Origin of the sequence: Rickettsia endosymbiont of Pantilius tunicatus (assembly GCF_964291875.1) — a bacterium.
Taxonomy (GTDB): Bacteria; Pseudomonadota; Alphaproteobacteria; order Rickettsiales; family Rickettsiaceae; genus Rickettsia.
This window is the reverse complement of record NZ_OZ198175.1, coordinates 1-115,343: the sequence shown is the minus strand read 5'-3', so window position 1 is coordinate 115,343 and position 115,343 is coordinate 1. Positions and strand designations below refer to the sequence as shown.

Genomic DNA, 115,343 nt, shown 5'->3' with positions numbered 1-115,343 from the left:
ATGTTGGATATGATACGCCAAGAACTCTAGGAAGAAGAGCAACAGGATCAAGCGTAGTATTGCCTATTTTTATTGATTTTATGAGTAACGCTTATAAAGATGAGCCTTCCCTACCTTTTAAAGTACCTGATTCAATAAAATTACAAGCTGTAGATAGAGCAACTGGTCAAATCACGCCTGGTGGTTCTGTTATGGAAGCATTTAAGATCAATAACATCCTGATAATTGAAGATGACAGCGAAATCATAGACAACAATTATAATGATGACGTTTTTGATTATGTACCTAGCAAAAAGGATCAATCTCAGGAAATATACTAACCAAAAATATATAACAAAAAGCAATAAGGTTTAGACATTAAATTTACGAGCGAGATTGCGGAGCGTATAAAAATACGTGAGCACAATCGAGACTCGTAAAATTTCATGTATCAACCTTATTGATTGAAGCTATACCTTGAGTATATTCAATTTTTTATATATAGAATTAATATAAACTTAAAAAGATTAAAGCTCATGAAAAAAATTATTCTATATTTAACTGCGTTAATATCATTTAATGCATCTTTTGCAGCTAAGGCAGATTGCTTTTTAGTTAAGGAAAATGATAAGCTTATTAAACAAGATGGTGATTGCAAATCACGCTATGCTTCCTGTTCTACCTTTAAAATTGTTTTAAGTTTAATGGGTTATGATGATGGATTTTTAATTGACGAGACTCATCCTAAATTACCTTTTAAAGAAGGATATGATGATTATCTTGAAGTTTGAAAACAGCCACATACACCTAAAGACTGGATGAAAAATAGCTGTCTTTGGTATTCACGTCTTATTACTAAAGAATTAGGTTATGAAAAATTCCATAATTACGTAACAAAATTTAATTATGGTAACCAAGATACTTCAGGAGATAAAGGGAAGAACAATGGTTTAACTAATGCATGGCTTTCTAGCTCTTTAGAAATTTCACCTGAAGAACAGATTGCTTTCCTACAAAAACTTGCAGCAGATCAATTACCTGTAAGCCTTAAAGCTCAGGAAATGACCAAAAATATTATGTTTATCGAAGATTTTGCAGATGGATGGAAGCTTTATGCTAAAACAGGGAGCGGAAATCGTCTTAATAAAGATAGAACTGTAAAGTTAAAAGATCGTCAAATAGGATGGTTATAAAAAGATAACCGCAAAGTTTTCTTTGTACACTTTATTGAAGATAAAGAACATCACGATTCTTATGCAAGTTTTCGTTCTAGAGATGCTGCGAAAGAAAAACCAAAAGAATTAATAAGCAAAGAATTACAGTAAATTTATTAGCTTCTTTGTCATTCCCGTGGAAGCACATGGATGTCAATTTAAGACTCGTTTTCATTCCGTGGAGGCATTGCCCGCGTGGATCAATTTTTCCTCTGTCATCCCGCGAGCTTGTAGCGGGATCCAGCTTAAAATACTAAAATTGTTAGTGTTAAGAGTTGCTTTTCTGGATACCGTGGTCAAGCCACGGTATGACACCGAGGGCGTTTTCCGATCCACGCGGGCAATGCCTTCCGTGGCTTAGGAACTAGATCCAGAAAAACAACTTGAAGTATGTATCAATTTTGATATTTTTAACTAAATCTAGTTCACAAGCCATGAGATGAAAATAATCGAGTATATCTATGAACAAAACTTCTATAGTTTGGTTACGGCGTAATTTACGGCTACATGATAATAAATCATTTGCAGCAGCACTTCATAATTCTGATAAAATCCTACCTATATTTATTTTCGATACCACTATCCTAGAAAGGTTTAAAAATCCACATGACAGACGGCTTTCCTTTTTAGCCAATACACTTTGTTTAATTAATGATGAACTCAAAAAGCTGAAAGGAAAGTTGCTAGTATTTTACGGCAAGCCTTTGGATATTATTCCAAAACTCACAGCTACTCTAAAAATCGAAAATATATATGCTGACGAAGATTATGAACTAAGCAATATAGAACGAGACAAAAAAGTTCAGGAGTTGTTAGGCAGTAACTGCACACTTAATTTATACTGCGATCATTTACTTATAAAACCTGATAGGGTTTTAACAAAAGATAATAAGGCTTATAAAGTCTATACTCCTTATATGCAGGCTTTCCGCAAATTTATAGCAGATAATGGAAGTATATCACATAATAAGCTACTAACAAATTATAGTTATAATTTAGATGGTAAATTATATACGCCGCAAGATATAGAACTAAAAACTATTGATCTAAATATAGGGGAATCTGAAGCTTTAAAACAAATCGGTTATGTATATAAAGAAGATGAGCTTTGGCAGCCTAAAAATGCTCAGAATGTTTTAGATAAATTCATTACAAGAAGAATAAATCGTTACAAAATTGATCGGGATTTTTTATATCTTGACGGCACAAGCACTATCTCACCTTATTTAAGATTCGGGCTTGTATCGATAAGAGAATGTTATCGTAAGGCTTTTAATGCTGATTCAAATCCAGGTAGTATAACGTGGATTAATGAACTAATTTGGCGAGAGTTTTATGCAACTATTTTATATCATTTTCCAAACACTGTTAATGAGGAATTCTTAGAAAAATACAAAAATAAAATTCCATGGAATAACAAAAAAGAATATTTCGATAAATTTATTAACGCAGAAACCGGTTATCCTATAATAGATGCAGCAGTTAAGCAGTTAGCCGGTGATGGCTGGATGCATAATAGGGCAAGAATGATAGTTGCTAGTTTCTTCAGCAAGAATTTGCTTTTAGATTGGCGGAAGGGCGAAGAGTTTTTTGCTCAGTATCTTATGGACTACGAACTCGCTTCTAATGTTGGCGGATGGCAATGGGCAAGCTCGTGCGGTACTGACGCTCAGCCTTATTTCCGTATTTTTAACCCTTATACTCAGGGGAAAAATTTTGACCCAGACGCTGAATATATCAAGAAATATTTACCCATCTTAAAAAATGTCCAACCGCACATTACCCACAATATAAATTTCCACAAAATGTATGATAACTACCCTAAACCGATAGTTGACTATGGATTATCACGAGCAAAAGCTATTGAGGTGTTTAAGGGAATTGCGTAAATAAATCTTGATGAATAATATAAAATTTCGAATGTAGGGTTCGAAATTTCATGATATAATTTTTTTACACTATAACTTTAGCCCTAGATGAATTATTTATTATATATCCTAGAACTAAAAAATATCAATTAAAACTTAATATAACTGTTGTACCTGTTAAACAAAAAATAACGCTTAAATATTAGATAAAGTCACAGTAATAATAATTTCTAAATTATCATTCCTCTTCCGCCTGTTTTGCCTCCTTTTGGTGGACGTCCAGCTATATCCTGACTAAAAGACACTTGCGGTTTTTTAGGTGTACTAGTAGCTTTTTTATGATCTTTTAAATCTTTTTTTATTTTCTCTAATTCGGATGATTTATGTTTTGGATCAACATCCCCTTTTAACCTAAGCTTTATTTGATCTACTTTTTTTTCAGTAGGTTTATTACCATTCTTATTACTCATATAGCACCTTTTTTTAATTTATTTTTAAAAAATTAAGCTTTTATACTTAACTGTAACTTGATGATACAAAAACTAAGCTATATGCTAAAAAGCAATTTACTTTATAATTATACTTCAGGGAATGTTTCAGCAGTAGTATTAAGAACTCCTGAAAGCGTTATGCCTTGTTGAGCAAAATCATTTAGAGAATTATCTACCGAAGCAAGAAAAACAGGAGGTTCAATTTTTATTTCTGTGCAAGATGGGAAATGTTTTTTAAAGGTTTCAATAGCTTTAGATGGGTTCATATATAAGTATCTACAATATGCAATATAGTCCCAGCTAATTAGTATATCATCATTAGAAACTACATTTGTACGATGATCAGAAATTATCGAGAGCATAGTCATAAAATGACTATATTCTATAGTAGATGGATTATTAGTCAAACTATCATATACATTTTTTATGAGGTTACTAAATACAGCTAAATAATTATGGTTGTTACCGGTGTTAAACGATTTAGCTACATCTATAGTAAATTAAGTTGAGGTTTGAGTATAGGGATGATATATATAAAGGAAAATGCCAAGATCATATAGTCAAGATTTTAGAAAAAGAGTTATAGGATATGTAGAAAGAGGTAATAGCTGCAATAGCACTGCGATAAGATTTGAAATAGCAGCAAACACAGTAAGGAATTGGTATAAGAGATATAAGTGACTAACGAATATTAGAATTCCCTATGACGAATATTAAAATTACCTATTTTTGAGTAAAAAATATTGTCTAGTGTATTATATTATTATCCTCCAATTTTATAGTTAATTTTTTTTCTTTTGCTGTAGCGATTCTATAACTTTCAGTATTCAGTTCAAGAATTGAAGAATGGTGAACCAATCTGTCAATGGCTGCTGATGTAGTCATTTCGTCTTTAAAAATGGAATTCCATTTTGCAAAAACTAAATTGCTAGTAATTAATACACTACGCATCTCATAACGTTCAGCTAATAAGGTAAATAAAACATCAGTTTCCTCACGATTATATGGTACATATGATATATCATCAATTATCAATATTTCAAAATAATCGAATTTTTTAATAATTTGCTTAAGTTTTAAACTAAGCTTTGCTTCTAGTAATTGTTGAACCAAATTAGCTGCTGTTGTATATAATACACGCCTACCGGCAAGACACCACTCACGTGCTAAACCTATACTAAGATGACTTTTGCCAGTACCAGGATTACCAAAAATAAGTATATTTTCATAGCGATCCATAAATTCTCCTTGTGCAAGATATTGGATCTTAGTTGACGATAATCCTGGGATACGCTTAATATCAAAGTTGCTTAATAACTTATCTCGAGAGAGTTTTGCTTGCTTTAGCAATCTGGCGATACGTTGCTGATGTCTATGTTCTAACTCACGTATGGCTAACTCTTGTAGATAATCTATATATGTTTTCTTTTCTTGCTCAAAGCTTTCTGCAACTGATTTATAGCATGATGCAAAAGTAGGTAAACAAAGGTTCTTGAGTAAATTATTTAGCGGTTGCGGAGTTATTATCTTTTTACTCATGCGACCTCCATTGTTTTAAAGCAATGTAATTGATCATATTCGGACAGTACTGGTTGATTAATTTTTACTGAACAAACAGTTTTAGTCTGACTATTTAGTAAATCTGTAATATGATCAATTATTGGTTCAATCTTCTCTTCTACTAGCATTTCTAATGCAGCAACTACATTCAATTCTCCATACATTTTTGCTAATTGTAATATTTTAAGATATATTTTATGCCCCTTATATGGATATATAGATATCAGCTGGTCATATACCTGACGAAATATAGCACGTGGAAATAAAGCTTCATAATATTGATATTGGGCAAATGCTCCAGGTTTACGTACTAAACTATCAATGATATGTCTATAATCAATAACATAGCCATTGCTGATTCTAAACATTTTTTGTAAACATTTGTTACCATAGTAAAGCTCTATTTCTTCAGAATAAATATAAGCTTTTAAAGTATAACCTATTAAGCGACTAGGCACAGAATAAGCTACAGATAAAATACTAACTGTACTGCTTGGGTTAACACGTACTGATAATATTGTAGGTGCATTCCATTTCCTGATTGGTAACTCTTTTAAATAAACTAATTCTTCAGCTAATTTTTCTTTTCTACAGCTATTGCGCTTTTCTTTAATTTGTGTAAGGAATAATTCATAAGCTTTTAAATCAACAAAATTACGTGATCCACGTAATAGCAAATGTTGATTCACTGCTTGCTTAAATGTATCATGACTTTTTTCAACAGAACCATTTTCATGACTGACACCGGGATTATTTCGCGATGGTGCAACATCGTAATAACCAAGCAATTCTTGCCATTTTTCTGTAAATTGTCTACTATTACCACATTGCTTGGTAGCTGCACTTAAATTATCTGTACGATGCTCTGGTAAAACTCCACCTAACTCCCATACAGCTTTTTCAAACCCTGATGCTAATGTATCAAAACTTTCACTATGGCATATGCTGAAAGTTTCCCAACATGAATAAGGCAATATAAAATGAAATAGTAAATGAGAATATGGTTTCCCATCAATACAAATACCTAATTGATTCATATTGGTCCAATCAGACTGGCTTTGTTTGCCAGGAAGAATATTTTGTAAAAAGATGACTGGCTTATCCTTACCATGTTCAGCTCTCCATTGTTTCAACCTTTTCTGCAAACAGCGTAATTGCTTTCCATTATAATTTCCATGATACTTTTCTGTCAAATATGCTAATATGGTAGTTGCTTGCAACTCCGGTGCTGATCCTAGCATTGATTCTATTTCATCCCAGTGCTTAACAAATGGATCCTTACGTGTCCTATATTTACGTACTGTTCGTAATTCGCTTGGATACTTATTAACACCTAAATATTTACGTGCTGTTTTTACACTCATACCTGCTTTTGCAGCAGAAATTATCTGATTATATTTTTTGATCTTTTGCATTAAAATACCTACTTGTTTATTTGTACATGTCATCAGTAATTCTCGAATAATAAATAAATCTTAAAAAGAAATTTTTATTCGATATTACTGTCCATAGTTACTTCTTTTTTATAGGTAATTTTAATGTTCGTTGAGGGTATTTCTAATATTCGTTAGTCAATAAGTCCGAAGGACATTATTTAGCAAGAAGAATAGGAGGCAAAAAAGGACGGGTAACAAGTCAAGATGTTGAGTTGTACGTGAGTTCTAATCCTAATTTCACATTATTAGAAATGGGTACGTATTTTAATATGAGTTCTGTGGGTGCGTATTATTGGTTAAAGCAACTAGGTTTTAGCTATAAAAAAAAGACTTTTCCTACTTGGAAGCAAGTCAAGAAAAGCGAGATAAGTACCAAGAGGTCATAAAAGATACACCAATAGAACATCTTGTATATATTGATGAAAGTGGTATTGAGATAAATATCTGCAAAGATAGAGGATGGGGCAAAAAAAGCGAAAAACTTATTGGTAAAAAAAGCGGTAAATATTACAACAGAACAAATATCATAGCTGGTTATGTTAATAAAGAGTGTATAGCACCGATGATATTTAATGGAACATGTAATAGACAATTATTTGAAAGTTGGGTTGGAGAATTTTTAATAAAAGAGCTAAAACCTGGACAAGTTGTAGTGATGGATAACGCTGCTTTCCATAAGTCTCAAAGGACCAAAGAACTAATAGAATCAGTAGGTTGTAGGATAATATTCTTACCACCTTACTCCCCTGATCTAAATCCAATAGAGAAATTTTGGACCAATATGAAGCGATGGATTAAAGCTAAAATTACTCAATTTGATCAATTATATAATGCTTTAATTCAATTCTTTAATACGCAAACTTCAACTTAATTTACCATATAATAATACTAGTCGGCGGCTCAGAGTTATAAGTACAATAAACTTTTACTCCGTAAATACTTTCTGTAAATTCCTTTGGTATATGATGATTTGGATCTTTTAACATAATTATATTCCAATAAAAGAGTATATTACTATCTATACTCATAGTCCTTATGTAACTTATTAGCTAATGCCTGCTCCCATCTATCACCGTTTTGCAGTAATCTCTCTTTATCATAAATAAGAGCTGTGTGGGTTAGGCTTGCAAATTCGAAATTTGGACCTTCGACTATCGCATCGACGGGGCAAGCTTCTTGGCATAGCCCACAATAAATACATTTAGTCATGTCTATATCATAACGGGTGGTGCGTCTACTACCGTCTTCTCGCTCATCCGCTTCAATAACTATTGCCTGTGCCGGACAAATAGCCTCACAAAGCTTACAAGCGATGCAACGTTCTTCGCCGTTTTCATAACGACGCAAAGCATGCTCACCTTTAAATCTTGGGCTCACTGGGCTTTTTTCATAAGGATAATTGATTGTGACTTTAGCTTTAAAAAAATATCTTAAAGTCAAAGCCAAACCTTTTATTATCTCATATAGAAAAAATGATTTTAAATAATTGATCATATTTTATTTTTCAAGCAGACTTTTTAATAATCAAACTTTCATTTTTATAATTCGTATCTTCTTGCTTTGATATTTGTGAATGATTTGAGTAAGTTACCCATTTAGGGCTGTAATCCTCTACTTCATTCCCCCACTGCGTCCAATTTGGTCTTGTACCCCTAGCAAAAAGCTCCAAATAAGGACCTTTACTACATTTTTCTATCAATTCATATAATTCATCAGGTTTTCTAGAATGTTCACGTTTTCTAATACTTATCAAGTTAACCTGGCTTCGTGCTGGTGCTAAAGTACGTGCAGTTTTTCCCCTAACACCAAATAAAACTATTTCCGTAACATTACGAAAATAAAACCCTACTCCTCTACCATCAGGTCCGCCGTCCTTACGAATTTTAGACCAAATTATATTTGTTTTATAAGTAAAACCCCACGCTTTCATTACTTCTAACCCTTCTTGAAGCAGAGCATTAGGAACCCATAAATATAAATGTGCTGGCTCAAGAACACAGTTTACTACGGGTATATTTTTTATTTCATCAAGCTTTAATGTCGAATAACGATTTAGTCTTTTATGTTCGGGGGCAACTTTACCTGTTCTATTTTCAAACTGCCAAGGAGGGTCAGCAAGAATAGTATGAAATTTACCTTTTATATTACTTTCAAAATCTTCTTTTGCTGCTACAATATTATTTCACTATTTAGTCCTCTATATATAATTTCTTTGTAATCCCAAAGACTAAATAGGACAACCACCACCGCCACCTTCAATTCTCGGCAATAATTTAGCCATATGAGTGGTAGAAGCTCCATATGAACTACTTTTACCTATAGAATTAAATATTTTTTGTAACTCTGTACATCTAGTTATTATAACGCCGATGCTTATTGCTCGCAAATCAAATAAAAGCCTGAAATTATTCAAATCTCTATCAAAAAAAGGATCTTTATTATTCCATTCAATTTCTAAAGCTATTCTATTTTTGTAGCAATCAACCTTATGAGTCGGAGAGTCTAAAGAATTTTCATCTACTATAACTTTGGTTAAAAACATTTTTTCTTTCCAACCCAATTCTGTAAAAGATTTATCTATTGATTTTGATATTTCAGATTTTTCACCTCCTCCTACAGTAATCCAACTTTTTCTAAAATGAAAGTTTTTTAATACCTGTATTATGTCGTGCCATTCATTAGCAAAATCATTTTTTAAAATAGCAATTGCATGCTTCCATTCATGAATTTCATAGTGCTCTCTAATAAAATCAGGAAAAAGTTCTATCCCCATAACTACTAAATACCCGGCAAATTATTAGTATACATTAACACGCTTGAAACTAACACCACCCAAAATAAGGTTAGAGGTAAGAATACTTTCCAACCAAGACGCATTAACTGATCATAACGATATCGTGGCAGTGTTGCTCTAATCCATAAAAAGCAAAATAGCAAAAATCCTACTTTAAAAACAAACCAAAAGAATCCAGGAATGAAACCAAGCCACGATATATTAAATGGTGGTAAATAGCCCCCTAAGAAAAAAGTCGTAGTCATTGCACTAACTAATATCATATTAGCATACTCACCTAGGAAAAATAAAGCAAAACCCATAGAGGAATATTCGACATTATAACCGGCAACTAACTCTGATTCAGCTTCCGGTAAATCAAAAGGCAATCTGTTTGTTTCGGCAAGCACTGAAATAAAAAATACCACCCCCATCGGCATGAGCATTAAATCAATCCACCATGGTATTGTCCTCTGTGCTTCAACAATCTGGCTAAAGTTCAGCGTGCCAGTAGTCAGCAACACAGTAATAATAACAAGCCCCATCGATACTTCATAAGAAATCATTTGTGCCGATGAGCGTACAGCTCCAAGAAATGCATATTTTGAGTTACTAGCCCAACCAGCAATAATAATGCCGTAAACGCTTAGGGAAGAAATAGCAAGAATATATAAAACACCGACATTAATATCAGCAAGCACTACACCTTTTGCAAAAGGTATAACTGCCCAACCGATTAAGCTTAATATGAAAATTATCATCGGTGCTAGAACGAATAATATTTTATCGGCGTTGGTTGGAATGATCGGCTCTTTAAATAATAGCTTTACCGCATCAGCAATAGGCTGCAAAAGCCCAAACGGTCCAACAACATTAGGACCCTTTCTAAGCTGCATAAGCCCAATTACACGACGCTCAGCATATGTTAAATATGCAACGCATAATATTAAAGGTATAGTGATCGCTACCACCTTTAAGGCGATTATAATTAACGGAAAAATATATTCAAAAAAGAGTTCTGTCATATTTCATTGTCATCCCGCGAGCTTGTAGAAGTCAAGATTTGATCTTACAGACACTATAAAAATTATATCTGAATATCTGATAAATTATGACTGTCAGATGAGTATTCAAGATATAAGATTTCATTGTTCTTTTCAATAGCTAATTTCTTACTATCCTTAAAAGTTTGCATAGGCGTTTTACCATAACAATATTTTCCTGAATGTGGTCGCTCATTATTGAAATGCTCTAACCAAATATCAAGATCTAATTGTAAATCATCAAGATCAGTGTAGATCCTTTTCCGCATAGCTGTATCAAAGAATTCTTGTGTCATAGTTTTATTAAAACGTTCACACATACCATTTGTTTGAGGAGAATATGCTTTAGTAATAGTATGTTCTATACCTTCGATACTTAGAAATAATTCAAAAGCATGATTCTCTATATTTCCCTTATATTCTGACCCGCGATCTGTCAGAATACGAAGTATTGTATGCCTTGAGTTTCATACCATGGTAACACGCGGTCATTAAGCATATCAGCAGCAGTTAAAGCTGTTTTATCAGTATATAGTTTAGCATCAGCTACTCTGCTATAGCTATCAATAAATACCTGAGAATAAACCTTACCTATACCCTTAAAATTTCCTACATAATATGTATCTTGGCATCCTAGATAACCTGGATGCTGTGTCTCAATCTCGCCATGGGCTTCTTTTTCGCTACGTCGTTTCTCTAGTACTTGTAACTGAGATTCAGTAAGTACAATACCATCCTGAGCCATCCTTGCTTCTAATGCTTTAAGCCTTTTATTGATATTGTTTAAATCATTACGTAACCAAATTGATCTCACTCCTCCAGGTGATACAAGTATACCGCTCTTCTTAAGCTCATTTGATACTCTTAGCTGACCATATGCTGGATATTCTATTGCCATATCCATTACTGCCTTCTCTATCACTGGATCAACTCTATTGGCTATTATTGGCTTTCTTCGACTAATTTCATACAACGCTTCTTCACCACCAGTTTCATACAGTTCTTTAAATCTGTAATAACTATCTCTGCTATAGCCCATCGCTTTACATGCTGATGATATGCTACCAAGACTCTTAGCGAGTTCTAGTAATCCTAATTTTGGCTTTATTATTTTTTGATTTAAGTTCATTTCTTATCTCCATTTAATAATTAATTTATTTTACTAAATGTAAGATAAAATCTCAACTATTGCAAATCATGCCAATTAGGATTGTTAGCTTCGATTAAATCTAATTTCTATTTCCTTTTATATTCTTTCAAACGTTTTTCACGATTAATAGCATGATTTATATCATTAAACTGTTCAAAATAAACTAATTTATCTAGATTATATTTGATAGCAAATCCTTTTATTATTTTTTGTTTGTGTTGCCACACACGTTTTATAATATCAGAAGTTACTCCAATATATACTACACCTTTAAGTTTATTTGAAAGTATATAAACTTAATATTCTTTCATTTTTATTTTTTAATTACCAAATATATGAGCAAGTCGACATTGCTGTATAGATCAGCTCTATTTCTGTCACCCCGTGGCTTGATCACAGGTTCTTGTGCCGCAGATTGTGTCCTGAGATACCGCCGATCAAGCCGCGGTATGACAATATCTTTTCTCCTTAGCCTCAACACATCTTGCCATGGTTACAGAATTTTTACTAATAACGTCAGTCATGTAATAATTAATAGGTTTGGCAGTTATAGGCTCATCTAATATCTTATCCTTAGAGCTAAATTTAGCAAACTTATTTTCTATAATCTTACCGATATCAGCAAATATGGGATATTCTTTAACAAGCTTTGTGCGTACTTCCTGTAAATCACTTACCCCAATATCCACTTGCAAATAATCAGCCAGCTCTTTAATAATTGCTATATCTTCTTTAGCTTTCCCTACAGGTGATACTGCCTTTTCGGCTATTTGCGGTCTACCTTCTAAATTCACGTAAATTCCACTCTGCTCAGTATAAGCAGCTGATGGTAAAATAACATCCGCTTTCGTAGCCCCAATATCCCCATGATGCCCTTGATATACTATAAAAGTTGATTTGAGCTTATCAAAATCAACTTCATCTGCTCCAAGTAGATAAGCAAGTTCTATATCCTTTAATTCATTAGCTCCAGTATTAAAACCAATATCAAGCCCCCCAACCATCGATGCATGATTATGAAGCATATTAAAGCCTTTCCAATCATCACGCATGATATTATATTTATCGACCATTTTATGGATCAGCGATAATATAACATATCCATCATTTCGCCCATAAACACCATCACCTATTATAATCATCGGATATTTTGCTGCTTTTAGTTCTTCTGCAAATTCATGCTTACCGGAAACTAGCTCTTCAATTACCTTGAGATCACTTCCTAAATCCTTAATTTTATAGGTTTGGTTATGTCCATCTCCTATTCTTGCTACTTTTAATGAACCTACTCGGACTCTTCCGCCTATTCTACTATTTAGAACTGGTGCTATCTGCCTTGGATTTGCTCCGATTAACAAGCATAAATCGGCTTTTTCAAGCCCCGCTATAGTAGTATTAAATAAGTAATTTCCTCGCTGCGTAGTATCAATTTTATAATCAAACTGATTAACACTATAATTATTACAACCGATTTTTTGTAAGAAAGTTTTAAGCATAAACATTGCTTCAACGGAAGCAAGAGCCCCAGCAAAAGCAACAATTTTTTCTAGCTTAATAGACTTAATTTTATCAGCTATTGCCTTTAAAGCTTCACCGAAGCTTGCAGGGACTAATTTACCATTTTTTCTAATGTAGGGCTGATCTAAACGCTGATATTTTAGACCATCATAACTAAAACGATTTTTATCTGAGAGCCACTCTTCGTTAATTTCCTCATTAACTCTTGGTAATATTCGCATTACTTCGTCGCCTCTGCTATCAATGCGGATATTCGAACCTTCAGCATCATGCACACCAATACTAGCGGTATGTTTTAGCTCCCACTTACGAGCTTTAAAAGCATAAGGTTTGGAATTAAGAGCTCCAACAGGGCAAATATCTATCATATTGCCGGAAATTTCAGAGTCCAAAGTTTGCTCTAAATAAGAAGTAACTTCCATATGCTCACCACGATGGATAGCCCCTATTTCTTCTATTCCGGCTATATCATTGGCGAATCTAATACATCTAGTACATTGTATACATCTGGTCATCGCTGTTTTAATCAGCGGTCCCATATATTTATCTTTAATAGAACGTTTATTTTCGTGGAATCTATTAGTGCCTTTACCATATTTAAAAGCCTGATCCTGCAAGTCACATTCACCACCTTGATCACAAATAGGACAATCAAGAGGATGGTTAACAAGCAAAAATTCCATCACTCCCTCACGGGCTTTTTTCACCATTGGCGTATTAGTATGAATAACCATACCATTACCCACAGGCATTGCACAAGAAGCTATCGGCTTTGGTGATTTTTCCATTTCAACCAAACACATACGGCAATTACCAGCAATTTTTAACCGCTCATGATAACAAAAATGTGGGATTTCTTTACCGGCTTTTGTGCAGGCTTGATAAACAGTAGTACCCTCCGGCACTTCTATTTCTTGACTATCTATCGTAAGTTTTATCATCTTTACTTAATCCAATAAGTCATAGGATTTGGATATGCTTGATCTTCTATCATATATTTAAAGCCGATAGCAATGCGTAATATATACCAAACAGCTAAAATAAAATATAATACTACGCCAATAATAATAAACGTAAATATAAAACATACAATCCATGCAAGAACGCTAAGGCAAAAAGTACGAAATAAGAATATATAATGGCTAGTGGCAAAATTATCGCCTTTATCCTTGTTGAGATATGCAAAAAACACACCTATTAAAGGTAATATCGGTGCTACTATTCCGCATAAATATAATATATATACTACTATTAAATTTTTCTTACCACTTTCGGTATATTCCTTAAGTTGTTTATCCATATTTTTACCTTATTATTTCTCTATTTCTAATTTCAACTTTTCTATTTCTTCTTTTGAAAGCTTAGTATATTTAATTATTTTTTCTACAGGTTCATTATCTTGTAGCATTTCTTTTGCTATTTCTATATTTCTTTCAGCTTTCCCTTCATTAAATTTACTTTTTTGGTTTAATTCCTCTGTTTGAGCAGCAAGCATAGCTTTAATATAATTATCATATTCTGCTTCACTCCAATTAAATTGTTCAATAGTTTTATAAGCTGACAATACTATTTCATCTTTAGTGTGTTTCGGTGGCTCTTTAGCTTTATCAAACTTAGCCATCATATATAACCAATCATCTTCTATTGTCTCAAGCTCATGTGCTTCCTTTTTAAATTTATCAAGTTCTACAAACACGTATGATAAGCACTTAAGTTGATTCTTACCATTACCAACATTAATAGTTTGATGATAACTAATACACTCTTTTTCTTCAGGCAATGCCTGAAATCCAGAAGTAATTACTATCATCACTACAGGAGCAAGGTCAGCATAGTATTTTCCTCTTTTCAATTGTGAAGAAAAAGCTATGCAACCATAAAATTGTACCCTTGCTAAAAAAGCATCGGCATAGCCATTTTGCATTTCAACAATATAAATATTGCCGGAATTATCTCTTACTTTTACGTATACTATACTTCTTTTATTCTGTCCTAAATCCGGTACTTGCTCGTTTGAGATATATTCAAGATCAATAATTCTTAACTCTTCCGGTAATCTCATTATATTGTTGAGAAAACTGATTAACCTTGCTTTGTCCGTAAACAATTTTTTAAAAGCCACATCATTCGTAGAGTCTAAATATCTTTGCATATTACTTTAAATTCTCTACCACAAAATGCATAATACTGCCATGCTTTATATAATTTATCTCATTATCTGTAAATATTTGCAATATTAAATCAATAGTTTGCGTTTCACCATTTTGTTTTTTTATAACACATTTAATTGGATTATAAGGTTTTATATGCTCATTTAAACCTATAATATCAATAAATTCTGATCCGTCTAATTTTAAATCAAAACGAGTCATATTATTTGTAAAAATTAGCGGCAATACTCCCATACCGACTAAATTTGAACGATGTATTCGCTCAAAACTTTCAGCAATAACAGCCTTAACACCTAGCAACTGCGGACCTTTTGCTGCCCAATCTCTTGATGAACCACTACCATATTCTTTACCAGCAAAAATTACCGCAGATACACCATTTGCTTTATAATCCATTGCTGCATCATAGATAGTTTGCTGATTGTTTTTCAGCTGATTTATAGTAAAGCCCCCCTCTACTCCGCTGCACATTTCATTCTTTATACGAATATTGGCAAATGTGCCACGCATCATTACTTCATGGTTTCCTCTGCGTGATCCGTAAGAATTAAAATCAAGAGGCTCTATATGATGATCTGTTAAATATTTAGCAGCAGGGCTAGTTTTACTTATACTTCCTGCAGGTGAAATATGATCAGTAGTAATAGAATCACCAAAAATTGCTAAAATTCGTGCAGATTTAATATCTTTTATACTATTCTTACTGCCTATATTTTCAAAATAAGGCGGATTGTTAATATAAGTACTGCTTTTATCCCAAGCATAGGTAGAGCTACTAGTTACCTCTAAACTTTGCCATTCTTTAGTTCCGCTAAATATGTCGGAATATTTTTCTACAAACATAGATGAATTAATGGAATTTGCAATTATTTCGTCTATTTCTTTTTTACTTGACCAAATATCCTTTAAATAAATATCTTGGTCTTTGTTATTTTTCCCTAATGGATGATTTGTTAGATCAATATTAAGGCTACCGCTAAGAGCATATGCTACGACTAAAATAGGCGAAGCAAGATAGCTAGCTTTAGTAAGCGGATTAATTCGTCCTTCAAAATTTCTATTGCCCGATAAAACAGAAGCAACAACTAATCCGTTTTTGTTAATAGTATCTTCTATTTCAGCATTTAAAGGTCCTGAATTACCGATACAAGTAGTGCAGCCATAACCGACCAAATAAAATCCTAATTGATCTAAATATTGATTAAGCCCGCTGCTTTTCAAATATTCCGTTACAACTTTCGAGCCAGGAGCAAGCGAAGTTTTAACCCAAGGCTTAACTTTTAATCCCTGCTCTATCGCTTTTTTAGCAAGCAAAGCTGCCCCAATCATCACAGAAGGGTTAGAGGTATTAGTACAACTAGTAATCGCTGCAATCACCACATCACCATTACCAATTTCGTAATTCTGATTTGCTACAGCATGTTTTGTATCAATACTTATATTATTTGAAGAAAAAGTCGGCAACTCTTTCTTAAAACCACTTGCTACATCACCTAAATTTACCCGATCTTGCGGACGTCTTGGACCTGCTAGCGAACTTGTCACTTCAGATAAATCCAACTCTAAAATATCAGTATATTCTGCTGCATGGTCAAAATTGCACCATAAATCTTGAGCTTTGGCATATTCTTCTACTAGCTTGATCTGCTCTTTATCTCTACCTGTCAGCTCTAAATATTTGATAGTTTCCTGATCAATCGGGAAAAAACCACAAGTAGCACCATATTCAGGTGCCATATTAGAAATGGTAGCACGATCGGCAATTGTCATAGCTCTAAGCCCTTCGCCATAAAACTCAACGAATTTACCTACTACTTTTTTCTTTCGGAGCATTTCAGTAATCTTTAAGACTAAATCGGTGGCAGTAGCAGTACCTGTTAACTTACCTGTTAGCTTTACGCCGATTACTTCCGGCAGAATCATAGTAAGCGGCTGTCCAAGCATTGCAACCTCTGCTTCAATTCCACCAACTCCCCAACCAAGTACCGACAGCCCATTTACCATGGTTGTATGGCTATCTGTACCAACTAAACTATCAGGATAAGCCACACCATCGCTATGCCACACGACTTTTGCTAAATACTCTAGATTTACCTGATGGCAAATACCTGTACCTGGCGGCACTACCTTAAAATTATCAAATGCTTGCTGTCCCCACTTCAGAAACTGATAACGCTCTATATTACGCTTCATTTCCATACTTACGTTCTTATCAAACGAGCTATCTGATGCATAAGAATCGACACTAACCGAATGATCTATTACGAGATCAACAGGGATAAGCGGATTAATTTTTAGCGGGTCACCACCTATCTTCTTCATTGCATCACGCATAGCAGCAAGATCAACTATAGCCGGTACACCTGTAAAATCCTGCATCAAAACCCTTGCCGGCATAAAATCTATTTCCGCATCGGATTTTTTATTCTTTAGCCATTCTTTGAATACCATCAAGTTTTGTTTTGCACCGGTACGTAGCACATTCTCAAACAACACTCTCAAACTATATGGCAGTTTCTTTAAAGGCAAATTGATATCACTTGCAGCTTTATTTATGTCGTAAATTTTATATGAGATATTATTAACTGATAATTCTTTAAGATATTCTGAATTATGCATCTTTTGCATATTTTCCTCGTTTGATATTCGTTATGATGTCATTCCGTGGCTTGTAGCTGTGGGGTCTTGGACCACAGACTGTATCCTAAGATCCCGCTACAAGTGAGTTAGATAACAGCTTATACCTAACCTTACCTCAAAACGTAGATTTTTAAAACAAATTAATACCGATATGGAAGATATTTATGTAGATTTTTGAAGAGTAGTGAGTTTGTTAGTTATTTCTGCTTCACTTAAAGTTGTAACGTTAGTAGCCGTTTCTGTAGCAATGTTAATATAACTTCCTGTTACTTCAGTTACACCATTAGCAATAAGATAAGTAATTTTCGGCTTGTGCATATCATCTATGTAAATCTGGACTAATCCGGCTTTTAGGCTAACAATCATTGGAGCATGACCTTGCAATACGCCAAATTCACCCTCTTCACCTGGAAGTGTTACCATTTTAGCCTGCTCTTCAAAAACGATATTTAAAGGCGTAATAATTTTAACGTTAATTGTTTCGTTCATAGGATAATTAGTTTGGTGTCCCCCGTGATCGGTTTTGTTGCATGGCTTGGTTTTTTCGTCATTGCGAGGAGATGCATAGCATCGACGCAGCAATCTCAGGACATTTTCACGAGATTGCCACGCTCACTTTGTTCGCTTGCAATGACGATTTAGAAGCCACGCAACAATACCAGTCAAGTCGTGGGCATTATGCTTTTAAATTTTTCGCCTTCTCTACAGCCTCTTCTATAGTTCCAACCATATAAAATGCGGATTCCGGCAAATCATCATATTTACCTTCTGTAAGCCCTTTAAAACCTGCTATGGTATCGGCTAAATTAACAAATTTCCCCTCAGCTCCTGTAAATACCTCAGCTACATGGAAAGGTTGCGATAAGAAACGCTGTATTTTTCTTGCACGTGAAACTGTCAGCTTATCTTCTTCAGATAACTCATCCATACCTAGAATAGCAATAATATCTTGTAAAGATTTATAGGTTTGTAATATTTGCTGTACTTTTCTTGCTACATTATAATGCTCTTCCCCAACAATCATCGGATCAAGCACCTGAGAAGTACTATCTAAAGGATCAACTGCCGGATAAATTCCAAGCTCTGCTATCTGACGGCTAAGCACCGTTGTTGCATCTAAATGTGCAAAAGATGTTGCCGGAGCAGGATCGGTTAAGTCATCTGCTGGCACGTATATAGCTTGTACAGAAGTTATTGAACCATGCTTGGTAGACGTTATACGCTCTTGTAATTCACCCATATCGGTTGCAAGAGTCGGCTGATAACCTACTGCTGAAGGAATCCTGCCAAGTAACGCCGATACTTCTGAACCTGCTTGCGTAAAACGGAAAATATTATCGACAAAAAACAAAACATCCTGACCTTGGTCCATATCTCTAAAGCTTTCCGCAATAGTAAGACCGCTAAGAGCAACTCTTGCTCTTGCTCCAGGTGGTTCATTCATTTGCCCGTAAACCAAAGCAACTTTTGATTTTTCAGGTTCTTCGAGATTAATAACACCTGAGTCGATCATTTCATGATAAAGATCATTACCCTCTCTAGTTCTCTCACCAACTCCAGCAAATACAGTATAACCACCATGAGCTTTCGCAACATTATTAATGAGCTCCATTATAAGCACGGTTTTACCAACCCCCGCACCACCAAACAACCCGATCTTACCGCCTTTAGTATAAGGAGCAAGTAAATCAACAACTTTAATACCAGTTACTAATATATTACGATCAGTTGATTGCTGAGTAAAGCTAGGCGCAGATTTATATATAGACGAAATGCTTGAGCCTTTAATCTTTCCTTTGCCATCAATCGGCTCACCTACTACATTTATAATACGCCCTAATGTTTCAAGCCCTACAGGAATACTTATAGGATTACCGGTATCTACTACTTCCATACCTCGAGTTAACCCTTCAGTTGAATCCATAGCAATACAACGCACTGTATCATCACCTATATGCTGGGCTATCTCTAGCACTATTCTTTGCTTATTGTTATAGCATTCAAGAGTATTCAAAATCGGCGGTAATTTACCTTTATTAGTAAATTTTACGTCAACTACCGCTGAAATAATTTGAGTAATTTTCCCGCTATTCTTTTTCATTTTTTTCTTTTGTTATAATTACCTAAAATCGTTATTATGGAATTAGAAGTAGGACGAAGATCAACTTCAAAAAGAGCAAGGAGTCTAAAGCCCTCGGAACGGAGCGTATACTTAATACGTGAGTACCGCAGAACTTATAAGACGACGTAGCCAATTTTTGAAGTTCATCGAGTCACACAGCCTCCGAACCCGCTATAATCTCTATCAACTCCGTAGTAATAATTGCCTGTCTTGATCTATTTAATTTTAACACTAGCTTATTAATTATATCATGAGCATTATTTGTAGCATTTTCCATAGCAGTCATTCTTGACCCTTCTTCACTTGCTCTATTTTGCAATAGGGCATAATTTATTTGCGAATTAACATATAAATTTATTAAGTTAGAAATTAGATTTTCCCCCTCAAATTCATAATTAGCTTCCTTAACTTCTGAATCATCATGATATTTTTCTACCGGTAAAATCTGCTGCTTTGTCATGATTTGAGTCATAGCATTTTTAAATTTATTGAAATAAATAGTACAGTTACTGATCTCTAAATTATAGGCTGCTGACATAATTTTTTCCTTTATTTGCCGCATTAAGTTTTCATCATGGACTTTTGGCAACTCAAAATAACTATCAATATAACTCGCATATTGTCTTTTTAAAGCTTCATAACCTTTTTTCCCGATAATAATAAGCTTGATTTTTTTGCCTTTACTTTTTAAGTTTTCAATATCACTTTTTACTTGTTTAATTATCATATAATTAAACGTTCCGCACAAGCCACGCTCAGACGTCATAACTATTAGCAAATTTGCTTTGTTGGTCTCTGTATTGAAAAATTTTTGTGCTTCTATAGGAAAGTCATAAATATCAGCAGATAATACAGTAGACATCATTTTACTAATAGCTTCAACATAAAAATCTGAATGAGCTATTTGATTTTTTATTTTTGTCAATTTAGAAGCTGAAACTAATTGCATAGCTTTAGTAATCTTCTGCGTAGATTTAACGCTTTTAATTCTAGTTCTTAGCTGTTTTAAATTTGACATGAAATTTTTCTTTTAATTCTTCTATGTCATTCCTAGCAACGGCGGGAATCCAGGCTTTTTTATTGTCACCCCATGACTTGTTCACGAAGTCCAAAAAATAAATAAAAATACTAATATTATTAGTATTTTTAACTGGATACCGTGGTCAAGCCGCGGTACGACACAATCACCCTAATTAGTTTTAATAAAATCTTTAGCAAAATTCTCTAAAAATATTTTTAATTTCTGTTCATTTTCTTCAGTGATACGCTTCTCACTTTTTATTGACTCTAAAATATCTTTTTGATTTTGCTTTATCTCACTAAGCATTTTTTCTTCAAATTCCTTAATTCTTTCTATAGGTATATTAATTAAATATTTTTTAGTTCCAGCATAAATACTTATTATCTGCTCTTCGACTGAAAAAGGATGATATTGTGCTTGTTTTAATATCTCAACAAGCCTTTTACCATGTTCGATTTGTGCTTTAGTGGCAGAATCTAAGTCTGAACCAAATTGTGAAAAAGATTCAAGTTCTCTAAACTGGGCTAGTTCAAGTTTTATCGAGCCTGCCACCTGCTTCATAGCTTTTATTTGTGCAGCAGAACCAACACGGCTTACCGAAATCCCGACATTAACAGCCGGTCTTATACCTTTATAAAATAGCTCACTTTCTAAGAAAATTTGACCGTCAGTAATAGAAATAACGTTTGTTGGAATATAAGCAGATACGTCACCTACTTGGGTTTCGATTATAGGAAGTGCCGTAAGTGAACCGCCGCCTTTTTCCTCTGACATCTTAGCGGCTCGTTCAAGTAATCTTGAATGTAAATAAAACACGTCACCAGGATATGCTTCACGTCCAGGTGGTCTTCTAAGTAATAGCGATATTTGTCTATATGCGACAGCATGTTTACTTAAATCATCATAAATAATAAGTGCATGCTTGCCGTTATCACGGAAATACTCACCCATACTACAAGCAGCATAAGGAGCAACAAATTGTAATGCAGCAGCTTCCGATGCAGTAGCCGAAACAATGATTGTATAATCCATTGCCCCAGCATCTTCTAATTTTTTTACTATCTGGGCAACGCTTGATCTTTTTTGCCCTATTGCTACATAAATACAATAAATTTTATCTTTTTCATTATTTAGTGAATGAGCTTGTTTTTGGTTAATAATAGTATCGATAGCTATTGCTGTTTTTCCAGTTTGTCTATCACCTATTATTAATTCTCTTTGTCCTCTTCCTATTGGAATTAATGAATCAATAGCCTTTATACCGGTTTGCACAGGCTCAATAACACTAGTTCTATCGATTATCCCAGGAGCTTTCATCTCAATATGGCGATATTCTTTGCTTTTAATATCACCCTTACCATCAATAGGATTACCAAGTGCATCAACAACTCTGCCAAGCAAAGCAGTTCCTACCGGTACTTCTAAAACTTCTTTGGTTCTTTTAACCTTATCACCTTGCTGTACCTGATTATCGTCACCCATAATCACAGCACCAACACTATCATTCTCTAAATTTAGAACGAGCCCTTTAACACCCGATTCAAATTCCACCACCTCACCGGATTGCACATTTGCAAGACCATAAATTTTTGCTATACCATCACCAACATTTATTACCTGCCCTACTTCTTCAAGCTCGCTTAAAGAATTAATATTAGCTATTTCTTTCTGTAATATTTCAGCTACTTCAATAGGTTTTAATTTCATATGGTTTATGTCTTTTAATATCTTGGTACAATAGTGTCATTCCTACGAAAGCAGGAATCTAGAAAAAAGCGAAATAAGTCGAACTTTTAATTTTAAGATTTTAGTATATTTGTATTTTACAATTGCTGGATTTCCGCCGTTGCTAAGAATGACATAAAGCCTAACCAGCAACCTTAATATCAACTTTCTTTAAACTTTTAGCTATCTTATCCAAACTACCTTTTATCGAACAATCTTGCAGTATACTATCATATTTGATCACGATTCCCCCTATAATAGTAGGATCTATTTCAAAATTTATTTTTGTTTCTTGTTTTAGTTCCTTTTCGATATTTGTTTTAACCCAGTCTTGTTCTTTTGGCTGCAATTTACTTGCAGAAATAACCTGCACTATTTTAATATTCTTGTTTTCATATAATAATTTACTATATATGTTTGCTATATCTGCTAAGATAGAAGTACGGGAATTTTTTATCAACAATAATAAGAAATTTTGCATTATTTTGCTGATTTTAATATTTTTTACCAGCGAATTAATCACGCCAATTTTATCAACTTTATTTACTATAGGGGAAGATAACAGCTCTTTGACCTCTATATTATCCTCAATAATGCTATTCACTAGATTAATTTCTTCTAATATCTTATCTTGAGTATTATCAGATTTAGCATTATCAAATAACGCAACTGCATAATTCTGAGTTAAAATATCTTTATTCATAGCTTAATACTTTGCACATTTTATGTTTATATTATAATATATCGGATAATATTTTATATTGCATTGATATTCTTTAGAATTTTCTAAAAGCTCTTGTATATCTATATTAGATTCTATTTGGTTCTTCTTAACCTCACTTACGTAATTCGCATCCAGCTTAGGCTGGCTAACACATTTTGAACGCATTTCATTGTTGAAATAAGGAGTAAGAAAATAGGCTAACTTATAACATATAAAAGTCTTTTCTGTTGTAGAATAATTATTATCAAAGTCAAAATCAACTTGAAAATCTTTTGATAGTAACTCATAAACAATCAGAGTTTGAGATTTTAATGATAATTGATTCTCAGATTGAGTACTTAGCTTAGGCATCTTCCACAAAAGTACTAATAAAGAACTTACTACATATACTGTAAAAATTATTACCACAGCAGTAATTAAAATTTTTGTTATTTTATGTCTACTAAATGCACTTAGCTCTTTATAAAATAACGTTTTTTTAAGATAAGCACAGCTGATTGCCATAAAAATTACCCCATAGCTACTTGCATATCTTTTAACACAACCTAAATCAATTCCACTAGGTGTGGAATATATCGTATTTGCCATTACTATATATAAATATAGTCTCCAAGCTAAAAATATAATAAAGCATAAAATGGCAGTAATTACTAAAATTAAGAAGCTTTTTAAATATTGAGGTTTATATTTATGTATGCTAATTCCAGTAAGCAACAAAATACCATAAATACATAAAAATGATTTTTTTCCTAACGTTTTAAAGACAATATTAACATAAGAGGATGTTATATTAATAGTTTTTGCTTCCTTATTAAATAATGAAGAAACAATTTTTACAAATTGATCTAGAGAATGCGGCTCTCTTCCTAGAGCTACGTGAGATTCAACATACATAAACCAAAGATAATTTGTTAAAAATGGTAAAATTAATAATATTATTAATACCCCAATTTTTACACTCAAGGACTTTAATTTTTCATTATCATCTATTAACAAATTACAAAAAATCATTATAGAAGCAAACCACGACAACCATAAACCTACTTCTCTAAATAACGGCATAAATAATAAAATAGGCATTACCATTAATAATGCTTTATATTTATTATCTTCCAATATGAAAATAACTAATACTGACGAAAAAATAAATGCTATCAAACCATCATTATAAATTGCTCGCAGTACAAAACTTTCTTGAACAGGAAAGAGCAAAACTAGCGATACTAATAAAATAGTTTGTACAAAATATTTATTTGCCATTAATGGTGCTAAGAATAGCATCTGTAAAATAAAATGACTTAACAATAAATCATTTTCAGAATAGCCAGGGAAGTATAACATAAAATAATGAAATATACTTGGACCCCGAGGATAATGTATATGAGAAGGTAGAATAGAGGTTAAACTATTTTGTGGGAATATATCGTTATAGCTTATCAATTCTTTAGTGTATACCCATATATTGAGATAAGTAGTATGCAAAAAGAGATAATAACTAAAAGTAATAGCCGTTAAAACGCAAAGTTCTATTTTATACTGAAGAATGTTTGATCTTAATTCAGCAAATTTATATAAATCATATATAAGAGCTACTATACCTATAATAGTTATTAAGCAAGTGGCATAATATAATATTCCCGTTACAGAGCATAAAGTTAAGATTGCTACCAATATAGTAGTTACTATAGGCAAAAAAAACGTAAATCTAGTTTTAAATATATTAGCAAAAAATCCCGCTAGCCCCAAAATACTTAATAAAGGTAATATTATCATAAATTATAATTAAATATGTATTGCCCTATCGTAAGCAGCTAGCACCGACTCGTGCATCATTTCCGATAAAGTCGGATGCGGGAATATGGTGTTAATTAAATCTAGCTCTGTTCCTTCTAAATTCTTTGAAACTACATATCCCTGTATTAATTCGGTAACTTCCGAGCCTATCATATGAGCTCCAAGTAATTCACCGGTTTTAGCATCAAATATAGTTTTAATTAAGCCATCAGCTTCGCCACCAACTAGAGCTTTACCATTCGCCATAAAAGGAAATCTGCCAATTTTCAGTTCATGACCTAAGGCTTTTGCTGCTTCTTCTATCAAACCAACACTTGCTATTTGCGGTGAAGAATAAGTGCAACCAGGGATATTATGCTTATTGATAGCATGAGGTTTTAAGCCTGCTATGCTTTCTGCTGCAATAATACCCTCATGGCTTGCTTTATGTGCTAAACAAGGTGCACCTGCTACGTCACCTATTGCATAAATTCCTGCTTCAGCTGTTTGCATTAAGCCGTTAGTAACTATATAGCCGTTTTCTACTTTAACTTTTGTTTTCTCAAGTCCTAAATTTTCAGTATTTGCTACAATACCTACTGCCATAAGCAGAATTTCAGCTTGTAATTTTTGTGTTTTACCAGCTAGCTCTAGTTCGATTTCTAAACCATCTTTTGATTTTGTTTGCTTAATTAGCTTAGCATTTGTAATAATTTTTATGCCTTTCTTCTCAAAACTTTTATGGGCAAGGTTTGAAATCTCTATATCTTCCACCGGTAATATTTTGCTATGAGCTTCAATGACTGTAACATCCACCCCAATAGCATTATAAAATGAGGCGAATTCTATACCAATTGCACCTGAACCTACAATAATCATAGATTTCGGCACATGCTGCGGTATCATGGCTTCCTTTGAAGTCCAAATTTGTTTACCATCTGGCTCAAATCCTTTTAAAACTCTAGCTCTTGCTCCGGTAGCTATAATAATATTATCTGCTTTTATTTTAAGGTTATCATCAATATTTATTACCTTATTTGCTTCAAGCTTTGCTACTCCATCTATAACAGTAACTTTATTTTTCTTAAGTAGCATTTTAACGCCGCCGGCTAGTTTATTTGAGATTTCTCTGGAACGCTCGACTATCTTCTTAATATCGATTTTAGCAGAACCAGCATCAATTCCATAATCTTTAGCGTGTTTTATATACTCAAACACTTCAGCAGATTTAAGCAAAGATTTTGTCGGAATACATCCCCAATTAAGGCACACTCCACCCAAATGCTCTTTCTCTATTAATACAACTTTTTTCTTTAATTGTGCTGCTCTAATTGCAGCAACATATCCGCCAGGTCCACCACCTATCACGGCTATATCATACTGTTCCATTTTATTTTTTTACTTCGTTGGTTTGTTTGTTTTGGTTACTTGGTGTCATAGACATTAACGTCATTGCGAGGATAGGCAAAGCCTCGACGTGGCAATTTCATAAAACAGTACTATACTCCTGAGATTGCCACGCCACTTTCAGTGGCTCGCAATGACGGAAATAGGGATGACATTAGGCTATACTACTTTTTAAGAACCATCTATTTTTCTCGTGTACTTTAATCCGTCCAATAATCATATCGGCAGTTCCCTCGTCACCCTATGCTTGTGCGATTTTTAAACCTTTATATAAAGTATCTATAATAATATCTTGATCTTTTACAAGACTTTTTAGCATTTCATTTGCAGAAGCATTAGGATTCGGCTCGCTTATAGATGCTAGTTTTATTAAATTTGATAATGCTGGAACTTTAGCATCTAAAGTTCTTATTCGTTCGGCTAGCTTGTCTAGACTTTCGGCTAAATCTTCATATTGTCCTTAAAATAATAAATGTAGGCTTCTAAATTCAGCCCCTTCAACATTCCAATGATAATTTTGTGTTTTGAAATATAAGGCGTAGCTATCTGCTAAGACCTGTTCTAAAGCTTTTATTACTTGCATAATATATACCTCTAATAAATGAATAATTAGTAGATGAAGTTTTATTTGGAAAAGAGGAATCGACTTTGAAGATTATAACCGCAGCGTACATACTAGTATAGTAGCGGATTATAAGCAAAAAGTAACGCCGCCAATTTTTCAAATAAAACGAGTATACTCCTATAAATAAGAAGTTATGAACTTTTTGAGTTTATAGTATTTCATTTAATACTTCAAGTAAGTTGTAATATTTGTGCTGATTTAATATGATTTTCGGTGTGAGAAGATAGAAGTACAATACCACCACTATTTGCTTTCATGACAATTAAGTTATTTAGTAAATCTCTATTTTCTTTACTTAAATTGGTTTCAACTTCATCAAGCAACCATAGATCTGATTGGCAAGCAATAAGTCTTGCTAAAGCTACAACTTTCTGTAATCCACTGGATAAAGTATAGCATTTCTCATCTAATAAATCATATAATTTAAAATTATGAATGGCAGCATCTAGAGTTTCAACTGAATTATAAATCTCTGACCAGAATTTTAGATTTTCAAAAACAGTCATCTCAAGCTTTAGACCTAAATTATGACCAATATAAGTACAATACGGCTTAGCAATATTGTTAATGTTAAGATTTCTGTAGAAAATATTACCGTTACTTGGCTGCATAATGCCCGCTACCATGCGTAATAGCGAAGTTTTACCACAACCATTAGCTCCTTTTATATAAGTAATAGTAGAATTAAGAAAAGTAATGCTTAGATTATCAAACAATTTTTTTTGATATATACTAAATTTTAATTGATGGAATGATAACATTTTAGTATAGCTCTAATAACACTATATCATGATTAGAATTATTTTCCAGAGATTGGCTTTCCTCGCTTATATCAGTTATATTATTAGCAGAAGATGGCAAATTTTCACTTACCATTTTTTCTTCCGCAAATAATTTAGAGAAAATTGTAGATACTATGCTAGATTTAACTTTCATGATATTTTATTAGTGTAATTCAACTTCATCATTATCCCCAGCAAGTTCTGTATTATCCTTTTCTTGGCTGTTACCGATTCCTAATTTTTCACGAGCATTTCTTAAAGCTTCTTTATGGTCAGATGCTTCTGGGTTAACAACATGACTTACATCTATTCCTGTTGCTTCATTAACGTCCTGACCAACTGCTCTACTTGCATCATCTAGCTTCTCATTTACGTCTTTAACTGTTTTTTCCATTCTTTTTAACATATAGACTTCAATTTAAAGTTCTATAATTAGAGTAACACTTGAATCTTTTATAATCAACTAGAAAAATTTAACTAACAAATTCTCTACTGACAAATGAAATACATTTAAAATAGAACTTGGCATTAGACCGAAATAAATAATTAGTAATATTAAAGGAGCAATTGAGATTACTTCATAACTATATAAATCTCTGAAATTAATGATTTCTTTATTAGTAATTTCGCCCAGCATAACTTCTTTATATAGCTTCAACATGTAAACAGCACCAAGAATAATACCAAGAGCTGCTAAGAAAGTTGCTATTATATTTACCTCATAAATTCCAAGCAGGCTTAAAAATTCACCAATAAATCCGCTAGTGCCAGGTAACCCAACAGAGCCAAGCATTGCAATCATAAAAAACGTGGCAAGCACTGGCATTTTACTTGCAACACCACCATATTTAGCTATCTCTTTAGTATGTAATCTTTCGTATAAAGTGCCAACTATTAAAAATAAACAAGAAGAAATTATACCATGGCTGAGCATTTGGAATAATGCCCCACTAATTCCGCTATTAGTAAAGCTAAAAATACCTATAGTGACATAACCCATATGAGCAATAGACGAATAGGCGATCATTTTTTTCATATCTTTTTGGGCTAAGGCGACAAGGGAGGCATATATTATAGCAATAACACTAAGACAAATTACGTAAATTGCAAATTCTTGTGATGCGTTAGGTAGAAGTGGCAGTAATACCCTTAAAAAACCATAGCCACCAAGCTTTAGCAAAATACCAGCAAGAATAACTGATCCGCTGGTAGGGGCTTGTACGTGAGCATCAGGTAACCATGTATGAAACGGAATCATAGGAATTTTGATGGCAAAGGCAATAAAAATAGCCCACCACAAAATTTGTTGCACATGCAAAGGAAAATTATTAGTAAACTCACCGATATTGCTTAAATCAAAACTGTGAATCTTACTATAAATATATATAATTGATAATAAGAAAAATACTGAGCCAAAAAAAGTATATAAGAAGAATTTAACAGCAGCATATATTCTATTCTCACCACCCCATACTCCGATAATAATATACATTGGAACTAATATTACTTCGAAGAATAAATAGAATAATAATAAATTTATTGAGGTAAATGCTCCTATACAAAAAGATTCCATCAATAAAAAACATACCAAATATTCTTTAATATATTTTTTAACAGTAAATAAGCTCCCAATAATACAAATAAGAGTAAGAAAGGAAGTTAAAGCTAGAAAAAATATTGATATACCATCAATACCCACATGGAATTCAAGCCCAATTTTATCAAGCCAACTATATCGTTCAACAAATTGATAAGCTGGGTTAGATGAATCAAATTCTATTAATATATATATAGTTGAGATGAATGTTAAAACACTACTCAGCACCGCAATATACATTGTATGTATTTGCTTATCGGGTTTTTTGCTTTGACTAATGAATAGCAAAATATATAGCACACTTATTAGAGGCAGAAAGATAGTAATTGATATGATTGGTAATTCTAGCATCTACAAACTTACTCCTAGCCATATGAAACAGCTTATTACTGCAACCATGAAAAATACTACATACAAAGTATAATTAAAAACGTATCCAGTCTGGGTTTTGCCGGTCAATCTACTGAAACAATTAACACTTCTAGCAAAACCATTTGGACCAAAACGATCAATTATTTTTTGATCACCAGAATAAAATAAATAAGCTAAGCAGTTGATCGGCTTTATTATTAAGAAATTATATAGCTCATCAAAATAATATTTATTGGTTAATATTTTGATAAAGCAATTATCTTTACCGGATTCCTGCTTTCGCAGGAATGACATAATAGAATTTGACTTATATAAACAAATCCCTGCAATAATACCTATTATCCCCACTATCATTGGTAATAACCTAATATGCAACGGTGGATGAGTAATTAATAGCTTATAAACTTGTAAATTAAGTAGACTATCATGGAAATAACCATTTGGTTTATCCATTGAAAGCAGATAATAACCGATCATCCCACTGAAAAAGCTTCCTGCTACTAATAATATAAGAGGATTATTCATTACTTTAGGAGGTTCATGAGCATGCTCAAAAACATCTTTTGCTAACCTAGTTTTGCCGTGGAATACCAATATAATTATTTTCATTGAGTAAATAGCGGTAAGTATTGCAGCTAATATACCAAATATAAACATAAACGATCCACTACTATAAACCGCTTCTAAAATTAAATCTTTCGAATAAAACCCTGCAAGCGGATAGATCCCTATTAACGCAAGCGAACCAATTAAAAAATTTCCATAAGTTATAGGCATCTTATTTCGCAGCTCGCCCATTTTAAATATGTCCTGCTCATGAACTGCGTGTATAATACTACCAGCTGATAAAAATAGTAAGGCTTTAAAAAAAGCATGTGTTACTAAATGAAATATACCACTATTATATGCTGATACTCCACAAGCCATAAACATATAACCAAGCTGGCTACAAGTTGAATAGGCGATAGTTTTTTTGATATCGTTTTGCATAATAGCAATGCTTGCAGCAAAAAGGCAAGTAATACCACCAATAATTGTAATAAACTGTAGAACTAAGGGACTATATTCAAATAAATATGAACAGCGTGCTACTAAAAATACACCTGCTGTTACCATAGTTGCTGCGTGAATTAGTGCAGATACAGGAGTAGGTCCTTCCATTGCATCAGGAAGCCAAACATGCAAGCCTATTTGTGCAGATTTACCCATACAACCTATAAATAACAATAAGCAGCTAATATCAAGAACAGAAAATTCAAGACCAGCGAGTAATATTTTTGTATTAGCTAATTTTGGAGCAAGTAAAAATACATCTTCATAATTTGCCGAATGACAATAAAAAATAATCGTTATTACACCTAAAATAAAGGCAAAATCTCCAACTCTATTTGCTACAAAAGCTTTAATAGCCGCTTTATTTGCTGATTCTTTTGAATACCAAAAACCAATTAGTAAATATGAGCAGACCCCAACCCCTTCCCAACCAAAAAATAATTGTAAGAAATTATCAGCCGATACTAGCATTAACATAAAGAAAGTAAACAGTGACAGAAACGATAAGAAACGTACTATCCCCTTATCTTCTGCCATATAGCCAAGAGAATAAATATGCACGACGCTAGATACCCATGTGACGGCTATAAACATTATGCTTGTTAACTGATCTATATAAATCGACCAATCTACCTTAAATTGGCTTACTTTAATCCATGTCAATAATTTTATATGGATTATATGCCCGTCTAGACCAGTATGACAAAATATTATCGCTGCAAATAATGCTGATAATGATAAAAATGAGGTTGCAATTATAGAAGCTAGCTTTTCATCCATTTTACTTGCAAATAATCCGTTTATTAAAGCAGAAGCAAGAGGTAATACAATAATCATTGTAGCAATGCTTTGATACATCTTTATCCCCTCATCTGATTAATATCTGTAACTTCAATCGAGCCTTTATTACGGAAATATATCAATAATATCGCAAGACCAATAGAAGTTTCAGCAGCAGCTATAGTTAGAATTATGATGCTGAAAATCTGCCCCGATAATTCTTGCATATATACCGAGAAAGCAACAAAATTTATATTAACTGCAAGCAGCATTAGTTCAATCGACATTAATATATTTATAATATTTTTGCGATGCATAAATAATCCAAGCATCCCAATAGTAAAAACCAAACTGCTTAAAATTAAATAGTGATTAATCCCTATATATTCATTCATATTTGATATTCTCAATTCCTTTATTTATAAAAGGCTTAGTCATTAATATAGCATTTTCTTTATTATGTGAAAGTTGTTTTGTAATATTCTGACGTTTTACTCCATCACGTTTTCTAAGAGTTAAGGTAATACAACCGATCATAGCAACAAATAAAATAAGTCCTGCAATTTGAAAGGGTATCATAAAATCAGTATATAATATTTTTCCTATCGCTTTAGTATTTGATACATCACTTGCTATGACAAACGATAGATCAGAACTAAAATGAATATTTTTAGTACCAAGTAAAATAATCACTACTAAATCAGCAAACATAATCAAAGATACAAAAATACTTAAGATAGGCTTTTCTTTTAGCTGCATTATAGCTTTATTAAAATGCATATCCAGCATCATTATCACAAATAAGAATAATACTGCTACTGCTCCGACATATATAACTATCAGCATCATGGCTAAAAATTCTACACCAAGCAGTATCATAAGTCCGGAGCCATTAATAAAGGCAAAAATTAACCATAACACCGAATATACGGAATTTTTGCTCAAAACAACGCATAGACTGCTAATTACGATTAATGTTGTAAATAAATAAAAAAATATGGTCATAGTTTTTATATTGTCATCCTGCGACTTGATCGCAGGATCTTATATCACAGCTTGTATTATGGAATCCCGTAATCAAGTCACGGGATGACAAAAGTATTAAACCAATAAAGCGTTAGCAGCAAATTTATCAATCATCGGCATAAATAATACTTCTAGCTGTTTACGTATTACCTCTTGATCTTCTATTTTCTGCCCGTCTTTACTTAAGTTTATTTCACCTTTTACTACATGACCCATTACTGCGTCAATAATAGCTTCCTTATCATGCTTACCATCCATATATCTAATAGCAAGTTTTTCAAAGAAATTAACACCTACTGGCTCATGTTTCAAATTTGTAACCCACATATAAGGAGTATGGCTTGCTTGATGTATTACAAGTTTTGTAGTTTTAGGCTTATTAAGCTCAGGTGTTTCTCTATGTTTCTGAGTGGTGATATTAATGTAACCTTGTAACACTAACTTCATTGCATTTTCTAAAAGCTCAGCTTTTATTTCGTTTAATTTAGTACCATGTAGCTTTTTATTAGCTTCCTCAGTTATTTTTTCAAAACTTAAGGGGTTATTAAGATGCTCACTGAAAGTATATAGAATAGCTTTCATGTATGGTGAAGCAGTTGTTAAATTACTATCTTTATTGCCGTTTAGAAAGAATGCTAAGCTTTCAGAAGAATTATTAAGATCAACCTCTTTAAGCGATTTTTCAGGAACAACATTAAAGATCATATTAAATTTCGTTATGTCTTCGTTATTAATATTTCTATTAATTTTTATATCATTATGACATAGTAGAGTAGCTCTAAAACGACGATTTGTAATAAAATCCATATATTGTTCATTTCTAACTATATCATTTACGACTTTTAACTGCTCTACTACTTTTTGGGACATGTTACCTAAATACATAGTAGAAAGGTTACAATCAGCTAAATATTGTAAATTATGTTTTCTAGCTTCATCCATAAATTCATGAAAGTAAAATTGAGCATTTTCTTCTTCTAAATGATCATGACGTAAATAATGATCTGTTTGTTTTGAAAGTAATCCGGCTTCGGTTTTTAATACTTCAGCATAAGGTGTTTTTGAATTCTCTAAGCTATCTTTAACAAAATCTAATAATAATCTAGATTGAGTTATTTTATCACGTACATTTGCAAATGAATTAGAATGATAAAGCATCATATCTCTAACCGTGCGAACCATATTCCAGCCAGGTAAAGTATTATAACTGATATATGCTATACCATTTTTGCTTAGGTTTTTATTACATACGTCAAAAATTTTATCTCTAACATTTTTTGATACCCAAGACATTACACCATGACAAATTATATAATCAAACTTATTCAAAGAATCATCAATATCAAGTATAGAACAATGATGAAATTCTATATTTTTCAGCCCAAGTTCTTTTACAGTCTTATTTGCTTCGTCAATTTGTACTTTAGATAAATCAATACCAACAAAATGAGCCTTTGGATAAAGAAGAGCATGCGGTATTAAATTACCACCAGCAGCACAACCTAACTCTAATATTTTTGCGGTTTCCACATTAGGAGCATCTACACCAAAAAGAGTTGCAAGAGTGCTTAAATGATGAGGATTAGTAAAGGAATATGGGTAGCTTTCATACGGCACTTCGTCATAAGTATTATGATTGATTGCCCCATTAATAACAGGTTGCGTATTATGTTTTTCTTTTGTTGTTTTATCGTGACTATCAGGAAGATTAGAAGAATTACTAGCTTTTGAAGACATATTTTTTCCTTATAAGTTAGATTAATTAGCATCATTGCGAGGGAAAGCTGTAAGTTTTGACGAAGCAATCCAGTAAAAAATGCTAACTTATAGTATTTTTATTATTTTTTCTGGATTGCCACGCTCCAAGCAAATGCTTGCAATGACAATGCTACCATATAAATATTTCACAGAATTTTTAAAATGGCAATCTATAAGTAAATCCTATACCAAATTCTCCAACACCTATAGTTTTTTTAATAGGTTTTGCGGGTAAAAATTGTCCTGTTTTCATATCAAGTGTGTCATAATCAATTCTTACTCGATATACTGTTTGTAATTTTGCGGTTAGATCTACACTAAAATTTGAAGAAAGAGACTTTGAAACTCCGAGTCCTGCTTGCCAAGCAACACAATTCTTATGTGTTTTTCTTACTTTAAAATAATCGCTATTTATAACATCCCATTTTGAAGATATAGGTTTGACTTTTACCTGAGCTATACCACCACCTATTATTACAAAAGGAGTGATACCATTCATCTCTTCTAAATCATAAATAAGATTTAACATATATATGTTCGAAAATACTTTAGTATTCCCAGGAGTTTTAGGTATAGTTAAGCCATTGCTCAAATTTTGCGGTGGTAATACGTAATGTAAGCGATATTTAGGTTGATAAGTTGCCGAGAATTCAACAGATATTTGCGGATAAATCGTATAACCTATTTTTCCGCTATACATACTTGCCCTTTTTAAAATAATTTCGGTATTAGAATGTTTATGACGGAATTTGCTAACAACCGGTTCAACTACACCGCCTTCCCCTCCTATATAAAATCCGGTTTTATCGTTTATATTATCTTCGGCAAAAACAGTATTAGTAATAAAAATGGATAAAGCAACAGTAAATAATTGTAATAATTTGATCATTATATTTATCTTGGAAAAATTTTTAAGGATATTATATCTTTAGCCTACTGGCGGTCAACTATATTTTTTCTAATTACAGAAGCAAATATGCCCAATAGCAATAAAGTAATGGTAACAGTTAAAGAAATGTAAGCTGGAACAGCTATATAATGATGAATAAATATTTTAATCCCGATAAATATTAAAATTAAAGCTAAGGAGTATTTGATATAGCTAAATCGTTCAACAATTTCTGCAAGACAGAAGAATAGAGCTCTAAGCCCTAAAATAGCAAAAATATTTGAGGTGTAGATAATATAGGCATCATTAGTAATAGCAAATATTGCTGGTATACTATCTATAGCAAAGACTAAATCTATTGCTTCTATTAATATTAATGATATGAAAAGAGGAGTAACATATAGTTTTTTGTTACGCGTAACAAAGAATTTATCCCCCTCAAGGTTAGGGGTAACATTTAGATATTTTATTATTGACTTATAAATATAAGAATTCTGTATATCAAAGGTTTTGTGAGATATATAAAAAGTTTTTACGCCCGTAACAATAAGTATCACGGCAAAAATATATAACAACCAAGAGAATTTATTTATAAGCATAATCCCGCCATAAATCATTACAGCTCTAAAAGCTATTACGCCAATTATGCCAAAGAATAAAACACGATGTTGATATTTTTGTGGAATCGTAAAAAATTGGAAGATAATTGATATAACAAAGATATTATCAAGCGACATAGCCTTTTCAATTAGAAAGCAAGTATAATATTCACGGCTACTATCTGCTCCCATATTATAATAAACATAAATGCCAAATAAACAGGATATTGTAAAATAGAAAAGACTGAAAAGTAAGCTTTGTTTAAAGCTCATTACTTCATTTTTTTTATGTATAACCCCTAAATCAAGTACTAATAAAGCAAAAATTATGGTGTAAAAAATAATCCAGCTCATAACTTATCTCAGCATTTTATATTGCATATGATAATATAATCCTCCACCATATATAACTCTTAGCTGGAATTTTATAGTATTTTCTCCTTGTTTTAAATAAGGCTTGATATCAAGTGGTAAATTTTTAGCTTGTAACGCCATACCTTGATCATTACCATTGTTACAATAAGCTTTTTGATCCAAAGAATCTTGAGAAGCTATAGGTGCACTAAGAACTTTTGTATTATTAACATATACAAGTGTACAATCATCATACCATAAATCTAGAATTTTAAAATAATCGATATCAGCCATAATAGCATCTAAAGTTACTTTAAATGTTATGGTAAATAATTTACTATTATCTGGTTCATTTGATGCATCTATAAAAGTTCTAGGATCACGAGGAAATGCGTCTACTCCAAGGCTAGGATCAGGTTGTAATGGTACAACATTTAAAATGAAATCACCGGTTTTTGTAGTAGGATTATAAGGGGTATTTACTAATTCTGTAGGAAAATTGTTTTCAATAATTTCTATAGGTAGTCCTTTCGATTCTCTACAACCAATATTTTGTTTTAAAGGTTCAAATTCAATAGTTTTTTTATCAAAATTTGATAAACAATAACGCTTAAGGCTTGTTCCTTTTGGTTCCAGATCTGGATATGGATCTAAAGATGGATCTATTTCTACCCAATTAGGTGGACATGTACCTACTCTTAACTCTCCTATATCTGTTTCACCCCACAATGCATTACCATCAGCAGGTTGTGGAGAAGTAATTGCCGAACAAACAGGAGCTAAAATAGGCGAACATAGATTTAATTCTCGCCAAGTTTTATCTCTTACATCTGAAACTTTAACATCATATGTTGGGTTACTATTAGAGTCAAATATAACTTTATAATATCGAGTAGCATCTAATATAGAACCTAAATTAGATGCAGGACTTATCCTATTTAAATAGTCTGTAGTTAAGACGCATACAGGAGTATTAGGGTTATCATTATTAACATAACAATTACTATTGTTAGCACAGCTATAAATAGTAATACCTTTTCCTGCACCTGATAAAGTTTCTACTTGAGAACAACCGCTTGTGCTCTCACATAAGCCAAGGTTTGCATAACTAGCAACTTTACTTTTAAATACGCTACAATCTACAGTATTTGGCTGATCTAATTTGGCAGGCACACAATTTATTTGTTGATTATTATTAGGATTACTAGGTGTTGTTGACGGTGGTGGCGGTACAGGACTACAATGCTGGAAATTCTTCGGCATTAAGCAGGTATGCGTTCCACCTTGTACATATTTACCATTTATATATTCCAAATATTTTAAATAAACTGCATTTGGATTTGGATTTCCACTATTGTCATAAGGCGGTATATTATCTTTATATACGCCGTAAATTGTTATTTGATTTAATGCATTAGGACCCGAAAATGGTATAGCAATATATTTATCATCCGGATATTTTGGTGGATCTTTAGGGATAAATGCAACAGAAGAACTATAATTATAACCAGCAAGCGTTACTACACTTTCTGTAGCAGTAGAATTAGGATCAGCAGCATATGATAATGGGGTTACAAGTGTGCTAGTTTGATCTATAATATTACCTTTATCATCTTTTACTTGCATAGAAGCAACAAATTGTGGCGTATAATAAGTATTGCTTGGGCAAACAATTCTCGAATATTCTTTTTCACATTCGTAAGTAGCTAAACTGTATGAATCACTTACTCTAGACACGCATCCTGCTAAACTACTCGATTCAAATACACAGATATCGGCTGGATCTTGTGTATCTGTTTTAGTATTACTGATAGAAACATAAAGGCTTCGGGATTTATTGTTATTATCATTTAAAGTAAAGCTTTGCTGTATTGGCATTAAATTATCTTTATCTTGAACTTGTACTTCAGGAAATTGTACGCTTACATCAACAAACTGACCAATATTAACTCCCCATATTTTTTGACAAGAAGTTGAGTTACCTGCTTCTGCAGTACCACAATCAGGTATATCACTTATAAAATAATCACTAGGAGTTTCAAGGCTACCCATAACCTGCGAATACACTATTCTAAAACCTTGATTACAACCATTAGCAGCAACATCGCAAGGTAATTTTATATTTGTATTAATGCAAGGAACACCATTTGAAGAGCTACTACAAGGTTTAATAAAATCTGTATAAACAGTAGCTGTGTGAGCACCACTTGCCGAAGTAAATGGTCCATTTATTTCTACACAAGTAGTAAGATCAGGCTTGTCACCAGTACAAAGAGGTATAAGATTATTAAAACTGACACGCACTGTATTATTAATAATATTATTTCTGACATTTGACACTACACAAGGCGAGACAGCTGAAGATTGATTAAAAGTTTTTCCATCAGAATTTTTAACACTACACACATTATTAATGACCGCAGGAACACTAAGTTCATTTAAATCTTTACAAAATGGTGGCGGGTAAGGACCTAAAGGTAATTGTACACAGCCAAAAGAATAGTCATCTACAGAACCGTTTAAAGACCCAAAAGCTTCAATAATTGGTATTATTACAGCATTAGGGAAGAAATTAAATAAGTCACCTATGGCATTAAGTATAGTTTGGAGTACTTTTATTATTTCTGAATCTTGGCTTATCATACCAAGAAGTGTACCTAGTAACTTTGGTATATTTCCTCCGCTGAGTGTAGTAACTAAAAATTTTAATACTTGTGCAATTGGACTAAGCTTAGTAGTTTCATGTAGTGGTTGACTATTAGGATTCCAGTCCAGAGCATCAGTATGTGCCCCTGAATCTGACACAAGATTTACAAGGCCTGGATCACTATATGCACAAAGCTTAGGGGAAGAAATAGTAAGTATTTGTCCGTCTACCCCAACTATAGTATCGTCACTTTCGGTAAAACCAACTTTATTAAGATGAAATCCTGCAGTATAGCCAGGATCAGCAGGAGAAGGATTAGAATTTATTCCAGGAGGAGGTGGCATTTCCGGCACTGCAATTCTGGCACAAACTCTAGTTAGCGGTAAACCATAACCAGTTGGCCATAATACGCATTGTCCATCCCAATTTAAATTAGCATTCTGAGACCAGCAAGCAGCAGCATTACAGCTTTGAATTCTAATAGTTATTTTAGGAGTAAAATAACTACTGTCTGGTGACTCTTGAGCACATCTATTTAATACAAAAGGCGTAAATCTACCCGGATAATCAAATTGTAATAAGCAATTATCCGTACCACGACCATCACTTTTATTCCAAGGAGGACAATTTGCACCCGTTTTAAATTTCTTTGTTATTTGATTCGGACCTTTATTCCAAGTTTCTGTTCTTTCACTTTGCCCACAATTACAAGGATCACTAAGACAATCACCTATAGTACCCCAAATACTGGCAAGTGTATTAATTGAGCAAAATAGAAATAAAAAAAATAATAAATATTTTTTCAACACTTTGAGTAATTGTTATAAAATAGTTGTTATATATTGTTACATAGTAGTCATATACCGCAGATATTTTAAGATTTGGAAGTCAAATAAGCGGTGAGCCTGCGGAGCGTAGATAACTACGTGAGCACGGCGAATCCCGAAATTTGGCTTACCAAACTTAAAATATCAAAGGTAGACTAATCTATGTTTAATGCATCGTATAGATAATTAATCCAATTATCTGGTGGTCCTTGGTATTTTTCTAGCACTTCTTTATAGATAGCCATTTCTTCCTTTTTACTTGATAAAATACGCACAACTCCAGTTAATGCTGCTATACTTAATTCTAAAGCTATAGATTCGTTATCTTTATTAATTAAAAACATTCTACTGGTAAGTATTAATTGTGATAACTTACGTATCTCTGAGTCTGTTAAACCTAAAATCTCGTCTAGATCTTCAATTTTCACATCAGACGGTAAAATAATTTTAGTATTAATTAACTCAAGCCATGCTTTTAAAGTATATTTTGGATATGCTTTAAGGTAAATAAAATTAAAATTACCTACAAAAACACCATTACTTTCAGATAAATTATTAAAAATTAAGTTTATATTATCACTATAAATTTCAGGTTTATAGAGTTTATCAAAACTATCTGCAGCAAATATTTTAGGTTTAGTACCTACTAAGCTTAAATGGTAAGTAAGTGCATAAACTACACTAGCACTAACATTTTGGTGTTTTTTTAAGTTATTATTAAATTGTTCTAAATATTTTCTTTCACTTGGATAGAATTGCTTAGCAAAAGGCTCATCTGAAAGCTTATATAAATTAAGACCGACAATATTGCTTTCATTAATATTAAAAACTGATTGGTCAAATAAACCGCTATATAATTGTCCCTCTGTGAAACCTTTTAATTTATCTAATATTGTACTGCCACCCTCTTCTTTAAAATCTTCCCATTTTAAGATGTCAGAAAAAATTCGCTTTTCCTTATCAATTGATAAAATTTTACTCTTAAGTTTCTCTAAAAAAGTTAGCTCTACTTCATTAAGCGGTGAAATATAATGACCACTTAACATTTTTAAAAATTCTAAAATGAAAGCTTGCGATTTTTCTGTGTCATCTAATAAAAATGGATTGATAATTTGTTTATCAATTTCTAACCATGTGCCCTCTAATGCTTCGATAAAAATCTTAGAATCATTGCTGTTAGAGATATAAATTATTGTTGGATCATACTTAGTTGATTCTGACACCAGAAAATTTAATAATACTGTTTTACCAGTTTTTTCTGTACCAAAAATACAAGTATTACCCCTACCAGTTTTATCATGAAAATTCATGAAATAAGGAGTACCTCTTTCTGTTCTAAGTAGTGTTAATGCTCGTCCCCAAGAAGTATATTGGCTACCTAAAGGTGAATTGTGCAAAGCAGCAAGAGATGCTACATGATCTGATAATAAAGGTGACATTCTTCGTATAAAAGCAAAATTAGCAGGTAATTGTGCCCAGAATGTTTGCTCTATATTAAGGTCTTCCTTTACATGAACAATACCAAGTTTAAAAAGCTCTCTTGCAGCTTTTGCAACAGAAGCAGTAAGTTTATCTTCATCTTCTTCTATAACAGCAATTGAAATTTGTTGATTACAAAACTCAAAACGAGATTTATTATCATTAAATCTTTTTATACCCTTATGCTCAATTAAGTTATCATCATTAGTAATTTTTAAAATGTAATCCTGCCCCTTTAAAGCGGAAGCGACTGTTTTTTTATCAACAAAATAAAATATCTCGGTTATTATTAATTCAAGTGGTAGCTGTAAAAATTTATCAAGAGCTTCAGACGGAGATTCTTGATATTCTTTGATAGATAGTAAGGAAATAAATTTTTTATTTTGTTCCTGATTCGTAACTACCATTTTATCGCCACTAATCGTGTAAGTACTTCTACCTATTGCACTTGATAAATCTATTATAGGTACTAAACAATCGCTATCGTTAATATTAGCTATTCGGTTATATAAAAATAAAGGTGCAGAAAATGTGTTTTCGTTTTCAAATGTTATACCAAGCTTTTCTGCATCAAACTCACTTAAGTCATTCAAAATATTATTAGCAAGACTTTCTAGCTTCTGCAAGGCAGACTCTAAATATTTATTTTCAAAGTCTACGATTAATTTAGTTGATAAAGAATTTATCAAAGAACCAAAATTTTTAATTTTAATCTTAGCAGAATCATGTACTACGGAAATATATAAAGTATTAACAAATTTATCATTCCAGTGATTTTTTCTCTGCCATAATGCATGAATATTAGCAGGTAATAATTTTTTATAAGGAGTAGGATCGTCTAAATTTTGTCTTTCTCTTACTGTATGCATCCAAAAAGCAAAATCATAACTATTTGTATGCTTTTTTACAGAAGCTCTAATTATTTCACGTAAATTTTGTATGTTATCACTAATTTTTTCTGAACTAATACCATAAATTTTAATAATTTGTAGTAACTTACCATCTTTAGTAAGCAAAGTATGCTCATTATAGTGACATGCTATAGGTATAAAATTTGGAGCATTATAATTATATATATCCTTATCAAACTTTCGTAGACCACTAAACACAAATAACCTTAATTTAAATTAATTTGTTGTTATCCCTTGAAGGCTTTGTTGCATGGGTTGAGAGCCGTCATTACGAGAAGAAACTGAAAGTTTCGACGAAGCAATCTCAGAAACCATATGCTGTTTCATGAGATTGCCACGCTCCTTGCAGTCGCGTAGCTTATGACGAAAAAACGAGCCATGTAATGATCCAATCACAGTATAACAACAAGCTATAATCGCAAACACTTACTGCAAAACTTTATCATGTAATAAACATTATTACAAAACTTTACCTAATTATTTACGTTTAATAAATGATTATTCTTTATATGCAGTGATTTTTTGTAACCCTCCCATGTAATTTACCAGAACATCCGGTACGGTTATTGAACCATCTTCATTTTGATAATTTTCTAAAATTGCAACCATAGTTCTACCAATTGGTAAGCCAGAAGCATTTAAAGTATGAACTAAAGTAGTATCATGATTACCAAATTCTTTGTATCTTGCTTTCATTCTACGTGCTTGAAAATCACCACAATTAGAACAGCTAGCAATTTCACGATATTGTTTTTGCCCTGGAAACCACACTTCTATATCATAAGTTTTTTGTGATGCAAAACCCATATCACCCGTACAAAGTAGCATAGTACGATAAGGTAATTCCAGTTTTTGTAAGATAGTTTCTGAAGCATTAGTCATATATTCATGCTCATTTTTTGACTCTTCCGGTGTTGTAATAGATACAAGCTCTACTTTACCGAACTGATGCAATCTAATCATACCTCTAGTATCTCTACCGCTGCTACCTGCTTCTGATCTAAAGCATGGTGTATGAGCAACAAGTCTCATAGGTAATTTTTCACGAGGAATAATAGTATCGGCAACCATATTCACTAGTGACACTTCTGCGGTTGGAATTAGCCTATAACCGTTTGTAGTTGCAAAAGATTCATCCGCAAATTTAGGCAGCTGCCCCGAATTATACATAGCATTATCTCGAACTAGCACTGGAGGTGACACTTCAAGAAAACCAAACTCTCCAGTATGAATATCAAGCATGAAATTGGCTAAAGCACGCTCTAATTTTGCTAAATCACCTTTTAATGTTACGAATCTAGCACCTGAAATTTTTGCCGTCTGCTCAAAATCCATTAGGTCTAGTTTTACACCTAGTTCAAAATGCTGCTTTTTATTTAGAGCATTAAGGTCTACTTCTCCGTAAGTACGAATTAATTTATTCATACTTTCATCAATACCATATGGTACCTCTTCATCAGGAATATTAGGAAGAGTATTTAATAGCTCGTTTAGCTCATTATTATTGTTTAAATCTTGTTCGAGCTCTTCTAGTTTTTCATTGATGTCCTTAACATCTCTTTGTAATCCCTCAAATTCCTCGCCGCTTTTAGTGTTCATGTTACCTAAAATTTTTGACTTTACTTTACGTGCGTGCTGAAATTCTTGAATTAGATTAGTGATTTTTCTTTTTTTACCATCAAGCTCTTCGATTCTTTTTGCCATAGGTTCAATAAATCGCTGCCTAAGCTTGTCATCGAATAATTCTTGATTTTCTCTAATCCATTTAATATTTAGCATTTATGACCTCGGTTTTTCTATATAATTACATATTATTATTGAAATTTCATATAATAAAAGCAGCGGTATTGCAAGAGCAAACTGGCTTAAAATATCTGGAGGAGTTAATATTCCTGCAATAATAAAGTTAATAACTATCGCAAAACGTCTTTTTTCCTTAAGAGTTTCTATTGTAATTATTTTTAATATATTTAATATTATTAAAACAACTGGAAGTTGAAAAGCAACACCAAAAGCTATAATTAGATGAATAACTAGATTTAAATATTCACTAATCCTAGCCTCTAAAACTATCGGTACTATTAAATCACGCTTTTCAAAACTAAGAAAAAAATTCCAAGCTTTTGGCATTACGAAATAAAAAACGAAAATACTACCACACCAGAATAAAATAGGCGATATAAAAAGAATAAACGCAATAATTTTTTTCTCATGATAATATAATCCAGGACTAACGAATAAGTAACATTCTAAAGCAATTACTGGTATAATAATAGCGAAAGCTGCAAAAGCTGCAAGCTTAATATAAGTAAAGAATGCTTCAGTAAGTCCAGTATAAATTATATTTCGTAAATTATCCTTACTTAGTTTAGCAAGTGGTTCTAATAAGAAACTATAAATATAGTCACTAAAATAATAGCAAATAGCAAATGCAATTATAAAAATAATAAATATTCTGGATAATCTTACTTTAAGCTCTGATAAATGTTCTTGAAAAGAATATAATTTCATAACTATATAATATACTTCTTTTTTTCTTTTTCAAGAATTGCTATTTTTCTTAACACACCCTAGCGTACTAAATTTGCCTCAAATTAGTAAACGTAATTAATTTTTTAACTTTAAAAAGTAAATTTATTAATGAATTCTTGATATTTTAATAAATTATTAATATAATATTATTTCAAAATTACAATAGGGGAATAATATGTTGAACAATGAAATTGAAATATATATACACAACAATTATAAAACTCTTAATGAATTGGGCTCATTATTAGAAGACACTTCAAAAAATACTACTGCAAAAACTTTAGATTTAGGTGATATTCCTTTTAATTTAGATGAGAAAGTAAATGATAATCAAACATTAGAAAAAAACTAGAAGAATTATTTACTTTAAATAAAAGCTTAAACCAAGTGCTAGTAGGAGGATGGGGTGAGAGAGTAAATCAAAAAATTATAAATAAAGTTTTAGAAATAATCGCAAACTCTGAAGAAAAGAATATACATAGTCTTGATGTTAGTCATTTAGACTCTGAAGGTGTAAAAGCATTGATAGCGGTTTTAAAAAAAGGGTCAGTTTATGATATTACCGGTACCTTATATAGTAAAACTAGCGTGCATTGGTTTCCAAAAACTCCAGAAATGAAAAAAGATTTGTTAGAAGCCATTAAACAAAACCAATTTATAACTAATTTTAAATTTAGAAATTCTATTGATAATGATTTAGAAAAGGAAATTAATATATGGTAAATTAAGTTGAAGTTTGCGTATTAAAGAATTGAATTAAAGCATTATATAATTGATCAAATTGAGTAATTTTAGCTTTAATCCATCGCTTCATATTGACCCAAAATTTCTCTATTGGATTTAGATCAGGGGAGTAAGGTGGTAAGAATATTATCCTACAACCTACTGATTCTATTAGTTCTTTGGTCCTTTGAGACTTATGGAAAGCAGCGTTATCCATCACTACAACTTGTCCAGGTTTTAGCTCTTTTATTAAAAATTCTCCAACCCAACTTTCAAATAATTGTCTATTACATGTTCCATTAAATATCATCGGTGCTATACACTCTTTATTAACATAACCAGCTATGATATTTGTTCTGTTGTAATATTTACCGCTTTTTTTACCAATAAGTTTTTCGCTTTTTTTGCCCCATCCTCTATCTTTGCAGATATTTATCTCAATACCACTTTCATCAATATATACAAGATGTTCTATTGGTGTATCTTTTATGACCTCTTGGTACTTATCTCGCTTTTCTTGACTTGCTTCCAAGTAGGAAAAGTCTTTTTTTTATAGCTAAAACCTAGTTGCTTTAACCAATAATACGCACCCACAGAACTCATATTAAAATACGTACCTATTTCTAATAATGTGAAATTAGGATTAGAACTCACGTACAACTCAACATCTTGACTTGTTACCCGTCCTTTTTTGCCTCCTATTCTTCTTGCTAAATAATGTCCTTCGGACTTATATCTCTTATACCAATTCCTTACTGTGTTTGCTGCTATTTCAAATCTTATCGCAGTGCTATTGCAGCTATTACCTCTTTCTACATATCCTATAACTCTTTTTCTAAAATCTTGACTATATGATCTTGGCATTTTCCTTTATATATATCATCCCTATACTCAAACCTCAACTTAATTTACTATAATAACCAAAAACAATAAAGCAAAATTAGAAAATTTATGGGAACAATTAAAATTATTTAGTGAAGATAAAAATGCTATAGACTTAAATAAATATTTAAAATTATACGAAAAATATGATCAAAGTACGCTTGAAGAGTTTTGGAGTTATAACAATAAAGCAATACCGAATTTAAAAAAATAAATGACTATAAAGATGAAAATTTTTTAAAAATAGCAGGAATAGGGAAAGAAGGATATGGTGATTTATATATTTTACCATCCGAAATAAAGCACGCTATATTTAATAAAATTAGTTTTTTTGATATAGATTATACTGTAAACAACTCACAAGAATCAACTGTGAATATGTTAGGTCAGGAAGTAAAAAGCATTTAATTATTAGGAATAGGGATAAATTTATCCTTACTCTACGCAAATAGCGAATTACCTAAGTAGTTTGCTATTTGCGATACTCTATATTTTCTTACTATATACTTTAAAGAAAACCAGTATAAATAACATACTAAATAAAGTATTGCAAAAAAAGAATAACGACCAAGGAAGATATTTCGCACAAATGCCACCAAGAGCAGCTAAAACAATACGACTAACCGAGCTAAAAGACGCTATAATAGAATATTGAGTAGCCACAAATTCACTATTACAAAGGCTAGCGAAATATATCGAGATAATTGTTCCGGCAAGACCTGCACAGAAATTCTGCATGGTAATAGTTAGTATGAAAGTTTTTATATCATATCCAATAACAGCAAGGATCATGAACATAAGAGGTGAAAGTAATTGAATAATGCCGCCTATTAAAACGCTACGTAATATACCGATTTTTGTTGATAAAATTCCGCCTAACGCTCCTCCTACTATCATAATAAGCAATCCGTAAGCCTTGTAAATAAAGGCTATTTCATGAGTAGTAAAACCTAAATTTAATAGAAAAGGCGAACTCATAGCCATAGGTATAGAATCAGCGGCTTTATATAGAAACACAAACAGCATAATTAACAATAAATGTCGTTGTTCGGTTTTTAAGGATATAATACTACTTTTAATAACTTCAAAATATTGTTTTAAATTTATTAAATCTTTCGTTCTATGAGATTGTTGTTTCGGCTTTGGTTCTTTAATGCATAAAATAATTATAGGTCCAAGAAGAGTAATGTAAATAGCTAATTTATAAACAGTACTCCAATCAAAAATAACCGATATATATAAAGCACCGACGCTACCGAGTAACATCCCAAGGCGGAATCCTATACTGCCTAAAGTAAACGCCAAAGAGAGTTCTTTTTTTGAAGTAGGTCTCTCAATGCGGTATGCATCAAGTACGATATCCTGAGTAGCCGCACAAAAAGAGATAATAAATAATATAATTGCAGTAATATATATATTATGACAAGGATTAAAACTCGAAAAACCGGTTATTGCAAGGCTTAAACATAGCTGTGATGCTAATGCCCAGCCACGCCTAGCTCCAAATTTAGAACATAAAAAAGGGATAGAATATTTATCAATAAAAGGAGACCATATAACTTTTACGCAATAAGGAAAAGCAGCAAGCGATATTGAACCTATTATATCGGTTGTATATTTTGCTTCAGATAATTGATATGGAACAGTAAAAAAAATTAAATTAAATGTTAGACCGGAAATCATACCTAAGAGCAAAATTCCAAGTAAATACATCTTATCTACACTTATTTGCTTTATCAATAACATATTATTTATATTGTATTTTTAAAGAATAGGGGGCGACTTTAGAAAATATCTTACCTACTACCGGTATTTTAGTTACAATACTACTAATGAAGAAAAATGATGGGATAACGTTACCTTTAATTTGAATTAATTTTTGGTTGGTATCAATATTACCTTTCATAGTAAAGTCAAAAAATGGTCCGTGTGCTTCTGCACCGGATAATGTAATTACGTTTCCTTGATAACTAAAATTACCGTTCATATCTTCAAATGAAATATTCTTATTATTGGTTATCGAGCTAAGAAGACCAGGTATTGAAACGAAAGAAACTAATCTTGTTAAAAAAGGAGTATCGGTTAAAGCAAAACGTGTTATATAGAATTTACCATCTAATATTGGTATTATATCGCCTTTTTTAACTTTGTATCTTCTAGTATTCAGGTTAATTTTAGTATAACCGCCTTGCATAGAGCTATACATCCCAAGCCCTTTAAGTAATGCTCCAGCATTATCTGACTCAATTAACCATTGTTCATAGCTTTCTTGTGCAGTAAGAGACATCATTACTTTTCCATTATTGGAAATATTGCTATTTAGAGAACCAGAAAAGCAGAGTACTTTATCACATTTAATTGCTAAATCAAAGTTATCTAAAATTACATTATCTTTTAATAAAATTTTATATATGTTAGTTTTTAACATTACATTACGTGTGGAATCACCATCTTTTTGTAAAAACTCCATCATATTAGAGTTTGAAAGATCTAACACACTTCCATAAATTTCAGTATTTAGATTATGACTATCTATAGTTATTTTTCCTCTTAATCTTGTATTTTTATGATTAATAGAAGATAGAGATATATTATAAATATCTTTCTTAGCTAAGATATTACCATTAATTTTTAAACTATCATCCCCTGACAGACTAAATTCGATATTCTTATCTGAGCCTTTATCATTTAATTTAGTATGGATATTTAAATTAGCTTTTTTACGCAACTGTTTGTGGATAGCTACTTTAGCTATATAAAACTCTAAATTATCAAGGTTAGAATTAAGATCAATAGTTGTATTGTTATTTTGTTTCTTATACTCAAAATCTAAAACAGCACTACCTGACATTAATTTTAATATGCCAAAACTTTTATTATTTGCTGTAATATTACTTTTTATTTTGAGCAGGCAATTATTGTTTTCATCTACCATATCGTGGTCATAAGTAAAATTACTTACATAGTTATTGATCTTACCTTTACCAGTAATATTTAATTGATTGTCTTTAAAAACACCTTTTGCCTCACCTTGTTGCAACAATATATTATTGCTTAAAGTATTAAAATTTATATCAGTCAATGTTGAAGTAACATTATAGCTATTATCGATTTCAGAATTGATAGGAATTATTATCTCTATTATTGAATTGGCATTTCCTTTAATTTCTTTCAAATCAATATCTTCATTTTTAACATTTTGATATGCATCATTTGGTATAAAATCAACTAAATCACTAATTTCACCTTTAGCAGTAGCGTTAAAAACAAATTGTGACTTAAGAGGTCCTTCCCATTTAAAAGTCATAATACCATTAGACAGAACGCTGTTACCGCTATAAGCCTCATTAATCAAGAATTTTATCTCTGCCCCTGAAATAACTATATTAGTATCAACTTTAGTTAAAGCAGGTAAATCTTTATGATATTTATATTCAAAATTTGATATATGCAAATTTGCTTTTAAATTATCATCTTCTAAAATATTTTCTTTTAAAAATTTTCTATCTAGTTTAATGCTTAATTCGCCGTTTTGAATGTGACCTTGTTTTATATGCTCTCGCAAATATGATATCACAGGATTATTAGGAATAATTTTTTCTACTGTTTGGTAAATTATCAAAGGAATATTTACTATATTGGCATTTGCATCTATGTTTTTATCAGTTACTTTACTGTTTAAAGTTAAAGAAGCTTTGTTACCAAAATTCAGCTTACAATCAGCTATTTTAGGGTTACTTTTTGTATTGCTAGTTTTATAAACACATATAGCTTTTCCAAGCGGCAGCCCTGCCCCTTTTTCATCGGTTAAAATATCACTTTTTATTGAAGTGAGGTTTATATTAGTTAAAATATTTCTTTGGAATATATTTAAAGAGTAATCACCATTTATTTGAGTATTTATAATTTCTTCCTTATTATTCGATATTACCGAAAATTGAGCTATATTAAAATATGCTTCTATTAATGAATTAGAAAATAAATCTTTGAAATTTAAAGTAACATCAAGGTCATTAATTTCCCCTTCAGCATTATCTATAAGATATAAAGAAATTTTATTAATTATTAAGTGATTTTCTTTAAAACTTAAGTCATTTATTACAGCTTTGATATCATTTTTACTTAAATAAAATTCAATTACTCTTTTTAAAGGCTTATCCATATGTCCATGATTTGCACTATAAAAAATTAAATATGCAACTAGAAACAATGCAGCAAAAGTTGTAAAAATACTAATAAAAGCTTTTTTAAGAAAATTCATTCGAGTTTATAAATCGATTAAAAGATAACGCAAGTTTTAGACTTGTAATATTTGTTAAATATAAAGTATAATCTAGAAAAATCATCAAAAATTATGAATATTACATTTATTGGTAGCGGCTATGTGGGATTAGTTTCAGGTGTTATGATGAGCTATCTAGGTCACAATGTTACTTGTCTTGATAATGATGAAGCCAAAATCTCTAAGTTAAATAAGAAAATATTACCAATTTATGAAGCTAAACTTGATAAATATTTTATGCAAGCTTTGGAACATGAAAGGTTAAAGTTTGCTAGCTTTTATAATGATGAACTTAAAAATACCGAAGCAGTATTTATAACAGTCGGTACACCCTCTAAAGAATCAGGCGAAGCCGATTTAAGTTATGTTTATGAGGCAATAGATAAAGTTTCTCTACATATAAACAAAGATTGTTTAATAGTTATCAAATCAACTGTGCCGCCTAGTAGTTGTAATAATATCATTGATTATTTAAAAGCAAAAGGTTTCTCATTTAATATTGCATCAAATCCAGAATTTTTACGCGAGGGAAATGCTGTAAAAGATTTTTTATATCCTGATCGTATCGTGATTGGTGTAAATAATAAAGAATCAGAGCATATATTACGAAAGATTTATACACCTTTAACGGATAATGGAGCAGAGTTAGTAGTAACTGATTTAGTTACAGCAGAGCTTATTAAATATGGCTCAAATAGTTTTTTAGCTACTAAAATTGCTTTTATTAATGAGATGGCTAATTTATGCGAAAAAATTGGTGCTAATATTAAAGATTTATCTAATGGCATAGGACTTGATAAAAGAATTGGAACAGCCTTTCTAAATGCTGGACCTGGCTTTGGAGGCTCATGTTTTCCAAAAGATATCTTAGCATTAAATAGTATCATTACGAATAATCACATAGATTCTAAAATTCTTGAAGCAGTGATTACAAGTAATAGAGAACGTCCAAATTTCATGGTAGATAAGATAGCTACTTTATTAGATGAAGATTTAAAAGGTAAAAATATAGCTGTTTTAGGCTTAACATACAAAGCAGGTACCGATGATGTTAGAGCAAGCCCTGCAATTGAGATCATTAAAAATTTATTAGATAAAGGTGCATACGTTAAGGCATTCGATCCTATGGGGCTTGAAAATGCCCAAAAAACTTTTAAAAATGAAAATTTGCTATATCTAGATTTCGCAATTAAAGCTTGTGATTTTGCTGATGCTATAGTTATTACTACTGAGTGGAGTGAATTTCAAGAACTTGATTGGCAGAAAATTTACAGCTTGGTAAAATCACCTATAATTATTGATCTACGGAATATCTTAAAAGCTGATGAGATGGAGAGCATAGGCTTTAGATATTATACAGTAGGAAGTAAGATTTAGCCCCAACAACGTCATTGCGAGGAGTCGTAGACGACGCGGCAATTTCAGGAGTTGTTATCCCGTATTATTTCATGAGATTGCCACGCTCATTTCACTCGCTCGCAATGACGATTTATACACTTTAACACTAATTAAAAATGCAAACTGAATTTATACATTTAAGAACGCAAAGCTCCTATTCTTTTTTAGCAAGTGCATTAACTACTGAGAAAATAGTAGAACTTGCCTCTTCTTATAAAATGCCTGCTATTTGCTTAACAGATAAGGAGAATTTATTTGGATCGCTAGAGTTTGCTTTATATGCTATAAAAAAAGGTTTGCAGCCTATTCACGGAGTTATTTTAAATATACAATATGAAGCAAACATTTTTGCAGAAATATTATTGATAGCTAAAGATGAAACTGGCTATAAAAATTTGCTTAAACTATCCAGTATAACCTTTACTAAAAATGATCGAAAAATATGCAACCATATTACTTTTGAGGATTTAAAAGAATATCAAGAGGGGTTAATAGCATTATGTTGTTATACTGAAGGCGTTATAGGGAAGTGTTTGCTTTCTAATAAAGAAGAACAAGCTGAAATATTTGCACAAAACTTGCAGGAAATTTTTGGAGATCGTTTTTACTTTGAAATTATGAGGCATGATCTACCGGAAGAACAGCTTATTGAAGATAATTATATTAAAATAGCATCAAAATTAAATATTCCTCTTGTTGCTACTAATAAAGTACTATTCAGCAAAAAAAGCATGCATGATGCACATGATGTATTATTATGTATTTCTGCCGGTGTTACTAAAGAATATCCTGATCGTAAAACAGTTAGTGAGAATTGTTATTTCAGATCAGCAAAAGAAATGATAGAGCTTTTTGTCGATCTACCTAGTGCTATCGAAAATACAGTAAATTTAACACAACGTTGTTATTTTGCTGCCCATACAAACCCTCCAATGCTTCCTAATTTTGCTACTAAAGATATTAGTGAAACTGATCTAATTAGAAAAGAAGCAAAAAACGGATTACTTGCAAGACTTGATACAAAATTCAAATCTGAACATATTTCCATAGAACACCAAGAAAATATTAAAACTGAGTATTTTGCTCGTCTTGATTATGAGCTAAACATTATATGCAGTATGAATTTTGCTGGTTATTTTTTGATCGTATCCGACTTTATAAAATGGAGTAAAAATCAAGACATTTTAGTAGGACCAGGCAGAGGTTCAGGAGCAGGATCAGTTGTTGCTTGGAGCTTGCTTATCACTGATCTTGACCCTATTAAGTTTGGTCTATTATTTGAAAGATTTTTAAATCCAGATCGTATTTCAATGCCTGACTTTGATATTGATTTTTGTCAGGAAAGACGAGAAGAAGTTATTAATTATGTACGCTCTAAATATGGTAATAATAGAGTAGGACAAATTATAACTTTTGGTAAAATGCAGGCAAAGGCGGTAATTAAGGATGTCGCACGAGTACTAAGCTTGCCATATAAATTTGCAGATTATCTAACTGAATTAGTACCGTTTAGTGCAATAAACCCCGTTACGCTTGAGCAGGCAATACGAGAAGTACCAGAGCTTGCCAACGCTGCTAAAGGTAACGGATTATATAATTTAGAGGGTGAACTAGAATTAATTAAGCTAGTACTTGATACCTCATTAATTCTTGAAGGGCTGCATCGTCACTCCTCAACACATGCAGCAGGAATCGTAATAGCTGGTACTGATTTAGTTGATATAGTACCTGTCTATAAAGATGCTAACTCCGATATGCTAGTAGTTGGTTATTCTATGAAATATTGCGAGCTTGCTGGTTTAATTAAGTTCGATTTTCTTGGGTTGCAAACTCTAACTGTTATTACCGATTGTAAGAAATTGTTAAAAGAACAAAATATAGAAATAGATTTTAACGATATGACATTTGATGATGAAAAAACTTATCAAATGTTATGCAAAGGTAAAGGAGTCGGCGTATTCCAGTTTGAAAGTGTTGGGATGAAGGATGCACTTAGACGCCTTAAACCTGACTCCATACATGACTTAATAGCTCTTGGTGCGTTATATCGCCCTGGACCTATGGAAAATATTCCAACTTATATAGCTTGTAAGCATAAATTACAGCAGCCTGATTATTTGCATGAGTTATTAAAGCCTATCTTAGAAGAAACTTATGGAGTAGTAATATATCAAGAACAAGTACAACGAATTGCTCAAATTTTAGCTGGTTATACCCTAGGGGCTGCTGATTTGCTTCGTAGAGCTATGGGTAAGAAAATTAAAGCTGAGATGGAACAACAAGAAGAAATTTTTGTTAAGGGTGCAATAGCTAATAATATTTCTGAGGCTCAAGCTAAATCAATTTTCGCAACTGTTGCTAAATTTGCTGGTTATGGTTTTAATAAGGCACATGCTGCAGCTTACGGGGTTATTTCATACCAAACAGCATATCTTAAAGCTAATTATCCAGCAGAATTCGTAGTTGCGTGCTTAAATCTTGAACTAAATAATCACGATAAAATTAATTTATTCCTGCAAGAAGCAAAAGATAATAATATAAAAATTATTGCACCGAATATTAATGTTTCTAATGGGTATTTCAGTATTTTAGAGCATTCTATAGTGTTTGCACTTGGGGCTATAAAAGGAGTTACGCCGAATTTTGGTAAGTTAGTCACAGATGAAAGAAAGGCAAGAGGTGCTTTTAAATCGATCGTTGATTTTATTGAGAGGTTACCACCAAAAGCTATAAACAGCAAATTACTTGAAAATTTAATTAAAGCTGGTTGTTTTGATGAATTACATGACAATAGATTGCAGTTGTTTTCAAGTATTTCTAAGCTTCTTGCATATTCGGTTTCTTACCATGAAGAGCAGGCATCTAATCAATTTAGCTTAATTAAAGTCTCTAGCTTAAGTAAAGAAATATTAGTTTTAAGTGATTACGCTGATAAAAATACTTTAGCTTTTTATGAATTTGAGGCCATGGGGTTATTTATTTCAAATCACCCCCTAACAGAATACAAAGAAATATTCAATCGCTTGAATATCTTAAGCTCAGCTGATTTACATAATAATATGCCTGATGGTAGTAATAGAGTAATGATTGCTGGTGTAATACAAAAGAAAGATTCTCGTATGTCAGCAAGAGGTAGATTTGTTACCCTAGTGCTTTCTGATCCTGAAAATATATTTGAGTTAAGTATTTTTAGCGAAGAGGTTTTAAAAGATTACGTACATTTACTTGACGTTAAAAGTTTAGTAGTTGTTAATTGCGATATCATTAAAGATGAGGGCGGTATTAAAATTACTGCTAAAAGCTTTTCATCAATTGAGGATGCAACCAACAATCAGCAATTTGACTTACAGCTTTATCCTAAAAATGATGAAGAATTAGAACAAATAGTAACGTTACTTGCAAATTGTATAAATAACGATGAGCAGAGTAATACTACAGCTACAATATATTTATCAAGTAAATCAGTAAAAAATTTTGTAGCAAAGATTACATTGCCAGAAAAGTTCTTTTTACGAGGTCAAAATTTTGAGATTCTTAGTCTTTATCAAAATACTTAAATCTACAGCTATTTTATCTTTCTAAATCTGCTTTAGATAATTCTGTAATTTTTATAACAGACTCTAATGGAATACCTTCTTTCAGCATTTTCTCTGCCATCATAACTTTTTCTTCTTGCATTTTTTTTGCCATGATAGCTTTTTCTTCTTCTCTACCTTGTTGCATCCAATGATGAGCTATGCTTTTCATAATGTTCTCTCTTTTTTAGGATTTAAGTAGTTTTTCTACTTCTATTATATCACCTTGCTTAATCTTGGTCAAAGTGTAGCATAAAATTAGTTCTATATGATCAATACCAATATCAACTTTAGCGAATTTAGGCAAAAGATCAGCTATTTCTTCCCACCTTTTTAACAAATCACGCTCGTGAATATGCTTCATAAAAAACTGTAAGATTCCTGACCATGCTTTTTCTTTCAATTTTTCGTCCGGAATATCATGAACATTGATTAATTGATAATCACCGCTCCATGTAGCTTTTACTAATTCACTATTTTCAAATAATTCCCATAGATTTAGTGGAGCATTATATTTCTTTTGACCATTGTAAAATATCAAAGGATATATGAAAGGAAACTTTTTGCTTTTCGTTGATTTCTTATGGTATTCAGCAATTTTAAACATATACCGAAATAACCTCAAAGCCATATCATACTCAGGCGTGCTTTAATGTTCTAAAAGTAAATACAAGTAACCTTTTTTCTCTCCAAACCTAGTGGAAAATAAAATATCTACTATAGATTTCTTGAGTCTTTTATCTACAAAACTATCTTTTTCCATTTTTAGCTTTTCGAGGGAAATCAAGTTTTGTATATGGGGAGGTAAGTGCATCTCAAAAAACTCTTTAGAAACTAAGAGCCTGTCTTGAAATTAAGGTTTAGTCAATGTTTTAAGCATAAGTGTAATCATATTGATATAAATAATATGTTCAGAAGTTTTATAGTTATGCTCATAGTCTTTACTCATACGACGAAAATTATTGAGTCAGCCAAAAGTACGTTCAACTATCCAACGCTTGGGAATCACTTTAAACCCCACTTGATCAACAATTTTACGAGAAATTGTCAGTAATGCTCTTACAGTTAAAAAACACCAAATTTGTAATGCTCCAGCATAACCACTATCTGCAAAAAATTTGATAATACTAGGATATTTTGCTTTTGCCTTGATTATTACATTTTTAGTACCATCTCTGTCTTGTATACCTGCTGAATGTACTTCACATGATAATACTAAACCAAGTGTATCTGTAACTATATGGCGTTTCCTACCCTTAATCTTCTTGCCTGCATCATATCCTCTAGCTCCCCTTTTTGGGTAGTCTTAACAGACTGACTATCTATAATCCCTACAGTAGGAGTGGATTTCTTACTTTCTTTCTCCCTTACTTTTTGGACTAATCTATCATGTATTTCTTGCCATCTACCATTCTTACGCCAACGTAAATAATAGTCATATACTGTTTGCCATGGGGGAAAATCTTTAGGTAATAATCGTCACTGACAACTACTCCTCATTACGTAACGAATGCCATTAATTATATCTCTTATATTATGTTTACGTGACCGTCCTATCTTGCAAGGACCAACAAATGGAGCTAAATGTATCCTTTCTTCTTCCACTATATCACTGGGATACATATTCCTACTTTATTATTTTTTGACAAAATAAATTATTTCTTATATCTTTTCAAGACAGGCTCTAAAGGATTTTCAAATGCACTTCGGATAATTTCGTCATGTTTAGGTTTCTGGGACATAAGTAATAATGATATATTGCACTATAAATATATCATTATTACAGTTATTTCAATTAAAGATTGAATTTTTTATTACAACGAATTATAATTCTCTGACTGGTTTTAGTACTAATTTTTTCTTGTTAAAAATATTTATTTTAGCTAATAAGCTGATTTTAGCTTTTTTCAAACTGCGTTTATAGTTTTCACCTATTACTGCATCATAGCTAGTGATTAATGACGGGATAACCTCATTATAATACATCTTATAAAGCTCATGCATGGTTTCCTTAGTTGTTAGATATCCCCACTTTATTGCCTGCTGAGGTACTCGTGCTAGTGCTTCAGTGCAGGCTACTGCTTCTTCAATTGCAGGATTTTTATTTTTATATACATCAGCTGATGGTGATAAATTAGCTTGCATATCTTTAAACATAGCATCAATCATTAATGCCATATATTTATCTGATTTAAATTTCCTGACAAAAACTAAGCCATGTTTATTGTTATATCTTAAAAGCTTAAATTTATATATAAAAATCATGAAGTTTATTGCTAGAATTTTTAAACCTCTTACTTTATTAGCATGATAAAATTTAAGCTTTGTCTCATAATCTAGCTGCTTTTTCATGCCTGCTTTAAGCAATTTGTGCAGTAAATTACGGCAATGTTCTATATCTTTTTTGCGAGCAATACGTGCTTTATCTGTGGCTTTAGTGCCAGAAAAATTAGCCGAATGGCGGGTGATTTGCCTACCTCTATCATCCCTTTTTATATCAGCAAAATGCCCAAGTTCTTGAGCTGCTATAATCTGCAATCTTGCAACAGCAGCAAAGCCACCACCATAAATCGGGTGATCCTTACTATTTTCAGCGAAAGGATTACCGCCGCATGAGACAAAAATAGCTACATCTTTGCCGTTAGTGCTTTGCATTCCACTATTACCACCTACTTTCTGCCAGTTAACCATATCCATCATATCGCCAATATTATGAGAGTAGGTTATAAATATCTCTGTTTTATCAAGAAGTAGCCATCTTATGACAATCGGGTGAGCGGATTGCACAAAAATACGGGCTAACATTTCCATTACTTCTTTTTTGACTGGCTGTAATTTATGGATTTGTTTTTTTAGATTATCAAAGACAGATTTTATTTTTTGATCGGTAGCAGAATTTCTATATAGATTTTGGAAAAATTTTGTAGTTTCAGGGATTAAATGCGGATCTGTTAACTCTTCTTTGCTAACCATCATACTAATATTAAAAGCAGGATCATTAAATCTTGCAAAATTGCAACAATCATCGGTATCTATTCTTAGCTTTCCCGACTTAATTATCTGCATTGCTAAATTCTCATACTCTATTTCCATATCCTCTTTATAAATAGCAGGAACGTGATCAAGAATATGGTATATAGTACTCATACTTACACATTACCTAAATTTAAGACCTCATTATGCTCATCAGTATGTTTAAGTATCTCAAAAGTCATCAAATCCATACCTATTGGTTCATATTTTATATTCAGTCTAACTTTTTCAGCTTGAGCCTTTTTGTACTCATCTAACTTAGGACATACTTTTTTTAAGCAACTTTCAACAAATTGTTCTGAAGATTTTAATTTTAATATATCCTTTGCATCCTTTTTGTGCGTTTCATCTTGAATACATAAATCAATATTACGTTCTGTAACAAATAATTGCGGAGCTTTAGTTCTTGCTAATTCAATTATGTCTTTATTCTTTTTTGCAAAATTACGAATATTTTTTTCATAAGGTCCCTGAGCTCCAATCATTTCATCTATGACTATTTCCATACTTCCATGTTTCTCGTTCTTATCATTAATTTCATCTTTTAAAGTACGGATATTTTCATCATTAAGCTTACACATTTTATACAATAGCAATAACATAAAATGATTTAAATCTTGTTCTTCACAAGGAATATTTTTTTCTCACATTCTTTTTTATAATATTCCTTATTACAAAAATGATTAATTCCTCTTTGTTCACCTGACCAAGAAAGCTTTAAAAAATATAAAGACCAAGGATTAATTGAAATATAAGATAATGGAAGACTAGCCCATTGCCCTAGCTTCATTTTTTGAATTATAGTATTAAATTCAGATAAATTATTTTCTATTTGTGAGAATTTATATTCTACAATATTGGCAGGGTTACTTTTTACTATCTCTTCCCATGTTTTTCCTAATTCGGTTTTTGCTCTGCTACCAATTTGAGCTAAAAATGATGTAGATTCCTTTATCATCGTGTCAGCATTATACTCTATATAATTTATCAAAGACGCAATATCATTAAAGGCTAATTTTACTATAGGATCATCTCCTTTATCCTTATTTTTAAAAAACTTATTTTGTATAGGTAAGATTTTTTGTTTACAAAAATTCCAAAAACTATCCTTACTATTTTCTGGTCCTATATTTAAAATCTCATCTTTTCTTAACTCAATATAAAACAATGCTATTTGTTTCAAGTGCCATTCAAAGTCCATATTTTCATCATATTGCCTACTAACTATGATATAAAACTTCTTAAGAAAATCTGATAACTTTTCTTCTACACGTGAGTTATAAATATTATCACCAAGATCATGAAAAATTGATAATAATCCAGTTATACTAGATCTAAAAAATCCAGCAGCAACAAGATCAAGTAAACAGCAAATGCTTTTTCAGCAGAAGAAAGTTTTAGACGCTCTATGTGACTAGCATTTACTACTACTGCATCACTACTAGCGACGCAAGAAGCGGTATATATAGACCGCAACCCTGAATGAAAATGCTTATAATACTTATATAAATCGGAGTCTTTCTTCTCTAGTTCTTTTATTTGTATATTAATGCTATCTATAGTATCAATATTTGCATTAGATAACATTTTCTTTATCTTATCAATTTCTTGTTCTAATGCACCAATTTTTTGTCCTTGTTCTTGTTGTACTATATTTTGTCTTTGCTGTTCTAAAAATAAAGGACGAATTGCTTCTCGTATAATTTGAGGCGATATATTATCATTATCTTGGATCGGATTAGCTGTAACTAATTCTTGTGAATTCTTTTGCCCTAATTCTTGTGCAAGTTTATATAATCTAGTCTTTTGTAAAAATTGTAATGCTTTTTCCTGCCCATTAAATATATCTTTCCGAAAGTTTGTTTGTGTCTCTTCAAAGCAATATGCGGCTGTTTCATAATATTGCTTTTTTTGAACTGGCTCTCTTTCTTTTTTAGCTAGCTCATTATAAACCAAACCCGACTTATAGTCACAATGATGAACAAATTTTTTTCGTTCAAATGGATCTTCATGATTTGCATCTAATTCTTTGGCATGTGTAAATTGATTAAGTGCTTCTGTATATTTTTTTCTCTATAAGATTTAGTCCCTCCTGACAAAAGAGAGTTTATACTTTCTCTTGTATTAAAATCATGATATACCTCGTCATTATTATCCGGATTTGTCCTTTCTTTGCTCATATTAAAATCCATTAAATTATTTATAGCATATTATGACCGCCATTAATTGATATAGTCTCACCTGTTACAAATCCGGAATTTTCATCAACTAAAAATGCTACTGCTCTTGCAATTTCTTCAGGTTGCCCTAATCTTTTTTTGGGGATACTATTAACGATTTTTGCAAGCACGTCTTCAGGTACTGCTCCTACCATTTCTGTTGCAATATATCCAGGAGCTATACAGTTAACAGTAATATTTTTAGAAGCAGTTTCACGTGCTAAAGCTTTAGTAAAGCCGATAATTCCAGCTTTAGCAGCAGAGTAATTAGTTTGTCCAACCTGCCCTGCTTGAGCATTTATTGAGCTGATATTAACTATACGTCCATAATTTTGATTTCGCATCGGCTCGATTACGTTACTTGACATATTAAAGCAAGAATTGAGATTAACGTTAATTACGTCGTTCCAATCTTGATGATTCATTTTATGCAGCATTTTATCTTTGGTAATTCCGGCATTATTAACCAAAATACTTACTGGCTGTTTATATTCCTCTTCAATTTCTTTTATTGCTCTTCTGCAATCTTCAAAATCTGCAACATTCCAACGTTTGGCTTTGATACCATATTGCTCTTCCATAGCTTTTGCAGCTTCATAATTACTAAAAAAATTAGCAATAACAGTAAAACCTTTATTTTTCAATTCTTCAGCAATAGACTTTCCTATTCCTCTAGTGCCGCCTGTTACAACTGCTAAATGTGACATTTATTATCTCCTTATATTATTATCTTTATTACGTTGATTCATTTTTGGTACAGGTGTAACATTAGGAGTAATTCTTCCTACATTATCTAATTCTACCGTAGGTTTGTGTATCATTTGTTGTTGAACTTTATTTAAATCAGGTATTAGTTCAATTAGTTCATTTTTTGGAGTAGCTATATTAACATCTGGTGTTTGTATACTTGTAGCTATTTCATAAGTTTTTGTTTGATACATATTGGGGGTTTCTATAGCTTTTTCCTGTTCTGCTGGTTCATTAATTATTTGACCTTTTTTAAGCTTTTTAACCTTATTATTAGCTCCCGATGGCTCAATCATACTTTTTAATGATTCTTCTCTAGATTCAGGGAAACCTGCGGCTGTCACCTTTAATGTACCATAACATCCAATTGTAGCACCACCCGCATAAACTCCACCAGCTTGACCGGCAGTATGACCTGCTTTTAAAAGTTGTTCATCAGCATCTTTTACTTCTATTCCTAATTTATTAGCTATAGCAGTACTAGTTTGGTCATGCTCGGCAAGACCTGTACGATCCTTACCACTTGCACACATAGTAAGCGTTTCGTACTTTGGAACATCTTTAAAAACAGAATCATTAGAATTTGAGATTTGGTTACTTAAGTAATTTAATTTTCGCGAAATGCTACTACTTATATTTTCTTTATCTGCACCTCTATAAAAAATTGCGTCAGCTTTTTCTATATCTTGTTTTAAACTAGCTGCATTAGTTAATATTTTACGAGCTTTTTCTGGTAGTTCCTGTATCAATATTTCTAGGTTGCCTTTCGGTTTATTAATACCGAATAATCTTTCTAATTTACTACGTGGTCTCAAATGGGTTGCGATATCACTGAAGTTAGCTTCTTTTGGTAAATTATTAGCCAAATCATTAAGCTGTTCTTTTGTACCATCAAAATGATTAAAACCTGCGATTTTTCTAAATTTATTAAACGCTGTATTAGTATAACGACCTCCTACATGATCTATAGCTCTTTTAGTAAGAGTTACTAACTTCGCATCAGGGTGCGGCACTATAAAATTTGCAGCTCCACTATTTAAAAGTATTAGCATGCAATTCACGATCACCCATCCATTCTTGAGCTTGCTTAGTATTTAAATCAGTAATTCTTTGTTGTGATTTTTTATCACGAGAAATAGATACAAGAGTTCCTGCATGTTTAGAGGTATGTATTATTTCAATAGATTTTATTGTCTTCAGCTATAGCTGTAATTTTCTCAAAAGCGTTTTTCATCCCGACTATTTGACGCAATTGAGTAGGAATAACATGTTCGCCTTCCTTGATTTTTTCAGCATATTTATTAACTAGCTGCCTTTCCCAGCTTGGCATTTTCTTGAACCAATCTTTATCAGCTCTATTTTGGTACTCTTCTTTTTGCTCGTTAGTTATTCCCTTTAACGCTACTTCTGCCTCAATAACAGTATGATCTTTATTATCTTTATCTTTATCTTTATCTTTATCTTTAACATTTGAGATGTGTCACTATATTACAATGTTCATCATTAAAATTCTGAAAATCTTTTGCTACATTTAGCTTTTTATGTACTTCTTTTACGCCATTATTTTCTAGCAATACGGCTATATCATTAATCTTATCCTTTAAATTAGGAGAGATCTGCATTTGAGAATTTTTTTCATTATCTTTATGAAAGCTATTAATAAAATCTACTGCTTGTTTTTTTAATTCTGTTTTAAGTACTTCCGGCTTTCCTTCGATTTCAGCTATATCTATTGCTGCTCTTATGACATTTAAATATTGCATCTCAAAGCTTTCCGTTCCGAGCTCACGCGGTTCTTTAGCATTTCGTGCATCACGAATTATTATCGGTGTTGTACCTTCTATTAACGGATCAATTTTAGTAAGTATTATACCAGTTTTTTCTTCACGTAAAATTTCAAGCTTTTGTAGTGCTTCAGTAAATTTACCGCTTTTAACCGCTTCATTTACCTCATCTCTGCTTGTATGTAGAGGAGTCTGTTTATTATTTACTAAAAATTCATTTGTTTGTGTTATAAGAAAGTATTTATCTGCGTCGAATTGTTCTTTTAATGAGGACATAGTGAAAGCTTTATATATTAATATTTAGTTTAGTTAGATAGTAGACAAAGTTTTATTCGGCAAAGAGCAAGGAGCTTGTAAGCATGAGGAACAGAGCATAGATAAACTACGTGAGCACCACAGTACTTATAGAACGACGTAGCCAATTTTTGAAGTTGATCTTCGTATAAGCCAAATCTTGAAGTATTAAAGGTATATACCCTTGTATTATAATTTTAAAGTAATTAAATAAACAATATCTATTAAAAAATTTTAATCTTATTAATTAAAATATATTATTTATATGAATATTGATAAATTTACTGCACATGCTAAATCAATAATAACAAGCAGTCAATCTATTGCTGCTAAAAATGATCATCAACAAATATTACCTTTGCACTTATTGGCTGGTCTTTTTAATGAAGATACAGGAATTATTAGAACGCTTATTAGTAATAGCGGAGGTAACTTAAATATTTTAGCTGATCTAGTACAAGTAGAATTAAATAAAATTCCAAAAGTGCAAGTTGATGGTGGAGGACCAGTTTACTCTTCTGCCGAACTTCTTAAAGTTTTAGAAAAAGCTAATAGCCTTGCTAAAGATAATGGGGATAGCTTTGTTACGATTGAGCGTATTTTGGAAGCTTTAAGCTTTGATAGTACTATAGCCGGTAAAATTTTAACCGGTAATGGGATTAATAGCAGAAAACTAGCAGCTAGTATTTTACAGCTTCGCAAAGGTAAAAAAGCTGATACTGAATCAGCAGAAAATAGTTATGATGCTCTAAAAAAATATGGCAGAGATGTAACTGAGCTTGCTGAAAGTGGTAAGCTTGACCCAATAATTGGACGTGATGAAGAAATCAGAAGAACAGTGCAAGTATTATCTCGTCGTATGAAAAATAACCCGGTACTGATCGGTGAACCTGGCGTTGGTAAAACTGCGATAATCGAAGGGTTAGCACAACGAATATTTAGTAAAGATGTGCCAGAAACTCTTATTAATTGTCGTATTATCGAGCTTGATATGGGAGCATTAATTGCGGGGGCTAAATATCGAGGTGAGTTTGAAGAAAGGCTTAAGGCAGTGCTCGGGGAAATAAAAGAGTCAAGCGGTGAAATTATTTTATTTATCGATGAATTACATTTATTAGTTGGTACAGGTAAAACTGATGGAGCTATGGATGCATCAAACTTGTTAAAGCCTATGCTTGCTCGTGGTGAACTACATTGTATTGGGGCTACCACTTTAGATGAGTACCGCAAATATATTGAGAAAGATGCCGCACTTGCTCGCCGCTTCCAACCTGTTTATGTTAGCGAGCCGACAGTAGAAGATACTATATCGATACTTAGAGGTATTAAGGAAAAATACGAGCTGCATCATGCCGTACGTATTTCTGATAGTGCGATAGTTGCGGCAGCGACTCTATCTAACCGCTATATTACAGATCGTTTTCTACCTGATAAAGCTATTGATTTAATCGATGAAGCTTGTAGCCGTATGAAAATCGAACTATCAAGTAAACCTGAAGAGCTTGACGAGCTGGATCGCCGTATTATTCAGATAAAGATAGAGCTTGCAGCTTTGAAGAAAGAGAATGATGAGCATTCTAAAAAGAAAATTGAGCATTTAACCGCAGAGTTAGAAAAGTTGGAATCTAAATCTTACGATATGAGCTCTAAGTGGCAAGCCGAAAAATCCAAGATTCAAGGGCAGCAAAAACTTAAAGAGGAGTTAGACCGTGCTAGAATTGATTTAGAGCGAGCAGAACGTGATGCTAATTTAGCTAAAGCTAGTGAATTAAAATATGGAATCATTCCTGAGATTATGAAAAAAATTCAGGAAGTAGAGAATAGCGATAATAAAGGATTATTAAAAGAAATCGTATCGGAAAGCGATATTGCAAGCATCATTTCCCGTATTACCGGTATTCCAATTGATACGATGCTATCAAGTGAGCGTGAACGTTTGCTTGTGATGGAACAAAAATTACGTGAGTCAGTAATAGGACAGGATGAGGCGATTAAAAGCGTTAGTGATGCCGTTAGAAGATCACGTGCAGGTATTCAGGATATTAACCGCCCGCTTGGCTCGTTCTTGTTTTTAGGTCCGACAGGGGTTGGTAAAACTGAGCTGACTAAGGCTTTAGCGGACTTTCTTTTCGATGATCGTAACGCAATCTTGCGTATTGATATGTCGGAATATATGGAGAAGCACGCTATTTCACGACTTATAGGAGCACCTCCAGGTTATGTTGGTTATGATCAAGGCGTAGTACTAACTGAAGCCATAAGACGCCGACCTTATCAAGTCATATTATTTGATGAAGTGGAAAAAGCCCATCCTGATATTTTTAATATTATGCTGCAAATCCTAGATGAGGGAAGACTTACCGATAGTCAGGGTATCACAGTTGATTTTAAGAATACTATCATTGTGCTAACATCTAATTTAGGTGCAGAAATACTTGTAAACCAAAAAGAGGGGGAGGATACTGATAAAGTAAAAGATCAAGTAATGGAATATGTAAAAATGGTTTTCAAACCAGAATTTTTAAATAGGCTAGATGAGATTATATTATTCCACCGACTAAATAAAAATAATATTCACGATATAGTCAAAATTCAGCTAGAAAGTTTAAAGAAAATTTTATTAGCTCAAAATATTACTTTAGAATTTGATGAACCGGCTTTAAACTATCTAGCTAAAAAAGGTTATGATCCAAGTTTTGGAGCAAGACCTTTAAAACGACTCATTCAGCGTGAAATACAAAATAACTTAGCTAAGATGATTTTAGCAGGTGAGGTAAGTAGCGGAAAAGTAGTAAAAATAACTGCAAAAAAAGAAGAGCTGATCATAAAAATTTAGTTGGTAGATATTATTGCGATTCTGTCATTCCGTGGCGGCATTGCCCGCGTGGATCATTATCCCCTGTCATCCCGTGATTTATTCACGGGATCCAGTTAAAAATACTAATAAAATTAGTATTTTTTATTATTTTCTGGATACCGTGGCGGTATTATTGCGTGGTTCCGATGTCATTCTTAGCTAAAAGCAGGAATCCAGAAAAATAAACATAAAAGTAGCAAATTTTTAAAATTAAAAACTTAGGTAGCTCGCTTTATAGTAAATTAAGTTGAGGTTTGAGTATAGGGATGATATATATAAAGGAAAATGCCAAGATCATATAGTCAAGATTTTAGAAAAAGAGTTATAGGATATGTAGAAAGAGGTAATAGCTGCAATAGCACTGCGATAAGATTTGAAATAGCAGCAAACACAGTAAGGAATTGGTATAAGAGATATAAGTCCGAAGGACATTATTTAGCAAGAAGAATAGGAGGCAAAAAAGGACGGGTAACAAGTCAAGATGTTGAGTTGTACGTGAGTTCTAATCCTAATTTCACATTATTAGAAATGGGTACGTATTTTAATATGAGTTCTGTGGGTGCGTATTATTGGTTAAAGCAACTAGGTTTTAGCTATAAAAAAAAGACTTTTCCTACTTGGAAGCAAGTCAAGAAAAGCGAGATAAGTACCAAGAGGTCATAAAAGATACACCAATAGAACATCTTGTATATATTGATGAAAGTGGTATTGAGATAAATATCTGCAAAGATAGAGGATGGGGCAAAAAAAGCGAAAAACTTATTGGTAAAAAAAGCGGTAAATATTACAACAGAACAAATATCATAGCTGGTTATGTTAATAAAGAGTGTATAGCACCGATGATATTTAATGGAACATGTAATAGACAATTATTTGAAAGTTGGGTTGGAGAATTTTTAATAAAAGAGCTAAAACCTGGACAAGTTGTAGTGATGGATAACGCTGCTTTCCATAAGTCTCAAAGGACCAAAGAACTAATAGAATCAGTAGGTTGTAGGATAATATTCTTACCACCTTACTCCCCTGATCTAAATCCAATAGAGAAATTTTGGGCCAATATGAAGCGATGGATTAAAGCTACAATTACTCAATTTGATCAATTATATAATGCTTTAATTCAATTCTTTAATACGCAAACTTCAACTTAATTTACCATATACTAGATTCCTGCTTTTAGCTAAGAATGACATCGGAACCACGCAACAATGCCATCACGGGATGACAGAGAAAAATGATTTACGCAAGCAAGCCTTAAGCAGGAATGACATAGAATAAAAACTGTCCGATACTATCCAATATTCCTCCCATAAACCTATTGACTTTTCAGTATTCATATATAGAATCGTAACCGGAGCTGTAAAGGCTTTTCAGGAGTGTAGAAACACTAAACCGAGTCTTCCCAATTAAGTGTGTAAACTTTTTCAAAGGACTGGATTCTATCTTCAAATTTTATTAAAAAATGAGCCATAGCCGCATTCCAATTTGGCATAGGCATTGACCATTTTTTGGTCATGCAATAAATTGCTAAATATAAGCTTTTAAAAACAGCATTATCATTTGGAAAAACCCGTTTATTTTTTGTAACTTGAAGTTGACTATTAACGGATTCCACAGCATTAGTTGTATAAATTATTTTCCTTATTTCTTCTGGATATCCTAAGAAAATCATTAAATTATCCCAGTGAACGTACCAAGATTTAGCAATTTGATGATATTGTTTATTCCATTTAGATTCAAAAGCCTCTAAAGCGGAAAGTGCTTCTTTTTCTGTGCTAGCTGTAATAAATAGGTTTTAAATCACCAGCAAGCTCTTTCCGGTCCTTGTATGATACATATCTTAAACTATTTGTAATTTGATGTACAATACATAATTAATGCTCCGTCTTTGGAAAAACAGCACCTATAGCTTCAGACATACCATTAAGGTTATCGCTACATGCTATCAGTATGTCTTGCATACCTCTATTTTTCATCTCAGTAAAATTACCAAGCCAAAATTTAGCTCCTTCATTCTCGCTGATCCACAATCCTAAAATATCTTTCCGTCCTTCTAAATCAACGCCTAAGGCAACATATACTGATTTATTGATAATATAGCTTAATGCGATAAGATAGTGACTTAGAGTATGAGTTAGATTATACTAAATGAAAAACTTATGGCAAAGGCATATTCATACGATTTAAGAATACGAGTAATAAAAAGTTTAACAGATGGTAAAACAATAAAAGAGACTTCTGAGATATACTCTATTAGTAGGAAGACTATAATAGAATGGAAAAAATTAAAGAAACAAACCGGCGATATCAAAGCAAAAAGTGGTTATCATACAGGACATCGTAGAATAATAAGAGACATAGAGGGATTTAAAAAATTTATAGAATTAAATTTTGATAAAACCACCATGGAACTAGCTAACAACTGGAGTCAAAAAGTATCTGCAAGTACGATATCAAGATTGCTTAATAAATTAGGTTATAGTTATAAAAAAAACTTTTCTTCATCCCAAAAGAGATGTTGGTCTAAGGAATGAGTTTATATTGAAACTAAAAACTATAGACAAACAAGATTTAGTATTTATCGATGAATCTGGGATAGAAGATAATAGCTGTAGAGAACACGGGTGGAGCATTATCGGTCAAAGATGTTATGGTGAAAGGGTCTATCAACATAAATCACGGATTAGTATGATTGCTGGGGTGTCTGCCAAAGATATTATTGCCCCAATAATATTTGATGGGACATGTAATAAGGACATTTTTGAAACTTATGTACAAGAGATATTGATCAAAGAGTTAAAGCCTGGTCAGATAGTAGTAATGGATAATATTAATTTTCATAAAAGTACAAAAGTGAAAACGTTAATTGAATCTGTTGGTTGCAGTATTTTATTTTTACCAACTTACTCTCCTGATTTAAATCCTATTGAGCATTACTGGTTTAAAATCAAGAACGAAATAAGAAAAACTGTTTATAATTTTGAGCACTTTTTTGATGCGGTTTACTATGCTCTTGAAAAAGTCACTACCTTATCGCATTAAGCTATACGTTTATCTTGACGCACTTTTACTATTAAACAATCAAAAAATACTATAGCATATACTGGATCTAATGGACGGCTCTGCCATAGCTTAACATCCTCTATTATATCATCTGTGATCCCGCTAATTAAACTCTTGCTTACATCAGCTCCATATAACTCCTGAAGCTGTAATTTTATATCTGATAAACTCATACCTTTAGCATACAAAGATAGTACTTTATCATCAAAACCATCAAGTCTTCTTTGACGCTTTGCTACCAATGATGGTTCAAAGCTACTATTTCTATCTCTTGGTACCTCAATCTCAACAGCACCATTCTTTGTAATTAGATTCTTTGTATTATAACCATTACGTGAATTCTGGGCAGCACTTTGATTATACTTGCTATATCCTAAATGATTATTCATCTCAGACTGTAAAGCTCTCTCTACAAGACGCTTGGTCAGTTCTTTTAATAAACCATCCTACGCAAATAAAGTTGATACATCTGTATCATTATTGATCAATAAATCTATCGCTTGATCCATTGCAGCATTTTGTTTCTCTGTCATTGTAATTTCTCTTTTTGTTATATTTTCTTTTATATAACCTTTGGGAAATTTACACACTTATTTGGACAGAGCCTCTAAACCCTAAGTGGTATGCATCAACCCGTAAAATGATGTAATCCTCGACTTTATTAAGGTCGGGGAGATTATAGGCATGTTCAGAACTTAGAGCTTGGCTTTAAGCTTAAAACCTATGGTAGCTGACTTTGGGCAGTGTTTCTAACTCCCCGATGATTGTGTTCGAGAAGTCAAGAGAATATTTTATATTGGTTTTGCCAAGGTCGTTTGTTTTTAACAATGTTATTGACAATTATTACTATTTTTCTCATTACTGCAGTAAGAGCTAATTTTTTAGCTTTTCCCTTTTCTACAAGTCTTTTATAAAAAGGTTTAACTGCGGGATTACATCTTACAGATGTAACAGCAGCCATATATAATGCCGCCCGTACCGTTTTCCTACCACCTTTAGTTTTTGCTTTAAATCTTGTTTTACCGCTTTCCTTACAGTGAGGTGCTACTCCTACTAAAGAAGCAATTTGTTTACAATTTAAATTACCAAGCTCTGGCAACTCTGTAATTAAGGTTATTGCTATAATCGAGCCAATATCCGGGATAGTAATAAGTAAATTATATATTTCTTTATAACTTTCTATATTTAAAATATGATATAATATAAGCTTTTCCACTTCTTCTTTTTGATCATTAAGTAAATTAATAACACTATTTATACTATTAATTATTTTTTGATTAGTAACTCTACGTAAGCGATTGCGTTCAGATACTATCATAGTAATTAGTTGGTTACGTCTAGCTGTAAGCTCTTTTAATTCTTTTTCTATTTCATTCGCCACTTTTCTAGATTCAGGATTCATTTTTTCTGCAAATAATGCTAACATTTGTGCATCAATAGTATCGGTTTTGGTAAACTTACCTCTCATAGTTCTAAACGCTGATGTAAAATAAGGATTAACTACTGAGACTAAATATCCAACTTTTTGTAAAGTATTTGCTGCTTCATATTCAAGTCTTCCGGTAGCTTCAATTACAATTTTAGCAATATTATAATCCGCTATATATTCGACTAGCTCATTAATTCCTTTTTGGTTGTTATCAAAAACTTTATATTTATTCAACGGGTGTAACCATATATCTAAAGTATCCTCAGATACATCTATACCTATAAAAATATTCTTTGTCATGTTTTCTCTCCTGTTCTATGTACGAGCTAAGGGGTTATTCACGATCAACCATTAAGATCAAGTGAATAACCCCTTGCTCTATTGATTGTTCGGAACCAAAGGAAGTAAGGAGTAACATATCGGGGCACGGTTCATTAATTATAATTATATTAATAACCTGACCACCATCGTTACCTCCTTACAATATCTAAAACTATGCATCATTTTAGATACTTATTAAATACATAAACCACCATGAATGTTTTGTGGTGGTTAAAACTTGAGCAATTTAAGTTTATATTCATTGGGGACACATGCTTGATACCAAAAAAATAATAATCTTCCTTACACCTATCTCAAATTCTAAAAATCGTAAACGCCACAGAGAGCTTATAAATAATTACTGTTAGCAAAATAATTTCCAAATATCAAAGATCATAGAGCAAAATTCATTTCATCATACTTATATACGCAAATTAATTGATGAAATAAGAAACGAGCCTAAAGGGACGTTTACTATTCTAATTGAGGATATAATACTAAACGATCCAAATAGTATAATTTTTACCTCAAGCCTTGGAACTTTATATTTGTTTGGGTTTATTCATACAGAAATATATAAAAAATCTTTCCAAGAGATAAAATTATATGATGGGATACATGCAAAAAATGATTTTTTAAGTATAGCTGATTTTTGCCTATACTATAATTTGGAGTGTCATAGAAATATAGAATAAATTATTTGGTCAACAATATGTTGACTAGTATTATAAACTATAATATAATAAAATTAACTTATAAATAATTCTCAAATGGAATACACTCTTTGCTTTTCTAAAACTTCTTTAAAAAATTTGGTCAAAATTTTTTCAAATAAAAGAAAGGTTATATTAGAAAAATTAGAACAGCTAAGATTAGATCCTTATAAAACAAATAATAATGTTAAAAAGTTAATAGGATACGATGCTTATAGGCTAAGAGTTGGAGACTATCGAGTTATATATAAAATAAACCAAGGAAGATTAGAGATTTTAGTAATAAATATTGATGTTAGAGGAGAGGTATATAAATGAGCGATAAACATATAATAGAGTATCAAGGAAAACCAGCTTTTGTTGTTCTACCCTTTAATGAATATCAAGAGCTTATAAACTTTAAGAAACGTCACATTACCGATGAAGAATTATATCTTGAGGGCATTGCTAAAAATGAAGAATATTTTCCTGAAGAATTAGTGCAGAAAATTCTAAGCGGTGAAAACCCTATCAAGGTTTATCGTGAATATAGAGGGCTTTCCCAAGAACAATTAGCTACTAAAATTGGTAAAACTAAACAATATATTTCTGCTATTGAAAAAGGATCACGTACCGGTACAATAGATACGCTAAAGAAGCTAAGCACTGTTTTAAATATAGATTTGGATATGTTGTAATTAGACTTAGTAGATAATTATTTATATAAAGTATTTATTATTTACTTCCCCTCTTCTCTTTCTTCAATTTGAAATTTTTTTTAATTTTATTTGTAGCAATTTTATTTTTTAAGTTAAACTGGAATTCACGTCGTTGTTTTGTAATCTCATATAGTATAATACCAGATGAAGTACCTAAATTAAGGCTCTCAATAATGCTATACTTAAGTAGACTAATGTATGAGTTCTACCAATATCTGCATATCATAATCAAATACTTTGTTATCATATAATAAAAGAGAATTATATGCTTTATTAAGCTCTTGCAAAAATTTTAAAATTTTGCCTTGCTCATCAAATTTAGGGATAATAACGCATCCAATTGTTAGTCTTACATTATGTATTCTAGATAATACATAAATAGGGTCAACTCCTTCGCTTACATATTTATAAGCAAAATTCTTAAATCCTTCTAAGTGTTCTTCTAATTCTGAAGATTTCATAAAATTCATATCAATTTTAGCATTATCTAACTTTATTATCATGCCAACTGCGTCCTTACTTTCACTTTTAGAACTATAGCTTAATGCGATAAGATAGTGACTTAGAGTATGAGTTAGATTATACTAAATGAAAAACTTATGGCAAAGGCATATTCATACGATTTAAGAATACGAGTAATAAAAAGTTTAACAGATGGTAAAACAATAAAAGAGACTTCTGAGATATACTCTATTAGTAGGAAGACTATAATAGAATGGAAAAAATTAAAGAAACAAACCGGCGATATCAAAGCAAAAAGTGGTTATCATACAGGACATCGTAGAATAATAAGAGACATAGAAGGATTTAAAAAATTTATAGAATTAAATTTTGATAAAACCACCATGGAACTAGCTAACAACTGGAGTCAAAAAGTATCTGCAAGTACGATATCAAGATTGCTTAATAAATTAGGTTATAGTTATAAAAAAAACTTTTCTTCATCCCAAAAGAGATGTTGGTCTAAGGAATGAGTTTATATTGAAACTAAAAACTATAGACAAACAAGATTTAGTATTTATCGATGAATCTGGGATAGAAGATAATAGCTGTAGAGAACACGGGTGGAGCATTATCGGTCAAAGATGTTATGGTGAAAGGGTCTATCAACATAAATCACGGATTAGTATGATTGCTGGGGTGTCTGCCAAAGATATTATTGCCCCAATAATATTTGATGGGACATGTAATAAGGACATTTTTGAAACTTATGTACAAGAGATATTGATCAAAGAGTTAAAGCCTGGTCAGATAGTAGTAATGGATAATATTAATTTTCATAAAAGTACAAAAGTGAAAACGTTAATTGAATCTGTTGGTTGCAGTATTTTATTTTTACCAACTTACTCTCCTGATTTAAATCCTATTGAGCATTACTGGTTTAAAATCAAGAACGAAATAAGAAAAACTGTTTATAATTTTGAGCACTTTTTTGATGCGGTTTACTATGCTCTTGAAAAAGTCACTACCTTATCGCATTAAGCTATACCAATTAAAGAAGGGTCCATTACATATAAAGTGGTATATTACATACAAAACGATTTTAGGATTATAAAATTGAAGAGTGGCGCGCCCTAAAGGATTCGAACCTCTGACCTACGGATTAGAAATCCGTTGCTCTATCCAGCTGAGCTAAGGGCGCTGAAATGGGTGGATATGGTTTATGTGTTTCTGTACAGTGTTTTTATGGCTCTAAAACCATTATTATTAGTGTCATCCTGTTATGTCATTGCCCGCGTGGATCATTCTATCCCTGTCATCCCGTGATTTATTTACTGGATTGTCACGCTCATTTCATTTGCTCACAATGACGACTTTCGATCCACACAAAGAAGCCTTAAGCGGGAATGAAATCGGAATCATGTAACAACGCCGGAAATTCTCAACTCGGCAATCTAATATTTTTACAATTTCTCACCTATAAAGGTGGTGCCGGATATCGGATTTGAACTGATGACCTACCGCTTACAAGGCGGTTGCTCTACCACTGAGCTAATCCGGCTTATTTTTTATTTATTGCTTGAACTGAAAACGTCATTGCGAGGAAAAAATTGTAAGTTTTGACGAAGCAAGAAAGTATAAAAAACGCTAACTTATAGCATTTTTTATTATTTTTTCTAGATTGTCGCACACTCCTTGCAGTCGCTTACAATGACGATTTGGTATCACTGGTCAAGCAACTAGATAACACTATGCTTCTTTAGCTTCTTTTTTGCTTGGTTTAGCTTTACGGTTTTTTAGCTTAACTTCCATCTCTTTTTTGATTTTCTCAGGAAGAGCTATACCAGCTTGCTCGATAAATTTTGCAACTCTATCTGTTGGTTTAGCACCAGATTTAAGCCAATATTCTACACGATCCGCCTTTAGAACTACACGCTCATTACTATCTTTAGCAAGCATCGGATTATAAGTTCCAACTTTTTCTAAAAAATCACCATCACGTGGTGCGGTTGCGTTAGCTACTACTACACGGTAAAAAGGACGCTTTTTAGCACCGCCTCTAGCTAAACGAATTTTTACTGCCATATATTACTTCGATTATTTTATTTTTTCTTCTTTAAAAAGAACATGTTTTCTTACTTTTGGATCGTATTTACGAAAAGAAAGCTTTTCGGTTTGCGTTTTTGGATTACGCTTTTTCACTAAAAAAAAGCCTGTACCTGCGGTACTTACTAACCTTACCAAAATGTTTTTATTTTTCTTTGCCATTAGCTTATCGCCTAATCAAGATATTATAATATTCTAAGTAGAGCAGAATAAAACGAAATTAAAAAATAGTCAAGGAAAATTCTGCAGCATACGAAACTTTCCTTATATCCATTTCACCTCTGGCGGCATAGACATCAATATTGCCTCAACGTTACCGTCAGTCATTAAGCCGAACTTTGTACCTCTATCATATAGCAAATTAAATTCTACGTACCTACCTCGTCTTATGAGCTGATATTCTTTCTGCTCATCCGTCCAAGGTAAAAATAGTTTATTTCTAACGATTTCAGGATATACTGATAATAACGCTTTGCCTACATCTTGCGTAAAAGAAAAATCTTGCTTAAAATCACCGCTATTTAGATAATCGTAAAATATTCCGCCAACTCCTCTTGGTTCTTTTCTATGTTTCAAATAGAAATATTCATCACATTGCTTTTTAAATTTAGAATAATAACCAGAATCATATTTCTCGCATGCTTCTTTGAAAGCTGCATGAAATTTTGCTGTCTCGTCTTCTTCTGGATAAAAAGGCGTTAAATCACCACCGCCGCCAAACCAATTTTTTGAGGTTTCAATATAACGGGTATTGAAGTGCATTGCGGGGATTAAAGGAGATTTAAGGTGAGCAACTAATGAAATGCCAGTGGCAAAAAACTTACCATCTAACTCCGCTCCTGGAATTTCGGCACGAAACGCTGGTGAGAACTCGCCAAATACAGTGGATATGTTAACGCCGACTTTTTCAAACACTTCCCCTTTCATGACAGACATAACACCGCCACCGCCGCCATCACGTTCCCAGCTTGAGCGGACAAACTTACCAGCCTTTAAACCCTTTGCCTTTGCATATTCTTCTTCGATTTTCTCAAATTCCGTGCATAATAAATCACGTAAATTAGTAAACCAGCTACTTGTTAGTTCTCTATTTTTTATGTTCATAACTATATAACAACTGTTTAATTACTCTTTTCATCATATACATAATAATTAAAAATATAGCTGCAATAATCATGATATAGAAAGCTGGAGCATAAAATAATTTTGTATGCTCTACAAGCCAACGAGAAATAATCGGGGACGTACCACCAAATATTGCTATCGCAAAGTTGTAGCTAAAAGCAACGCCGGTAAATCTTTGTTCTGCCGTAAATAAAGAAATAACGAATATATATGCCGTACCTGCTATACTTCCTGCAAGCATGCCAAGAATAGTAAGTGCTGTAATCTGTTGCCACGTTTCTTCTGAAGACATAAGCAGCATAGTCGGTAAAATTAGTAATAAATTAGCAATTCCGGCAAGCATACTCATTTTAAATTTTCCGATAATATCAGCAATACCCCCAGCAAAAGGCATTGTGATCATAGCAATAAAGGAGCCGTAAGCCATATATAATAAAGCAGTAGTGTTACTAAGATGCATAACACTATAATAAAATACGTTTATATACGTTTTTACTAAATACATAATGCTACTTGCTATAGCACCCATGCATATAGTTAAAAACATAGATTTCCAAGCTGTTTTAACTACATTAGAAAAAGGAGCTTTAAGAACTTTTTTCTTCTTCTCAAGCATTTTAAAAATAGGAGTCTCTGAAACGCGTAATCGCAAATAAAAACCAACAAGCCCCATAAATCCACCAAACAAGAAAGCAAGCCGCCACGCAAAATCAATATGAGAAAAATAACGCTCTATAATAATACCGATAAAGGTTGCGATTAAAGTACCGGCGATATTTGAGCCGTTTACTAAACCTGCTGTAAATCCTGGTCTTAAATTTTGACGATGCTCTAAAATGAAAATAGCAGCTCCTGTTCCTTCGCCGCTAATACAAAGCCCTTGAATAAGCCGCATTATGATTAGAGTCAAAGGTGCATAAACTCCAATATCTGCATATGAAGGGATCAAGCCCATGATAAAGGTCGGGATAGTCATACCAAGCATAGATATTATCAAGGCAATACGCCTACCATATCTATCACCGATATAACCAAATAATATGCCACCAATAGGTCTTGTCAAAAACCCAACGGCAAATACTGCAAGACTTAAAATAATTTGGATAAATTCTGACTCCCCAGGAAAGAAAACTCGCCCTATAATTGGCGAGAAAACTGAATATACAGTAAAGTCATAATATTCAAGTATATTTCCTGAAATAGCAGATAGAAAAATGAATTTAGATTTGTTCATTGAACTCTAAATAACTTAATTACTAATTAGCTATTATAAACAAATTCTATCATTTATAAAGTGTAAATTTTTATCTAATAAAATTTGCCCTTTTTGCACGTCGTGCATTTGCAGCTATATCTCTAGCAGCATTTTTATCATCTTGATCTCTTTGTTGTAATGTATTCTTTAAATTTTTACCTATTCTCGTTGCTTGTGCTATTGCAGTTTTCTTAGAAACATTTTCTAACCTAGCTTGATATTCTTTAATTCTTGCTATTCGGTCTTCACGTAACAGTTCATAATGAGTTTTACCACCTGCTCCTCGCACTTTTATTTCCATTTTTGCTACAAAATCCTTAAAGGCTCAGGCTTTTTACCATGAATATGAACTAAACAACCCTCAGCTATAAGCTGAGGGGTTATAAAGTGGAATCGATTAGAAATCGATCATCATTCACAGGTTCACCTTCCTGTTCATCAATATAGTGCTGTATCATTTCATCAGTTATATTACCTGAACTGACTGCCATATAGCCCCTAGCCCACAAATGATTGCCCCAAAATTGTTTTCGTAAATGAGTAAATTCTTGCAATAAAATTCTTGAGCTAATGCTTTTTAAATACTGTACTAACTTGCTAAGAGATATTTGCGGCTTATATGAGATAAACATATGTACGTGATCACATGATATTTTCCCTGAAATTATATGTACTTCATGTTCCATACAAATCTGCCTCAGTAAATCTCTAGTCCTTTCCGATACTTTGCCTATCAATATTCTCTTCCTATATTTTGGTATCCATATAAGATGCACTTTTAAATCATACTGACTATGACTATTCTTTCTATAACTTCTCATATTTCTTGATATATGGTAAATTAAGTTGAAGTTTGCGTATTAAAGAATTGAATTAAAGCATTATATAATTGATCAAATTGAGTAATTGTAGCTTTAATCCATCGCTTCATATTGGCCCAAAATTTCTCTATTGGATTTAGATCAGGGGAGTAAGGTGGTAAGAATATTATCCTACAACCTACTGATTCTATTAGTTCTTTGGTCCTTTGAGACTTATGGAAAGCAGCGTTATCCATCACTACAACTTGTCCAGGTTTTAGCTCTTTTATTAAAAATTCTCCAACCCAACTTTCAAATAATTGTCTATTACATGTTCCATTAAATATCATCGGTGCTATACACTCTTTATTAACATAACCAGCTATGATATTTGTTCTGTTGTAATATTTACCGCTTTTTTTACCAATAAGTTTTTCGCTTTTTTTGCCCCATCCTCTATCTTTGCAGATATTTATCTCAATACCACTTTCATCAATATATACAAGATGTTCTATTGGTGTATCTTATTATGACCTCTTGGTACTTATCTCGCTTTTCTTGACTTGCTTCCAAGTAGGAAAAGTCTTTTTTTTATAGCTAAAACCTAGTTGCTTTAACCAATAATACGCACCCACAGAACTCATATTAAAATACGTACCCATTTCTAATAATGTGAAATTAGGATTAGAACTCACGTACAACTCAACATCTTGACTTGTTACCCGTCCTTTTTTGCCTCCTATTCTTCTTGCTAAATAATGTCCTTCGGACTTATATCTCTTATACCAATTCCTTACTGTGTTTGCTGCTATTTCAAATCTTATCGCAGTGCTATTGCAGCTATTACCTCTTTCTACATATCCTATAACTCTTTTTCTAAAATCTTGACTATATGATCTTGGCATTTTCCTTTATATATATCATCCCTATACTCAAACCTCAACTTAATTTACTATAAATTCATTGCTAAAGCAATTTCATTATATCTTCCCTTCGCCTAAAGGCGAGGGATTTTTGATCCCCGAAGGGGGACATTAAACAATTTTTATCTAAAGCTCCAGGCATTTTTTCCTGTATCTTTTTTATACCACGGTACATGTCTATCTCCTCAGGTTGATAATGACCGCTATTATCGCTAATATATCCTATTTTCCCGTTTTTTATTAAAATCATTCCAGCTGCTTCAGCCGGTCTTCCTTCTAAAAACGAAGCATGGCTAAGAGTAGGAATTTTTTTATTAGTTTCATATACTCCTTTATGGGAAGCTATGGTAAATTAAGTTGAAGTTTGCGTATTAAAGAATTGAATTAAAGCATTATATAATTGATCAAATTGAGTAATTGTAGCTTTAATCCATCGCTTCATATTGACCCAAAATTTCTCTATTGGATTTAGATCAGGGGAGTAAGGTGGTAAGAATATTATCCTACAACCTACTGATTCTATTAGTTCTTTGGTCCTTTGAGACTTATGGAAAGCAGCGTTATCCATCACTACAACTTGTCCAGGTTTTAGCTCTTTTATTAAAAATTCTCCAACCCAACTTTCAAATAATTGTCTATTACATGTTCCATTAAATATCATCGGTGCTATACACTCTTTATTAACATAACCAGCTATGATATTTGTTCTGTTGTAATATTTACCGCTTTTTTTACCAATAAGTTTTTCGCTTTTTTTGCCCCATCCTCTATCTTTGCAGATATTTATCTCAATACCACTTTCATCAATATATACAAGATGTTCTATTGGTGTATCTTTTATGACCTCTTGGTACTTATCTCGCTTTTCTTGACTTGCTTCCAAGTAGGAAAAGTCTTTTTTTTATAGCTAAAACCTAGTTGCTTTAACCAATAATACGCACCCACAGAACTCATATTAAAATACGTACCCATTTCTAATAATGTGAAATTAGGATTAGAACTCACGTACAACTCAACATCTTGACTTGTTACCCGTCCTTTTTTGCCTCCTATTCTTCTTGCTAAATAATGTCCTTCGGACTTATATCTCTTATACCAATTCCTTACTGTGTTTGCTGCTATTTCAAATCTTATCGCAGTGCTATTGCAGCTATTACCTCTTTCTACATATCCTATAACTCTTTTTCTAAAATCTTGACTATATGATCTTGGCATTTTCCTTTATATATATCATCCCTATACTCAAACCTCAACTTAATTTACTATATATAAATTTCTCCTTCTTTACTCATTACAAATGCTTGAAGATTTTGTACTCCTTTACTTTCTTTGACAATAGTAGAAGCAGGTTTTCCTGTATGGTCAAATAGAGCTTGATGAGATTTATCGTATGATAATTTACAGGTTTTTAGTTGTTCTGAATCCATACGTAACATATTAAATTCTGCTGAGCCATGCACATGCTTACCTTGCCCTATCTCTCTAAGATAATTTTCTTGTTGAGTTACTTTAACTTGTACACTATCAGCAATTGCTTCAGTTAATTTCCCAGATTCATATTGCTCAGGTATAGCTTAATGCGATAAGATAATGACTTAGAGTATGAGTTAGATTATACTAAATGAAAAACTTATGGCAAAGGCATATTCATACGATTTAAGAATACGAGTAATAAAAAGTTTAACAGATGGTAAAACAATAAAAGAGACTTCTGAGATATACTCTATTAGTAGGAAGACTATAATAGAATGGAAAAAATTAAAGAAACAAACCGGCGATATCAAAGCAAAAAGTGGTTATCATACAGGACATCGTAGAATAATAAGAGACATAGAGGGATTTAAAAAATTTATAGAATTAAATTTTGATAAAACCACCATGGAACTAGCTAACAACTGGAGTCAAAAAGTATCTGCAAGTACGATATCAAGATTGCTTAATAAATTAGGTTATAGTTATAAAAAAAACTTTTCTTCATCCCAAAAGAGATGTTGGTCTAAGGAATGAGTTTATATTGAAACTAAAAACTATAGACAAACAAGATTTAGTATTTATCGATGAATCTGGGATAGAAGATAATAGCTGTAGAGAACACGGGTGGAGCATTATCGGTCAAAGATGTTATGGTGAAAGGGTCTATCAACATAAATCACGGATTAGTATGATTGCTGGGGTGTCTGCCAAAGATATTATTGCCCCAATAATATTTGATGGGACATGTAATAAGGACATTTTTGAAACTTATGTACAAGAGATATTGATCAAAGAGTTAAAGCCTGGTCAGATAGTAGTAATGGATAATATTAATTTTCATAAAAGTACAAAAGTGAAAACGTTAATTGAATCTGTTGGTTGCAGTATTTTATTTTTACCAACTTACTCTCCTGATTTAAATCCTATTGAGCATTACTGGTTTAAAATCAAGAACGAAATAAGAAAAACTGTTTATAATTTTGAGCACTTTTTTGATGCGGTTTACTATGCTCTTGAAAAAGTCACTACCTTATCGCATTAAGCTATACTACAGCTCGCTTGAATTTACCTATTAACTTATTCCAATTATCCCTTGCTCTATTTTTTTCCTCATTTAAATCATAATCCGGTACTGGCTCAGCTCTTTTATTCTTATTAGATTTATCAGAACCATAGCCTGAATCGTCTGAATCATAATCCGGAAGCGGTTCATTTGGTTTCAAAATACCTTTAATAGGTTGGTTTTTTAGATTTTCAATTCCTTTGTTGGTATCAACATACACATCTCTATGAGTTTCTCTTTGCTCAGTATTATGATGTTTTTTAATATGATCAGTAGCATTAGCTTTTAGTTTAGGGTTCTTTTTAAATAATCCAGCCATAAAATTACCTTTAAATTAAATTTATCTTGTAGGAACTTTTGGACTTTCTACTTTTTTAAGTACAGCAGCTTTCGGTTTTTTATTAATTCTTGCAAAATTCTTTTCTTGCTCTTTACGTAATTCTTCACCTATTTTTTTTGCAACTTCTCTAATACCTTTTAAAGCACTTCTAGCTGGTTTTTTATCAAGACTTTTCTTACCTTTTGAAGTATCGACCTTTTCGCTTTTATGAAAAGTTTTAGTTGCTACTTTTTCTGCTATTTTTACAGTTCGTTTATCGCTTTTTAAAGTATTTTTAGTAGCTTGCTTTTCATTTCTAGTGCTTTCTAAATAATAAATTTTATTATTTTCTTGTTTAAACTGATTTTGGTTTGCCTTTTAAATCTAAAAACTTATTATCTTTTTCTGCAGAAAATGATTTTAATAACTCACTATTTTTTTAACAGCAAATACTTTTCCATTTTTTTCGAGGATAGTTTCATCAAACTTAACACCATCATCTAATATTATTTTTGCAAAATCACCTACCTCTCCAACTTTTTTACCACTAAGATCATAAGCATAAAGTTTTGTTCCATGAAAATCTAATTCGTTTAAAAAATTTTCTATTGATTTTTTATCGTTAGTAAAAGCACCTATAATTTGTTCTTCTTTTCGGACTGCTTCCACCGGAAATATTTCGTTTACAGTAATTTTTTCCGTACGTTTAATTATACCTAAAAAAGCTAGAATTTTTTTAAATTTCCCTAAATCACGCTTTACTTCAATTTCTCGTTTTCTTTCTAGATTTATTTTTTCTTTATGTTCTACTTCCCCTATAATTAAATGCCCATCTACAGCTTTGCCGTATTCATCTTTAAAGTGTAGTATTTTAGCGTTTTTTATTTGATTTAGTTCGATTGTTTGTGAATGCTCTTTTTGTGTCATAACTTCCTCCTGAAATAAAAATTAATTTATTTTAGTGTAATGAGGTAAATAATGACTTTTCAAGAAATTTCTAACATTAGTTATTGCTTAATGGTTAATAATCATTAAGCAATAGAAATTACTGTGCTGTCCAGCCCCCATCTATAAAGAGTCCAGCCCCCGTTATAGATGATACTTTTTCGTCACACAAAAATATTACTAAATCAGCTATTTCACTTGCTTCAACAAACTTCTTTGTGGCTTGCGATTTTAATATTACGTCTCTTAAGGTTGATTCTTCGCTGATGTGACGGGCTTTTGCAGTATCTGCTATTTGATTTTTTACAAGTGGGGTATTTACGTAACCAGGACAAACAGCATTAACAGTGATATTATTCTCAGCTACCTCTAAAGCAACAGTTTTAGTAAGACCAAGTATCCCGTGTTTTGCTGCAACATAGGCTGATTTAAAAGGTGATGCGACGTATGCGTGTGCTGAAGCGATATTGACAATACGCCCAAAGCCGTTCTTTTTCATTATAGGAATTGAATATTTTGTGGTATAGAAAGATGCTATTAAATCTATACGCAAAATCTGTTCCCATTTATCTTCTGGAAACTCATCGATAGGAGCAACATGTTGAATACCGGCATTATTCACTAATATATCTATTTTTCCAAATTCTTTTACTATATTTTCAAACATAGCTTTTATTTCGCTCGGCTTTTCAAGATTTACTCCTTGATAAAATACGTTAGCCGCACCAAGATTTTTTAATTCCATAGAAATTTTTTTCACTTCATCATCTTTTGCAAAATCATTAATAACTAACTTTGTACCAAGTTTTGCAAAATGCTTTGCTATTTCAAACCCAATACCACTTGTTGAACCGGTTATAACTACTACTTTATCTTTCATTTTTACCTCTTTAAATAAATATATAATCCTAAGTAAGAGAAGAACTGGGTAGACGATAGTATTAATTTGGAAAAGAGCAAGACGTCCACAAGACGAGGAACGGAGCGTACACTTTAAGTACGTGAGTTACCTGCGTACTTGTAGGACAACGCCGCCAATTTTTCAAATTAAACGAGTATACTTTACTTTAAAAGTAACTTATGTTAGATATTATTTAAAGGAATAATGTGTAAATCTATGGAAATTGTTAATAGCGTTGATGCATCTGTATCTTGTTGTGGCAAAGAACCGCCTTATGATCATCCAAGAGTTTATTTAGAAATTGATAAAGAAAAAAAGGAAATTAGCTGCCCTTATTGTAGTAAGAAATTTAGATTAATAGAACCAAAATGACTATAAAGCTTCTTTCAGACAGTACTATCAACCGCATTGCTGCTGGTGAGGTTATAGAGCGTCCTGCATCGGTTGTGAAGGAATTGGTTGAAAATGCCGTTGATGCAGGTAGCACTAAAATAGATATTATCTTAGAACGTGCTGGTAAAAATCTAATCATTATTTCCGATGACGGCGTCGGTATGACGGATAAGGAGTTAGAGATTGCCGTTGAGCGTCATACGACTTCTAAGCTTGATGAAAGTGACTTCTTAAATATCCATACTTTTGGTTTTAGGGGCGAAGCATTACCCTCTATCGCCGCTATTAGCAAAATGCTAATTACTTCTAAAAAACGTGATAATCAAAAAGCTTTCCAAATTAAATTAATTGGCGGTGACGAAAAACAAATTACAGCTTCTATTCATAATGAAGGTACTAAAATTGAGATAAGAGATTTATTTTTTGCCACCCCCGCACGCCTAAAATTCTTAAGAACTGATAAAACCGAGCTTGCAGCTACTGTAGATATAGTTAAAAAAATTGCACTTGCACATCCTGAAATCTCTTTTAGCCTAACACATGATGGTAAAACTTTACTAAAGCTTAAAGGACAGAATAAGGATGCCGAAAATAACTTGAAACAAAGAATAATTGACGTAATAGGGGAAGATTTTATAAAAAATGCCTCTTATATAGATTTTAAATCCCCTGATTTCTCTATTTACGGCTATACAAGTATCCCGACATATAACAGAGCATCTAGCGAAGATCAATTTTTATTCATTAATAACAGACCGGTAAAAGATAAATTGTTGCAAGTAGCTCTAAGGGTAGCATATCAAGATTATATGCCGCGTGATCGCTATCCTTTATGTGCTATCTTCCTACAAATCGATCCGCAACTTGTTGACGTAAATGTCCATCCCGCAAAAGCTGAAGTTAGATTTCATGATCCAAATTATGTAAGGAATTTACTTATAGATTCCATCAAAAACGCCTTGTCGAATAAAAGCCATATAGCATCAACTACTATTGCATCTAGTGCTATTGAATTATTTAAAAACCCATTTGTTAATAAAGAGTCATCTGTAAGCAGCAAACCCTTAAACGTGAATAGTAAACCTAGCGAATATAGACCGGCTGTATCGCATGCTATACCTAAATATACACCAAATAATAGCTGTCAAAAATTAATTGATACACTGCCTCACGCTAAAATCGAACAAGAAGTAGAGAAGCGTATACAAAACGAGCAACAAAAACCTTCACAATATAGGCTTGGGGCGGCAAAAGCACAACTTCATACTACTTATATTATTTCTCAAACAGAAGATAGTATAGTGGTTACTGATCAACACGCGGCACACGAACGTCTTGGCTATGAAAAAATCAAGAATTATATTAAAAATGAAGAGCTAATAAAGCAGCGTTTACTTATTCCCGAAATAGTGGAGCTACCGGACGAAAAGAGAGCAGATATTTTATATGAGAATAAGGATAAATTATCTAAACTAGGATTAAGCTTAGAAAAATTTGGCGAAAAATCTATCATAGTAACCGAAATTCCCAATATTCTTGGTGATATAAACGTACAAAAACTAATTCAAGATTTGGCTGACCATCTAGCGGAATGCGGTGAGAATATAGCCCTAACCGAGTTAATTGAGCATGTTACCGAGACCTATGCTTGCCACTACTCTATCCGAGCAGGACGAAAATTATCAGGAGATGAAATGAACGCACTACTCCGTCAAATGGAAGATACTCCATTTTCAGGGCAGTGCAATCATGGCAGACCTACATATATTGAACTTAAGCTTAAAGATATCGAACGTTTATTTGGTAGAAAATAAATAGCCTTATTGCGTAGATCGACAAACGTCTTGAGTGTCACCCCATGACGACATTGTTGCGTGATTCCGATGTCATTCTTAGCTAAAAGCAGGCATCCAGTAAAAAAAGCATAAATATAGCAAAGATATTTTCTTAAATTGCCTTTGAGCATTAGGTGCAAGCTCAATTTTATATTCAGAACTCATAGCTTATAATATTTCTTTTTTTAATTCATCTAAAGAAATAGTATCGTTTAACTTTGCCTCTTTAACAGCTTCTTTGGCTTCCTCTATATCTAATTTATTTTCAATCATTTCTATTAATCTTAAGTCTTCTATAGGTATTACTGTGGCTAAGTCTTTACCTAGACGGCTTAAAACTACTCTTTCTTTTCCATAGCTGCTACGATTTATTATTTCTGAGAAATGCTCCCTAGCAACCGAGGTAGTTATATTTAACATACTATATATATAGTACAATTCACTAATAGCTGTCAAAGCTATTGTAAGTTACGCTTATATAAAGGGGGCTATTTTGTATAACAAAGTTTATAAAATCAGATTGACTTATTTGAAGTTTTGCTTAGAAGCACTTTGGAGCAGCGAATAGCTGTTCTGGAGTATGGTAAATTAAGTTGAAGTTTGCGTATTAAAGAATTGAATTAAAGCATTATATAATTGATCAAATTGAGTAATTTTAGCTTTAATCCATCGCTTCATATTGACCCAAAATTTCTCTATTGGATTTAGATCAGGGGAGTAAGGTGGTAAGAATATTATCCTACAACCTACTGATTCTATTAGTTCTTTGGTCCTTTGAGACTTATGGAAAGCAGCGTTATCCATCACTACAACTTGTCCAGGTTTTAGCTCTTTTATTAAAAATTCTCCAACCCAACTTTCAAATAATTGTCTATTACATGTTCCATTAAATATCATCGGTGCTATACACTCTTTATTAACATAACCAGCTATGATATTTGTTCTGTTGTAATATTTACCGCTTTTTTTACCAATAAGTTTTTCGCTTTTTTTGCCCCATCCTCTATCTTTGCAGATATTTATCTCAATACCACTTTCATCAATATATACAAGATGTTCTATTGGTGTATCTTTTATGACCTCTTGGTACTTATCTCGCTTTTCTTGACTTGCTTCCAAGTAGGAAAAGTCTTTTTTTTATAGCTAAAACCTAGTTGCTTTAACCAATAATACGCACCCACAGAACTCATATTAAAATACGTACTGACTAACGAATATTAGAAATACCCTCAACGAACATTAAAATTACCTATAAAAAAGAAGTAACTATGGACAGTAATATCGAATAAAAATTTCTTTTTAAGATTTATTTATTATTCGAGAATTACTGATGACATGTACAAATAAACAAGTAGGTATTTTAATGCAAAAGATCAAAAAATATAATCAGATAATTTCTGCTGCAAAAGCAGGTATGAGTGTAAAAACAGCACGTAAATATTTAGGTGTTAATAAGTATCCAAGCGAATTACGAACAGTACGTAAATATAGGACACGTAAGGATCCATTTGTTAAGCACTGGGATGAAATAGAATCAATGCTAGGATCAGCACCGGAGTTGCAAGCAACTACCATATTAGCATATTTGACAGAAAAGTATCATGGAAATTATAATGGAAAGCAATTACGCTGTTTGCAGAAAAGGTTGAAACAATGGAGAGCTGAACATGGTAAGGATAAGCCAGTCATCTTTTTACAAAATATTCTTCCTGGCAAACAAAGCCAGTCTGATTGGACCAATATGAATCAATTAGGTATTTGTATTGATGGGAAACCATATTCTCATTTACTATTTCATTTTATATTGCCTTATTCATGTTGGGAAACTTTCAGCATATGCCATAGTGAAAGTTTTGATACATTAGCATCAGGGTTTGAAAAAGCTGTATGGGAGTTAGGTGGAGTTTTACCAGAGCATCGTACAGATAATTTAAGTGCAGCTACCAAGCAATGTGGTAATAGTAGACAATTTACAGAAAAATGGCAAGAATTGCTTGGTTATTACGATGTTGCACCATCGCGAAATAATCCCGGTGTCAGTCATGAAAATGGTTCTGTTGAAAAAAGTCATGATACATTTAAGCAAGCAGTGAATCAACATTTGCTATTACGTGGATCACGTAATTTTGTTGATTTAAAAGCTTATGAATTATTCCTTACACAAATTAAAGAAAAGCGCAATAGCTGTAGAAAAGAAAAATTAGCTGAAGAATTAGTTTATTTAAAAGAGTTACCAATCAGGAAATGGAATGCACCTACAATATTATCAGTACGTGTTAACCCAAGCAGTACAGTTAGTATTTTATCTGTAGCTTATTCTGTGCCTAGTCGCTTAATAGGTTATACTTTAAAAGCTTATATTTATTCTGAAGAAATAGAGCTTTACTATGGTAACAAATGTTTACAAAAAATGTTTAGAATCAGCAATGGCTATGTTATTGATTATAGACATATCATTGATAGTTTAGTACGTAAACCTGGAGCATTTGCCCAATATCAATATTATGAAGCTTTATTTCCACGTGCTATATTTCGTCAGGTATATGACCAGCTGATATCTATATATCCATATAAGGGGCATAAAATATATCTTAAAATATTACAATTAGCAAAAATGTATGGAGAATTGAATGTAGTTGCTGCATTAGAAATGCTAGTAGAAGAGAAGATTGAACCAATAATTGATCATATTACAGATTTACTAAATAGTCAGACTAAAACTGTTTGTTCAGTAAAAATTAATCAACCAGTACTGTCCGAATATGATCAATTACATTGCTTTAAAACAATGGAGGTCGCATGAGTAAAAAGATAATAACTCCGCAACCGCTAAATAATTTACTCAAGAACCTTTGTTTACCTACTTTTGCATCATGCTATAAATCAGTTGCAGAAAGCTTTGAGCAAGAAAAGAAAACATATATAGATTATCTACAAGAGTTAGCCATACGTGAGTTAGAACATAGACATCAGCAACGTATCGCCAGATTGCTAAAGCAAGCAAAACTCTCTCGAGATAAGTTATTAAGCAACTTTGATATTAAGCGTATCCCAGGATTATCGTCAACTAAGATCCAATATCTTGCACAAGGAGAATTTATGGATCGCTATGAAAATATACTTATTTTTGGTAATCCTGGTACTGGCAAAAGTCATCTTAGTATAGGTTTAGCACGTGAGTGGTGTCTTGCCGGTAGGCGTGTATTATATACAACAGCAGCTAATTTGGTTCAACAATTACTAGAAGCAAAGCTTAGTTTAAAACTTAAGCAAATTATTAAAAAATTCGATTATTTTGAAATATTGATAATTGATGATATATCATATGTACCATATAATCGTGAGGAAACTGATGTTTTATTTACCTTATTAGCTGAACGTTATGAGATGCGTAGTGTATTAATTACTAGCAATTTAGTTTTTGCAAAATGGAATTCCATTTTTAAAGACGAAATGACTACATCAGCAGCCATTGACAGATTGGTTCACCATTCTTCAATTCTTGAACTGAATACTGAAAGTTATAGAATCGCTACAGCAAAAGAAAAAAAATTAACTATAAAATTGGAGGATAATAATATAATACACTAGACAATATTTTTTACTCAAAAATAGGTAATTTTAATATTCGTCATAGGGAATTCTAATATTCGTTAGTCAACGTACCCATTTCTAATAATGTGAAATTAGGATTAGAACTCACGTACAACTCAACATCTTGACTTGTTACCCGTCCTTTTTTGCCTCCTATTCTTCTTGCTAAATAATGTCCTTCGGACTTATATCTCTTATACCAATTCCTTACTGTGTTTGCTGCTATTTCAAATCTTATCGCAGTGCTATTGCAGCTATTACCTCTTTCTACATATCCTATAACTCTTTTTCTAAAATCTTGACTATATGATCTTGGCATTTTCCTTTATATATATCATCCCTATACTCAAACCTCAACTTAATTTACTATATAGAAACCTCCATCAACAGGCGGTAAAGCCACCGTTAAATTGGTTTATTCCTCGATGTTTTTTGATCGGGGGGGCAGTAGTCATGTTCAAGGCTTATAGTATTTACTTTAAGCCTAAAAACTACTCAGCTGTTCTTGTTGACGGTGTTTCTAACTCCCTGATGATTCTCCTTGATGATTGTGTTCGAGAAGTCAAGAGAATATTTTATATTGGTTTTGCCAAGGTCGTTTGTTTTTAACAATGTTATTGACAATTATTACTATTTTTCTCATTACTGCAGTAAGAGCTAATTTTTTAGCTTTTCCCTTTTCTACAAGTCTTTTATAAAAAGGTTTAACTGCGGGATTACATCTTACAGATGTAACAGCAGCCATATTTAATGCCGCCCGTACCGTTCCACCATGAATGTTTTGTGGTGGTTAAAACTTGAGCAATTTAAGTTTAAAGGAGATTAAACCGTTATGAACAATATTGTAGAAAAAAGAATAGCTCTTATCGAGCCATATTAAGATTTTATTATTAAAAGCGAAGAATTATTGCGGGAAATCTATCCAGAGGGGATGGATAGGGATTTAATGATAGAATTTATTTTAGCTAAAAAACCTTATAAATCTTATGCTTATTATACTCTAATTCGTAGTTTATTCAAATCGCCATGCAATAAAATTATACTTATAATTGATAAACAATTACTAAAATCCTATTTGGGTTTATTTCGCTCTATTATCTTTGGTACTTTATCTTACCTCGAGTTAATTAAAATTTTCATCTATGATGAGAATGACTTTGCTCTAGATATAAAAGCCTTAAAAAGTAATAAAAATTACTTCTGGTCTTATAAAATTAATTACTTTAAAAAGCTGATTAATGGGGAGTAATTAGTTCTGCCCAGGTGGATCGAAAGTCGTCTGGGCTACGCGACTGTAAGGAGCGTGGCAATTTAGAAAAAATACTATAAATTAGTATTTTTTATACTTTCTTGCTTCGTCAATTACTTCATAATTTCCCCGCAATGACGTTCCAAAAAAAAATCACACCCCGTGTCGTTCAGCAATTAGACCTTTTATCTCAGAAATAGCCTTAGCAGGGTTTAGACCTTTCGGACAGGTTTTGGTACAATTCATGATCGTATGGCATCTGTAGAGCTTGAACGGATCTTCTAAAGCTTCAAGACGCTCGCCTGTATGATCATCTCGTAAGTCGGCAATCCATCTATATGCCTGAAGTAAAATTGCAGGACCTAAATATTTATCACCATTCCACCAATAGCTAGGGCAAGAAGTAGAACAGCACGCACATAATATGCATTCATATAATCCGTCAAGCTTCTCTCGATCTTTAATCGACTGTAATCTTTCAGCATTAGATGGAGCTGGACTATCGGTTTTAAGCCATGGTTCTATAGATTCATATTGTGCATAAAAATGAGACATATCCGGCACTAAATCTTTTACCACTTTCATATGAGGAAGTGGATAGATTTTAATATCGCCTGAAATTTCTTCGATAGGTTTAATACATGCTAGAGTATTTGTGCCATCAATATTCATTGCACAACTACCACAAATTCCCTCACGACAAGAACGTCTAAAAGTTACAGTGGAATCAATTTCGTTTTTGATTTTAATTAAAGCATCCAAAACCATCGGACCGGTTTTGCTTAAATCTATCTCAAAACTATCAATAGTAGGATTCTCATCAAGATCAGGATCATATCTATAAATTTTTATTTTTCTAAGATTAGATATATCACCTTTTGCTTTATGCTCCTTACCTTTTTTTACAACTGAATTTGGCGGTAGCCTTAACTCTGCCATACTATATACTCTTTAATATTATGATTTAGCTTTTATCTTCCTTTTTAGCTTTAATTGGTTTTGCTTTCTTAAGGTCTTTTTCTTCGGCTATTTTTATGGTAGATGATGCTGCACCAAAAGGAAAGTTATTTTCTTCTTCAGAGTCTAGCTGTCTGCTGCTAAGTAAATTTTTAATTTGCTGACCTGATAATGTTTCATATTCTATTAAAGCTTTAGCAAGTATATGAAGCTGATCTAAGTGCTTAGTTAAAATGTCTTTTGCTAAATCATAGCCGGTAGTAACAATTTTCTTTACCTCTTCATCTATTAACTCTGAAGTACTTTCCGATCTATCACTAGAACTATTTCTATTAGCATACATATCTTCACCAGCACTTCCGTGATATACAGGACCGACCTTATCGCTAAGACCCCAATCGGTAACCATTGCCTTTGCCATTCTGGTTGCCATTTTTATATCTGATGATGCTCCTGAGGTTACCTTTTCTTTACCGAATATAATCTCTTCAGCTACTCTACCTGCCATAGCTACCGCAATATCAGCGTCCATTTTATCACGTGGCATCGAAAAACGATCATTTTCCGGTAATCTCATAACCATGCCAAGAGCTCTACCACGAGGGATAATCGTAGCTTTATGAATAGGGTCAGAAGCGGGACAGTATAAACCAACTAAAGCATGCCCACCCTCATGATATGCTGTTAGTTTTTTCTGCTCCTCGGACATAATCATTGAGCGACGCTCAACTCCCATCATGACCTTATCTTTTGCTTCTTCCAAATCATGCATTTCTACTTCTTTTTTATTACGCCTTGCAGCAATAAGAGCAGCTTCATTAACTAAATTAGCAAGCTCTGCACCGGAGAACCCAGGCGTGCCTCTAGCAATAATTCTTGGTACGATTTTAGTGCTGTATTTTACTTTCTTTAAATGCACTTGTAGTATTTTTTCTCGTCCATCAATATCAGGATTTGAGACAGTAATTTGCCTATCAAACCTACCTGGTCTTAATAAAGCGTTATCAAGTACGTCAGGGCGGTTAGTAGCTGCAATAATTACGACTCCCTCATTTGCTTCAAATCCGTCCATCTCTACTAACATCTGATTCAGTGTTTGCTCACGCTCATCATTACCGCCGCCCATACCAATACCTCTATGGCGACCTACCGCATCAATCTCATCGATGAAGATAATACAAGGTGCGTTACGCTTGCCCTGCTCGAACATATCACGCACACGGCTAGCACCAACACCTACAAACATCTCAACAAAATCAGAACCAGAGATGCTAAAAAATGGTACGTTAGCCTCACCTGCAATTGCTTTAGCAAGGAGTGTTTTACCTGTTCCTGGCGGACCTATAAGCAAACAACCTTTCGGTATTTTACCACCAAGCTTTTGGAACTTGCTAGGATCTCTTAAAAAATCCACTATTTCGGTTAATTCGTCTTTTGCTTCATCAATACCTGCAACATCTTTAAAGGTAATTTTTGGTCCTTTATCTGACAAAAGTTTGGCTTTAGATTTACCAAACCCCATAGCTTTACCGCCGCCATGCATTTGACGCATGAAGAAAACCCAAACACCGATTAATAAAAGCATTGGAAACCAAGAAATTAAAAAGCTTAAAAAAGTGTTCATTCTTGTTTCAGGTGGCACGACTTCTATATTAACGTCATTATTATTTAGACGATTTACTAAATCAGGATAATCAGGAGCATAAGTGCTAAAACTAGAACCATCATTTGAAGTTCCTTCTATTATTCTTCCTTGAATTTTAACCGAGTTAACAGTTTTTTCATCGACTTTTGTTAAAAAGTCTGAGAAAGATATATTATTTTTACTGCTGAGTAACCCATCAGATTGAAAAACATTGAAAAGCAGTATTACAAAAACAAAAATTACTGCCCAAACTATAATATTTTTACCTTGATTATTCATTGATACAAAACCTAACAAAAATCATTAATTATAAATAAAAACATTTTTACCAGTTTAATTAACTGACTTAGTAAAAATGTGTAAAACGAGATGTAAAATCCGGAGCAAAAGAGACGTTAAAACTCTTTATGTCGTTATCATAGTACGATATATGTGGTATTGCTACAACTTTTTCAAGTATTTTAATAATAGGTAAGGTAAATAAAATAGCATTGTGGGTTCCATAAGATAAGTTTTTTAAAACCTCTAAATCTAATTTTTTTTTGATTATTTTATAATCTTCCAGCGATAAATATGTTGCTACACAATTTTCTAAATCATGTTTTTTTGTAATACGGAAACGATTATCCCAAACAGCTTGCTTATTCAATAATAACTTACTTTCTGGTAGCTTTTTACCAAACTCCCGATATATTAATAATTCATTTTGCATACGCTTAATTACGCAACCATGCAAAGTATTTTTAAAATCCAAACTTTGCATAATTAATTTTAAAATAGGCTCTACCGAATAGAAGCGAGCCGAACGATGCTGCCCACCAATTATTATCAATAAAAAATTAATTAGCTGCACTCGTACTTCTGGTGAAAATCTGCTAAATTTAATTAAATTAAGAAAAGCAAAACCATATTCAGATATTTTTACTGATTCGGCTATTGCTGCTATCAATTCCGGTTTAAACTTATTCTCTACTAATTCATTAACTTTAATCTGCTCAGTAATTATATCATCTTTAATATAATCTTCTTGTTTGGCTAATTTCTGCCTAACTGCATTACGTCTATATTTAGTCGATAAATTTGATTGATCTTCAAACCATTTAATATTATTCGTAACTAAATAATTTTCTAATTCGCTTTTAGGAATATTAAACAGAGGTCTAATTATTTGCGTATCATTATGACAATTCACGTTACTGCTGCTAAGCCCGAATACGCCGCTTTTACGTTCTAATCTAAGGCAAAAATTTTCTATATAATCATCTTCGTGATGAGCGGTTAAAAGAACTAATATATCAAGCTTCCGGCATAGTGAGGTCATTAAATCATAACGCCCTTTTCTTGCTCGCTCTTGTAAATTGGAAAAATTATTTTGATGGTCGAAAGATAGGTTATAATGCTTACGATTTAAGCTATTACTTATGTTTTGGATATACTCTATTTCTTGCTTTGATTGTTCTCTTAAATTATGGTCAACCGATAAAACAAATAGCTCTATATTATTTTTCTTTGCCCAGATACTTGCAAGATAAAGTAATGCTACTGAATCACTCCCACCGGAAACTGCAATAGCTATTTTAGATAAGCCAAAACCATCTATTAGATTATTGATGTTGTGTTCAAATTTTTTGTATAGCATAGAATTATTATATATAGACAACGTAAAAGTTTAAAGTGAAAAAGAAAGCAATAAAATTTTATTTTTGTCAAAAATTTCTACAAATAAAAGAAAAACTATATTAGAAAAATTAGAACGGTTGAGGCTAGATTCTTATAGAGAAAATAATAATATTAAAATGAAAAAATTAAGTGCTGTTTTAAATATTGACCTAGAGGATTATTCAAAATTGATTGAGCATATACATAAGGAAATAAGCCCTAATATAATTATACTAGATTACCATGTTCCAGATTAATTCATTTCATTCTTATCAAATAAAAAATAGTTACCTACTTTCGGAATAATAAACTTATCTTCTGGTATATTATGCTTTTTGATTGCCTGCTGTAACTCTAAAGGAGCTGAGTTAAAGGGTTCGTCAGCTAATTGAAAAACATCGAAATGGCTAGCTATAGAAAATTTAGATTGCAAATCTAGATGAGCAAGTACTGCTTCGTCAGGGTTCATATGGACCGGTTTCATGAACCATCTTGGTTCATAAGCTCCTATTGGAATAAGGCTAAGCAAAATGTTATATTTTTTGCCAATCTCTTTAAAAATATTAGCATTATAACCTGAGTCACCTATAAAACAAATATCACCCATCTTGATTTTAATAATAAAAGTTCCCCATAATGCTTCATTCTTATCAAATATTCCTCTAGCTGACCAATGTTGTGCCGGCTCTAAAAAATACTCTACATTTTGATTCTTGTAAAATTCTCCCCATCCTAGAGTAATAATTTCGGCATCCTTAATGTGTTTTTTTATTATTATATCATTCTTAAGAGGAGTAATAATTTTAGGCTTATCCCGCAGCCACAAATCTTTAATCGTTTTAATATCTAGATGATCATAATGATTATGGCTTATTAGTATAAAATCTATTTTAGGTAAATCAGTAGAATCGATCCCAGGCTTTACTACTCTTTTCGGTCCTGCAAAGGTAAAAGGACTTGCTCGTTCTGACCAAACCGGATCAGTTAAAATATTTAGACCTTGTACCTGAATTAAGAAAGTAACGTGACCTACATAGCTTACTCTTATATTTTCATCATGAGTTATTGGAGGAATATCGGTTATAATAGATTCCGATAATGGTAGCCATTCTGACTTTTTTGAAGTCATTTTCCACTTTAAGATATCAAGCAAATTTTTGGGCTTAATATTAGGATCAAGGTTATAAAACATATTTTTATTTTAACATGATCTTTCGGTTTGTTTATTAGATCGTTTAGCTTGCTCTTTTCCTGCAAAAGATTTTTTTGTCTCATTTGGCTTTTGTACTGATTTATGAGCAAACCCTGCTGCTTTTCCTCTTACTTCCATGACAGATTGCAGAGCTTCTTTTGGTAGTTGAGTTAAAAATGCTGGTATCTTTGATTCTACTTCTTTCTTATTAATATTTATTTCTTTTGATTTCTTTAATTCTATTTCTTTAGCAAGATCTCTGCCAACAACTTCATCTAACGAAACTTGCATGTAATCAGCAAGAGCAACAATTGTTTTACTACTAGGCATATTTATATCATCTCTCATAAATCTATCTATTGTAGTTTCATGACATCCTAATATATTAGCTAACTTGTAATAACCTTTATCTGATTTTTGATTACCTTTTAATTTTTTTTCAACTATTACTTTGTCTATGAATTCTTTTAAATGCTCTCTATATTTTTCTTCAATTTTAGGCTTTTTTATAATTTCAATAGGATTGTTACTTGCTTCAAATTTTCGCTTATTACTTCCATTATTTTTTAAAATTTCACCCATTGTTTTTTCCTACAGATATATTCATTTCTAAGTGGTAAGGTTTTTATATTTTTTGAAAAATTATTTATTAATATATAACTAATAAATGGTAAATAGAAGATAATTTATAATGCAAACAATAAAATAGAGCTATTAGTGAAGTATTTTGGAGGTTTCAAGGAGATTATATAGATTACAGATTGTTTTCTCTACTTGCTTATCATTTATTAATAGAATAATTTTAATTTCTGATATTTGTATCATTTGAACATTTATATTATCTTTTGCTAATTTTAATAATATCATTTCAAGCAATTTCAAATCATTTTTAATCCCATGACCGATAATTGAAACTGTAGCAATTTCAGTATCAAAAGTGAAATTAGTTATTTGATTATTGTTTTTCAAATTAGTAAGTAATATATGTAAACTATTTTTATCTGTTAAATTAGTAATAAAACTATATCTTTTGTTAGGCTCTATTTCTTGCATTAACTCAATATGAGTATTATTTTGTGCAATGATACTCGCAACTTGAATAAAATCTAACGAAGAGCTTTCTATAGTTAGATATAATAAATTTTTATTAGAAGTAATGCCGCTAATTATCCTTTTTTCCATAATTTTATCTTTTGAAGTGATTAACGTGCAATCTGCTTCAGGTGCAAAAGTTGAAAGAATACGCATATCTATTTGATATCGCATTACTATTTCTGCTGCCCTTGGATGTAATACTTTTGCTCCACTTAATGCTAACTCTAACATTTCTGAAAAGTCTATCTCATTTATCTTTTTTGCTTTTGGAATAATTCTTGGATCAGCAGCAAATACTCCCTCTACATCCGTATAAATATCGCACCTATCTGCTTTCATAGCTACAGCAATTAAAGCAGCGGTAGTATCAGAGCCACCTCTACCTAATGTAGCTAATCTATTATGTTTATTGATTCCTTGAAAGCCAGCAATTATAGGAATAATATCTTGTTGTAAACATTCGTTCAATAATTTCGTGTCAACTGATTCTACTAAAGCTTTACTGTGGTTATCATCAGTCAAAATTGGTAATTGCCATGCCAAAAATGATCTGGCATTTATATTTTCTTCTTGAAGAGCAAGTGCAAGCAATGAAGCCGTAACTATTTCACCGCTAGAAAGTGCTACATCGTATTCTGCAAGTTGAGATGATTTGTTAAGACTTGATACTTCATTACACAATGTAACAAGTTGATTAGTGACCCCTGCCATAGCAGAAACTACTATAATTACTTGATTATTTTTAGCTATTTCAGTTTTTATAATAGGGATGATTTTTTTTATTCTGTCAATAGTTGCAACGGAAGTGCCACCGAATTTTTGAATTATTAAGGCCATATATAGAAGCCTAGTAGAATATTGTTTATTTTAAATAGAGTAAATTATGTATACTCGTCTACCAATTTTTTATTTATTAGAGATATATCTTCTTTTGTACTATTCCCAAATAAGAACTGCGTGCATGGATTAATTTTAACGTCATAAGCTACGCAACTGCAAGGAGCGTGACAATCTCAAGAGTATCACAAGCTTTATTACATAGGATCGAAAATACTCTTGATGTCATGCCTGCGAAAGTAGAAATCCAAAATAAAGCAAGATAATTTGAGCTTTTAATTTTAAAAATTTGCTATATTTATACCTGTTCTCTGGGTTCCTGCTTTTAGCTAAGAATGACATAAGTGATCCAAACACTCAACAAATACCAGAGATGCATAGTATCGACGCAATAATTTCGTTAAACTTTCTGAGGTTGCCACGTTCACTTCGCTTACTTGCAACGACGATTATGCAGGCAATCCCACAAATGCTTAATTATGCACTAGCGATCTCTGTAACGTTTACTATTTTATGATCACGCTTAGTTAAAAACTCTACTCTTCCTGATGTTAAAGCAAAAATAGTATGATCCTTACCAATCCCAACATTTACTCCAGGATGGATTTTTGTACCACGTTGTCTAACTATAATATTGCCAGGTATTACATATTGTCCATCGGCTTTCTTAACACCGAGTCTTCGACCGGCTGAATCTCTTCCGTTCCTAGAACTACCACCAGCTTTTTTGGTTGCCATCTTATGATTCCTTTATTATTAACTTTTACAAAAAGTTTATTATTGTTTTGTAATATCTAATATTTTCAGCTCTGTCAATTCTTGACGATGACCCGCTTTACGACGATAATTTTTTCTACGTTTTTTCTTAAAAACTATAATTTTATTATCTCTAAGCTGGTTAGTAATTTCAGCTGTAACAACAGCTCCTTTTACTAATGGAGTACCGATAAAAGAAGGTTTTGAATATTCACCCATCATTAAAACCTGATTAAGCTGAATTTTAGAGCCAAGCTCACCTTCAATTTTTTCGACTTTAATAACGCTATTTTGGTCTACTTTATATTGTTTTCCACCTGCTTTTATAACTGCGAACATGAAAAATATCTCTTTAAAAATTTATAAATATTTGTCGTATTATATTATTATATTAGTAATTAGTCAATGATAATTTAAAGCGGTACTTGATATTTCTAGCTTGATCGGCTTGTTATATAAATAAAAAATGTCATTGCCAGGAATGGCAGGCAAAGCCGCCACGGGATAACACCGAATGCTTAAGACGATGAAGTCGCAAATAATAAACAAAAGAGAATTTAGTTAATTAGTAGTAATTTAGAATTCGATATTGATATCGATAATAAGAAACTTTAGTGTAGTAATATAAGAATGGGGTGGTGAAAGATATTAAATTAGCCGCAACACAACTAAAATGTGAGGGGTAGAATTTTTACAAGCTGGATAGTTAGTGAAGTAAATATTGTTTAAACCTATTTGTTAAATTACATAATCGAGATATTTTTAAATTTTGATAATAAAACATGATTTTCTCCTTAATTAATCATAAACTAATTATAATATACTAACATAAAGCTTCAATAAGTTTTATCAATCAATACAAACACAATTGCATATTGAGTTACTACAGCAAAGATTGCAGCAGCTAGATCATCAACCATAACCCCAAGGCTACCTTTAACATTTTTATCAAGCCAATTAATAGGCCAAGGTTTTATTATGTCAAAAAATCGGAATAAGCAAAAAGGTAGTATAAAAAGTAATATTATACTAACTTTTAAAGTACTAAAATACTTTACTAGATTTGATTCATTTGCAAAAACTACTGAGAAAAATACCAAAATAACAGTTAGCATTTGCCCTACCACCTCATCAATTACTACCTCTTTTGGGTCTTTGGAATCCGTATAGTTTAAGTATATTTTAGTAAAATATGTACCGAGTATTAGAAGCAACAAACATATAAAAGAGGCTACAATGACCACACTGACAAGCTGGGCTTCATTAAGCGTAAGGTTTGCAAAAGGGATAATTATCTTATTATCAACAATAAAATACATTATAGCATAACATAAAGGAAAAGCGGCAAGAGAGCCAAAAGTGCCCGGGCAGTATTTTATTTTTCCGATATAAAAGAAAGTAACAAAGAATTCTGAGAATTGTTTTTTAGTGAACATTTTTGCTCTGGATTAGATTTTTAATATATAATATAATAAAATTTTAACTTATATAGCAAGAAATACTATGGGAATGAGTTTCAGCCATTTATTAATAATTCTATTGATTATTTTTGTATTATTTGGTGCTGGTAAATTACCGCAAGTTATGTCCGACCTTGCCAAAGGTTTAAAAGCTTTCAAAGACGGCATGAAAGAGGATGATAGCACTAAAAAAGATTAGATATTTCAATTAAATATAGAATTTGATATGACAAATTTATCTATTACTATACCTGATGATATAGCTAAAGCAAGTAATGAGGTTGCTAAAAAGCTAGGGTTATCTAGAACAGCTTTTATTCGTCAAGCTATAGCTTAATGCGATAAGATAGTGACTTAGAGTATGAGTTAGATTATACTAAATGAAAAACTTATGGCAAAGGCATATTCATACGATTTAAGAATACGAGTAATAAAAAGTTTAACAGATGGTAAAACAATAAAAGAGACTTCTGAGATATACTCTATTAGTAGGAAGACTATAATAGAATGGAAAAAATTAAAGAAACAAACCGGCGATATCAAAGCAAAAAGTGGTTATCATACAGGACATCGTAGAATAATAAGAGACATAGAAGGATTTAAAAAATTTATAGAATTAAATTTTGATAAAACCACCATGGAACTAGCTAACAACTGGAGTCAAAAAGTATCTGCAAGTACGATATCAAGATTGCTTAATAAATTAGGTTATAGTTATAAAAAAAACTTTTCTTCATCCCAAAAGAGATGTTGGTCTAAGGAATGAGTTTATATTGAAACTAAAAACTATAGACAAACAAGATTTAGTATTTATCGATGAATCTGGGATAGAAGATAATAGCTGTAGAGAACACGGGTGGAGCATTATCGGTCAAAGATGTTATGGTGAAAGGGTCTATCAACATAAATCACGGATTAGTATGATTGCTGGGGTGTCTGCCAAAGATATTATTGCCCCAATAATATTTGATGGGACATGTAATAAGGACATTTTTGAAACTTATGTACAAGAGATATTGATCAAAGAGTTAAAGCCTGGTCAGATAGTAGTAATGGATAATATTAATTTTCATAAAAGTACAAAAGTGAAAACGTTAATTGAATCTGTTGGTTGCAGTATTTTATTTTTACCAACTTACTCTCCTGATTTAAATCCTATTGAGCATTACTGGTTTAAAATCAAGAACGAAATAAGAAAAACTGTTTATAATTTTGAGCACTTTTTTGATGCGGTTTACTATGCTCTTGAAAAAGTCACTACCTTATCGCATTAAGCTATATTATACATGAACTTGATAATCTTCAATCTAAATTTGAACAGGAAGGGGTTGTAAGAAGCTTTAATGCAATGAAAAAATCTCCTCAATACTTAGAAGAAGCAGAAAAAATAATAGACGGTTTGAATTCTGAATTATTAGAGGAAGAAAGTTAAATCGAAAAACGTTTTCGGTGTCATCTAGTTGCTTGACCTAGGTTGCTGTATGACTCCGGTGTCATTCCTGTGGAGGCATTGTTGTATGGTTCCGATGTCATTCCTGCGAAAGCAGGAATCCAGTAATTACTAAACATAAATACAACTGTTTTTTACAATCAAGAATTGTATTTATTTAAATTTTTTGGATTCCCGCCTCTGCGGGAATGACACCGAAAGCACTTTTCGATCCACGCAGACAATGTTGCCACGGGATGACGAACTAGAAAATAAATATTCAAATGAAAACCGTATTACCTGAACGCTCTTTACATATTAAGGGTCGGCTAAATTTTATAGTGCAGCAAATTTTAGAGCTTGCACAAGACAAAATCGCTATGATTATTTTATATGGATCATATGCAAGAGGTGATTGGGTGCGTGATCTACTTAATGGCTATCATAGTGATACAGATATTTTAATAATATTGAAGAAAGGTAAATATAAAGGGCATGCTACTTTAAATTTAAAAGATAGAATATATACAAGATTAAAAAGAAAAGGAGTAATAAAAGATCAGATTATCCCTTATGATTCAAGGATATCAATAATTTTAGAATCAATAGAGGAAGTAAATAAGCAACTAGAAAAAGGACGTTATTTTTATACCGATATAAAAAAAGAAGGTATTCTTTTTTATGATAGCAGTGAATATGTTTTAAGCGAAGATAAAGATTTACCTTGGAGCGAGATGAAAGAAATTGCTCAAGATTATTTTGAATATTGGTTTGGAAGAGGAAAAGGATTTTTAAAAGGAGCAAATAACTATTTAAAAGATTCTGAAAGTTTTTATAGTGCCATTTTGTTAGTTTTTTCTAATTATAAGCCAAAACTACACGATATAGAAGAACTAGGTAGTATGGCAAAAAACTATAACAATGAATTACTACAAGTTTTTCCTATAGCAGCAGCTGAACAAAAAGAATGTTTGAGTTGTTAAAAAAATCGTATGTTGATGCACGATATGATAAAAATTATAAGATTATGAAAGAACAACTGCTTTATCTTATTAAGCGAATAGAAAAATTAAAAGAAATCACTGAAAGAATCTGCACAGCAAGGATTGGTAGGTAGCGTGTCATCCCGTGGTGGCATTGCCCGCGTGGATCGGAAAAATGTCCTCGGTGTCATACCGTGGCTTGTCCACGGTATCCAGAAAATAATAAAAAATACTAATTTTATTAGTATTTTTAACTGGATCCCGTGAATAAATCACGGGATGACAGGGGAGAATGATCCACGCAACAATACCATAACGTAATGACTGCTAAACTTTAGCTATTTAATTTCCAGAAACAGTAGTGTAAGCACTATTTTCTTTTCTGATAATATCATATTGTCTTTGGACTATCGAATCAATAAAATGAATATTACCAGACAGACCAATATAATTTTGTCTACTATTTATTCTATTTAAAAATCTACTTAAATCAAATTCATTTCCTATGAAGCTGGCAGTCATACGCCCTAAATCATAGGCAAGCAAATGCATAAAACCCATATGGTTAATTCCGAGAGCCTTTGCTCGCTCAGGAACGTTACTATTAAGAGTATTTAACGAGCCAGTGAAGCTAATATCAATATTTTCTGGACAATCGACATCAATACGATTATCACCAATTAGTATAGCTTTTTTATCTAAATTATATTTATTAATACTACCAGCAAGTAAGCTTAAATTCTTTGGGTCATCTGATATATAGATAATAGGTTTTGTTGTATCGCTGCGTTCATTTATAACATCAGTATTATCCGAAACATTTTTTACAGCTTTTGCAATAGATTCAGGATTATCTTCATAAAATTCAGTAAGTGCTAAGGTAGCATTTTTTTGAATCAAGATATTTTGCATAACTTGGCTAACAGTCTGAGAGTGTTTGCCTGTAGGCAGTAATGCCATAAAATCCTTATGACTACTTCCATAATAATTAACGATTCGTATTAGTTGTTTTAAAGGTGCATGACCAAAAACAAATAATTTATCATCTGCAAGAGCAGGGTTATTTGACATAGTTATTATAACAATATTATTGGCTTTGGCTTTTTCGGCTATTAAAGAAGTAAAGTTAGAATATAAAGGACCTAGAATAATTTTAGTTTTGCGTGCTACTATTTTATCCATGGCAGCTAATACATTTTTTTCATCTGAGCCATCATAAGAGGTAACATGGATATAAGATTTTACTCCATCATTAAGACCCATTTTAATCAAATCTTTATATTGCTTACCAACAACACTATCAGGACCTTGGTTAGGCATCAAAATAGCAATCTCGATTTCTTTCTGTCCCTTTTTTACAGGTACAATAGTTTCTTCTTTGGAAGTTTGACAGGATGATAGATATAGGGAACAAAAAAACATTAAAATGATTTTTGCAAAGTTTCGTGTTATACTAGCCATAATATTACTACAAAATTAAAAAATTATGTTTTTAAAAGCAGGATTATATATTATTTCGACACCGATTGGCAATTTTGATGATATTACACTTCGTGCTATATCAACCTTAAAAAGCTCGGATATTATTTTATGTGAAGATACTAGAGTATCACAAAAATTGCTAGCAAAACATGATATTCGTACTAAATTACAAGTTTATAATGATCATAGTGATGAGAAAGACAGAGAGAATATTATAAATTTAATAAAAGCTGATAAGATAGTAAGCTTAATTTCCGATGCTGGTACTCCTTTAATTTCTGATCCTGGATATAAATTAGTACGAGATTTAAGATCGCTAAATTGCCACATAGATGTAGTGCCTGGCGTATCTTCACCAATCACAGCACTAACATTGTCTGCTTTGCCTACAGATAGATTTCTATTTTGCGGGTTCCTACCTAAAACTACAGAAAGTAAGAAAAAGCTTTTTACTGAGTTTGCAAATATCCGTGCTACTCTAATTTTCTTTGAGGCTGCAACTCGCTTAATAAGCACTTTATTAATAGCTAAGGAAATACTCGGAAATCGTGAAATATGTGTAGCACGTGAACTTACTAAACTTTACCAAAAAATAAAAACTGCAAATATCGATGAAGTAATAGCATTTTATCAAAAAAATACTCTAAAAGGCGAGATAGTATTACTAATTTCAGGGGTTTTACAAGAACAAGAAGAAAAGCTGGAACTCGATTTAATAAAGTTTATAGAATCATGTTTGAGTAAAGATTTAAGTGCTAAAAGTACTACTGACCTTGCTTATGAAAAATTTAAAAACATATATAGCAAAAAGGAAATATATAAATTGGTAAATCAACAAAAAAGCTAATATAAAGAGTAGATTTAGCGTTTAAAAAAATCTTTAGAGTGGAGGAAAACAAGGACTTATTTATATTCTATTATTAATTCAATAGTAAGCAGTGAGGATCAGATAAAAGAAGTAATATTACTTAATCCATATAATCCAAAAATTTTTTTAAAAGATAAAACTATTGAACAAATAATAGAGTTTACAGGGTTGTCTAAAAAAGAAATAGAAAAGTCGAAATTAGAATAGAAAAATAGATAGGTCGTTATGTTAAACGTAACGACCATTTAGTAACGGTTTATTAACTACAGCTACAGGATTTTTTAGGTTTGTTGTTTTCTGCTGATTGTTCAAGTTTTTTACCCGCAGCTTGCATATCCTGCCCTGCTCCCTGCATTGTGTTACAAGCACTGGTTAAGAAAGCTACAGATACTAATATAGAAGTTAGAATTATTGAACGCATATTTTACCTTTATAAAATTGAATCTAGATTTCATGAAGCAAATAAAATCTTGTCAATTTAAAATATATAAAAAATTACATCATTTACTTTTTGTACAATATCTCATTATTAATATACCAAACAACGCAGAAAGTAGCGAACCGATAATTACTGCTACTCTCATAGAGTTTGAGGGACAACCGCCTTCAAACGTAATACCGCCTATAAATAAGCTTAAGGTAAAACCAATTCCTCCAAGAATTGCTATAGAATAAAATTTTAACCACGAAGTATTACTTGGTAGGCTACAGAAATTAAACTTCACGCATGGATAGGAAAATAGCATAACTCCGAGTTGTTTACCTATAAATAAACCTAATATTATTCCGAAAGTTAAACTAGAGTAAACACTTCTAAAGGAGAAATCTTCTAGAAGAACTCCAGAATTCATAAACACAAATAAAGGTAAAATAAAATAATTTACAAAAGGCTGTATTAATTTTTCAAGCTTATGAAAAGAACTATTAATTTGTCCTTTAATATTAACTGGTATAAAAAGTGCTATTATAGCTCCGCATAAAGTTCCGTGAATACCTGCCTCGACCATACTTACCCATAAAAGCACCCCAACAATTGTATAATATAATAGATGCTTTACTTGCTTATAATTTAATATAAACAAGATAATTATGATCACAAAAGAAATAAACAAAGCCAGTATATTTATTGTTTTAGTATAAAATAAAGCGATAATAATTAAAGCAACAGCATCATCAATTAATGAAAAACCAATAATAAAAGCACGTAGTTCTAAAGAGATATATCGTCTAAAAAAAGATAAAATACCAAGTACAAAAGCAGTATCTGTTGCTATTGGAATGGTCCATCCTTTTATCAATTCAGGTTCATTATAATTGAAAAATACATATATTAACGCAGGAACTACTACACCACCAAGTGCTGCCGCCATGGGTAACACTAATTTTCTTTTATTTTTGTACTCACCTTCTACTAAATGAAATTTTATTTCTAAACCTATTAATAGGAAGAAGAAAGTCATAAGACCATCATTAACTAAATCTATAAAAGTTGTTTCTAAGCTTATATTTCCTATTGTTAAGGCAATTTTGCTGTAAATAAGAAAAATATAATAACCTCTTAGACTGGTATTACTGACGGTAATTGCTAAAGTGAATGCAATAATTAATATTATGCCAACAAAAGTTCCTGATTTGATTAATTCTTTTAGTTTATTATCTATGCTCATACTATTTAATATTATATCGAGATTATTAATATAAATTATTGAAGTTTTTTAATAAAGTTAAAGTATAGTTTTTAATAGTAATTTATTCTTATAAATAGGAGAAAAGTTGCTTTTATGCTTAAGTACTATTATAGTCTTGTATGATTTAATTAAAATTTTTATGCATATCACCCACCTAAAAAATTTAATTGGGTTCGAATCCCTAACTCCCCAGAGCAATGGAGCTATTGAATATATTGAGGATTTACTTAAAAAACATAGTTTTAAGACCGAGGTAAAAATTTTTGGTGAGATCGAGCAAGTTACTAATCTTTATGCTGTTTACGGCAATAATAAGCCTAATATTTGCTTTGTTGGGCATGTTGATGTAGTTCCTGCTGGTGATCCTAACCTTTGGTATAATTCTAATCCTTTCAAAGCTCATGAGCAGGACGGAAAAATATATGGCAGAGGGGTAGTTGATATGAAAGGGGCAATTGCCTGCTTTCTAGGAGCTAGCTTAGACTTCATAAAAAATAATACCGATTTTGTAGGTTCGATTAGCTTTTTACTTACTAGCGATGAAGAGGGTAAAGCAAAACATGGCACTAAGGAAATGCTTCAATATATTTATAACCAAGGGCATGAAATTGATTTTGCTATTGTCGGTGAACCTACTTGTGAAAAAGAGATAGGAGACACTATTAAGATTGGCAGAAGAGGAAGTGTTAACTTTAAATTAAGTATAATAGGCTTAGGTGGGCATGTAGCTTATCCGCAAAAAGCAAATAATCCATTACCTTGCTTGATAAGAGTATTAAACGAACTAACAAATGTAAAACTTGATGAAGGAACGGAGTTTTTTCAAAGTTCAAATCTTGAAATAACAAATATTGACGTTGATAATAACACTACAAATGTGATACCCGAAACAGCAACGGCACATTTCAATATACGTTTTAATAATTTACATAGTGTAGAAACACTAGCAAAACAAGTAGAAGAAATTATTAAACAATATTGCCAAAAGTATAAAGTAGATTATAAGCTAGAATATAATAGGTCTGCCGATAGCTTTATTCAAAACCCTAATGATAAGATAAAAGAATTTGCTACGATAGTAGAAAAAACTCTTGATATAAAACCAAAATTTTCTACAAGCGGCGGTACATCGGACGCAAGATTTGTTAAAAATTATTGCTCCTTAGTAGAATTCGGTTTATTATCAGACACTGCACATAAAATAAATGAATATACCAAAATTAGCGATTTACAAAAATTATACGATGTGTATTATAATTTTTTGATGGAAATATTCCTGCCTTTACGGGAATGACATTAAAGCAAAATTGGACAACATAACCAATTTTTCAAATAAAACAAGTATATGCGGATGTGATGGAACTGGTAGACATGCAAGATTTAGGTTCTTGTGCCGCAAGGCGTGGGGGTTCAAGTCCCTTCATCCGTACCATTTAAATTTTCAATATGAAATTTTTATGCAGCAATTTAGTATTTATCAAACTAGTGATGAATTACTGCTGAAAGCAATATTTCTTTTAATAGAGAAATGTTATTATTCTGATCTTAAGAGCATTGTACTTACTGTTGATACAGAACAGCAAGAAATGCTAAATAAAAACCTTTGGACTTATTCACGTAAACAATTCATTCCTCACGGTAGTAAAATCGACCCGCAGCCTGAAAAACAGCCTATTTATATTACTGATACGTTACAAAATCCTAATAAGGCTAGTGTGCTTATTATTATCTCACCACCTAATATAGAGAAAATCTTACAAGATAAAGAATATATTGGTATTTTCAAAAGAATAATTATAATAACCGATTTGCCAGAAGATTTAAAAATCCTAACTTCTAAGATCAATCAAATTACCGGACAAGACAACCCTATAGATTGCTTCACTCAAGATCAACGTGGAACGTGGAGTAAAATATGACATGCTTTATACTATAATTATTAACGAAGATACACAAGAAACAATATTTGTAGCTTCTAACAAAGAATTAAGCAATTCGATCATTGAGGGATTAAACACTCCTATAGAAAAATGCAACCCTATTAAGTTAATATAAAAATATACTATCCAGCATATAATAGACTAATGCTTGTGATCATGGTGGTGAGTATAGAAGCCTAGAGAAGAAAGGGCATTTGAGAAATCAGAGTTTGGAGTTATAGCGTTTGGGGTTCCGGTGCAACATATATGACCGTTTAAGCATATTACTTGGTCAGAATTTTTAATTACTGTAAATAAATCATGTGAAATCATAAAAACAGTAATATCTAGCTTCTTACGGATTAAACTAATAAGCTGATAAAATTCTTGCTGGCTTGTAACATCTAAAGATTGTAGTGGCTCATCTAAAATAATTAAATTTGGGTTACTAAGCAAAGAGGATGCAAGAACTACCTTTTGAAACTGCCCACCTGAAAGCGTAGAAATTTCCTGATCTTTTAAACGCTCCAAATCAATGAATGAGTGAATTTCTTTAATATCACTAGCGGGATTATTTGGTGCTAGTAAATCTAAAAATTTCTTTACTGTAATCGGCAAATCAGAACTTAGATTAAATTTTTGCGGCACATAACCGATTTTTAATTTAGGATCAATTATAATCTCGCCACTTGTTGGTTTTTCAAGCCCAAGCATTAACCTAACTATAGTAGTTTTACCTGCTCCGTTTGGTCCTATTAAAGTAGTGATGTTATTTTTTTTGACTGTAAAACTAACGTTATTTATCGGTAATTTATTACCGAATTTTTTAGATACATTATTAAATTCTATTATGGGCTGCATGGACTAGTTTACTCCTGTCATCCCGTGGCTTATCCACGGGATGACACAGTGCAAGTAATGATATAGCATCCATTACGTCGAGTAAATACCTATTAGCTCCGCCTGCCCTAAAAGGTGCTTCTGCAAAGCTAGTACTAAATCTTGCTTGCTAGCATCTTCTTCTAGTTCTAGGTAATCATTTAAAGCATATAACTTGAAAAAATACCGATGGGGTTTACCTGCTGACGGGCATGGACCACCATATTTCTTTTCTTTCCAACCATTATTTAAAACTTTAATATCATCATTTACTTCTCCTTCTTGGAGTTGCGTTATAGAAGCCGGAATATTGTAGATTATCCAATGATCCCATATGCCTTGCGGCGGTGCTAATTCTACCGGAGCATCTGGGTCATCCATAATTAAAACAAAAGATTTAGTATCTGAAGAGAAGCCGCTCCACTCTAAATGCGGAGAAATATTCTGACCTTTACAAGTAAATTTATCAGGAATACGCTCGTTATGCTTAAATGCCGTACTTGTTATTTCAAAAGTCATAAGTTGCTCCTGTGAATTTTGTGTAAATAAAACATTGTCATCCCGTAGTCAAGCCACGGGATGACACCGAGGAGGCTTCGCATCACCTCGCAATGATGCTATTCAACTAATTAACAACTTGCCATTGTCCATCAGGTTGACGGCAGGCAGTGCCATAAGCTTTTTGTTGTTTTCCACCTACTACAACTGTTTGGGTGTATTCACGACAATATTGACCGGTATTATTTTTATAAGCTTTGCTTGGTGTCACAGTACCATAATTACCATTATCAGGATTACGCCATTGTACACTGCTACCGCTTGGTGCAGCTTCTAAAGCTCTTTGAGAAGTAAGCTCTGCAAGTTTTCTATCTTGTTCATCCATACCTGCACCAATTTGGTTGCCAAGGATTGCACCAAGTAATGCACCTGCTCCTACCGCAGCAAGTCGTCCCGTACCACCACCAAATTGTGAACCAACAAGTCCTCCTAAAGTTCCGCCAATTAGCGTACCACTACCTTGTTTATTCATGCCACCTGGACCTTGGCATGCTTGCAACATTGAAGCTGCAAGTAATATAACAATAATTTTAGATATTATTTTCATATGATTTCTCATTTTAAAGTACTATATATAACTAATTATATGGTTTTTGGAATTTTGTAAAGTATAAACCTAATTCTATTTGAATTTTATATTTTCTTTGTTAAACTATCAAGAGGAATTAGAAATATTATTTATGGATATCAACAGTCGGAATTTATTAATAAAATCGGCATCTTACTTATCAGTTACTACGGCATTAATTATTCTAAGCGTAAAAATATATGCTTGGTTTTTGACTGATTCGCAGTCAATACTTGCTTCTTTGATTGACTCAATGCTTGATATAACTTCTTCTTTTATAAATTTAATAGCTTTAAGATTTGCATTGCAACCGCCAGATTATCATCACAGATTTGGACATGAAAAAATACAAGATTTAACACTTTTCTCTCAATCAATATTTTTCTTTGCTTCAGCTTTTTTTGTCGGTTTTTCCTCTATCAAATCCTTATTTGAAAAAACACAACCGGAGAATATTAGCGACGGTACTACTATAATGTATATATGTATATTCTTAACGATTATCTTAGTGCTTTATCAAACCTATGTAATTAAAAAAACTAAGTCAGATATAATTAAAGCCGATAAGTTACATTATTTTACTGATTTACTTACTAATGTTATAGTAATTATCTCTTTAAATTTAAGCGATCGTTTTTGGTTTGTTGATCCTTTATTTGGGGTAGTTATTGCATTATATATATTTCATACTTCTTATTCCTTATTCAAAAAAGCTTTTAAAAATTTAGTTGACCATGAACTACCAGAACAAGATAGACAAAAAATTATTGCAATAGTTAATAAGCATCGAGGCGTAAAAGGTGTGCATGAAATGAAAACTAGATATGCTGCTCAAAAAGCTTTTATACAATGTCATTTAGAAATGGATGGCAATATGTCGCTTTATGATGCTCACGAAATTAGTGATGAAATTGCACTTAAAATATTACAAGAATTCCCTGACTCTGAAATAATAATCCACCAAGACCCTTATGGAGTAGAAGAACACGTCAATTATCGTGAATATATTGTTAGATGAATTTTGATAATTTTTTCATGCAAGAAGCTTTAAAACAAGCGAAAATTGCTTTTAGTAAAAACGAAGTGCCAGTTGGAGCAGTTATTGTAGATAGAGAAAATCAGAAAATTATAACTAAAAGTTATAACAATACTGAAGAAAAAAATAATGCTCTTTATCATGCTGAAATTATTGCAATTAATGAAGCATGTAAAATTATATCTTCCAAAAATTTAAGTGATTACGATATATACGTTACTTTAGAGCCTTGTGCCATGTGTGCAGCAGCTATCGCTCATAGCAGATTAAAACGCTTATTTTATGGTGCTTCTGATTCAAAACATGGAGCAGTTGAGAGTAATTTGAGATATTTTAACAGCAAAGCCTGCTTCCACCGACCAGAAATATATAGCGGAATTTTTGCTAAAAATTCCGCCTTATTAATGAAAGAATTTTTTAAAAAGATAAGAGACTAAGTTTTATTAGACTCTTATATAACGTAGCTAATAAAAAGAAAATTAGACCGTTTTTCAAATAAAACTAATATATTAATCGAACGGCTTTACTATAACCATGATCACTGCAACAATCATACAAATAGCAGGGATTTCATTGACTATGCGGTAAAATTTTTCAGAATGAAAGTTTTTGCCATTTGCAAAATCTTTTCGCCATCTTGCAAGTAAGCCATGAAATATTACTAAAATTAATACTGCAAACATCTTAACATGAAACCAAGCATCAAGGGCAGCAAACCCATAAATATAAGCGTTTATTAAACCAAATATAAAGGTACTAATCATTGCGGGATTCATAATGAATCTAAGGAGCTTTAATTCCATTATTTGGAAAGTTTTATCTGTTTCACTACCTACTTTGACCTTTGTATGGTAAACATATATTCGTGGTAAATATAATAATCCGGTCATCCAGCATATTGCAGAAATTAGATGAATTGATTTAAACCATAGGTAGTAACTTGCCATTTTCTATCCTTATTTTATTTTTATAATTTTTTATTTACTGGATTCCGCTTATGTAGAAATGAGGTAAAACATAAACATTTACTAAATTTATCAGGGCATATTCTTTCACCATTACTATTAGCTACTAAAAAATTATCCTCTTTTTTATTAATAAATTTTAATAAAATGCTTGTCAAACTTTTAATAAAAATTTTATTTGTGCTAAGTGTTGGGATTCTATTATATTGGATTTTGTATTTGTCCGCAATTAATTTATATTCAATATCAAGCTCAACTAGCGTTTCAACATGCTCTGAAACGAAAGCTATAGGTACAATTATTATATTTTTATTTTGTTTCCCTGCTATTTCTATTTCATCTTCAGTATTTGGCTTTAACCATTCTACAGGTCCTACTCTACTTTGATAAGTTATTTTATAATCTAAATCTTTTATATTTAACTCTTTAACCACCGCTTTTACTGTTTCTTCTACTTGAAAACTATACGGATCTCCTGCATCTATTATTTTTTTAGGCAAGCCATGAGCTGAAAATAATATTCGAAAGTCTTTATCAAATATTTTTTCTTTTATTAAAGCAGCATGAGTTTTTATAAAATTTTCTTCTATCGGATAACAACAAACAACTTTAACCGGAATATTAAAATCAAAACTACTTAAAAAATTATTTACCGATGAGCCTGTAGTAGTAGTTGAGAATTGAGGGTATAATGGTAATAATATCACCTCTGTAGGATTATATTCTTTTATTTGCTCTATTGTTTCTTCTATTTGCGGCGGGGCATAACGCATATTTATAAAGATATTAAAATCTTCTTGGATGGCGTGTTTTAAATTTTCTTCCAATGCTAGTTTTTGCTTCTCTGTTTCTTCAAGTAAAGGCGATTTACCACCTATTAGAGAATAGATTTTTTGAGATTTCTTCTCTCTCGTTGTAGAGATTAATTTAGCAAAAACATAACGCAACGGGTTAGGCAGATCAATAATAGCTTTATCATAAAACAAATTAAATAGGAATGGCTTCACTGATTTAAGACTATCTGGACCGCCTAGATTAAAAAGCACTATTGCTATTCTCTTTTTATTTATATTCATATTCCCTAATGCATTTTACTAAAAATTCTACATTTTCTGGTGGTGTTTCGGGTAAAATACCATGACCTAGATTAAAAATAAAATTCTTATTTCCCATTACCGATAAAATTTTATGGATTTTTTCTTTTATTATTATTTTATCAGTAAGCAATACTACCGGATCTAAATTACCCTGCACTATTACTTTATTGCTCCATAATTTCATTTTCTCAAGCGGTATTAACGGGTCAATAGCTAAAACATCCATTGGTACTTCTTCTAGAAATTTTTCATATAAAAGCCCTGCACCTTTGGGAAAAGTAATAATAGGAATATTTGGAAAAGCCTCTTTTAAATTCTTTATTATTTTCTTCGTTGGTTCTATCACAAAGTGATTAAATTCTTCTTCTGGTAAAATACCAGCCCATGAATCAAATATTTTTATTATATTTGCACCTGATTTTATTTGATTTATAAGATGATGAATTGTTTTTTCCGTAATAAACTCAAGTAATTCTTTTGCTAATTCTTCATTTTCATAAATAAATTTTTTGCTAACTCTAAAGTCTTGTTTACCTTTTCCTTCTAACATGTAAGTCATTACTGTCCAAGGACTACCTGCGAAACCTATTAGAAAAGTGGATTTAGGCAACTCTTTTCTTACCTTTTTTACTATTTCATATACTTTTTCTAATTTATCGCTGGAATTATTTTGCAAATACTTAAAATCTTCTTTTGATTTAAATTGCTTTAGTACCGGTCCAATATTTTCTTTAAAATCTACTTCCCAACCAAGAGCATGAGGCAATACTAATATATCAGAAAAAATTATCGCTGCATCAAAGCCAAAACGTTTTATCGGTTGTAGTGTTACTTCTGTTGCCTTATCTACATCATAGCAAAATTCTAAAAAATTTTTTACCTCTTTTCGTACTGCCATATATTCAGGTAAATACCTACCAGCTTGTCGCATTAGCCAAATTGGTGGTTTATTATCTAATGTTTTAATAGGATTGGAAATTAATGTCA

121 protein-coding genes, 3 tRNA genes and 6 pseudogenes (1 of these 130 running past the window's edge) are annotated in these 115,343 nt (G+C 32.1%); 33 read left to right on the top strand and 97 right to left on the bottom strand.

Annotation, left to right across the window (positions count from 1 at the left end; genetic code table 11):
• The 3 genes and pseudogenes from ACICQC_RS00655 to ACICQC_RS00645 form a co-directional block, all read left to right on the top strand.
• On the top strand, positions 1–320 hold the end of the coding sequence (locus ACICQC_RS00655; protein WP_395477032.1) for a penicillin-binding protein 1A. Its footprint begins 2,056 nt before the window's first position; 320 of the gene's 2,376 nt are visible here — the last part of the coding sequence; its start codon lies beyond the left edge, outside the window; it ends in the stop codon at positions 318–320.
• Positions 321–515: 195 nt separating this feature from the next.
• A pseudogene (gene blaOXA, locus ACICQC_RS00650) lies at positions 516–1,304 on the top strand (class D beta-lactamase).
• 350 nt (positions 1,305–1,654) lie between these two features.
• Positions 1,655–3,082, top strand: coding sequence for a cryptochrome/photolyase family protein (locus tag ACICQC_RS00645; protein ID WP_395477031.1), 1,428 nt, complete (start codon positions 1,655–1,657; stop codon positions 3,080–3,082).
• 209 nt (positions 3,083–3,291) lie between these two features.
• Here ACICQC_RS00645 and ACICQC_RS00640 read toward each other — a convergent pair whose 3' ends face one another.
• Together ACICQC_RS00640 and ACICQC_RS00635 are read right to left on the bottom strand one after the other, a co-directional pair.
• Positions 3,292–3,531, bottom strand: coding sequence for a hypothetical protein (locus tag ACICQC_RS00640; RefSeq protein ID WP_395477030.1), 240 nt, complete (start codon positions 3,529–3,531; stop codon positions 3,292–3,294).
• 107 nt (positions 3,532–3,638) lie between these two features.
• A complete protein-coding gene (locus tag ACICQC_RS00635) occupies positions 3,639–3,959 on the bottom strand; it encodes a hypothetical protein (RefSeq protein ID WP_395477029.1) in 321 nt (106 codons plus the stop codon).
• Positions 3,960–4,095: 136 nt separating this feature from the next.
• On the opposite strand from ACICQC_RS00635, the gene ACICQC_RS00630 reads away from it, so the two are divergent.
• Positions 4,096–4,233: a helix-turn-helix domain-containing protein gene (locus ACICQC_RS00630; protein WP_395477028.1), complete on the top strand. Its 138-nt coding sequence runs from the start codon at positions 4,096–4,098 to the stop codon at positions 4,231–4,233.
• A gap of 66 nt (positions 4,234–4,299) precedes the next feature.
• Here ACICQC_RS00630 and istB (ACICQC_RS00625) read toward each other — a convergent pair whose 3' ends face one another.
• Positions 4,300–5,091: an IS21-like element helper ATPase IstB gene (istB, locus tag ACICQC_RS00625; protein WP_395476338.1), complete on the bottom strand. Its 792-nt coding sequence runs from the start codon at positions 5,089–5,091 to the stop codon at positions 4,300–4,302.
• Complete coding sequence (istA, locus tag ACICQC_RS00620; RefSeq protein WP_395476339.1) at positions 5,088–6,560, bottom strand: IS21 family transposase; 1,473 nt, start codon at positions 6,558–6,560, stop codon at positions 5,088–5,090. The genes istB (ACICQC_RS00625) and istA (ACICQC_RS00620) overlap by 4 nt, the downstream gene beginning before the upstream one ends.
• A gap of 206 nt (positions 6,561–6,766) precedes the next feature.
• Between istA (ACICQC_RS00620) and ACICQC_RS00615 the strand changes: the two genes are divergently transcribed.
• On the top strand, positions 6,767–6,934 hold the full coding sequence (locus ACICQC_RS00615) for a hypothetical protein (protein ID WP_395477027.1): 168 nt from the start codon (positions 6,767–6,769) through the stop codon (positions 6,932–6,934).
• Entirely contained in the window at positions 6,889–7,419 is a 531-nt protein-coding gene (locus tag ACICQC_RS00610) for an IS630 family transposase (RefSeq protein WP_395476239.1), read from the top strand. The genes ACICQC_RS00615 and ACICQC_RS00610 overlap by 46 nt, the downstream gene beginning before the upstream one ends.
• Positions 7,420–7,562: 143 nt before the next feature.
• On the opposite strand, the gene nuoI is transcribed toward ACICQC_RS00610, so the two are convergent.
• The 32 genes and pseudogenes from nuoI to tatC form a co-directional block, all read right to left on the bottom strand.
• The gene (gene nuoI, locus ACICQC_RS00605) at positions 7,563–8,042 is read right to left on the bottom strand and encodes an NADH-quinone oxidoreductase subunit NuoI (RefSeq protein ID WP_395477026.1); all 480 of its coding nucleotides are present in this window, start codon (positions 8,040–8,042) and stop codon (positions 7,563–7,565) included.
• 10 nt (positions 8,043–8,052) lie between these two features.
• Positions 8,053–8,670 carry an MT-A70 family methyltransferase gene (locus ACICQC_RS00600; protein WP_395477733.1) on the bottom strand — a complete coding sequence of 206 codons (618 nt, stop codon included), beginning with the start codon at positions 8,668–8,670 and terminating at the stop codon, positions 8,053–8,055.
• A gap of 105 nt (positions 8,671–8,775) precedes the next feature.
• Positions 8,776–9,321, bottom strand: a complete 546-nt coding sequence (locus ACICQC_RS00595; protein WP_395477025.1) for a BglII/BstYI family type II restriction endonuclease — start codon at positions 9,319–9,321, stop codon at positions 8,776–8,778.
• A gap of 5 nt (positions 9,322–9,326) precedes the next feature.
• Positions 9,327–10,346 carry an NADH-quinone oxidoreductase subunit NuoH gene (nuoH, locus tag ACICQC_RS00590; protein ID WP_395477024.1) on the bottom strand — a complete coding sequence of 340 codons (1,020 nt, stop codon included), beginning with the start codon at positions 10,344–10,346 and terminating at the stop codon, positions 9,327–9,329.
• A gap of 62 nt (positions 10,347–10,408) precedes the next feature.
• Positions 10,409–11,493, bottom strand: a pseudogene (locus tag ACICQC_RS00585) (IS481 family transposase).
• A 107-nt stretch (positions 11,494–11,600) separates the two neighbouring features.
• Positions 11,601–11,804, bottom strand: coding sequence for a GIY-YIG nuclease family protein (locus ACICQC_RS00580; protein WP_395477731.1), 204 nt, complete (start codon positions 11,802–11,804; stop codon positions 11,601–11,603).
• Positions 11,805–11,951: 147 nt separating this feature from the next.
• On the bottom strand, positions 11,952–13,973 hold the full coding sequence (gene nuoG / locus ACICQC_RS00575) for an NADH-quinone oxidoreductase subunit NuoG (protein WP_395477023.1): 2,022 nt from the start codon (positions 13,971–13,973) through the stop codon (positions 11,952–11,954).
• Between the two features lie 2 nt (positions 13,974–13,975).
• Entirely contained in the window at positions 13,976–14,332 is a 357-nt protein-coding gene (locus ACICQC_RS00570; RefSeq protein ID WP_395477022.1) for a DUF4870 family protein, read from the bottom strand.
• A gap of 12 nt (positions 14,333–14,344) precedes the next feature.
• Positions 14,345–15,184 (bottom strand): Rpn family recombination-promoting nuclease/putative transposase, encoded by an 840-nt coding sequence (locus ACICQC_RS00565; protein WP_395477021.1) that lies wholly within the window; start codon positions 15,182–15,184, stop codon positions 14,345–14,347.
• 1 nt (position 15,185) lies between these two features.
• The gene (gene acnA / locus ACICQC_RS00560) at positions 15,186–17,831 is read right to left on the bottom strand and encodes an aconitate hydratase AcnA (protein WP_395477020.1); all 2,646 of its coding nucleotides are present in this window, start codon (positions 17,829–17,831) and stop codon (positions 15,186–15,188) included.
• 174 nt (positions 17,832–18,005) lie between these two features.
• On the bottom strand, positions 18,006–18,332 hold the full coding sequence (locus ACICQC_RS00555; RefSeq protein WP_395477729.1) for a F0F1 ATP synthase subunit epsilon: 327 nt from the start codon (positions 18,330–18,332) through the stop codon (positions 18,006–18,008).
• A 187-nt stretch (positions 18,333–18,519) separates the two neighbouring features.
• Positions 18,520–19,944 (bottom strand): F0F1 ATP synthase subunit beta, encoded by a 1,425-nt coding sequence (gene atpD, locus ACICQC_RS00550; protein ID WP_395477019.1) that lies wholly within the window; start codon positions 19,942–19,944, stop codon positions 18,520–18,522.
• Positions 19,945–20,116: 172 nt separating this feature from the next.
• On the bottom strand, positions 20,117–20,983 hold the full coding sequence (gene atpG, locus ACICQC_RS00545; protein ID WP_395477018.1) for an ATP synthase F1 subunit gamma: 867 nt from the start codon (positions 20,981–20,983) through the stop codon (positions 20,117–20,119).
• A gap of 171 nt (positions 20,984–21,154) precedes the next feature.
• Positions 21,155–22,693 (bottom strand): F0F1 ATP synthase subunit alpha, encoded by a 1,539-nt coding sequence (atpA, locus tag ACICQC_RS00540; RefSeq protein WP_395477017.1) that lies wholly within the window; start codon positions 22,691–22,693, stop codon positions 21,155–21,157.
• 160 nt (positions 22,694–22,853) lie between these two features.
• Positions 22,854–23,414, bottom strand: a complete 561-nt coding sequence (gene atpH / locus ACICQC_RS00535; protein ID WP_395477016.1) for an ATP synthase F1 subunit delta — start codon at positions 23,412–23,414, stop codon at positions 22,854–22,856.
• Positions 23,415–23,417: 3 nt separating this feature from the next.
• Positions 23,418–25,208 carry a hypothetical protein gene (locus ACICQC_RS00530; protein WP_395477015.1) on the bottom strand — a complete coding sequence of 597 codons (1,791 nt, stop codon included), beginning with the start codon at positions 25,206–25,208 and terminating at the stop codon, positions 23,418–23,420.
• A gap of 9 nt (positions 25,209–25,217) precedes the next feature.
• On the bottom strand, positions 25,218–26,597 hold the full coding sequence (gene lpdA / locus ACICQC_RS00525) for a dihydrolipoyl dehydrogenase (protein ID WP_395477014.1): 1,380 nt from the start codon (positions 26,595–26,597) through the stop codon (positions 25,218–25,220).
• A 172-nt stretch (positions 26,598–26,769) separates the two neighbouring features.
• Positions 26,770–27,198 (bottom strand): annotated as a pseudogene (locus ACICQC_RS00520) (Dps family protein).
• Between the two features lie 212 nt (positions 27,199–27,410).
• Positions 27,411–28,001, bottom strand: coding sequence for a heme ABC exporter ATP-binding protein CcmA (ccmA, locus tag ACICQC_RS00515; RefSeq protein ID WP_395477013.1), 591 nt, complete (start codon positions 27,999–28,001; stop codon positions 27,411–27,413).
• A 1-nt stretch (position 28,002) separates the two neighbouring features.
• The gene (locus tag ACICQC_RS00510) at positions 28,003–28,176 is read right to left on the bottom strand and encodes a hypothetical protein (RefSeq protein ID WP_395477012.1); all 174 of its coding nucleotides are present in this window, start codon (positions 28,174–28,176) and stop codon (positions 28,003–28,005) included.
• A gap of 9 nt (positions 28,177–28,185) precedes the next feature.
• A complete protein-coding gene (locus ACICQC_RS00505; RefSeq protein ID WP_395477011.1) occupies positions 28,186–28,428 on the bottom strand; it encodes a hypothetical protein in 243 nt (80 codons plus the stop codon).
• A gap of 57 nt (positions 28,429–28,485) precedes the next feature.
• Positions 28,486–29,970: an NADH-quinone oxidoreductase subunit M gene (locus ACICQC_RS00500; RefSeq protein WP_395477010.1), complete on the bottom strand. Its 1,485-nt coding sequence runs from the start codon at positions 29,968–29,970 to the stop codon at positions 28,486–28,488.
• The gene (nuoL, locus tag ACICQC_RS00495; RefSeq protein ID WP_395477009.1) at positions 29,971–31,902 is read right to left on the bottom strand and encodes an NADH-quinone oxidoreductase subunit L; all 1,932 of its coding nucleotides are present in this window, start codon (positions 31,900–31,902) and stop codon (positions 29,971–29,973) included.
• A 2-nt stretch (positions 31,903–31,904) separates the two neighbouring features.
• Positions 31,905–32,219: an NADH-quinone oxidoreductase subunit NuoK gene (gene nuoK / locus ACICQC_RS00490; RefSeq protein ID WP_395477008.1), complete on the bottom strand. Its 315-nt coding sequence runs from the start codon at positions 32,217–32,219 to the stop codon at positions 31,905–31,907.
• Complete coding sequence (locus tag ACICQC_RS00485) at positions 32,212–32,829, bottom strand: NADH-quinone oxidoreductase subunit J (RefSeq protein ID WP_395477007.1); 618 nt, start codon at positions 32,827–32,829, stop codon at positions 32,212–32,214. Before ACICQC_RS00485 ends, nuoK begins: the two co-directional genes overlap by 8 nt.
• 96 nt (positions 32,830–32,925) lie before the next feature.
• Positions 32,926–34,587, bottom strand: coding sequence for a methyltransferase regulatory domain-containing protein (locus tag ACICQC_RS00480; protein WP_395477006.1), 1,662 nt, complete (start codon positions 34,585–34,587; stop codon positions 32,926–32,928).
• 178 nt (positions 34,588–34,765) lie between these two features.
• Positions 34,766–35,497 (bottom strand): outer membrane protein, encoded by a 732-nt coding sequence (locus ACICQC_RS00475; protein ID WP_395477005.1) that lies wholly within the window; start codon positions 35,495–35,497, stop codon positions 34,766–34,768.
• A 44-nt stretch (positions 35,498–35,541) separates the two neighbouring features.
• Entirely contained in the window at positions 35,542–36,450 is a 909-nt protein-coding gene (locus tag ACICQC_RS00470; RefSeq protein ID WP_395477004.1) for a TerC/Alx family metal homeostasis membrane protein, read from the bottom strand.
• A gap of 3 nt (positions 36,451–36,453) precedes the next feature.
• Positions 36,454–39,906 (bottom strand): hypothetical protein, encoded by a 3,453-nt coding sequence (locus ACICQC_RS00465; protein ID WP_395477003.1) that lies wholly within the window; start codon positions 39,904–39,906, stop codon positions 36,454–36,456.
• A gap of 173 nt (positions 39,907–40,079) precedes the next feature.
• Positions 40,080–42,512, bottom strand: a complete 2,433-nt coding sequence (locus ACICQC_RS00460; protein WP_395477002.1) for a VirB4 family type IV secretion/conjugal transfer ATPase — start codon at positions 42,510–42,512, stop codon at positions 40,080–40,082.
• A 300-nt stretch (positions 42,513–42,812) separates the two neighbouring features.
• Positions 42,813–44,093, bottom strand: a complete 1,281-nt coding sequence (gene serS / locus ACICQC_RS00455; protein ID WP_395477000.1) for a serine--tRNA ligase — start codon at positions 44,091–44,093, stop codon at positions 42,813–42,815.
• A complete protein-coding gene (gene tatC, locus ACICQC_RS00450) occupies positions 44,094–44,825 on the bottom strand; it encodes a twin-arginine translocase subunit TatC (RefSeq protein WP_395476999.1) in 732 nt (243 codons plus the stop codon).
• A gap of 196 nt (positions 44,826–45,021) precedes the next feature.
• Here tatC and ACICQC_RS00445 point away from each other — a divergent pair, with 196 nt between their 5' ends.
• Together ACICQC_RS00445 and ACICQC_RS00440 are read left to right on the top strand one after the other, a co-directional pair.
• On the top strand, positions 45,022–45,198 hold the full coding sequence (locus ACICQC_RS00445; protein ID WP_395476998.1) for a hypothetical protein: 177 nt from the start codon (positions 45,022–45,024) through the stop codon (positions 45,196–45,198).
• A 35-nt stretch (positions 45,199–45,233) separates the two neighbouring features.
• Positions 45,234–45,569, top strand: coding sequence for a hypothetical protein (locus ACICQC_RS00440; protein ID WP_395476997.1), 336 nt, complete (start codon positions 45,234–45,236; stop codon positions 45,567–45,569).
• Between the two features lies 1 nt (position 45,570).
• Here ACICQC_RS00440 and ACICQC_RS00435 read toward each other — a convergent pair whose 3' ends face one another.
• The 4 genes from ACICQC_RS00435 to ACICQC_RS00420 form a co-directional block, all read right to left on the bottom strand.
• Complete coding sequence (locus ACICQC_RS00435) at positions 45,571–46,101, bottom strand: IS630 family transposase (protein ID WP_395476965.1); 531 nt, start codon at positions 46,099–46,101, stop codon at positions 45,571–45,573.
• The gene (locus ACICQC_RS00430) at positions 46,056–46,433 is read right to left on the bottom strand and encodes an IS630 transposase-related protein (protein ID WP_395476996.1); all 378 of its coding nucleotides are present in this window, start codon (positions 46,431–46,433) and stop codon (positions 46,056–46,058) included. Before ACICQC_RS00430 ends, ACICQC_RS00435 begins: the two co-directional genes overlap by 46 nt.
• Positions 46,434–46,937: 504 nt before the next feature.
• Complete coding sequence (locus tag ACICQC_RS00425) at positions 46,938–48,197, bottom strand: MFS transporter (RefSeq protein WP_395476995.1); 1,260 nt, start codon at positions 48,195–48,197, stop codon at positions 46,938–46,940.
• A gap of 1 nt (position 48,198) precedes the next feature.
• Positions 48,199–50,712: an AsmA-like C-terminal region-containing protein gene (locus tag ACICQC_RS00420; RefSeq protein ID WP_395476994.1), complete on the bottom strand. Its 2,514-nt coding sequence runs from the start codon at positions 50,710–50,712 to the stop codon at positions 48,199–48,201.
• A 93-nt stretch (positions 50,713–50,805) separates the two neighbouring features.
• Between ACICQC_RS00420 and ACICQC_RS00415 the strand changes: the two genes are divergently transcribed.
• On the top strand, positions 50,806–52,110 hold the full coding sequence (locus tag ACICQC_RS00415; RefSeq protein ID WP_395476993.1) for a UDP-glucose dehydrogenase family protein: 1,305 nt from the start codon (positions 50,806–50,808) through the stop codon (positions 52,108–52,110).
• 137 nt (positions 52,111–52,247) lie between these two features.
• On the top strand, positions 52,248–55,688 hold the full coding sequence (gene dnaE, locus ACICQC_RS00410; RefSeq protein WP_395476992.1) for a DNA polymerase III subunit alpha: 3,441 nt from the start codon (positions 52,248–52,250) through the stop codon (positions 55,686–55,688).
• 13 nt (positions 55,689–55,701) lie between these two features.
• On the opposite strand, the gene ACICQC_RS00405 is transcribed toward dnaE, so the two are convergent.
• From ACICQC_RS00405 to ACICQC_RS00345, 13 genes and pseudogenes are all read right to left on the bottom strand, one after another.
• Positions 55,702–55,878, bottom strand: a complete 177-nt coding sequence (locus ACICQC_RS00405; protein WP_395476991.1) for a transposase — start codon at positions 55,876–55,878, stop codon at positions 55,702–55,704.
• A 15-nt stretch (positions 55,879–55,893) separates the two neighbouring features.
• Positions 55,894–56,520 (bottom strand): annotated as a pseudogene (locus ACICQC_RS00400) (Rpn family recombination-promoting nuclease/putative transposase).
• 153 nt (positions 56,521–56,673) lie between these two features.
• Entirely contained in the window at positions 56,674–56,946 is a 273-nt protein-coding gene (locus ACICQC_RS00395) for a transposase (RefSeq protein WP_395477646.1), read from the bottom strand.
• Positions 56,943–57,143 (bottom strand): annotated as a pseudogene (locus tag ACICQC_RS00390) (transposase); the annotation flags it as partial. The pseudogene ACICQC_RS00390 and the gene ACICQC_RS00395, both read right to left, overlap by 4 nt.
• 42 nt (positions 57,144–57,185) lie before the next feature.
• Positions 57,186–57,329: a hypothetical protein gene (locus ACICQC_RS00385; protein ID WP_395476275.1), complete on the bottom strand. Its 144-nt coding sequence runs from the start codon at positions 57,327–57,329 to the stop codon at positions 57,186–57,188.
• Positions 57,330–57,530: 201 nt separating this feature from the next.
• On the bottom strand, positions 57,531–58,853 hold the full coding sequence (locus tag ACICQC_RS00380) for a DUF2748 family protein (protein WP_395476990.1): 1,323 nt from the start codon (positions 58,851–58,853) through the stop codon (positions 57,531–57,533).
• Positions 58,854–58,855: 2 nt separating this feature from the next.
• Entirely contained in the window at positions 58,856–59,320 is a 465-nt protein-coding gene (locus tag ACICQC_RS00375; RefSeq protein ID WP_395476989.1) for a hypothetical protein, read from the bottom strand.
• A gap of 29 nt (positions 59,321–59,349) precedes the next feature.
• Positions 59,350–59,922: a hypothetical protein gene (locus ACICQC_RS00370; RefSeq protein WP_395476988.1), complete on the bottom strand. Its 573-nt coding sequence runs from the start codon at positions 59,920–59,922 to the stop codon at positions 59,350–59,352.
• Positions 59,923–60,062: 140 nt separating this feature from the next.
• The gene (locus ACICQC_RS00365; protein WP_395476987.1) at positions 60,063–60,695 is read right to left on the bottom strand and encodes a hypothetical protein; all 633 of its coding nucleotides are present in this window, start codon (positions 60,693–60,695) and stop codon (positions 60,063–60,065) included.
• 244 nt (positions 60,696–60,939) lie between these two features.
• Complete coding sequence (locus tag ACICQC_RS00360; RefSeq protein ID WP_395476986.1) at positions 60,940–61,665, bottom strand: SDR family oxidoreductase; 726 nt, start codon at positions 61,663–61,665, stop codon at positions 60,940–60,942.
• A gap of 3 nt (positions 61,666–61,668) precedes the next feature.
• Positions 61,669–62,757, bottom strand: coding sequence for a hypothetical protein (locus ACICQC_RS00355; protein ID WP_395476985.1), 1,089 nt, complete (start codon positions 62,755–62,757; stop codon positions 61,669–61,671).
• 125 nt (positions 62,758–62,882) lie between these two features.
• Positions 62,883–63,035, bottom strand: coding sequence for a hypothetical protein (locus ACICQC_RS00350; protein WP_395476984.1), 153 nt, complete (start codon positions 63,033–63,035; stop codon positions 62,883–62,885).
• Between the two features lie 133 nt (positions 63,036–63,168).
• The gene (locus tag ACICQC_RS00345) at positions 63,169–63,765 is read right to left on the bottom strand and encodes a hypothetical protein (protein ID WP_395476983.1); all 597 of its coding nucleotides are present in this window, start codon (positions 63,763–63,765) and stop codon (positions 63,169–63,171) included.
• Positions 63,766–64,048: 283 nt separating this feature from the next.
• Between ACICQC_RS00345 and clpB the strand changes: the two genes are divergently transcribed.
• The 3 genes from clpB (at position 64,049) to ACICQC_RS00330 (ending at position 67,788) form a co-directional block, all read left to right on the top strand.
• Positions 64,049–66,619 carry an ATP-dependent chaperone ClpB gene (gene clpB / locus ACICQC_RS00340; protein ID WP_395476982.1) on the top strand — a complete coding sequence of 857 codons (2,571 nt, stop codon included), beginning with the start codon at positions 64,049–64,051 and terminating at the stop codon, positions 66,617–66,619.
• 306 nt (positions 66,620–66,925) lie between these two features.
• On the top strand, positions 66,926–67,303 hold the full coding sequence (locus ACICQC_RS00335) for an IS630 transposase-related protein (RefSeq protein ID WP_395476240.1): 378 nt from the start codon (positions 66,926–66,928) through the stop codon (positions 67,301–67,303).
• Positions 67,258–67,788: an IS630 family transposase gene (locus ACICQC_RS00330; protein WP_395476342.1), complete on the top strand. Its 531-nt coding sequence runs from the start codon at positions 67,258–67,260 to the stop codon at positions 67,786–67,788. Before ACICQC_RS00335 ends, ACICQC_RS00330 begins: the two co-directional genes overlap by 46 nt.
• Before the next feature lie 236 nt (positions 67,789–68,024).
• Here ACICQC_RS00330 and ACICQC_RS00325 read toward each other — a convergent pair whose 3' ends face one another.
• Both ACICQC_RS00325 and ACICQC_RS00320 read right to left on the bottom strand, forming a co-directional pair.
• Positions 68,025–68,423 carry a transposase gene (locus tag ACICQC_RS00325; RefSeq protein WP_395477727.1) on the bottom strand — a complete coding sequence of 133 codons (399 nt, stop codon included), beginning with the start codon at positions 68,421–68,423 and terminating at the stop codon, positions 68,025–68,027.
• An 88-nt stretch (positions 68,424–68,511) separates the two neighbouring features.
• Complete coding sequence (locus ACICQC_RS00320) at positions 68,512–68,676, bottom strand: transposase (RefSeq protein ID WP_395477724.1); 165 nt, start codon at positions 68,674–68,676, stop codon at positions 68,512–68,514.
• Between the two features lie 120 nt (positions 68,677–68,796).
• On the opposite strand from ACICQC_RS00320, the gene ACICQC_RS00315 reads away from it, so the two are divergent.
• Positions 68,797–69,679 (top strand): IS630 family transposase gene (locus ACICQC_RS00315; protein WP_395476497.1). Its coding sequence is split into 2 segments (ribosomal slippage): positions 68,797–69,123 and positions 69,125–69,679, totalling 882 coding nucleotides; the frame shifts between segments, so codons are not numbered across the junction.
• Here the strand turns inward: ACICQC_RS00315 and ACICQC_RS00310 are convergent.
• The 3 genes from ACICQC_RS00310 to ACICQC_RS00300 form a co-directional block, all read right to left on the bottom strand.
• Complete coding sequence (locus tag ACICQC_RS00310) at positions 69,676–70,089, bottom strand: transposase (RefSeq protein WP_395476981.1); 414 nt, start codon at positions 70,087–70,089, stop codon at positions 69,676–69,678. The genes ACICQC_RS00315 and ACICQC_RS00310 overlap by 4 nt on opposite strands.
• A 57-nt stretch (positions 70,090–70,146) precedes the next feature.
• Positions 70,147–70,290 carry a hypothetical protein gene (locus ACICQC_RS00305; protein WP_395476501.1) on the bottom strand — a complete coding sequence of 48 codons (144 nt, stop codon included), beginning with the start codon at positions 70,288–70,290 and terminating at the stop codon, positions 70,147–70,149.
• Positions 70,291–70,478: 188 nt separating this feature from the next.
• Complete coding sequence (locus ACICQC_RS00300) at positions 70,479–71,429, bottom strand: IS110 family transposase (RefSeq protein WP_395476380.1); 951 nt, start codon at positions 71,427–71,429, stop codon at positions 70,479–70,481.
• Between the two features lie 833 nt (positions 71,430–72,262).
• On the opposite strand from ACICQC_RS00300, the gene ACICQC_RS00295 reads away from it, so the two are divergent.
• Both ACICQC_RS00295 and ACICQC_RS00290 read left to right on the top strand, forming a co-directional pair.
• Entirely contained in the window at positions 72,263–72,481 is a 219-nt protein-coding gene (locus ACICQC_RS00295; RefSeq protein WP_395476980.1) for a type II toxin-antitoxin system RelE/ParE family toxin, read from the top strand.
• Positions 72,478–72,840: a helix-turn-helix transcriptional regulator gene (locus ACICQC_RS00290; RefSeq protein ID WP_011478026.1), complete on the top strand. Its 363-nt coding sequence runs from the start codon at positions 72,478–72,480 to the stop codon at positions 72,838–72,840. Before ACICQC_RS00295 ends, ACICQC_RS00290 begins: the two co-directional genes overlap by 4 nt.
• 212 nt (positions 72,841–73,052) lie before the next feature.
• On the opposite strand, the gene ACICQC_RS00285 is transcribed toward ACICQC_RS00290, so the two are convergent.
• Positions 73,053–73,364 carry a hypothetical protein gene (locus tag ACICQC_RS00285; protein ID WP_395476979.1) on the bottom strand — a complete coding sequence of 104 codons (312 nt, stop codon included), beginning with the start codon at positions 73,362–73,364 and terminating at the stop codon, positions 73,053–73,055.
• Positions 73,365–73,460: 96 nt separating this feature from the next.
• Between ACICQC_RS00285 and ACICQC_RS00280 the strand changes: the two genes are divergently transcribed.
• A protein-coding gene (locus ACICQC_RS00280; RefSeq protein WP_395476497.1) for an IS630 family transposase occupies positions 73,461–74,343 on the top strand; the annotation gives its coding sequence in 2 pieces (ribosomal slippage) (positions 73,461–73,787 and positions 73,789–74,343; 882 coding nt in all).
• A gap of 83 nt (positions 74,344–74,426) precedes the next feature.
• Here ACICQC_RS00280 and ACICQC_RS00275 read toward each other — a convergent pair.
• From ACICQC_RS00275 to ACICQC_RS00215, 13 genes are all read right to left on the bottom strand, one after another.
• Positions 74,427–74,503: transfer RNA gene (locus ACICQC_RS00275), tRNA-Arg, on the bottom strand.
• Positions 74,504–74,788: 285 nt separating this feature from the next.
• Positions 74,789–74,863 (bottom strand) — tRNA-Thr (locus ACICQC_RS00270).
• A 188-nt stretch (positions 74,864–75,051) separates the two neighbouring features.
• Positions 75,052–75,387 (bottom strand): 30S ribosomal protein S16, encoded by a 336-nt coding sequence (gene rpsP / locus ACICQC_RS00265; protein WP_395476978.1) that lies wholly within the window; start codon positions 75,385–75,387, stop codon positions 75,052–75,054.
• A 12-nt stretch (positions 75,388–75,399) separates the two neighbouring features.
• Positions 75,400–75,570: a 50S ribosomal protein L33 gene (gene rpmG / locus ACICQC_RS00260; RefSeq protein WP_011478029.1), complete on the bottom strand. Its 171-nt coding sequence runs from the start codon at positions 75,568–75,570 to the stop codon at positions 75,400–75,402.
• Between the two features lie 102 nt (positions 75,571–75,672).
• Positions 75,673–76,512, bottom strand: coding sequence for an oxygen-dependent coproporphyrinogen oxidase (hemF, locus tag ACICQC_RS00255; protein WP_395476977.1), 840 nt, complete (start codon positions 76,510–76,512; stop codon positions 75,673–75,675).
• Positions 76,496–77,767: an MFS transporter gene (locus ACICQC_RS00250; protein ID WP_395476976.1), complete on the bottom strand. Its 1,272-nt coding sequence runs from the start codon at positions 77,765–77,767 to the stop codon at positions 76,496–76,498. The genes hemF and ACICQC_RS00250 overlap by 17 nt, the downstream gene beginning before the upstream one ends.
• Positions 77,768–77,837: 70 nt before the next feature.
• A complete protein-coding gene (locus ACICQC_RS00245; RefSeq protein WP_395476975.1) occupies positions 77,838–78,089 on the bottom strand; it encodes a hypothetical protein in 252 nt (83 codons plus the stop codon).
• A gap of 79 nt (positions 78,090–78,168) precedes the next feature.
• Positions 78,169–78,609 (bottom strand): IS200/IS605 family transposase, encoded by a 441-nt coding sequence (gene tnpA, locus ACICQC_RS00240; protein WP_395476974.1) that lies wholly within the window; start codon positions 78,607–78,609, stop codon positions 78,169–78,171.
• Positions 78,610–78,629: 20 nt separating this feature from the next.
• Positions 78,630–79,058, bottom strand: coding sequence for an IS630 family transposase (locus tag ACICQC_RS00235; RefSeq protein WP_395477699.1), 429 nt, complete (start codon positions 79,056–79,058; stop codon positions 78,630–78,632).
• Positions 79,059–79,115: 57 nt separating this feature from the next.
• Entirely contained in the window at positions 79,116–79,493 is a 378-nt protein-coding gene (locus ACICQC_RS00230; RefSeq protein WP_395476240.1) for an IS630 transposase-related protein, read from the bottom strand.
• 370 nt (positions 79,494–79,863) lie between these two features.
• Complete coding sequence (locus tag ACICQC_RS00225; RefSeq protein WP_395476458.1) at positions 79,864–80,394, bottom strand: IS630 family transposase; 531 nt, start codon at positions 80,392–80,394, stop codon at positions 79,864–79,866.
• On the bottom strand, positions 80,349–80,726 hold the full coding sequence (locus tag ACICQC_RS00220; RefSeq protein ID WP_395476240.1) for an IS630 transposase-related protein: 378 nt from the start codon (positions 80,724–80,726) through the stop codon (positions 80,349–80,351). Before ACICQC_RS00220 ends, ACICQC_RS00225 begins: the two co-directional genes overlap by 46 nt.
• A 47-nt stretch (positions 80,727–80,773) precedes the next feature.
• Positions 80,774–80,971: a hypothetical protein gene (locus tag ACICQC_RS00215; protein WP_395476973.1), complete on the bottom strand. Its 198-nt coding sequence runs from the start codon at positions 80,969–80,971 to the stop codon at positions 80,774–80,776.
• Positions 80,972–81,143: 172 nt separating this feature from the next.
• On the opposite strand from ACICQC_RS00215, the gene ACICQC_RS00210 reads away from it, so the two are divergent.
• Positions 81,144–82,026, top strand: a protein-coding gene (locus tag ACICQC_RS00210; protein WP_395476497.1) for an IS630 family transposase whose coding sequence is annotated in 2 segments (ribosomal slippage) — positions 81,144–81,470 and positions 81,472–82,026 — 882 coding nt in all. Because the reading frame shifts where the segments join, the coding sequence is not laid out codon by codon here.
• A 1-nt stretch (position 82,027) separates the two neighbouring features.
• On the opposite strand, the gene ACICQC_RS00205 is transcribed toward ACICQC_RS00210, so the two are convergent.
• From ACICQC_RS00205 to ACICQC_RS00195, 3 genes are all read right to left on the bottom strand, one after another.
• Positions 82,028–82,366: a hypothetical protein gene (locus ACICQC_RS00205; protein WP_395476972.1), complete on the bottom strand. Its 339-nt coding sequence runs from the start codon at positions 82,364–82,366 to the stop codon at positions 82,028–82,030.
• A 420-nt stretch (positions 82,367–82,786) separates the two neighbouring features.
• Positions 82,787–83,293, bottom strand: a complete 507-nt coding sequence (locus tag ACICQC_RS00200; RefSeq protein WP_395476971.1) for a hypothetical protein — start codon at positions 83,291–83,293, stop codon at positions 82,787–82,789.
• Between the two features lie 118 nt (positions 83,294–83,411).
• Entirely contained in the window at positions 83,412–84,191 is a 780-nt protein-coding gene (locus ACICQC_RS00195) for a 3-hydroxybutyrate dehydrogenase (RefSeq protein ID WP_395476969.1), read from the bottom strand.
• A gap of 225 nt (positions 84,192–84,416) precedes the next feature.
• Here ACICQC_RS00195 and ACICQC_RS00190 point away from each other — a divergent pair, with 225 nt between their 5' ends.
• Together ACICQC_RS00190 and mutL are read left to right on the top strand one after the other, a co-directional pair.
• A complete protein-coding gene (locus tag ACICQC_RS00190; RefSeq protein WP_395476968.1) occupies positions 84,417–84,584 on the top strand; it encodes a zinc-finger domain-containing protein in 168 nt (55 codons plus the stop codon).
• Complete coding sequence (gene mutL, locus ACICQC_RS00185; RefSeq protein ID WP_395476967.1) at positions 84,581–86,419, top strand: DNA mismatch repair endonuclease MutL; 1,839 nt, start codon at positions 84,581–84,583, stop codon at positions 86,417–86,419. The genes ACICQC_RS00190 and mutL overlap by 4 nt, the downstream gene beginning before the upstream one ends.
• Before the next feature lie 189 nt (positions 86,420–86,608).
• Here mutL and ACICQC_RS00180 read toward each other — a convergent pair whose 3' ends face one another.
• Positions 86,609–86,860 carry a type II toxin-antitoxin system prevent-host-death family antitoxin gene (locus ACICQC_RS00180; protein WP_395476966.1) on the bottom strand — a complete coding sequence of 84 codons (252 nt, stop codon included), beginning with the start codon at positions 86,858–86,860 and terminating at the stop codon, positions 86,609–86,611.
• A 168-nt stretch (positions 86,861–87,028) separates the two neighbouring features.
• On the bottom strand, positions 87,029–87,559 hold the full coding sequence (locus ACICQC_RS00175; RefSeq protein WP_395476965.1) for an IS630 family transposase: 531 nt from the start codon (positions 87,557–87,559) through the stop codon (positions 87,029–87,031).
• A gap of 211 nt (positions 87,560–87,770) precedes the next feature.
• On the opposite strand from ACICQC_RS00175, the gene istA (ACICQC_RS00170) reads away from it, so the two are divergent.
• Positions 87,771–89,243: an IS21 family transposase gene (gene istA, locus ACICQC_RS00170; protein ID WP_395476339.1), complete on the top strand. Its 1,473-nt coding sequence runs from the start codon at positions 87,771–87,773 to the stop codon at positions 89,241–89,243.
• Positions 89,240–90,031 carry an IS21-like element helper ATPase IstB gene (gene istB / locus ACICQC_RS00165; protein WP_395476338.1) on the top strand — a complete coding sequence of 264 codons (792 nt, stop codon included), beginning with the start codon at positions 89,240–89,242 and terminating at the stop codon, positions 90,029–90,031. The genes istA (ACICQC_RS00170) and istB (ACICQC_RS00165) overlap by 4 nt, the downstream gene beginning before the upstream one ends.
• A 52-nt stretch (positions 90,032–90,083) precedes the next feature.
• On the opposite strand, the gene ACICQC_RS00160 is transcribed toward istB (ACICQC_RS00165), so the two are convergent.
• From ACICQC_RS00160 to tilS, 5 genes are all read right to left on the bottom strand, one after another.
• Positions 90,084–90,353 (bottom strand): helix-turn-helix domain-containing protein, encoded by a 270-nt coding sequence (locus ACICQC_RS00160; RefSeq protein ID WP_395476964.1) that lies wholly within the window; start codon positions 90,351–90,353, stop codon positions 90,084–90,086.
• A 243-nt stretch (positions 90,354–90,596) separates the two neighbouring features.
• Positions 90,597–90,779 (bottom strand): hypothetical protein, encoded by a 183-nt coding sequence (locus tag ACICQC_RS00155; RefSeq protein ID WP_395476963.1) that lies wholly within the window; start codon positions 90,777–90,779, stop codon positions 90,597–90,599.
• 657 nt (positions 90,780–91,436) lie between these two features.
• Positions 91,437–92,222, bottom strand: a complete 786-nt coding sequence (locus ACICQC_RS00150; RefSeq protein WP_395476962.1) for a succinate dehydrogenase iron-sulfur subunit — start codon at positions 92,220–92,222, stop codon at positions 91,437–91,439.
• Positions 92,223–92,247: 25 nt separating this feature from the next.
• Positions 92,248–94,164 (bottom strand): ATP-dependent zinc metalloprotease FtsH, encoded by a 1,917-nt coding sequence (gene ftsH / locus ACICQC_RS00145; protein WP_395476961.1) that lies wholly within the window; start codon positions 94,162–94,164, stop codon positions 92,248–92,250.
• 67 nt (positions 94,165–94,231) lie between these two features.
• Entirely contained in the window at positions 94,232–95,524 is a 1,293-nt protein-coding gene (gene tilS / locus ACICQC_RS00140) for a tRNA lysidine(34) synthetase TilS (RefSeq protein WP_395476960.1), read from the bottom strand.
• Positions 95,525–95,588: 64 nt separating this feature from the next.
• Here tilS and ACICQC_RS00135 point away from each other — a divergent pair, with 64 nt between their 5' ends.
• Positions 95,589–95,801 (top strand): hypothetical protein, encoded by a 213-nt coding sequence (locus tag ACICQC_RS00135; protein WP_395476959.1) that lies wholly within the window; start codon positions 95,589–95,591, stop codon positions 95,799–95,801.
• On the opposite strand, the gene ACICQC_RS00130 is transcribed toward ACICQC_RS00135, so the two are convergent.
• From ACICQC_RS00130 to ACICQC_RS00105, 6 genes are all read right to left on the bottom strand, one after another.
• A complete protein-coding gene (locus tag ACICQC_RS00130) occupies positions 95,798–96,673 on the bottom strand; it encodes an MBL fold metallo-hydrolase (RefSeq protein ID WP_395476958.1) in 876 nt (291 codons plus the stop codon). The two genes, ACICQC_RS00135 and ACICQC_RS00130, sit on opposite strands and share 4 nt — an antisense overlap.
• 72 nt (positions 96,674–96,745) lie before the next feature.
• A complete protein-coding gene (locus tag ACICQC_RS00125) occupies positions 96,746–97,318 on the bottom strand; it encodes a hypothetical protein (RefSeq protein WP_395476957.1) in 573 nt (190 codons plus the stop codon).
• Between the two features lie 132 nt (positions 97,319–97,450).
• On the bottom strand, positions 97,451–98,668 hold the full coding sequence (locus tag ACICQC_RS00120) for an aspartate kinase (RefSeq protein WP_395476956.1): 1,218 nt from the start codon (positions 98,666–98,668) through the stop codon (positions 97,451–97,453).
• A 477-nt stretch (positions 98,669–99,145) separates the two neighbouring features.
• On the bottom strand, positions 99,146–99,406 hold the full coding sequence (gene rpmA / locus ACICQC_RS00115; RefSeq protein ID WP_011478055.1) for a 50S ribosomal protein L27: 261 nt from the start codon (positions 99,404–99,406) through the stop codon (positions 99,146–99,148).
• Between the two features lie 39 nt (positions 99,407–99,445).
• Entirely contained in the window at positions 99,446–99,763 is a 318-nt protein-coding gene (rplU, locus tag ACICQC_RS00110; protein WP_011478056.1) for a 50S ribosomal protein L21, read from the bottom strand.
• Positions 99,764–100,260: 497 nt separating this feature from the next.
• Positions 100,261–100,860 (bottom strand): phosphatidylglycerophosphatase A, encoded by a 600-nt coding sequence (locus ACICQC_RS00105; RefSeq protein ID WP_395476955.1) that lies wholly within the window; start codon positions 100,858–100,860, stop codon positions 100,261–100,263.
• A gap of 67 nt (positions 100,861–100,927) precedes the next feature.
• On the opposite strand from ACICQC_RS00105, the gene ACICQC_RS00100 reads away from it, so the two are divergent.
• The 4 genes from ACICQC_RS00100 to ACICQC_RS00085 all read left to right on the top strand — a co-directional run bounded on the left by ACICQC_RS00100 (position 100,928) and on the right by ACICQC_RS00085 (position 103,296).
• Positions 100,928–101,083, top strand: a complete 156-nt coding sequence (locus ACICQC_RS00100; protein ID WP_011478060.1) for a Sec-independent protein translocase subunit TatA — start codon at positions 100,928–100,930, stop codon at positions 101,081–101,083.
• A 27-nt stretch (positions 101,084–101,110) separates the two neighbouring features.
• Positions 101,111–101,221: a ribbon-helix-helix protein, CopG family gene (locus tag ACICQC_RS00095; RefSeq protein WP_395476954.1), complete on the top strand. Its 111-nt coding sequence runs from the start codon at positions 101,111–101,113 to the stop codon at positions 101,219–101,221.
• Between the two features lie 54 nt (positions 101,222–101,275).
• A protein-coding gene (locus tag ACICQC_RS00090) for an IS630 family transposase (protein WP_395476497.1) occupies positions 101,276–102,158 on the top strand; the annotation gives its coding sequence in 2 pieces (ribosomal slippage) (positions 101,276–101,602 and positions 101,604–102,158; 882 coding nt in all).
• Between the two features lie 439 nt (positions 102,159–102,597).
• Positions 102,598–103,296, top strand: a complete 699-nt coding sequence (locus tag ACICQC_RS00085; protein WP_395476952.1) for a nucleotidyltransferase domain-containing protein — start codon at positions 102,598–102,600, stop codon at positions 103,294–103,296.
• A 342-nt stretch (positions 103,297–103,638) separates the two neighbouring features.
• Here the strand turns inward: ACICQC_RS00085 and ACICQC_RS00075 are convergent, their stop codons facing one another.
• Positions 103,639–104,757, bottom strand: coding sequence for a penicillin-binding protein activator (locus ACICQC_RS00075; RefSeq protein WP_395476950.1), 1,119 nt, complete (start codon positions 104,755–104,757; stop codon positions 103,639–103,641).
• 25 nt (positions 104,758–104,782) lie between these two features.
• Between ACICQC_RS00075 and rsmI the strand changes: the two genes are divergently transcribed.
• Positions 104,783–105,625, top strand: a complete 843-nt coding sequence (gene rsmI, locus ACICQC_RS00070) for a 16S rRNA (cytidine(1402)-2'-O)-methyltransferase (protein ID WP_395476949.1) — start codon at positions 104,783–104,785, stop codon at positions 105,623–105,625.
• Positions 105,626–105,905: 280 nt separating this feature from the next.
• Here the strand turns inward: rsmI and ACICQC_RS00065 are convergent, their stop codons facing one another.
• Together ACICQC_RS00065 and nhaA are read right to left on the bottom strand one after the other, a co-directional pair.
• Positions 105,906–106,067, bottom strand: coding sequence for an entericidin A/B family lipoprotein (locus ACICQC_RS00065; RefSeq protein WP_011478066.1), 162 nt, complete (start codon positions 106,065–106,067; stop codon positions 105,906–105,908).
• Positions 106,068–106,146: 79 nt separating this feature from the next.
• The gene (gene nhaA / locus ACICQC_RS00060; protein ID WP_395476948.1) at positions 106,147–107,313 is read right to left on the bottom strand and encodes a Na+/H+ antiporter NhaA; all 1,167 of its coding nucleotides are present in this window, start codon (positions 107,311–107,313) and stop codon (positions 106,147–106,149) included.
• Between the two features lie 160 nt (positions 107,314–107,473).
• On the opposite strand from nhaA, the gene dapE reads away from it, so the two are divergent.
• The 3 genes from dapE (at position 107,474) to ACICQC_RS00045 (ending at position 109,253) form a co-directional block, all read left to right on the top strand.
• Complete coding sequence (gene dapE / locus ACICQC_RS00055; RefSeq protein ID WP_395476947.1) at positions 107,474–108,628, top strand: succinyl-diaminopimelate desuccinylase; 1,155 nt, start codon at positions 107,474–107,476, stop codon at positions 108,626–108,628.
• Between the two features lie 53 nt (positions 108,629–108,681).
• Positions 108,682–108,766, top strand: a tRNA-Leu gene (locus tag ACICQC_RS00050).
• 25 nt (positions 108,767–108,791) lie between these two features.
• Positions 108,792–109,253, top strand: a complete 462-nt coding sequence (locus ACICQC_RS00045) for a DNA polymerase III subunit chi (RefSeq protein ID WP_395476946.1) — start codon at positions 108,792–108,794, stop codon at positions 109,251–109,253.
• A gap of 162 nt (positions 109,254–109,415) precedes the next feature.
• Here the strand turns inward: ACICQC_RS00045 and ACICQC_RS00040 are convergent, their stop codons facing one another.
• The 3 genes from ACICQC_RS00040 to ACICQC_RS00030 form a co-directional block, all read right to left on the bottom strand.
• Positions 109,416–110,114 carry an ATP-binding cassette domain-containing protein gene (locus ACICQC_RS00040; RefSeq protein ID WP_395476945.1) on the bottom strand — a complete coding sequence of 233 codons (699 nt, stop codon included), beginning with the start codon at positions 110,112–110,114 and terminating at the stop codon, positions 109,416–109,418.
• Between the two features lie 72 nt (positions 110,115–110,186).
• Positions 110,187–110,651, bottom strand: a complete 465-nt coding sequence (locus tag ACICQC_RS00035) for a YbhB/YbcL family Raf kinase inhibitor-like protein (RefSeq protein ID WP_395476944.1) — start codon at positions 110,649–110,651, stop codon at positions 110,187–110,189.
• 106 nt (positions 110,652–110,757) lie between these two features.
• Complete coding sequence (locus ACICQC_RS00030) at positions 110,758–111,237, bottom strand: RT0821/Lpp0805 family surface protein (RefSeq protein WP_395476943.1); 480 nt, start codon at positions 111,235–111,237, stop codon at positions 110,758–110,760.
• 133 nt (positions 111,238–111,370) lie between these two features.
• Here ACICQC_RS00030 and ACICQC_RS00025 point away from each other — a divergent pair, with 133 nt between their 5' ends.
• Both ACICQC_RS00025 and ACICQC_RS00020 read left to right on the top strand, forming a co-directional pair.
• On the top strand, positions 111,371–112,276 hold the full coding sequence (locus ACICQC_RS00025; RefSeq protein ID WP_395477723.1) for a cation diffusion facilitator family transporter: 906 nt from the start codon (positions 111,371–111,373) through the stop codon (positions 112,274–112,276).
• The gene (locus ACICQC_RS00020) at positions 112,273–112,731 is read left to right on the top strand and encodes a nucleoside deaminase (protein ID WP_395476942.1); all 459 of its coding nucleotides are present in this window, start codon (positions 112,273–112,275) and stop codon (positions 112,729–112,731) included. Before ACICQC_RS00025 ends, ACICQC_RS00020 begins: the two co-directional genes overlap by 4 nt.
• A 72-nt stretch (positions 112,732–112,803) precedes the next feature.
• Here the strand turns inward: ACICQC_RS00020 and hemJ are convergent, their stop codons facing one another.
• The 3 genes and pseudogenes from hemJ to hemE all read right to left on the bottom strand — a co-directional run.
• Complete coding sequence (hemJ, locus tag ACICQC_RS00015) at positions 112,804–113,241, bottom strand: protoporphyrinogen oxidase HemJ (protein ID WP_395476941.1); 438 nt, start codon at positions 113,239–113,241, stop codon at positions 112,804–112,806.
• A 20-nt stretch (positions 113,242–113,261) separates the two neighbouring features.
• Positions 113,262–114,335, bottom strand: a complete 1,074-nt coding sequence (gene hemH, locus ACICQC_RS00010; protein ID WP_395476940.1) for a ferrochelatase — start codon at positions 114,333–114,335, stop codon at positions 113,262–113,264.
• Positions 114,336–114,365: 30 nt separating this feature from the next.
• Positions 114,366–115,307, bottom strand: a pseudogene (gene hemE / locus ACICQC_RS00005) (uroporphyrinogen decarboxylase); the annotation flags it as partial.
• Between the last annotated feature and the right edge of the window lie 36 nt (positions 115,308–115,343).

Bases quoted from the DNA above. Each gene is read 5' to 3' on its own strand.
- ACICQC_RS00645 (WP_395477031.1), top strand. From the start codon at position 1,655: ATGAACAAAACTTCTATAGTTTGGTTACGGCGTAATTTACGGCTACAT.
- ACICQC_RS00640 (WP_395477030.1), bottom strand. From the start codon at position 3,531: ATGAGTAATAAGAATGGTAATAAACCTACTGAAAAAAAAGTAGATCAA.
- ACICQC_RS00630 (WP_395477028.1), top strand. From the start codon at position 4,096: ATGCCAAGATCATATAGTCAAGATTTTAGAAAAAGAGTTATAGGATAT.
- istB (WP_395476338.1), bottom strand. From the start codon at position 5,091: ATGAGTAAAAAGATAATAACTCCGCAACCGCTAAATAATTTACTCAAG.
- istA (WP_395476339.1), bottom strand. From the start codon at position 6,560: ATGACATGTACAAATAAACAAGTAGGTATTTTAATGCAAAAGATCAAA.
- nuoI (WP_395477026.1), bottom strand. From the start codon at position 8,042: ATGATCAATTATTTAAAATCATTTTTTCTATATGAGATAATAAAAGGT.
- ACICQC_RS00595 (WP_395477025.1), bottom strand. From the start codon at position 9,321: ATGGGGATAGAACTTTTTCCTGATTTTATTAGAGAGCACTATGAAATT.
- nuoH (WP_395477024.1), bottom strand. From the start codon at position 10,346: ATGACAGAACTCTTTTTTGAATATATTTTTCCGTTAATTATAATCGCC.
- nuoG (WP_395477023.1), bottom strand. From the start codon at position 13,973: ATGATAAAACTTACGATAGATAGTCAAGAAATAGAAGTGCCGGAGGGT.
- ACICQC_RS00570 (WP_395477022.1), bottom strand. From the start codon at position 14,332: ATGGATAAACAACTTAAGGAATATACCGAAAGTGGTAAGAAAAATTTA.
- ACICQC_RS00565 (WP_395477021.1), bottom strand. From the start codon at position 15,184: ATGCAAAGATATTTAGACTCTACGAATGATGTGGCTTTTAAAAAATTG.
- acnA (WP_395477020.1), bottom strand. From the start codon at position 17,831: ATGCAAAAGATGCATAATTCAGAATATCTTAAAGAATTATCAGTTAAT.
- ACICQC_RS00555 (WP_395477729.1), bottom strand. From the start codon at position 18,332: ATGAACGAAACAATTAACGTTAAAATTATTACGCCTTTAAATATCGTT.
- atpD (WP_395477019.1), bottom strand. From the start codon at position 19,944: ATGAAAAAGAATAGCGGGAAAATTACTCAAATTATTTCAGCGGTAGTT.
- atpG (WP_395477018.1), bottom strand. From the start codon at position 20,983: ATGTCAAATTTAAAACAGCTAAGAACTAGAATTAAAAGCGTTAAATCT.
- atpA (WP_395477017.1), bottom strand. From the start codon at position 22,693: ATGAAATTAAAACCTATTGAAGTAGCTGAAATATTACAGAAAGAAATA.
- atpH (WP_395477016.1), bottom strand. From the start codon at position 23,414: ATGAATAAAGATATTTTAACTCAGAATTATGCAGTTGCGTTATTTGAT.
- ACICQC_RS00530 (WP_395477015.1), bottom strand. From the start codon at position 25,208: ATGATAATATTACCTTTATTAAGTATTTTGGGGCTAGCGGGATTTTTT.
- lpdA (WP_395477014.1), bottom strand. From the start codon at position 26,597: ATGGAACAGTATGATATAGCCGTGATAGGTGGTGGACCTGGCGGATAT.
- ccmA (WP_395477013.1), bottom strand. From the start codon at position 28,001: ATGTTATCATTCCATCAATTAAAATTTAGTATATATCAAAAAAAATTG.
- ACICQC_RS00510 (WP_395477012.1), bottom strand. From the start codon at position 28,176: ATGAAAGTTAAATCTAGCATAGTATCTACAATTTTCTCTAAATTATTT.
- ACICQC_RS00505 (WP_395477011.1), bottom strand. From the start codon at position 28,428: ATGTTAAAAAGAATGGAAAAAACAGTTAAAGACGTAAATGAGAAGCTA.
- ACICQC_RS00500 (WP_395477010.1), bottom strand. From the start codon at position 29,970: ATGCTAGAATTACCAATCATATCAATTACTATCTTTCTGCCTCTAATA.
- nuoL (WP_395477009.1), bottom strand. From the start codon at position 31,902: ATGTATCAAAGCATTGCTACAATGATTATTGTATTACCTCTTGCTTCT.
- nuoK (WP_395477008.1), bottom strand. From the start codon at position 32,219: ATGAATGAATATATAGGGATTAATCACTATTTAATTTTAAGCAGTTTG.
- ACICQC_RS00485 (WP_395477007.1), bottom strand. From the start codon at position 32,829: ATGACCATATTTTTTTATTTATTTACAACATTAATCGTAATTAGCAGT.
- ACICQC_RS00480 (WP_395477006.1), bottom strand. From the start codon at position 34,587: ATGTCTTCAAAAGCTAGTAATTCTTCTAATCTTCCTGATAGTCACGAT.
- ACICQC_RS00475 (WP_395477005.1), bottom strand. From the start codon at position 35,497: ATGATCAAATTATTACAATTATTTACTGTTGCTTTATCCATTTTTATT.
- ACICQC_RS00470 (WP_395477004.1), bottom strand. From the start codon at position 36,450: ATGAGCTGGATTATTTTTTACACCATAATTTTTGCTTTATTAGTACTT.
- serS (WP_395477000.1), bottom strand. From the start codon at position 44,093: ATGCTAAATATTAAATGGATTAGAGAAAATCAAGAATTATTCGATGAC.
- tatC (WP_395476999.1), bottom strand. From the start codon at position 44,825: ATGAAATTATATTCTTTTCAAGAACATTTATCAGAGCTTAAAGTAAGA.
- ACICQC_RS00445 (WP_395476998.1), top strand. From the start codon at position 45,022: ATGTTGAACAATGAAATTGAAATATATATACACAACAATTATAAAACT.
- ACICQC_RS00430 (WP_395476996.1), bottom strand. From the start codon at position 46,433: ATGCCAAGATCATATAGTCAAGATTTTAGAAAAAGAGTTATAGGATAT.
- ACICQC_RS00425 (WP_395476995.1), bottom strand. From the start codon at position 48,197: ATGTTATTGATAAAGCAAATAAGTGTAGATAAGATGTATTTACTTGGA.
- ACICQC_RS00420 (WP_395476994.1), bottom strand. From the start codon at position 50,712: ATGAATTTTCTTAAAAAAGCTTTTATTAGTATTTTTACAACTTTTGCT.
- ACICQC_RS00415 (WP_395476993.1), top strand. From the start codon at position 50,806: ATGAATATTACATTTATTGGTAGCGGCTATGTGGGATTAGTTTCAGGT.
- dnaE (WP_395476992.1), top strand. From the start codon at position 52,248: ATGCAAACTGAATTTATACATTTAAGAACGCAAAGCTCCTATTCTTTT.
- ACICQC_RS00405 (WP_395476991.1), bottom strand. From the start codon at position 55,878: ATGAAAAGCATAGCTCATCATTGGATGCAACAAGGTAGAGAAGAAGAA.
- ACICQC_RS00385 (WP_395476275.1), bottom strand. From the start codon at position 57,329: ATGTATCCCAGTGATATAGTGGAAGAAGAAAGGATACATTTAGCTCCA.
- ACICQC_RS00380 (WP_395476990.1), bottom strand. From the start codon at position 58,853: ATGAGTACTATATACCATATTCTTGATCACGTTCCTGCTATTTATAAA.
- ACICQC_RS00375 (WP_395476989.1), bottom strand. From the start codon at position 59,320: ATGTGTAAGCTTAATGATGAAAATATCCGTACTTTAAAAGATGAAATT.
- ACICQC_RS00360 (WP_395476986.1), bottom strand. From the start codon at position 61,665: ATGTCACATTTAGCAGTTGTAACAGGCGGCACTAGAGGAATAGGAAAG.
- ACICQC_RS00355 (WP_395476985.1), bottom strand. From the start codon at position 62,757: ATGCTAATACTTTTAAATAGTGGAGCTGCAAATTTTATAGTGCCGCAC.
- ACICQC_RS00350 (WP_395476984.1), bottom strand. From the start codon at position 63,035: ATGCCAAGCTGGGAAAGGCAGCTAGTTAATAAATATGCTGAAAAAATC.
- ACICQC_RS00345 (WP_395476983.1), bottom strand. From the start codon at position 63,765: ATGTCCTCATTAAAAGAACAATTCGACGCAGATAAATACTTTCTTATA.
- clpB (WP_395476982.1), top strand. From the start codon at position 64,049: ATGAATATTGATAAATTTACTGCACATGCTAAATCAATAATAACAAGC.
- ACICQC_RS00335 (WP_395476240.1), top strand. From the start codon at position 66,926: ATGCCAAGATCATATAGTCAAGATTTTAGAAAAAGAGTTATAGGATAT.
- ACICQC_RS00310 (WP_395476981.1), bottom strand. From the start codon at position 70,089: ATGAATAATCATTTAGGATATAGCAAGTATAATCAAAGTGCTGCCCAG.
- ACICQC_RS00300 (WP_395476380.1), bottom strand. From the start codon at position 71,429: ATGACAAAGAATATTTTTATAGGTATAGATGTATCTGAGGATACTTTA.
- ACICQC_RS00290 (WP_011478026.1), top strand. From the start codon at position 72,478: ATGAGCGATAAACATATAATAGAGTATCAAGGAAAACCAGCTTTTGTT.
- ACICQC_RS00285 (WP_395476979.1), bottom strand. From the start codon at position 73,364: ATGATAATAAAGTTAGATAATGCTAAAATTGATATGAATTTTATGAAA.
- rpsP (WP_395476978.1), bottom strand. From the start codon at position 75,387: ATGGCAGTAAAAATTCGTTTAGCTAGAGGCGGTGCTAAAAAGCGTCCT.
- rpmG (WP_011478029.1), bottom strand. From the start codon at position 75,570: ATGGCAAAGAAAAATAAAAACATTTTGGTAAGGTTAGTAAGTACCGCA.
- hemF (WP_395476977.1), bottom strand. From the start codon at position 76,512: ATGAACATAAAAAATAGAGAACTAACAAGTAGCTGGTTTACTAATTTA.
- ACICQC_RS00250 (WP_395476976.1), bottom strand. From the start codon at position 77,767: ATGAACAAATCTAAATTCATTTTTCTATCTGCTATTTCAGGAAATATA.
- ACICQC_RS00245 (WP_395476975.1), bottom strand. From the start codon at position 78,089: ATGGAAATAAAAGTGCGAGGAGCAGGTGGTAAAACTCATTATGAACTG.
- tnpA (WP_395476974.1), bottom strand. From the start codon at position 78,609: ATGAGAAGTTATAGAAAGAATAGTCATAGTCAGTATGATTTAAAAGTG.
- ACICQC_RS00230 (WP_395476240.1), bottom strand. From the start codon at position 79,493: ATGCCAAGATCATATAGTCAAGATTTTAGAAAAAGAGTTATAGGATAT.
- ACICQC_RS00220 (WP_395476240.1), bottom strand. From the start codon at position 80,726: ATGCCAAGATCATATAGTCAAGATTTTAGAAAAAGAGTTATAGGATAT.
- ACICQC_RS00205 (WP_395476972.1), bottom strand. From the start codon at position 82,366: ATGGCTGGATTATTTAAAAAGAACCCTAAACTAAAAGCTAATGCTACT.
- ACICQC_RS00200 (WP_395476971.1), bottom strand. From the start codon at position 83,293: ATGACACAAAAAGAGCATTCACAAACAATCGAACTAAATCAAATAAAA.
- ACICQC_RS00195 (WP_395476969.1), bottom strand. From the start codon at position 84,191: ATGAAAGATAAAGTAGTAGTTATAACCGGTTCAACAAGTGGTATTGGG.
- ACICQC_RS00190 (WP_395476968.1), top strand. From the start codon at position 84,417: ATGTGTAAATCTATGGAAATTGTTAATAGCGTTGATGCATCTGTATCT.
- mutL (WP_395476967.1), top strand. From the start codon at position 84,581: ATGACTATAAAGCTTCTTTCAGACAGTACTATCAACCGCATTGCTGCT.
- ACICQC_RS00180 (WP_395476966.1), bottom strand. From the start codon at position 86,860: ATGTTAAATATAACTACCTCGGTTGCTAGGGAGCATTTCTCAGAAATA.
- istA (WP_395476339.1), top strand. From the start codon at position 87,771: ATGACATGTACAAATAAACAAGTAGGTATTTTAATGCAAAAGATCAAA.
- istB (WP_395476338.1), top strand. From the start codon at position 89,240: ATGAGTAAAAAGATAATAACTCCGCAACCGCTAAATAATTTACTCAAG.
- ACICQC_RS00160 (WP_395476964.1), bottom strand. From the start codon at position 90,353: ATGCCAAGATCATATAGTCAAGATTTTAGAAAAAGAGTTATAGGATAT.
- ACICQC_RS00155 (WP_395476963.1), bottom strand. From the start codon at position 90,779: ATGGCTGCTGTTACATCTGTAAGATGTAATCCCGCAGTTAAACCTTTT.
- ACICQC_RS00150 (WP_395476962.1), bottom strand. From the start codon at position 92,222: ATGGCAGAGTTAAGGCTACCGCCAAATTCAGTTGTAAAAAAAGGTAAG.
- ftsH (WP_395476961.1), bottom strand. From the start codon at position 94,164: ATGAATAATCAAGGTAAAAATATTATAGTTTGGGCAGTAATTTTTGTT.
- tilS (WP_395476960.1), bottom strand. From the start codon at position 95,524: ATGCTATACAAAAAATTTGAACACAACATCAATAATCTAATAGATGGT.
- ACICQC_RS00130 (WP_395476958.1), bottom strand. From the start codon at position 96,673: ATGACTTCAAAAAAGTCAGAATGGCTACCATTATCGGAATCTATTATA.
- ACICQC_RS00125 (WP_395476957.1), bottom strand. From the start codon at position 97,318: ATGGGTGAAATTTTAAAAAATAATGGAAGTAATAAGCGAAAATTTGAA.
- ACICQC_RS00120 (WP_395476956.1), bottom strand. From the start codon at position 98,668: ATGGCCTTAATAATTCAAAAATTCGGTGGCACTTCCGTTGCAACTATT.
- rpmA (WP_011478055.1), bottom strand. From the start codon at position 99,406: ATGGCAACCAAAAAAGCTGGTGGTAGTTCTAGGAACGGAAGAGATTCA.
- rplU (WP_011478056.1), bottom strand. From the start codon at position 99,763: ATGTTCGCAGTTATAAAAGCAGGTGGAAAACAATATAAAGTAGACCAA.
- ACICQC_RS00105 (WP_395476955.1), bottom strand. From the start codon at position 100,860: ATGTTCACTAAAAAACAATTCTCAGAATTCTTTGTTACTTTCTTTTAT.
- ACICQC_RS00100 (WP_011478060.1), top strand. From the start codon at position 100,928: ATGGGAATGAGTTTCAGCCATTTATTAATAATTCTATTGATTATTTTT.
- ACICQC_RS00095 (WP_395476954.1), top strand. From the start codon at position 101,111: ATGACAAATTTATCTATTACTATACCTGATGATATAGCTAAAGCAAGT.
- ACICQC_RS00085 (WP_395476952.1), top strand. From the start codon at position 102,598: ATGAAAACCGTATTACCTGAACGCTCTTTACATATTAAGGGTCGGCTA.
- ACICQC_RS00075 (WP_395476950.1), bottom strand. From the start codon at position 104,757: ATGGCTAGTATAACACGAAACTTTGCAAAAATCATTTTAATGTTTTTT.
- rsmI (WP_395476949.1), top strand. From the start codon at position 104,783: ATGTTTTTAAAAGCAGGATTATATATTATTTCGACACCGATTGGCAAT.
- ACICQC_RS00065 (WP_011478066.1), bottom strand. From the start codon at position 106,067: ATGCGTTCAATAATTCTAACTTCTATATTAGTATCTGTAGCTTTCTTA.
- nhaA (WP_395476948.1), bottom strand. From the start codon at position 107,313: ATGAGCATAGATAATAAACTAAAAGAATTAATCAAATCAGGAACTTTT.
- dapE (WP_395476947.1), top strand. From the start codon at position 107,474: ATGCATATCACCCACCTAAAAAATTTAATTGGGTTCGAATCCCTAACT.
- ACICQC_RS00045 (WP_395476946.1), top strand. From the start codon at position 108,792: ATGCAGCAATTTAGTATTTATCAAACTAGTGATGAATTACTGCTGAAA.
- ACICQC_RS00040 (WP_395476945.1), bottom strand. From the start codon at position 110,114: ATGCAGCCCATAATAGAATTTAATAATGTATCTAAAAAATTCGGTAAT.
- ACICQC_RS00035 (WP_395476944.1), bottom strand. From the start codon at position 110,651: ATGACTTTTGAAATAACAAGTACGGCATTTAAGCATAACGAGCGTATT.
- ACICQC_RS00030 (WP_395476943.1), bottom strand. From the start codon at position 111,237: ATGAAAATAATATCTAAAATTATTGTTATATTACTTGCAGCTTCAATG.
- ACICQC_RS00025 (WP_395477723.1), top strand. From the start codon at position 111,371: ATGGATATCAACAGTCGGAATTTATTAATAAAATCGGCATCTTACTTA.
- ACICQC_RS00020 (WP_395476942.1), top strand. From the start codon at position 112,273: ATGAATTTTGATAATTTTTTCATGCAAGAAGCTTTAAAACAAGCGAAA.
- hemJ (WP_395476941.1), bottom strand. From the start codon at position 113,241: ATGGCAAGTTACTACCTATGGTTTAAATCAATTCATCTAATTTCTGCA.
- hemH (WP_395476940.1), bottom strand. From the start codon at position 114,335: ATGAATATAAATAAAAAGAGAATAGCAATAGTGCTTTTTAATCTAGGC.